Annotated in this window: 83 protein-coding genes (1 of these 83 running past the window's edge); 46 read left to right on the top strand and 37 right to left on the bottom strand. The window is 70.5% G+C overall.

The features are described 5' to 3' along the window. Positions 1 to 94: 94 nt before the first annotated feature. The 6 genes from ACFXJ5_RS01190 to ACFXJ5_RS01165 form a co-directional block, all read right to left on the bottom strand. Entirely contained in the window at positions 95 to 2,122 is a 2,028-nt protein-coding gene (locus ACFXJ5_RS01190) for a beta-galactosidase (RefSeq protein WP_384625139.1), read from the bottom strand. A 92-nt stretch (positions 2,123 to 2,214) separates the two neighbouring features. After that, entirely contained in the window at positions 2,215 to 3,108 is an 894-nt protein-coding gene (locus ACFXJ5_RS01185) for a carbohydrate ABC transporter permease (RefSeq protein WP_384625137.1), read from the bottom strand. Further along, positions 3,105 to 4,118: a carbohydrate ABC transporter permease gene (locus tag ACFXJ5_RS01180; protein ID WP_384625134.1), complete on the bottom strand. Its 1,014-nt coding sequence runs from the start codon at positions 4,116 to 4,118 to the stop codon at positions 3,105 to 3,107. Before ACFXJ5_RS01180 ends, ACFXJ5_RS01185 begins: the two co-directional genes overlap by 4 nt. Next, entirely contained in the window at positions 4,118 to 5,425 is a 1,308-nt protein-coding gene (locus tag ACFXJ5_RS01175) for an ABC transporter substrate-binding protein (protein ID WP_384625132.1), read from the bottom strand. The genes ACFXJ5_RS01180 and ACFXJ5_RS01175 overlap by 1 nt, the downstream gene beginning before the upstream one ends. Positions 5,426 to 5,615: 190 nt before the next feature. Further along, positions 5,616 to 6,080 (bottom strand): sigma factor-like helix-turn-helix DNA-binding protein, encoded by a 465-nt coding sequence (locus tag ACFXJ5_RS01170; protein WP_384625129.1) that lies wholly within the window; start codon positions 6,078 to 6,080, stop codon positions 5,616 to 5,618. Positions 6,081 to 6,120: 40 nt separating this feature from the next. Then, positions 6,121 to 6,639 (bottom strand): MarR family winged helix-turn-helix transcriptional regulator, encoded by a 519-nt coding sequence (locus ACFXJ5_RS01165; RefSeq protein WP_384625127.1) that lies wholly within the window; start codon positions 6,637 to 6,639, stop codon positions 6,121 to 6,123. A 197-nt stretch (positions 6,640 to 6,836) separates the two neighbouring features. On the opposite strand from ACFXJ5_RS01165, the gene ilvA reads away from it, so the two are divergent. The 3 genes from ilvA (at position 6,837) to ACFXJ5_RS01150 (ending at position 10,384) form a co-directional block, all read left to right on the top strand. Further along, entirely contained in the window at positions 6,837 to 8,081 is a 1,245-nt protein-coding gene (ilvA, locus tag ACFXJ5_RS01160; protein WP_384625125.1) for a threonine ammonia-lyase, read from the top strand. Positions 8,082 to 8,579: 498 nt separating this feature from the next. Next, positions 8,580 to 9,539 carry an ATP-binding cassette domain-containing protein gene (locus tag ACFXJ5_RS01155; RefSeq protein WP_384625123.1) on the top strand — a complete coding sequence of 320 codons (960 nt, stop codon included), beginning with the start codon at positions 8,580 to 8,582 and terminating at the stop codon, positions 9,537 to 9,539. Then, a complete protein-coding gene (locus tag ACFXJ5_RS01150) occupies positions 9,536 to 10,384 on the top strand; it encodes an ABC transporter permease (protein ID WP_384625120.1) in 849 nt (282 codons plus the stop codon). Before ACFXJ5_RS01155 ends, ACFXJ5_RS01150 begins: the two co-directional genes overlap by 4 nt. A gap of 70 nt (positions 10,385 to 10,454) precedes the next feature. Here ACFXJ5_RS01150 and greA read toward each other — a convergent pair whose 3' ends face one another. Together greA and ACFXJ5_RS01140 are read right to left on the bottom strand one after the other, a co-directional pair. Then, positions 10,455 to 10,952, bottom strand: a complete 498-nt coding sequence (gene greA, locus ACFXJ5_RS01145) for a transcription elongation factor GreA (protein WP_384625118.1) — start codon at positions 10,950 to 10,952, stop codon at positions 10,455 to 10,457. 140 nt (positions 10,953 to 11,092) lie between these two features. Further along, a complete protein-coding gene (locus ACFXJ5_RS01140; protein ID WP_384625115.1) occupies positions 11,093 to 11,497 on the bottom strand; it encodes a DUF4307 domain-containing protein in 405 nt (134 codons plus the stop codon). A 98-nt stretch (positions 11,498 to 11,595) separates the two neighbouring features. Between ACFXJ5_RS01140 and mca the strand changes: the two genes are divergently transcribed. Continuing rightward, on the top strand, positions 11,596 to 12,471 hold the full coding sequence (mca, locus tag ACFXJ5_RS01135; RefSeq protein WP_384625113.1) for a mycothiol conjugate amidase Mca: 876 nt from the start codon (positions 11,596 to 11,598) through the stop codon (positions 12,469 to 12,471). A 12-nt stretch (positions 12,472 to 12,483) separates the two neighbouring features. Then, positions 12,484 to 12,768, top strand: coding sequence for a hypothetical protein (locus ACFXJ5_RS01130; RefSeq protein WP_384625110.1), 285 nt, complete (start codon positions 12,484 to 12,486; stop codon positions 12,766 to 12,768). Here the strand turns inward: ACFXJ5_RS01130 and ACFXJ5_RS01125 are convergent. Next, positions 12,765 to 15,893 carry a tetratricopeptide repeat protein gene (locus ACFXJ5_RS01125; protein ID WP_384625108.1) on the bottom strand — a complete coding sequence of 1,043 codons (3,129 nt, stop codon included), beginning with the start codon at positions 15,891 to 15,893 and terminating at the stop codon, positions 12,765 to 12,767. The genes ACFXJ5_RS01130 and ACFXJ5_RS01125 overlap by 4 nt on opposite strands. A gap of 80 nt (positions 15,894 to 15,973) precedes the next feature. Here ACFXJ5_RS01125 and ACFXJ5_RS01120 point away from each other — a divergent pair, with 80 nt between their 5' ends. Further along, positions 15,974 to 18,004, top strand: coding sequence for a thioredoxin domain-containing protein (locus tag ACFXJ5_RS01120; protein ID WP_384625105.1), 2,031 nt, complete (start codon positions 15,974 to 15,976; stop codon positions 18,002 to 18,004). Here the strand turns inward: ACFXJ5_RS01120 and ACFXJ5_RS01115 are convergent. Then, positions 17,995 to 19,122, bottom strand: coding sequence for a glycosyltransferase (locus ACFXJ5_RS01115; RefSeq protein ID WP_384626508.1), 1,128 nt, complete (start codon positions 19,120 to 19,122; stop codon positions 17,995 to 17,997). The two genes, ACFXJ5_RS01120 and ACFXJ5_RS01115, sit on opposite strands and share 10 nt — an antisense overlap. Positions 19,123 to 19,160: 38 nt before the next feature. Next, entirely contained in the window at positions 19,161 to 20,510 is a 1,350-nt protein-coding gene (locus ACFXJ5_RS01110) for a glycosyltransferase family 2 protein (protein ID WP_384625102.1), read from the bottom strand. 398 nt (positions 20,511 to 20,908) lie between these two features. Here ACFXJ5_RS01110 and ACFXJ5_RS01105 point away from each other — a divergent pair, with 398 nt between their 5' ends. Continuing rightward, positions 20,909 to 22,360, top strand: a complete 1,452-nt coding sequence (locus tag ACFXJ5_RS01105) for an ArnT family glycosyltransferase (RefSeq protein ID WP_384625099.1) — start codon at positions 20,909 to 20,911, stop codon at positions 22,358 to 22,360. 1 nt (position 22,361) lies between these two features. Further along, complete coding sequence (locus ACFXJ5_RS01100; RefSeq protein WP_384625096.1) at positions 22,362 to 24,782, top strand: galactose oxidase-like domain-containing protein; 2,421 nt, start codon at positions 22,362 to 22,364, stop codon at positions 24,780 to 24,782. A 7-nt stretch (positions 24,783 to 24,789) separates the two neighbouring features. Here ACFXJ5_RS01100 and ACFXJ5_RS01095 read toward each other — a convergent pair whose 3' ends face one another. The 3 genes from ACFXJ5_RS01095 to trhA all read right to left on the bottom strand — a co-directional run bounded on the left by ACFXJ5_RS01095 (position 24,790) and on the right by trhA (position 27,811). Then, on the bottom strand, positions 24,790 to 25,416 hold the full coding sequence (locus tag ACFXJ5_RS01095) for a TetR/AcrR family transcriptional regulator (protein ID WP_384625094.1): 627 nt from the start codon (positions 25,414 to 25,416) through the stop codon (positions 24,790 to 24,792). A 5-nt stretch (positions 25,417 to 25,421) separates the two neighbouring features. Further along, positions 25,422 to 26,984, bottom strand: a complete 1,563-nt coding sequence (locus ACFXJ5_RS01090; RefSeq protein ID WP_384625091.1) for an MFS transporter — start codon at positions 26,982 to 26,984, stop codon at positions 25,422 to 25,424. A 128-nt stretch (positions 26,985 to 27,112) separates the two neighbouring features. Beyond that, complete coding sequence (gene trhA / locus ACFXJ5_RS01085; RefSeq protein ID WP_384625088.1) at positions 27,113 to 27,811, bottom strand: PAQR family membrane homeostasis protein TrhA; 699 nt, start codon at positions 27,809 to 27,811, stop codon at positions 27,113 to 27,115. Positions 27,812 to 28,064: 253 nt separating this feature from the next. On the opposite strand from trhA, the gene ACFXJ5_RS01080 reads away from it, so the two are divergent. After that, a complete protein-coding gene (locus tag ACFXJ5_RS01080) occupies positions 28,065 to 29,894 on the top strand; it encodes a phosphoenolpyruvate carboxykinase (GTP) (protein WP_384625085.1) in 1,830 nt (609 codons plus the stop codon). A 217-nt stretch (positions 29,895 to 30,111) separates the two neighbouring features. On the opposite strand, the gene ACFXJ5_RS01075 is transcribed toward ACFXJ5_RS01080, so the two are convergent. The 4 genes from ACFXJ5_RS01075 to ACFXJ5_RS01060 form a co-directional block, all read right to left on the bottom strand. Next, complete coding sequence (locus ACFXJ5_RS01075; protein ID WP_384625084.1) at positions 30,112 to 30,525, bottom strand: SCO4983 family protein; 414 nt, start codon at positions 30,523 to 30,525, stop codon at positions 30,112 to 30,114. A gap of 69 nt (positions 30,526 to 30,594) precedes the next feature. Then, complete coding sequence (locus ACFXJ5_RS01070; RefSeq protein ID WP_384625082.1) at positions 30,595 to 31,806, bottom strand: pyridoxal phosphate-dependent aminotransferase; 1,212 nt, start codon at positions 31,804 to 31,806, stop codon at positions 30,595 to 30,597. A 199-nt stretch (positions 31,807 to 32,005) separates the two neighbouring features. After that, the gene (locus ACFXJ5_RS01065) at positions 32,006 to 33,559 is read right to left on the bottom strand and encodes an amidohydrolase family protein (protein WP_384625079.1); all 1,554 of its coding nucleotides are present in this window, start codon (positions 33,557 to 33,559) and stop codon (positions 32,006 to 32,008) included. A gap of 121 nt (positions 33,560 to 33,680) precedes the next feature. Further along, positions 33,681 to 34,919: an amino acid deaminase gene (locus ACFXJ5_RS01060; protein WP_384625077.1), complete on the bottom strand. Its 1,239-nt coding sequence runs from the start codon at positions 34,917 to 34,919 to the stop codon at positions 33,681 to 33,683. Positions 34,920 to 35,027: 108 nt separating this feature from the next. Here ACFXJ5_RS01060 and ACFXJ5_RS01055 point away from each other — a divergent pair, with 108 nt between their 5' ends. The 5 genes from ACFXJ5_RS01055 to ACFXJ5_RS01035 all read left to right on the top strand — a co-directional run bounded on the left by ACFXJ5_RS01055 (position 35,028) and on the right by ACFXJ5_RS01035 (position 40,299). Then, positions 35,028 to 35,783, top strand: coding sequence for an IclR family transcriptional regulator (locus ACFXJ5_RS01055; protein ID WP_384625075.1), 756 nt, complete (start codon positions 35,028 to 35,030; stop codon positions 35,781 to 35,783). After that, positions 35,780 to 36,202 (top strand): RidA family protein, encoded by a 423-nt coding sequence (locus ACFXJ5_RS01050; protein WP_384625073.1) that lies wholly within the window; start codon positions 35,780 to 35,782, stop codon positions 36,200 to 36,202. The genes ACFXJ5_RS01055 and ACFXJ5_RS01050 overlap by 4 nt, the downstream gene beginning before the upstream one ends. 152 nt (positions 36,203 to 36,354) lie before the next feature. Then, complete coding sequence (locus tag ACFXJ5_RS01045; RefSeq protein WP_459253977.1) at positions 36,355 to 37,791, top strand: GntP family permease; 1,437 nt, start codon at positions 36,355 to 36,357, stop codon at positions 37,789 to 37,791. Between the two features lie 79 nt (positions 37,792 to 37,870). Further along, on the top strand, positions 37,871 to 39,100 hold the full coding sequence (gene fdhA / locus ACFXJ5_RS01040) for a formaldehyde dehydrogenase, glutathione-independent (protein ID WP_384625070.1): 1,230 nt from the start codon (positions 37,871 to 37,873) through the stop codon (positions 39,098 to 39,100). A 56-nt stretch (positions 39,101 to 39,156) separates the two neighbouring features. Next, positions 39,157 to 40,299 carry an epoxide hydrolase family protein gene (locus ACFXJ5_RS01035; protein WP_384625068.1) on the top strand — a complete coding sequence of 381 codons (1,143 nt, stop codon included), beginning with the start codon at positions 39,157 to 39,159 and terminating at the stop codon, positions 40,297 to 40,299. A 53-nt stretch (positions 40,300 to 40,352) separates the two neighbouring features. Here the strand turns inward: ACFXJ5_RS01035 and ACFXJ5_RS01030 are convergent, their stop codons facing one another. Further along, complete coding sequence (locus ACFXJ5_RS01030; RefSeq protein ID WP_384625065.1) at positions 40,353 to 41,846, bottom strand: chitinase; 1,494 nt, start codon at positions 41,844 to 41,846, stop codon at positions 40,353 to 40,355. Positions 41,847 to 42,020: 174 nt separating this feature from the next. On the opposite strand from ACFXJ5_RS01030, the gene ACFXJ5_RS01025 reads away from it, so the two are divergent. The 12 genes from ACFXJ5_RS01025 (at position 42,021) to ACFXJ5_RS00970 (ending at position 52,219) form a co-directional block, all read left to right on the top strand. Beyond that, complete coding sequence (locus ACFXJ5_RS01025; protein ID WP_384625062.1) at positions 42,021 to 42,854, top strand: hypothetical protein; 834 nt, start codon at positions 42,021 to 42,023, stop codon at positions 42,852 to 42,854. 12 nt (positions 42,855 to 42,866) lie between these two features. After that, positions 42,867 to 43,580, top strand: a complete 714-nt coding sequence (gene cpaB, locus ACFXJ5_RS01020; protein WP_384625059.1) for a Flp pilus assembly protein CpaB — start codon at positions 42,867 to 42,869, stop codon at positions 43,578 to 43,580. Between the two features lie 43 nt (positions 43,581 to 43,623). After that, positions 43,624 to 45,180: a CpaE family protein gene (locus ACFXJ5_RS01015; protein WP_384625058.1), complete on the top strand. Its 1,557-nt coding sequence runs from the start codon at positions 43,624 to 43,626 to the stop codon at positions 45,178 to 45,180. Positions 45,181 to 45,386: 206 nt separating this feature from the next. After that, entirely contained in the window at positions 45,387 to 45,869 is a 483-nt protein-coding gene (locus tag ACFXJ5_RS01010; RefSeq protein ID WP_384625055.1) for a TadE/TadG family type IV pilus assembly protein, read from the top strand. Further along, positions 45,866 to 47,206, top strand: a complete 1,341-nt coding sequence (locus tag ACFXJ5_RS01005) for a CpaF family protein (protein ID WP_384625052.1) — start codon at positions 45,866 to 45,868, stop codon at positions 47,204 to 47,206. The genes ACFXJ5_RS01010 and ACFXJ5_RS01005 overlap by 4 nt, the downstream gene beginning before the upstream one ends. 2 nt (positions 47,207 to 47,208) lie before the next feature. After that, on the top strand, positions 47,209 to 48,147 hold the full coding sequence (locus ACFXJ5_RS01000) for a type II secretion system F family protein (protein WP_384625050.1): 939 nt from the start codon (positions 47,209 to 47,211) through the stop codon (positions 48,145 to 48,147). After that, positions 48,147 to 49,052 (top strand): DUF5936 domain-containing protein, encoded by a 906-nt coding sequence (locus ACFXJ5_RS00995; protein ID WP_384625047.1) that lies wholly within the window; start codon positions 48,147 to 48,149, stop codon positions 49,050 to 49,052. The genes ACFXJ5_RS01000 and ACFXJ5_RS00995 overlap by 1 nt, the downstream gene beginning before the upstream one ends. Positions 49,053 to 49,310: 258 nt before the next feature. Next, positions 49,311 to 49,514: a hypothetical protein gene (locus ACFXJ5_RS00990; RefSeq protein WP_384626503.1), complete on the top strand. Its 204-nt coding sequence runs from the start codon at positions 49,311 to 49,313 to the stop codon at positions 49,512 to 49,514. Then, entirely contained in the window at positions 49,511 to 50,101 is a 591-nt protein-coding gene (locus tag ACFXJ5_RS00985) for a pilus assembly protein TadG-related protein (RefSeq protein WP_384626501.1), read from the top strand. The genes ACFXJ5_RS00990 and ACFXJ5_RS00985 overlap by 4 nt, the downstream gene beginning before the upstream one ends. Positions 50,102 to 50,116: 15 nt before the next feature. Continuing rightward, the gene (locus ACFXJ5_RS00980) at positions 50,117 to 50,707 is read left to right on the top strand and encodes a hypothetical protein (protein WP_384625044.1); all 591 of its coding nucleotides are present in this window, start codon (positions 50,117 to 50,119) and stop codon (positions 50,705 to 50,707) included. A 3-nt stretch (positions 50,708 to 50,710) separates the two neighbouring features. Continuing rightward, positions 50,711 to 51,373 (top strand): OmpA family protein, encoded by a 663-nt coding sequence (locus ACFXJ5_RS00975; protein WP_384625042.1) that lies wholly within the window; start codon positions 50,711 to 50,713, stop codon positions 51,371 to 51,373. Positions 51,374 to 51,760: 387 nt separating this feature from the next. After that, positions 51,761 to 52,219, top strand: a complete 459-nt coding sequence (locus ACFXJ5_RS00970) for a DUF3592 domain-containing protein (protein ID WP_384625040.1) — start codon at positions 51,761 to 51,763, stop codon at positions 52,217 to 52,219. 125 nt (positions 52,220 to 52,344) lie between these two features. Here ACFXJ5_RS00970 and ACFXJ5_RS00965 read toward each other — a convergent pair whose 3' ends face one another. Further along, entirely contained in the window at positions 52,345 to 52,707 is a 363-nt protein-coding gene (locus ACFXJ5_RS00965; RefSeq protein WP_384625037.1) for a DUF192 domain-containing protein, read from the bottom strand. Positions 52,708 to 52,733: 26 nt separating this feature from the next. Between ACFXJ5_RS00965 and ACFXJ5_RS00960 the strand changes: the two genes are divergently transcribed. The 8 genes from ACFXJ5_RS00960 (at position 52,734) to ACFXJ5_RS00925 (ending at position 61,965) form a co-directional block, all read left to right on the top strand. Further along, positions 52,734 to 53,402, top strand: a complete 669-nt coding sequence (locus ACFXJ5_RS00960; RefSeq protein WP_384625034.1) for a prepilin peptidase — start codon at positions 52,734 to 52,736, stop codon at positions 53,400 to 53,402. Between the two features lie 59 nt (positions 53,403 to 53,461). Beyond that, a complete protein-coding gene (locus ACFXJ5_RS00955; RefSeq protein ID WP_384625031.1) occupies positions 53,462 to 54,235 on the top strand; it encodes an isoprenyl transferase in 774 nt (257 codons plus the stop codon). Between the two features lie 293 nt (positions 54,236 to 54,528). Further along, positions 54,529 to 55,848 (top strand): PhoH family protein, encoded by a 1,320-nt coding sequence (locus ACFXJ5_RS00950; RefSeq protein ID WP_384625028.1) that lies wholly within the window; start codon positions 54,529 to 54,531, stop codon positions 55,846 to 55,848. Between the two features lie 417 nt (positions 55,849 to 56,265). Further along, entirely contained in the window at positions 56,266 to 56,940 is a 675-nt protein-coding gene (locus ACFXJ5_RS00945; RefSeq protein ID WP_384625025.1) for an aggregation-promoting factor C-terminal-like domain-containing protein, read from the top strand. A gap of 168 nt (positions 56,941 to 57,108) precedes the next feature. Beyond that, entirely contained in the window at positions 57,109 to 58,443 is a 1,335-nt protein-coding gene (locus ACFXJ5_RS00940) for an AI-2E family transporter (protein ID WP_384625023.1), read from the top strand. 140 nt (positions 58,444 to 58,583) lie between these two features. Next, complete coding sequence (locus ACFXJ5_RS00935; RefSeq protein WP_384625021.1) at positions 58,584 to 60,146, top strand: circularly permuted type 2 ATP-grasp protein; 1,563 nt, start codon at positions 58,584 to 58,586, stop codon at positions 60,144 to 60,146. A gap of 35 nt (positions 60,147 to 60,181) precedes the next feature. Further along, the gene (locus ACFXJ5_RS00930) at positions 60,182 to 61,117 is read left to right on the top strand and encodes an alpha-E domain-containing protein (protein ID WP_384625018.1); all 936 of its coding nucleotides are present in this window, start codon (positions 60,182 to 60,184) and stop codon (positions 61,115 to 61,117) included. A gap of 5 nt (positions 61,118 to 61,122) precedes the next feature. Further along, the gene (locus ACFXJ5_RS00925) at positions 61,123 to 61,965 is read left to right on the top strand and encodes a transglutaminase N-terminal domain-containing protein (protein ID WP_384626498.1); all 843 of its coding nucleotides are present in this window, start codon (positions 61,123 to 61,125) and stop codon (positions 61,963 to 61,965) included. A 73-nt stretch (positions 61,966 to 62,038) separates the two neighbouring features. Here ACFXJ5_RS00925 and ACFXJ5_RS00920 read toward each other — a convergent pair whose 3' ends face one another. The 9 genes from ACFXJ5_RS00920 to ACFXJ5_RS00880 all read right to left on the bottom strand — a co-directional run bounded on the left by ACFXJ5_RS00920 (position 62,039) and on the right by ACFXJ5_RS00880 (position 73,494). Then, positions 62,039 to 62,452, bottom strand: coding sequence for a hypothetical protein (locus tag ACFXJ5_RS00920; protein ID WP_384625015.1), 414 nt, complete (start codon positions 62,450 to 62,452; stop codon positions 62,039 to 62,041). 147 nt (positions 62,453 to 62,599) lie between these two features. After that, on the bottom strand, positions 62,600 to 64,048 hold the full coding sequence (locus ACFXJ5_RS00915) for a catalase (RefSeq protein ID WP_384625012.1): 1,449 nt from the start codon (positions 64,046 to 64,048) through the stop codon (positions 62,600 to 62,602). 188 nt (positions 64,049 to 64,236) lie between these two features. After that, on the bottom strand, positions 64,237 to 64,980 hold the full coding sequence (locus ACFXJ5_RS00910; protein WP_384625009.1) for a hypothetical protein: 744 nt from the start codon (positions 64,978 to 64,980) through the stop codon (positions 64,237 to 64,239). After that, positions 64,977 to 66,332: an AAA family ATPase gene (locus tag ACFXJ5_RS00905; RefSeq protein WP_384625007.1), complete on the bottom strand. Its 1,356-nt coding sequence runs from the start codon at positions 66,330 to 66,332 to the stop codon at positions 64,977 to 64,979. Before ACFXJ5_RS00905 ends, ACFXJ5_RS00910 begins: the two co-directional genes overlap by 4 nt. Before the next feature lie 69 nt (positions 66,333 to 66,401). Next, on the bottom strand, positions 66,402 to 68,564 hold the full coding sequence (locus ACFXJ5_RS00900; RefSeq protein WP_384625005.1) for a SpoIIE family protein phosphatase: 2,163 nt from the start codon (positions 68,562 to 68,564) through the stop codon (positions 66,402 to 66,404). Positions 68,565 to 68,622: 58 nt separating this feature from the next. Then, positions 68,623 to 69,294 (bottom strand): class I SAM-dependent DNA methyltransferase, encoded by a 672-nt coding sequence (locus tag ACFXJ5_RS00895; protein ID WP_384625002.1) that lies wholly within the window; start codon positions 69,292 to 69,294, stop codon positions 68,623 to 68,625. 149 nt (positions 69,295 to 69,443) lie between these two features. Then, a complete protein-coding gene (gene fomD / locus ACFXJ5_RS00890; protein ID WP_384625000.1) occupies positions 69,444 to 70,124 on the bottom strand; it encodes a cytidylyl-2-hydroxypropylphosphonate hydrolase in 681 nt (226 codons plus the stop codon). 67 nt (positions 70,125 to 70,191) lie between these two features. Beyond that, positions 70,192 to 71,589 (bottom strand): class II fumarate hydratase, encoded by a 1,398-nt coding sequence (locus tag ACFXJ5_RS00885; RefSeq protein WP_384624998.1) that lies wholly within the window; start codon positions 71,587 to 71,589, stop codon positions 70,192 to 70,194. Between the two features lie 243 nt (positions 71,590 to 71,832). Beyond that, entirely contained in the window at positions 71,833 to 73,494 is a 1,662-nt protein-coding gene (locus tag ACFXJ5_RS00880) for a fumarate hydratase (RefSeq protein WP_384624996.1), read from the bottom strand. Positions 73,495 to 73,624: 130 nt separating this feature from the next. Here ACFXJ5_RS00880 and ACFXJ5_RS00875 point away from each other — a divergent pair, with 130 nt between their 5' ends. Both ACFXJ5_RS00875 and ACFXJ5_RS00870 read left to right on the top strand, forming a co-directional pair. Beyond that, on the top strand, positions 73,625 to 74,302 hold the full coding sequence (locus ACFXJ5_RS00875; protein ID WP_384624995.1) for a DUF1707 domain-containing protein: 678 nt from the start codon (positions 73,625 to 73,627) through the stop codon (positions 74,300 to 74,302). A gap of 198 nt (positions 74,303 to 74,500) precedes the next feature. Then, positions 74,501 to 74,860, top strand: coding sequence for a WhiB family transcriptional regulator (locus ACFXJ5_RS00870; protein ID WP_384626496.1), 360 nt, complete (start codon positions 74,501 to 74,503; stop codon positions 74,858 to 74,860). A gap of 68 nt (positions 74,861 to 74,928) precedes the next feature. Here ACFXJ5_RS00870 and glpX read toward each other — a convergent pair whose 3' ends face one another. After that, a complete protein-coding gene (gene glpX, locus ACFXJ5_RS00865; RefSeq protein ID WP_384624992.1) occupies positions 74,929 to 75,969 on the bottom strand; it encodes a class II fructose-bisphosphatase in 1,041 nt (346 codons plus the stop codon). A 139-nt stretch (positions 75,970 to 76,108) separates the two neighbouring features. Here glpX and ACFXJ5_RS00860 point away from each other — a divergent pair, with 139 nt between their 5' ends. Then, positions 76,109 to 76,657 (top strand): DUF4245 domain-containing protein, encoded by a 549-nt coding sequence (locus ACFXJ5_RS00860; RefSeq protein WP_384624991.1) that lies wholly within the window; start codon positions 76,109 to 76,111, stop codon positions 76,655 to 76,657. Between the two features lie 20 nt (positions 76,658 to 76,677). Here the strand turns inward: ACFXJ5_RS00860 and ACFXJ5_RS00855 are convergent, their stop codons facing one another. The 3 genes from ACFXJ5_RS00855 to xseA form a co-directional block, all read right to left on the bottom strand. After that, on the bottom strand, positions 76,678 to 77,271 hold the full coding sequence (locus ACFXJ5_RS00855; protein ID WP_384624987.1) for a malonic semialdehyde reductase: 594 nt from the start codon (positions 77,269 to 77,271) through the stop codon (positions 76,678 to 76,680). Positions 77,272 to 77,395: 124 nt separating this feature from the next. Next, a complete protein-coding gene (locus tag ACFXJ5_RS00850) occupies positions 77,396 to 77,662 on the bottom strand; it encodes an exodeoxyribonuclease VII small subunit (protein WP_384624984.1) in 267 nt (88 codons plus the stop codon). A 35-nt stretch (positions 77,663 to 77,697) separates the two neighbouring features. After that, the gene (gene xseA, locus ACFXJ5_RS00845; RefSeq protein ID WP_384624981.1) at positions 77,698 to 78,906 is read right to left on the bottom strand and encodes an exodeoxyribonuclease VII large subunit; all 1,209 of its coding nucleotides are present in this window, start codon (positions 78,904 to 78,906) and stop codon (positions 77,698 to 77,700) included. Between the two features lie 86 nt (positions 78,907 to 78,992). Between xseA and ACFXJ5_RS00840 the strand changes: the two genes are divergently transcribed. Continuing rightward, on the top strand, positions 78,993 to 79,169 hold the full coding sequence (locus ACFXJ5_RS00840; RefSeq protein ID WP_384624978.1) for a hypothetical protein: 177 nt from the start codon (positions 78,993 to 78,995) through the stop codon (positions 79,167 to 79,169). A gap of 56 nt (positions 79,170 to 79,225) precedes the next feature. Here ACFXJ5_RS00840 and ACFXJ5_RS00835 read toward each other — a convergent pair whose 3' ends face one another. Next, the gene (locus ACFXJ5_RS00835) at positions 79,226 to 80,599 is read right to left on the bottom strand and encodes an APC family permease (RefSeq protein WP_384624976.1); all 1,374 of its coding nucleotides are present in this window, start codon (positions 80,597 to 80,599) and stop codon (positions 79,226 to 79,228) included. 44 nt (positions 80,600 to 80,643) lie between these two features. On the opposite strand from ACFXJ5_RS00835, the gene ACFXJ5_RS00830 reads away from it, so the two are divergent. Together ACFXJ5_RS00830 and ppgK are read left to right on the top strand one after the other, a co-directional pair. Next, the gene (locus tag ACFXJ5_RS00830) at positions 80,644 to 81,648 is read left to right on the top strand and encodes a 4-hydroxy-3-methylbut-2-enyl diphosphate reductase (protein WP_384624973.1); all 1,005 of its coding nucleotides are present in this window, start codon (positions 80,644 to 80,646) and stop codon (positions 81,646 to 81,648) included. 12 nt (positions 81,649 to 81,660) lie between these two features. After that, entirely contained in the window at positions 81,661 to 82,410 is a 750-nt protein-coding gene (gene ppgK, locus ACFXJ5_RS00825; RefSeq protein ID WP_384624970.1) for a polyphosphate--glucose phosphotransferase, read from the top strand. Here ppgK and ACFXJ5_RS00820 read toward each other — a convergent pair. Continuing rightward, positions 82,407 to 82,940: a DUF6542 domain-containing protein gene (locus ACFXJ5_RS00820; protein ID WP_384624967.1), complete on the bottom strand. Its 534-nt coding sequence runs from the start codon at positions 82,938 to 82,940 to the stop codon at positions 82,407 to 82,409. The genes ppgK and ACFXJ5_RS00820 overlap by 4 nt on opposite strands. A gap of 150 nt (positions 82,941 to 83,090) precedes the next feature. Here ACFXJ5_RS00820 and ychF point away from each other — a divergent pair, with 150 nt between their 5' ends. Both ychF and ACFXJ5_RS00810 read left to right on the top strand, forming a co-directional pair. After that, positions 83,091 to 84,179: a redox-regulated ATPase YchF gene (gene ychF / locus ACFXJ5_RS00815; protein WP_384624964.1), complete on the top strand. Its 1,089-nt coding sequence runs from the start codon at positions 83,091 to 83,093 to the stop codon at positions 84,177 to 84,179. 354 nt (positions 84,180 to 84,533) lie between these two features. Beyond that, the gene (locus tag ACFXJ5_RS00810) at positions 84,534 to 84,752 is read left to right on the top strand and encodes a Txe/YoeB family addiction module toxin (RefSeq protein WP_384624962.1); all 219 of its coding nucleotides are present in this window, start codon (positions 84,534 to 84,536) and stop codon (positions 84,750 to 84,752) included. A 25-nt stretch (positions 84,753 to 84,777) separates the two neighbouring features. Here ACFXJ5_RS00810 and ACFXJ5_RS00805 read toward each other — a convergent pair whose 3' ends face one another. Then, complete coding sequence (locus tag ACFXJ5_RS00805; protein WP_384624960.1) at positions 84,778 to 85,458, bottom strand: TetR family transcriptional regulator; 681 nt, start codon at positions 85,456 to 85,458, stop codon at positions 84,778 to 84,780. Positions 85,459 to 85,616: 158 nt separating this feature from the next. Between ACFXJ5_RS00805 and ACFXJ5_RS00800 the strand changes: the two genes are divergently transcribed. The 4 genes from ACFXJ5_RS00800 to ACFXJ5_RS00785 all read left to right on the top strand — a co-directional run bounded on the left by ACFXJ5_RS00800 (position 85,617) and on the right by ACFXJ5_RS00785 (position 88,115). Next, positions 85,617 to 86,894: an MFS transporter gene (locus tag ACFXJ5_RS00800; protein WP_384624956.1), complete on the top strand. Its 1,278-nt coding sequence runs from the start codon at positions 85,617 to 85,619 to the stop codon at positions 86,892 to 86,894. An 89-nt stretch (positions 86,895 to 86,983) separates the two neighbouring features. Beyond that, positions 86,984 to 87,295 carry a hypothetical protein gene (locus ACFXJ5_RS00795; protein WP_384624954.1) on the top strand — a complete coding sequence of 104 codons (312 nt, stop codon included), beginning with the start codon at positions 86,984 to 86,986 and terminating at the stop codon, positions 87,293 to 87,295. Then, entirely contained in the window at positions 87,271 to 87,606 is a 336-nt protein-coding gene (locus ACFXJ5_RS00790; protein WP_384624951.1) for a hypothetical protein, read from the top strand. The genes ACFXJ5_RS00795 and ACFXJ5_RS00790 overlap by 25 nt, the downstream gene beginning before the upstream one ends. 56 nt (positions 87,607 to 87,662) lie before the next feature. Next, the gene (locus ACFXJ5_RS00785; protein ID WP_384624949.1) at positions 87,663 to 88,115 is read left to right on the top strand and encodes a glycoside hydrolase family 3 C-terminal domain-containing protein; all 453 of its coding nucleotides are present in this window, start codon (positions 87,663 to 87,665) and stop codon (positions 88,113 to 88,115) included. Positions 88,116 to 88,239: 124 nt separating this feature from the next. Here the strand turns inward: ACFXJ5_RS00785 and ACFXJ5_RS00780 are convergent, their stop codons facing one another. Further along, positions 88,240 to 89,926 carry the 3' portion of a glycoside hydrolase family 3 protein gene (locus tag ACFXJ5_RS00780; protein WP_384624946.1) on the bottom strand. 782 nt of this gene lie beyond the right edge of the window, so 1,687 of the gene's 2,469 nt are visible here — the last part of the coding sequence; the start codon falls outside the window, past its right edge; it ends in the stop codon at positions 88,240 to 88,242.

Below are 89,926 nucleotides of genomic sequence, written 5' to 3'. Positions count from 1 at the left end.
GTAGCCGTGTACGGCGGACGGAGTCCGGCGCAGTCGGGCGAAGCCCGGGAGGCCCCTGGGGCCGAGCGGTGCGAGGTCGGCGTTGGGGATCGGGTCAGGGCCGCGGCTCCCGTACGACGGCGACGCCGCCGGGCGGGACGGTGACGGAGCCGGTGACGGGCTTGGTGGTCAGGAGCTCGACGCCGTCCGCGGGGACCTCGGCGCCGGTCCCGGAGTGGTCGATGAGGAAGACGTAGTCCGCGTCGGTGCCGCGGCGGCGGACGACCTCGAGGCCGGGCGCCGCCGCCTTTTCGGGCCGTACGCCGGCCTCCTCGCAGATCCGGGAGAGCAGCGCCGCCAGCGTGGCCGCGTCCGGGTGCGTGGCGACGTACCAGGCGGAGCCGGCCGTGTCGAAGCCGCGCCGGGTGATCGCCGGGAGGCCCGCGAGGGGACCGTCGGCGTACGAGGCGACGACCTCGGCGTCGACGGGGCGTACGCGCTCGGACCACAGGTCGGCGCAGGCACCCGGGGGCACCTCGCCGGTCAGGCCGGCCGTCTCGCCGGGCAGCAGCGGGAAGAGTTCGTCGGTGTGGACGCCGAGCAGTTCGCGGAAGGCGCCGGGGTAGCCGCCGAGGCGGACGTGGCAGTTGGCGTCGACCTGGCCGCTGTGGAAGCCCACGGCGAGGGTGCCGCCGCGCTCGGCGAAGGACGCGAGGTTGGCGGCGTCCGCGTCGTCGACCAGGTACAGGCTGGGGGCCAGGACGAGCCGGTAGGCGGTGAGGTCGTCGCCGGGGCGTACGAAGTCCACCGGCACGCCGGCCCGCCACAGGGGCGCGTACCAGTCCCGTACGAGGTCCTGGAAGGACAGCTCGCCGCTCGGCTGGGAGGGCAGTTCCAGGGCCCAGCGGGCGTCCCAGTCCCAGACGATGGCGACGGAGGCGGAAGCGGTGCTGCCACGCACCTCGGCGAGGGCGGCGAGGTCGGCGCCGAGCTGGACGACGTCGTGCCAGATCCGGCTGTCGGTGCCGGCGTGCGGCAGCATCGCGGAATGCCATTGCTCGGCGCCGGCCTTGGAGGCACGCCACTGGAAGAAGGCGATGCCGTCGGCGCCGTGCGCGACGTGGGCGAGGGCGTTGCGGCGCAGTTCGCCGGGCCGCTTGGCGCGGTTGACCGGCTGCCAGTTGACGGCGCCCGTCGAGTGCTCCATGAGCAGCCAGGGGCGGCCGCCCGCCAGTGACCGTACGAGGTCGGCGCTGAGCGCGATGTCGAGTTCCGCCTCGGGGTCGGACGAGATGAGGTAGTGGTCGTTGGAGACGATGTCCAGCTCGGGGGCCCAGTCCCAGTAGTCCAGGGCGTCGAAGTTGCGCATCACCATGAAGTTGGTGGTGGCCGGAACGTCCGGGGCCGCCTCCCGCAGCACCGCGCGCTCCGCCGTGTACAGCGACAGCAGTTCGTCGGAGCAGAAGCGACGCCAGTCCAGTTGGTGGGTGGGGTTGCCGACGGCGCCGGAGGCACGCGGCGGGAGGATCTCGTCCCAGGCGTAGTACCACTGGCTCCAGAAGGTGGTGCCCCAGGCGCGGTTGAGGGCGTCGAGGTCGTCGCCGTAGCGGGCCCGCAGCCAGACCCGGAACGACGCGGCGCTGGCGTCGCAGTAGCAGGCGGCGTTGTGGCAGCCGTACTCGTTGTGGACGTGCCACATGGCGAGGGCCGGGTGCGAGGCGTACCGCTCACCCACGGCCCGGGCGATCGCGAGCGCGGCGCGCCGGTAGGCCGGGCTGCTGGGGCAGAAGGTCTGCCGGCTGCCGTACGAGAGCCGGCGCCCGTCGCGGTCGACGGGCAGCGCGTCGGGGTTGGCGCGGAAGAACCAGGCGGGTGGGGCGGCGGTGGGGGTGGCCAGGTCCGCCGCGATGCCGTTCTCGTGCAGCAGGTCGAGGAGGCGGTCCATGCGGGAGAAGTCGTAGCGGCCCTCCTCCGGCTCCAGCAGGGCCCAGGAGAAGATGCCGACGCTGACCATGGTCACGCCGGCCTCGCGCATGAGGCGCATGTCCTCGTGCCAGATGTCGTCGGGCCACTGCTCGGGGTTGTAGTCGCCGCCGTATGCGATTCCGGGCACGCGGAGAGCGGGAGCGGGGCCGTGTGACATGGTGCGTGATCTCTCTCGAGTGTGTTTCATGTGCCGGACGGGGGCGGGGCGGCAGGCCCCGCCCCCGTCCGGCGGGACCGGTGATCGGGGCGTCAGCCCTTGCTCGCACCCAGGGTCAGTCCGCTGACGAACTGGCGCTGGAGCGCGAAGTAGACGACGAGGGTGGGAATGGCGGTCAGCAGCGCTCCGGCGGCGACCAGGTTGGGGTCGGTGAAGTACTGCCCGGAGAGGTTCTTCAACGCCGAGGTGATCGGCATGTTCTCGCCCGTCGAGATGAGGACGACGGCCCAGAAGAAGTCGTTGTAGATCCAGATGGACAGCAGGGTGGCCAGGGCGGCCATCGCGGGCTTGCACAGCGGCAGCACGATCTGCCAGTACAGCCGCCATACCGAGGCGCCGTCGACCAGCGCCGCTTCGGTCAGCTCGTGCGGCAGCGAGCGCATGTAGTTGCTCAGTACGAAGGCGCAGAAGCCGGACTGGAAGGCCACGTGGATGAGGACCAGGCCGAGCGCGGAGTCGTACAGCTTGCCGGACGTGGTGATGCCGGGCAGGTTCACCAGCAGGTAGAGCCGGTAGAGCGGGGTGATGATGACCTGTTGGGGGAGCAGGTTGCCGGCGGTGAAGACCAGCAGCAGTGACAGGTTGATCCGGAAGTCGAAGCGGCTGACGTAGAAGGCCACGCAGGACGACAGGAAGAGGGTCAGCAACACCGAGGGGATGGCGATCAGCAGGGTGTTGCCGAAGTAGTGCATCATCCCGGACTGGGTGAAGGCGTTGGTGAAGTTGGCCAGGCTCAGCTTGTGGGGCCAGGAGACGTAGCCCTTGTCGCTGGTCTCGGCGTACGGCCGCAGGGCGGCGTACAGCGCCCAGAGCAGGGGCGCCAGCCAGGCGAGGGCGGCACCGGCGAGGAACAGGTGCAGGACCAGCCGGGCGGGGCGGACGCGCTGCCGGGGAGGCCGGGAGGTGGTGATCGTCGTGGCGCTCATGCCCGTCGCTCCTTCCGGAAGGTGCTGATCAGATAGGGGATGATCACACCGAGCGAGATGAGCAGCAGGACGACCGCGATGGCGGAGCCGTAACCGATGCGGCTGGACTCGCCGATGATGTTGTTGGTGACCAGGATCGACAGCAGCTCGGTGCCCTGCGTTCCGCCGTTGAAGACGAAGACCAGGTCGAAGGCGCGCAGCGACTCGATGATCGTGACCACCAGGACGATGGTGTTGATCGGCTTGAGGACCGGGAAGATGACGTTCTTGAACGTCTGCCACTCGTTGGCGCCGTCCAGCGCGGAGGCCTCGCGCAGCGAGGGGTCGACCCCCTTCAGGCCGGCGAGGTACAGGATCATCATGTAGCCGGTGTGCCGCCAGCAGGCGGCGACCAGGACGGCCCACAGGTTGAGGTTGGGGTCGCCGATCCAGTCGATGTAGTGGCCGGGCTTGTTGGCCCCGATGAGGCTGTTGATGAGGCCGGTGTCGGGGTTGTAGACGAGCTGCCAGACGAATCCGATGACCGCGAAGGAGACCACCACGGGGAGGAAGAAGGCGGTCTGGTAGATCCGGCTGAATTTGATCTTCTTGTCCAGCTGCACGGCCAGGAACAGGCCCAGCGGGGTGGGGATCAGCAGCAGCACGACCAGCCAGATCGCGTTGTGCTGGACCGCCGGCCAGAACTGCGGGTTCTCGGTGAACAGCTGGCGGAAGTTCTCCAGCCCGACCCACTTGATCGAGCTGAAGCCGATGCCGTCCCAGCTGGTGAAGGCCAGCGCGACCGAGGCCAGCGCGGTGAGCCAGACCAGCGCGACGTGCAGGACCGTCGGTACGCCGGCCATGAAGAACAGAGTGACCCGGTCGCGGCGGGTGAGCAGGCGTCGGTGCCCCTGGGGGATCCGGCGCCTGGCGCGCGGGGATGTTGTTCCGGGGGTGCCCGGAGGCGGCGCGGTGGCCGCCTCCGGGGTGCTGGGGAGTCCGGACCCGGTTCCGGTGATCGGAGCGGTCATCAGGAAGCGAAGATCGTCTTCTTCTGGCGTTCGATCGAGGACAGCAGGCTGTCGATGCCCTTGGGGTTGCGGACGAAGTTCTGCAGGGCGGGCTGCATCACCGTCGAGGTGAAGTCCGGGCGGCTGTCGCGGTCCATGAACTGCGTGAGGTGCTTGGCCGCCGCGATGGTGTCGTAGCCCTTCTTCTGAAGAGCGGTGTACGCGGAGGTGTCGGCCTTGGTCGAGGCGGCGACGACGCTCGGGTCGCCCTTGAGGTAGGTCTCCTCGGCCGCGGGCGTGCCCAGGAACTCCAGCAGCTTGACCGAACCCGCGTGGTTCTTGGGCTTCTTGCTCAGCATGTAGCCGTCGGTGGGAGCCTCGACGGTGTCCTGGCCGTACGTGGGGTCGATCTCGGGGAAGACGAAGAAGTCGAGGTCGGCCAGGTCCTCGGCCTTGGTGAACTGCTGGGCGACGAACATGCCCAGCAGATACATGCCGGCCTTCTTGGCGACCAGGCCCTGCGCCGCGTCCTGCCAGGTGCGGCCGACGGCGCCGTCCTGGTGGTAGGGCAGGATCTCGGCCCAGTTGTCGAAGGTGGCGCGGGTCTTCTTGTCGGTCCAGGACGCCTTGCCCTGCATCAGCGACATGTGGAAGTCGTAGCCGTTGGTGCGGCAGTTGATCTGGTCGAACGTGCCCATCGCGGGCCACTGGTCCTTGTCGCCGAAGGCGATCGGGACCAGGTTGTCCTTCTTCATCTGCTTGCACAGCGCGAGGAACTGCGACCAGGTGGTCGGCACCGTGTAGCCGTGCGCCTTGAAGACGCTCTTGCGGTAGAAGATCGCCCAGGGGTACGTGTACAGCGGGACGAAGTAGTACTTGCCGTCCTGGCCCTTGCTGAGGTCCTGCATCGCGCTGGGGAAGTTGCCCTTGATGGACGACCACACGTCGTCGATCGGGGTGGCCAGGCCCTTGGAGGCGAAGAACTGCATCCGGTAGCCCGCGAACCAGGTGAACACGTCGTCGGGCGTGCCCTGGAGGTAGGAGTTGATCTGCTCCTGGAAGGTGTTGTGGTCCTTGGTGTTGACGTCCACGGCTATCCCGGAGGACTTCGTGAACGCCTTGTAGACGCCGGCGAACGCCTTCTTCGGCACGGCGTCCGAGGAGTTGGAGCCGAGGCTGACGGTCTTGGGGTCGGACGAGCCGGAGCTGCCGGCGCAGGCGCTCAGCAGCGGGATACCTGCGCCGAGGGCTGCAGCGCCACCGAGGCCGCGCAGGATCGTGCGGCGGCTCGGGCCGGGGACGGACAAACCTGACGGTGTGAGGTGCATATCGGCTCCTGAGGGCATCGCCTGCCACGTACGGCACTTCGGGGGACACCGAAGCGATCACAAATCAACGTGACCGAACAGGCGTGGAGCAATGAGAGCTGTATGTCCTGTCATGCGTCAAGGGTTTTCGTTTGACTTTGTGGAAATGTAATCGACACAACGGAAGAGGGTTTCCGTTAACGGCCTGATGTTAGGACGTAGCCGTGACAGTGGAAGGGGCGGCCGGCGGCGCCGGCGGCCGGCTGCGGAGGGTGGCCATGGCCCGAAGGCACAGCGCCCGTACCCGGTCGGCAGGCAGCCCCAGCTGGGCCGCAGCCTGCTCCTCGGCCACGCCCTCGTAGAGCCGCAGCACCACGACCAGCCGCTCCTGCGGGGTGAGCCGGGCCAGTACGCCGCTGCCGGTGCGGCGCCAGTGGGGGCGGTGGGCGTAGCGGCGGACGAGCTCGGCCCGTGTGTAGGCGTAGGGGTCCTCGCCGCGTAGGCGGTACCAGTTCGCATACGTACGCGTCAGGGCCGCGCACAGCAGGGCGTCGGCGTCGGCGGGGTCGCCGGTGAGGAGGACGGCGGCATGCAGCAGCCGGCCCGCCGCGCCGGCCGCGAAGGCCTCGAACTCGGCGCTGCGCAGGCGTTCCGCTGCCGCCCGACGCTGTCCCACAGCGCCATGGGACGGCAGCGGAAGCCCCCGGGTCAAGAGGTCAGGAGGAGGTCTGGGAGGAGGTCTGGGAGGAGGCCTGCTCCTCGGGCTGGGTGACGGCCGCGTGGTAGTCCGAAAGGGCGATGTTGAAGCGGCCCAGGAGCTCGCAGAAGGTCTCGCGCTCCGGCTCCGTCCAGCCCTCCGTGACGACGGCCATCAGTTGCTGCCGGGAGGCCCGTACCTCGTCCAGCCGCGCGCGCCCGCGCGGGGACAGCGCCAGCACGACGGCGCGCCCGTCCTCGGGGTGCGAGGTGCGTTTGACGAGCCCGGAGTCGACCAGCGGCGCGACCTGGCGGGTGACGGTGGAGGAGTCGATCCCCATGCCCTCGGCGAGCGCCTTGACGCCCATCGGGCCTTCTTTGTCGAGGCGGTTGAGCAGCAGATAGGCGGCCCGGTCCATGGAGTTGCGGGCCTTGCCCACCCCACCCAGGCGGGTCTGCTCCGCGCGCCGGGCGAAGAGCGCCACTTGGTGCTGCAGGCGCTCGAAGAGGTCGGTCGTTGTCTCCGATGGAATGGGCATGGCCGGAAGCTCGCGTTCTGTCGGTCCTGCGGAGGTTGGGAGAAGAGTACGCGGAGAGAATGCGGGCCGGACCCCACCGGGGAAAAGAAGGTCGACCATGTGGGCCGTGCGGTTGTGGTGGGTGCTGTGCGGGGGCGTGGCCGGGCGATTTCGCCGTACGTTTCAGGCCACTGCGGCGGGACTGACAGACTGGGCCCATGGAAAGCCCTGTGGCGGCGGTTCCGTCGTTCCCCTCGCACCCGATCACGCTCGACGACATCCGTGGCGCGCACAAGATGCTCTCCGGTGTCGCCCGGGTGACCCCCATGGAGGGCAGCCGCTTCCTCTCCTCGCTCATCGGTGCCCCGGTGCACTTCAAATGCGAGAACCTGCAGCGCACGGGCTCCTTCAAGGTGCGCGGCGCCTACGTACGGATCGCCGCGCTCAGCCCCGAGGAGCGCGCGGCAGGCGTCGTCGCCGCCAGCGCCGGCAACCACGCGCAGGGTGTGGCGCTGGCCGCCTCGCTGCTGGGTGTGCGGTCCACGGTCTTCATGCCGGTCGGCGCGCCGCTGCCCAAGATCGCGGCGACCCGTGACTACGGGGCGGAGGTGCGGCTGCACGGGCACGTGGTCGACGAAACGCTGCGCGCGGCCCAGGCGTACGCGGAGGAGACGGGCGCCGTCTTCATCCACCCCTTCGACCACCCCGACATCATCGCCGGCCAGGGCACCGTGGGCCTGGAGATCCTGGAGCAGTGCCCCGAGGTCCGCACGGTCGTCGTCGGCATCGGCGGCGGCGGGCTGGCCGCCGGGGTCGCGCTCGCGGTCAAGGCCCTGCGGCCCGACGTACGGGTGGTGGGCGTGCAGGCCGCCGGCGCGGCCGCGTATCCGCCCTCGCTGGCCGCCGGGCGGCCCGTGCAGCTGGATGCCGTCGCGACGATGGCCGACGGCATCATGGTCGGGCGGCCGGGAGACGTGCCGTTCGCGATCATCCGCGACGCGGTGGACGAGGTCCTCACGGTTTCCGAGGACAACCTCTCCCGCGCGCTGCTGCTCTGCCTGGAGCGGGCCAAGCTCGTCGTCGAGCCCGCCGGCGCCAGCCCCGTCGCCGCGCTCCTCTCCCAGCCGGAAGCCTTCGCCGGGCAAGGCCCTGTCGTCGCCGTCCTGTCCGGCGGCAACGTCGACCCCCTCCTGATGCAGCGCATCCTCCGCCACGGCATGGCCGCCGCCGGCCGCTACCTCTCCCTCCGCCTCCGCCTCACCGACCGCCCCGGCGCGCTCGCCGCCCTCCTCGACGTCCTCTCCCACAGCGACGCCAACGTCATCGACATCGCCCACGTCCGCACGGATCCACGCCTGGGGCTCACCGAGGCCGAAGTCGAGCTCCAGCTCGAGACCAAGGGCCCCGAACACTGCGAGGCTGTCGCCTCAGCGCTGCGTGAGGCCGGCTACGTCATTCTCTGACCCCACTCTCCCCCTCCGGGTTGGGGGTAGGCCGTCCTCCCCCAGCTAGACGCTGGGAGGTGCCCCCAAGGCGGGACGGGCTGGCCCAACCCGCCCGCAGCCGGCGACGGCGCGTACCCCGACGGCGCTGGCCCGAGGCCCGAGGGTGCGTCGCCGGGTGCGGCTCCGTGGCCGGGTTGTGCCCACCCTCCCCCAGCCTGGCGGCTGGGGGGACCCCCACCTCGCTTCGCTCGCCACGCGGAACGCCTGCCCACAACCCGAGCGGGAGTCGTGCCGTCCCCCCACGCCCGCTAGGGCGTTGGGGGGGCAGCCCCGTGGGGGTCCGGGGCGCGGCCCCGTGGGGGGCGGGAGGGTCCGCTGTCGGTGGGGCGTGGGACGGTGAAGGGGAGGGCGGGCGTAGGAGCGCGCACAAAAACGGTTGACGCGATATATCGCGTCTGCCATGCTCGACCGCGCTGCGTCGGTATCAGGACGTAAACCCTGGACGGGAGACACCGCATGACAGGCGCCATCTACGCCGAAGGCCTGGTGAAGACCTTCGGAAACGTACGCGCCCTGGACGGAGTGGACCTGGACGTGCCGGAAGGCACCGTGCTGGGGCTGCTCGGTCCGAACGGGGCGGGGAAGACGACGGCGGTACGGGTGCTGACGACGCTGCTGAAGCCGGACAGCGGCAAGGCGGTCGTGGCCGGCGTGGATGTGCTGCGGCAGCCGAACGAGGTGCGGCGGCTGATCGGGCTGTCCGGGCAGTTCGCGGCCGTGGACGAGTATCTGACCGGCCGGGAGAACCTGCAGATGGTCGGCCAGCTCTACCAGATGAGTGGCAGGGACGCGAAGGTCCGGGCGGGGGAGCTGCTGGACCAGTTCAACCTCGCGGACGCCGCGGACCGGCCCGCCAAGACGTACTCGGGCGGCATGCGGCGACGCCTGGACCTGGCGGCGGCGCTGGTGGTCAGGCCGCCCGTGATGTTCATGGACGAGCCGACGACCGGCCTGGACCCGCGCAACCGCCTCGGGCTGTGGGACGTGATCCAGGACCTCGTCGCGGGCGGTACGACGCTGCTGCTCACCACGCAGTACCTGGAGGAGGCGGACCGCCTCGCGCACGACATCTGCGTGATCGACCACGGCAAGGTCATCGCGCGCGGGACCTCGGACCAGCTGAAGGCCCAAACGGGCGGCGAGCGGGTCGAGGTCGTCGTGCACGAGCGCGAGCGCCTCACGGAGGCCACCGAAGTGCTGCGGGGCTTCGGGAAGGGCGAGACCAAGGTCGAGGACCACATGCGCCAGGTCACCGTCCCGGTGACGGGCGGGGCGAAGCTGCTCGCCGAGGTGATCCGCGAACTGGACTCCCGCGGTATCGAGATCGACGACATCGGGCTGCGCCGCCCGACCCTGGACGACGTGTTCATCTCGCTGACGGGTCACGTCGCGGAACTGAAGGAGGACGCCGAATGACGGCCGTCAGCGCAATCCCCACGGCGACACCACAGCCACGCAACGCGGTCATCCAGTCCGCCCGCGACTCGCTCGTCGTCGCCAAGCGGAATCTGATCCGCATGATGCGCATTCCCGAAGTGGTCATTTTCGGGCTGGTCCAGCCGATTATGTTCGTGGTGCTGTTCAGCTATGTCTTCGGCGGTTCGATGAACGTCGGCGGCACCACCGACGCGGGCGTGTACCGCGAGTTCCTGATGGCCGGCATCTTCGCGCAGACCGTCACCTTCGCCACGGCGGGCGCGGGCGCCGGAATCGCCGACGACATGCACAAGGGCCTCGTCGACCGCTTCCGGTCGCTGCCGATGGCGCGCGGCGCCGTCCTGACCGGCCGGACGCTGGCCGACCTGGTGCAGACGACGCTCACCGTGATCGTCCTGGCCATCGTCGCCCTGATCGTCGGCTGGCGGGTGCACGAGGGCATCCCGAAGGCGCTGGGCGGCTTCGCCCTGCTGCTTCTGCTCGGTTACGCGTTCTCGTGGATCGGCGCGCTGATCGGGCTCACGGTCCGTACGCCGGAGGCGGCCACCTCGGGCGGGCTGATCTGGCTGTTCCCGCTGACGTTCATCTCGAACGCCTTCGTGGACTCCAGCCAGATGACCCCGTGGCTGCGGCATCTGGCGGACTGGAATCCGTTCAGCGCGACCGTGCAGGCCTGCCGTCAGCTCTTCGGCAACCCGGGAGTGTCGCAGTCGCCGGCCTGGCCGATGCAGCACCCGGTGTGGGCCTCGCTGCTGTGGTCGATCGTGATCATCGTGGTCTTCCGGACGCTGGCGGTCCGCAAGTACCGGCACGCGACGTCCTGACCCGACGTCCTGAGCGTGGTGGGTGCCCCGGCCGCACGGCCGGGGCCCACTGTCTTCCGTCTCAGGAGGCTCAGGCCTGGTACGGCTTGACCGCGAGGATCTTCACCGAGGCCTTCTTGCCGTTCGGCAGTTCGTACTCCGCGTCGTCGCCGACCTTCTTGCCGTTCACCCCGGATCCCAGCGGGGACTGCGGCGAGTAGGTGTCCAGCTCGGAGGACACGTACTCGCGCGAGCCCAGCAGGAAGACCAGGGTGTCGTCGGGGTCGCCGTCGAAGGCGATCGTGACGACGGTGCCCGGCGCGACCACGCCGTTGTCGGCGGGGGCCTCGCCCACCTTGGCGTGTTCGAGGATCTGGTTCAGCTGGCGGATCCGGAGCTCCAGTTTGCCCTGGTCCTCGCGTGCCGCGTGATAGCCGGCGTTCTCCTTGAGATCGCCTTCCTGGCGGGCTTCCTCGATCTTGGCGACGATCTCGGCGCGTGCGGGACCAGACAGATGCTCCAGCTCGGCCCTGAGCTGGTCGTACGCCGCCTGGGTCAGCCAGGTGACGCTGTCGCTGGTCTGGGTCACAGGTGCTCCTCGTCGGTACTCGGGTTGCTTGTTGCCTGCTGATTTACAAATGAACGCCCTACCCAGAAAGATGCGTCTTCGCGGGAGGGCGAAACCACGAGCTTAACAATTTCCGCCCACAAAGGGCGAGAGTGAACGGCTCAGGCGGTCTGACAGCCGAGAAGCTCGGCGCTTGTGCCGCGAGCGGTGGTGCGGATGGTGACCACCGTGTCGATGCGGCTGCTGTGCTGGGTCAGCCGCACATCCCGGCGGCCCACCTCGGTCCCGTCCGCCGCGACCGAACGCAGCGTGCACACGGCCGTGACGCCGCTGTCCTTACGGACCTCGAGATGCGTGTCGACGGCGTGGTCGGAGACCACCTCGAACGTGATGACCTCGGCGCTGACCTTCGTACCGGCGACCGTTGTCCACCCGTACCAGCCGATCAGGACCAGCGCGACCGCCCCGAGAACGAAGCCCACCCGCCGGAGCGTACGGTCGGCCTGTGCGTCGGAGCGGCCGCGGCCGTAACGCCCCTCCGGCAGCTCTTCGCGCACGGCGGTCATAGTCGGATCCTCCTGGGAGCGGGCCCTCGGGATTAAACGGCCCCTCGCTTCGGTCACTATAGAAGCCGCGTCCGTGACCGATGACAGAGGATCCAGCCTTGACCGAGCAGCTGCGACTGATGGCCGTCCACGCCCACCCCGACGACGAGTCGAGCAAGGGCGCGGCCACCATGGCGAAGTACGTGTCCGAGGGGGTGGACGTCCTCGTCGCCACCTGCACGGGCGGTGAGCGAGGCTCCGTACTCAACCCCAAGCTCCAGGGCGACCCCTACATCGAGGAGCACATCCACGAGGTACGGGCCAGGGAGATGGACGAGGCCCGCGAGATCCTGGGCGTCAAGCAGGCGTGGCTCGGCTACGTCGACTCCGGCCTCCCCGAGGGCGACCCGCTGCCCCCGCTCCCGGAGGGCTGCTTCGCGCTCCAGGACGTGGACGAGGCGGCCGGCACGCTGGTGAAGCTCATCCGCGAGTTCCGCCCGCACGTGATCACCACGTACGACGAGAACGGCGGCTACCCGCACCCCGACCACATCATGACCCACACGATCTCCATGGTCGCCTTCGACGCCGCCGGCGACCCCGAGCGCTACCCCGAGGCCGGCGAGCCTTGGACGCCGCTCAAGCTCTACTACAACCAGGGCTTCAACCGGCAGCGCACCGTGGCCCTCCACGAGGCGCTGCTGGAGCGCGGCATGGAGTCCCCGTACGGGGAGTGGCTGGAGCGCTGGAAGAGCTTCGACCGCCCGGAGCGGTCGATCACCACGCATGTGCCGTGCGCCGACTTCTTCGAGATCCGCGACAAGGCGCTGCTCGCCCACGCCACGCAGATCGACCCGGACGGCGCGTGGTTCCACGTGCCCATGGACATCCAGAAGGAGATCTGGCCGACCGAGGACTACGAGCTCGCGCAGTCCCGCGTGGACACCTCGCTCCCTGAGGACGACCTCTTCGCGGGCGTCCGCGAGGCCGGGTAGACAATGGGTCCCGTGAACCAGACTTTCGGCACGGCCGCCGCCCAGCTCGTCCCTCTCGCGGACGTCAACGAGAACAAGGTGACGCCCGGTCTCCTTGGCTTCGTCATCTTCGCGCTGATCGGCCTGGCGCTGTGGTGGCTTATGAAGAACATGAACAAGCAGTTCCACAAGATCGACTTCGAGGAGGTGCCGGAGCCGGCGGAGGCGTCGGAGGCGTCGTCGACCGACACCGTCGACACCGCCGGCCCCGGGGACTCCGCGGCGGCGAAGGTCGGCGGCGCCGCCAATGGCGACTAGCGGCTGTCCCGCACGGTCCCGGCCGACGGCACCGCCAGGACCATCCTGGTGCCGCGTGACGGGACCATGCCCAGCTCCCAGGCTCGCCAGGGGGTTCCGGGCGCGATGCCGCGTTCCAGCAGCAGGGCGAAGGCGTCGGCGTACTCCTCCAGGTCCAGGTCGCGGCCGTCGTACGGGTCGGCGAGGAGGGCGGCGAGGTCGGCGGCGGCGCGGCCCGCGCCCTGCTCGGACATGAGCGGGCGCAGGGTGCACTGCACGAAGCGCGCCCAGTCGAGCCCGCGTCGGTCGCCGATCAGGGCGAAGAGGCGTTCGGCGTCCTCGACGAGGGTGAGGGCGTCGGGGACGCGGCCGTTGCCGGCGTCGATGACGGCGAGCTCGATGCAGGACCAGCCCTCGCCGTGCGGGACGCGGATGCGGCGGAAGTCCTGGCGGGCGTCCTGGAGGAGCTGGCGGGCGAAGCCGCTGTTGCGCAGGTTGCCGGTGCGCGCGGCGCGCTGGTCGCGGGTGACGCGGGCGGAGTGGTGGCGGGCGCAGGCCAGGCCGTAGACGTCCCTCATCCGGCTGAACATGCTGCGGGCCCGCTCCAGGGCGCGCAGGGCGGCGTCCCGGTCGCCGCTCTCCTCCAGGGCGTGGCCGAGGTAGTACAGGGACCAGGCCTCGCCCCGGGCGTCCTCGCAGGCGCGGTGGCGTACGAGGGCGTCGCCGAGCTGCTGGGCGGCGGCCTGCGGAGCGCCCCGCAGCAGCTGGGCACGGGCGAGCTGGGTGGTGGTCCAGGCCTGGCCGCGGGGGTCGCGGGTGGCGGCGTAGAACTCGTCGGCGGCCCGCAGCTCCTGCTCGCCGCGCTCTACGTCGCCGGTGCTCAGGTGCAGCTGGCCGAGCTGGAGATGGGCCCAGGCCTGGCCGAGCACGCTGTCGCTCTCGCGGTGCAGGACGAGGGCGTCGTCGAGCAGCGCCCGGGCCTCCGCCAGCCGGCCGGCGTCGCGCAGGACGGCGCCGAGCGCGTGCAGGGTCCAGGCGCGGTCGGGCCGCTGGTCCTCGCCGGTCTGCAGCTCCAGGGCCTCGCGGAGCTTGTCCTCGGCCTCGGGGAGGCTGCCCTGCTGCTGGAGCGTGATGCCGAGGCTGCACAGCGCGCGGGCCGCGCCCGCCGGATGCTGCGCCTCGAAGTACAGATTGACCACCGACGCCAGGGTCGACCGGGCCTTGTCCAGATCGCCGAGCTGCCGGGCCGCGATGCCGGTACGCCACTGCACGGACCGGATCAGCAGGCCCTGCTCCTCGTCACGGACCGCCTGGTGCCGCTGCGCCAGCTCGCTGATCTCGCCGAGCCGGTAGAGGTCGCCGCGCAGCAGGCAGTAGTCGCACAGGGCGCTGAGCAGATGCTGTACGGCGGCCTGGTCGACGTCCTCGGAGTGCCGCAGGGCGGCGGTGATGAAGCTCGACTCCTCGTCCAGCCAGCGCAGGGCGAGGTCGAGCGAGTCGAAGCCGTGCGAGCCGAAGCGGTTGCCCCTCGGCGAGGTCCTGCCGTCCACCAGGCGGATGACGGAGCCGGCGAGTTCGGCGTAACTGCGGATCAGGCGTTCGTGGGCGGCGGCGCGCTCGGCGGGCTCCTCCTCGTCGTGCAGCCGCTCGTGCGCGAAGCGCCGTACGAGGTCGTGCAGCCGGTAGCGGCTGCCGCGCACGTGGGTGAGCAGCCCGGCGTCGGCGAGGTCCCGGAGGCGGCGGTCGGCCTCCTGCGCGTCGGTGGCGAGCAGCGCGGCGGCCGCGGCCCCGCCCAGGCTGGCCCGGCCGGCGAGGGCGAGCCGGCGCAGGAGGCGGCGGGAGGCCTCGGGCTGGTCGTGGTAGCGCAGCGCCAGCGCCCGGTCGACGGGATCCTGCGGACCGTATACCGCCAGGTCGGCGGCGAGTCGGCCGGCCGAGCGGCGCCCGAGCGAGGACCCGGCGACCCGCAGCGCGAGCGGCAGGCCGCCGCAGAGCGTACGGATGTCCTCGACGTGCTGCGCGTCGAGCGAGGTGTCGTCCGGGCCGGCAAGCGCGGCCAGCAGCTCGTACGAGGCGTCGGCGTCCAGCGGCTCGACGGCGAGGGTGCGCACGCGCGCGCCCGGGACGGACAGGTCCATCGGCTCGGTGGCGGTGACCAGGACGAGGCTGTCGGAGTGCAGGGGGACAAGCGCGCGGATCAGCTCGGGGTCGGCGGCGTCGTTGAGGACGATGATGACCGGCACCCCGGTGAGGTGCTGCTGGTACTGCTCGCCGAGCCGCCGCAAGTGCTGGTCGTGCGACGGCCGTTCGCGGAAGAGCAACTGCTCACGGGGCGCGCCGAACCGGTTCAGCAGATGCAGCAGCGCGTCCCGTACGGGCAGCGGCGGCTCGTCGGGCGCGGCCCCGCGTACGTCCACGACGCAGGCGCCGCGGAACTGGTCGCGTAACTGCTGGGCGGCGTGCAGCGCGAGCGCGGAACGGCCCGATCCGCCCGGCCCGTGCAGGAGGACGACCACGGGCGCCGTCCCGGGGGAGACCCGGGCCTGCTGCACCCACTGGGAGATCTGCCGCAGTTGCTCCCGGCGGCCGGTGAACGGCCCCTCCACGTCCGGGAGATGGCCGAAGGACTGGTCGAGCAGGCTGCGGGCCCGGGCCGCCGCGCTGCGGTCCGTACGGCGTGGCGCGGGCACCGTGTTCCGGGGCGCGGCCGCCGCCGCCTCCGGAGCCGCCCGGTGCCGCTCCAGGAACGGCCGCACCCCGCGCCGCTCCACCGCCGCCAGCCACCGCTCCCGTGCCTCCTGGGCCCCGCCCCCAGCGGTCGCCCTCAGCGCCGTGGCGGCCCCGGCGCCCACCACGGCCACCGCCGCCGCGGTGCCAGCGGCCGTCCCCGCCGACGTACCGAACCCCAGATCCGCCGCGAACGCCGCCACCGCCCCCGCCGCGGTCACCACCACCCGCCCGATCCCCTGACCCCGCTCCCGCCCCTCCAGCACCGCCGCATACGCCGCGTACTCCTCGGGTGCCGCCCGCGCGATCTCCTCCAGTTCGGCCCGCGCCCGCTCCAGCAGCGGCCCGGCCTCCACGGTCCGCTCCAGCAGCCGCCCCACCTCGCCGCGGTGCGCCGGCGGCAATCGCGTCGTCGTCAAGATGTGTCCCCCTCAGTCACCCGCTTCTCAGTGTCCTGCCGTAACCGTCACAAGGCGACACCGTGTGTGAGGCTGGGGACATGGCCAATCGACTCAGCGGTTCCACCTCCCCGTACCTTCTCCAGCACGCCGACAACCCCGTCGACTGGTGGCCCTGGACCGACGAGGCCTTCGAGCAGGCGCGTGAGCGCGGGGTGCCGGTGCTGCTGAGCGTGGGGTATTCCAGCTGTCACTGGTGTCATGTGATGGCCCGTGAGTCCTTCGAGGACGAGGACATCGCCGCGTATCTCAACGAGAACTTCGTGCCGGTGAAGGTCGACCGCGAGGAGCGGCCGGACGTCGACGCCGTCTACATGGAGGCCGTGCAGGCGGCCACCGGCCAGGGCGGCTGGCCGATGACGGTCTTCCTGACGCCCGACGCGGAGCCCTTCTACTTCGGTACGTACTTCCCGCCCGCGCCCCGGCACGGCATGCCCGGCTTCCGTCAGGTCCTGGAGGGCGTGGTGGCCGCCTGGCGGGACCGGCGCGAGGAGGTCGGGGAGGTCGCCGCGCGGATCGTGAAGGACCTGGGCGGCCGGAGCATGGCGTACGAGGGGGTGTCGCCGCCCGGTGAGTCGGAGCTGGCGGCGGCGCTGCTGGGGCTGACGCGGGAGTACGACTCGGCGCGCGGGGGGTTCGGCGGGGCGCCGAAGTTCCCGCCGTCGACGGTGCTGGAGTTCCTGCTGCGGCACCACGCCCGGACCGGGGCGGAGGGCGCGCTGCAGATGGCGGCCGACACCTGTGAGGCGATGGCCCGGGGCGGGATCTACGACCAGCTCGCGGGTGGCTTCGCGCGCTATTCGGTGGACCGGGAGTGGGTGGTCCCGCACTTCGAGAAGATGCTGTACGACAACGCGCTGCTGTGCCGCGTGTACGCGCACCTGTGGCGGTCCACCGGCTCGGATCTGGCCCGCCGGGTGGCCCTGGAGACCGCCGACTTCCTGGTGCGGGAGCTGCGCACGGAGCAGGGCGGCTTTGCCTCCGCGCTGGACGCGGACAGTGATCGCGCCGACGGCACGCACGCCGAGGGCGCCTTCTACGTGTGGACGCCCGCCGAGCTGCGCGAGGTGCTCGGCGAGGAGGACGCGGCGCCGGCGGCCGCGTACTTCGGGGTGACCGAGGAGGGCACCTTCGAGGAGGGTGCGTCGGTGCTGCAACTGCCCAAGGACGCGGGGCTGGTGGACGCGGCCCGGATCGCCTCCGTTCGGGAGCGGCTGCTCGCGGCGCGGGAGACCCGGCCGCGCCCTGGGCGGGACGACAAGGTGGTCGCCGCCTGGAACGGGCTGGCCGTCGCCGCGCTCGCCGAGACCGGCGCGTACTTCGAGCGGCCCGACCTGGTGGCCGCCGCGCTGGACGCCGCCGACCTGCTGGTCCGGGTCCACATGGACGAGCACGGGCGGCTCGCCCGGACCTCGCGGGACGGTGTGAGCGGCGGCCACGCGGGCGTCCTGGAGGACTACGGCGACGTGGCCGAGGGCTTCCTCGCGCTGGGCGCGGTCACCGGGGAGGGCGTGTGGCTGGACTTCGCCGGGCTGCTGCTCGACTCCGTGCTGCGGCACTTCGTGGGGGAGGACGGCACGCTCTACGACACCGCCGACGACGCGGAGGCCCTGATCCGGCGCCCCCAGGACCCGACCGACAACGCGGCGCCCTCCGGGTGGACGGCGGCGGCCGGGGCCCTGCTGTCGTACGCCGCCTACACCGGCTCCGGTACGCACCGCGACGCGGCCGAGCGGGCGTTGGGCGTGGTGGGCGCGCTGGCGGGGCGCGTGCCGCGGTTCATCGGCTGGGGGCTGGCCGTGGGGGAGGCGGCGCTGGACGGCCCCCGGGAGGTCGCGGTGGTCGGCCCCGCCGCGGACCCGGGCACCGCCGCCCTGCACCGGACGGCGCTGCGGGGGACGGCGCCGGGCGCGGTGGTGGCCGCCGGGGAGCCGGGCAGCGACGAGTTCGCGCTGCTGGCCGGCCGGCCCCTCGTCGGCGGCCGGCCGGCAGCGTACGTGTGCCGCCACTTCGTGTGCGCCGCGCCGACCGCCGACGCGGAGGTCCTCAGGGAGCAGCTGGGTCAGGCCTGACGGCGCTGGTAGAGCATCCGGTCGACGATCACGAACCGCAGGGCGAAGACCACGACGAGGCTGAGCGCGGTGGCCGGCACCGGCGGGATGCCGGCGCCGGTGACGAGGAGTGCGAGCAGCGGGATCCGGACGACGAGGTCGGCGTTGCCGAGGGCGCCGAAACCGAGCATGCGCAGGGAGCGGCGATGCTGCCTGCGGTGGTCGCGGTAGACCAGTGAGTCGATGATCAGGAAGTTCCAGAGCAGCCCTGCCTGGTTGGCGATCACCTCGGCCGGTACGTAGTGCATGCCCGCGCCGTGGATGAGCAGCCACAGGACGGCCAGGTTGGGCAGGAAGCCGGACGCGCCCACCAGGCCGAAGGCGATCATCCGGGCGCGGGACTCGGCCGTGCGCAGCAGGGCGAGGTGGCGCAGGAAGCGCAGCCCCTCCTTGACGGTGGACTTGGACTCGCCGGCGAAGCGTTCGCCGAACTCGTACGGCAGCTCCGCGACCCCGCGCGGCCGGCAGCGCACGGCCAGCTCGAGCAGGATCTTGTAGCCGAGGGGGCGCAACCCCTCACCGCCCAGGCCGCGTTCGACGGCCTCGCGGCGGATGGCGAAGAAGCCGCTCATGGGGTCGGAGACGGCGTGCAGGGCGCGTGGGAAGACGGCCTTGGCCACCAGCGTCGACGCCCCGGACACCAGCATCCGGTAGCCGCCGGCGAGCCCGCGGCGGCTGCCGCCCTCGGCGTAGCGGCTGGCGACGACCAGTTCGGCGCCGGTCCGCTCGCCGGCCGCGATCAACTCCGGGATCAGGCCCGGCGGGTGCTGCAGGTCGGCGTCCATGACGACGATCCAGGGCGAGGTGGTGCGGGCGATGCCCTCCACGACCGCGCCGCCGAGGCCGCCGTGGGGTTCGGGTCTGTGGTGGACGGCGACGGGGATCGGGCAGCGTAAGGCCGCGTCGCGTACGGCCTCGGGGGTGTTGTCGGTGGAGTCGTCCACGAAGAGCACGTCCACGGCTCCGGCGCCCGCCGCGTCCGGCGGCAGCGCCGCGCAGATCCGGGACAGCAACTCGTCGATGTTGGCGACCTCGTTGAAGGTCGGCACGACCAGCGAGATCGCCGGTGGAGTGGTCATGACGGAAGGGGTGGGAGCGGGCAGCGGCGAGCTGGTGGTCACAGTGCCTCCTGAGGGTCGGGCCTGACTGCGGCGGGTGTGCGGCTCGGCTCGTGCTCCAAGGGGTGCTCCAGGGCGTGCCCCAGGTGGGGCGCCGGCTGATGTTCCGGCTGGTGGTCCAGGTGGGCGCCGACGTGCGAGGTCAGCTCCCAGTCCTTGCGTCCCGTGTACTCGCGCCAGACCGCCCGCACGGCTGCCGCGGCCAGGACCAGTCCGTAGACCGGGGTGCCGACGAGCAGCTTGGCGTAGTGCACCGGCGTGATCCGGAAGCCGTACTCGCGGCCGAAGTCGTGCAGGGCGACGCACTCGAAGACCGTCATCGCGGCCATCGGCAGCACCGGCAGCCAGGCGAACAGCGAGATCGGCAGCGGGATCCCGCCGAGCAGCGCCACGAGCACGCCGAACGGCACCATCACGCCGGTGAACGCCTGGACGAAGGGCGTGGTGAGGGTCCAGCGGGCCAGGACGCGCTGCCGCACGGGCAGCCGCCGCCACTCGCCCTTGCGCAGCACCTGCAGGAAGCCCTGGTTCCAGCGGGTGCGCTGCTTGTAGAGGCCCCGCAGGGAGTCCGGGGTCTCCTCGCGGGTGACCAGCGCCGCGTGGTAGGCGACCACGACCTTGGCGCCGCGGCTGGACAGGCGTACGCCGAGGTCGCAGTCCTCTGCGAGGCAGTCGCCGTCCCAGCCGCCGGTGGCGCGCAGCAACTCGGCGCGTACGAAGACGGTGTTGCCGCCGAGCGGGATGAAGCCCTTGCGGGCGTGCAGATGGAGCCGGCTGCGGAACCAGAAGAAGTACTCCAGGCAGTTGCGCAGGCTGTACCAGCTGCTGTCGTAGTTGACGAGCTGGACGCCGCCCTGGACCACGTCGGCGGAGGCGCCGCGGAAGGCGTGGTCGACGTGGGTGAGCAGCTCGCGATGGACGATGTCCTCCGCGTCGAAGACCCCGATGATCTGGCCCCGGCAGTGCGGCAGCGCGGTGTTGAGGGCCCGGGGTTTGTTCTTGGCCTCGTGGTGGTCGGTGACGACCTTGACCCGGTCCGGGTGGTGCCCGGCGAGGCCGTGCGCGATGGCGGCGGTGCCCGGGTCGTCATGGCCGACGACGATCACCACTTCGAAGTCCGGATGGTCGATGAGCAGCATCCGCTCGACGGTGTGCTCCAGGACCTGCTCCTCGTGGCGGGCCGGGACCAGTAACGAGAAGGACAGCCGGTGTGCTCCGTCGGGTTCGGCGAAGGCGGTGGCGTCCAGGGTCTCCGGGGTGCGCCAGGCGTGCATCATCCACCAGAGCGTGACGCCGGCCGCCGCCATGAGCAGCAGTGAATCCAGTAAAAGGGCAGCGGAAATCCACATCGTTCCCCCCCACTTCATATTCCATAATTTCCCCGGGCCGGACGCTAGCAGTCGATTTTCTTTGGCGTCAACACGCCCTCGGATTAGGTCGCCGCCGTCAAGATCGTGGATTTTGAAGATTCATGGGAGCGGAATAAATCGTTTACGTGTAGGCAATGTGGAGACTGTGGACTTCCTGTGGACAGTCGTTCGGTTTTTCCGTCTCCTGGCGGTATGGGGGCGGCTTGAGGTGGGTTTTCAGGGGGGTATGTCCCATGGGCAGCTCGGTAATTTCCACAGAACTCTTGGTTAATCCTTCGCTAACTCCGGATAGCGAAAAGCCGCCCGGCGGCACCGGAGTGGCCGATTCCAGAAAATTCCGGTGGCTGAATTTCGCGTTTCCGGTGGTGGCGCTGTCGGTGATCGTTTCCTTACGCGCCTGGAATATCGGCCGCAGCCCGTTCCCGAATGACGACGAGGGTACTTATCTCGCGCAGGCGTGGGCGGTCGGGCACGGGGTGGGGCTGGCCCACTACACGTACTGGTACGACCACCCGCCGTTCGGCTGGATCCAGCTCAGCTGGCTGGCCTGGCTGCCGGCCTGGCTGGCCCCGGATCAGCCCACCTTCGTCCAGGGCCGGATCGCGATGCTGCCGGTCGCCGCGGCCGGCGCGCTGCTCGTCCACCTCGTCGCCCGCCGCGTCGGTCTCGGCCGGCCCGCCGCCCTCGGCGCGATGCTGCTCTACGGGCTGTCGCCGCTGGCGGTCACCCTGAACCGGCAGATCTACCTCGACAACTTCGCCGTGGTGTGGGCGCTGGCCGCCTTCGCGCTGGCGCTGTCACCGCGCCGGCATCTGTGGCACCACGTGGCGTCCGGGGCCTGCCTGGCGGCGGCGGTGCTGTCCAAGGAGACCATCGTGGTCGTCCTGCCCGCTCTGCTGTACGCGCTCTGGCACGGCAGCCACCCGCGGACCCGGACCTTCTCCTTCGCCGGCTTCGCCTCCGGGCTCGCCCTGACCGGCATGTTCTATCCGCTCTACGCCGTCCTGAAGGGCGAGTTGTTCCCCGGCGCCGGCCATGTCTCGCTGATCGGCTCGCTGGGCTTCCAGCTCGGCAGCCGGGCCGGCACCGGCTCCCTGTTCCAGTCCGGCACCGAGGCCCACGCCCTGCTCGACGAGTGGCTGGCCGCCGACCCCGTGCTCATCCTCGGTGGCAGCGCCGCCGCGCTGGCGGCCCTGACGGTGCGCCGGCTGCGGCCCATCGCGCTCGCCGCCCTGATCCTGGCCGCCGTCGCCGCGCGGCCCGGCGGCTACCTGCCCAAGATGTACGTCATCCAGCTGCTGCCCTTCCTCGCCATCGCCCTCGCCGGCATAGTCCAGGCCGCCGTCCGCGCCTTGCCCGGCGGCCGCGTCCCGCGCATCGCGGCGGCGGTCACCGTCCTCGCCACCGCGACCGCCCTGCTCGGCCCGGTCTGGTACCAGGGGGACCGCGACGTCGTTCGCACCAACGACACCACCGTCTACTACGACGCGGCCCGCTGGCTGCGCGCCGGCCACATAGCCGACCCCGCCCACACCCGCATCGTCACCGACGGCGTGCTGTGGCTGGATGCCGTCAACGCCGGCTTCACACCGGGGACCGGAGTCATCTGGCACTACAAGCTCGACCAGGACCCGGCCATCAAGAAGACCCTCCCGCACGGCTGGCGCGACATCGACTACGTCGTCTCCACCCCGGCCCTGCGCGGCGAGCGCAAGAACCTCCCGACCGTGAAGGCCCTGCTGGACCACTCGAAGCCCGTGGCCACCTTCGGCGAGGGTGACGGCCGGATCGACATCCTGCGGACCGACAACACCAAGGCGGTGCGCTGACATGCCCCGCAGCCGTGGAGAAGGCCACAGACGACGCCTGCGCCTGGTCGTCGCCACCGTACTGTTCTCGCTGCTCACCGTCGGACTCGCGCTGAGCCCCGAGGCGCCGGTCGCACACGCCGCCGTCAACCTGGTGACCAACCCGGGCCTGGAGACCGTCGACCCCGCCACCGGATTCCCCAGCTGCTTCGAGAAGTCCGGCTACGGCGACAACGACTCCACCTTCACCGTGACCGGCGCCGCCGGCGCCCACAGCGGCGCCCACGCCGTCGAGATCGGCATCACCCGGCTCACCTCCGGCGACCGCAAGACGATGATGCTGGAGAACGGCTGCGCACCGGCCGTCGCCCCGGACCACCAGTACGACCTGTCGCTCTGGTACCGGACGACCTCCGCGAACAGCGTGCTCACCCTCTTCCGGCACGACACCACCGAGGGCTGGGTCTTCTGGACCGACCTCAACACCCTCGCGGTGACCAGCACGTATCAGCGCGCCGAGGTCCGCACCCCCGCCGTCCCGGCCGGCACCGACCGGATCACCTGGGGCGCCACCCTCTACGGCACCGGCACCCTCGCCACCGACGACTACTCGATGGTCGACGCCACCGTGCCCGACCCGGGGCCCGACCCCTGCACCACCGACCCCAACGGACCGGCCTGCGTCGGCAAGTGGCAGGTCGTCGAGATGCCCTCGCCGGTCCGTGCCATCCACTCGGTCCTGCTGCGCAACGGCAAGGTGCTGCTGATCGCGGGATCGGGCAACGACCGCGACGCCTTCGCCGCCGGCACCTTCAAGACCACCGTCTTCGACCCGGTGAACTACACCTACACCGATGTGCCCACGCCCGCCGACTTCTTCTGCGCGGGACATGTCCAACTCGAGGACGGCAGAGTCCTGGTGCTGGGCGGCAACAAGGACTACGCCTCGCCCGACGGAACCGTCGGCTACAAGGGACTGAAGACCAGTTACGTCTTCGACCCGGAGACCATGACCTACACCCGCACCAACGACATGATCGCCGGTCACTGGTACCCGTCCGCCACCGAGATGGGCAACGGCGACGTGGTCACCCTCGGCGGCCTCGACGAGAACGCCGCCGGCACCGTCATCAATGAGCGCTTCGACTACGCCTCCGGCACCTGGAAGGGCTGCTGCGACAAGCAGACCTGGAGCTTCTGGGGCCTGTACCCGGCCGCGATCCTGCTCCAGGACGGCCGCCTCTTCTACTCCGGCAGCCATGTCTTCGGCGTCGGCCTGTCCGGCACCGGCGCCTCGGTCTACAACTACGACACCGGCACCATCACAGACGTACCCGGTCTGCGCAAGAAGGACGAACGCGACCAGTCGATGTCCGTACTCCTGCCACCCGCCCAGTCCCAGAAGGTGCTGACCATCGGCGGCGGCAACCACACCGTCGCGCCCGACGCGCACCGCCTCACCGACCTGATCGACCTCACCGCCGCCTCGCCCTCGTACGTGGCCGGGCCGGACCTCCCGCAGGGCACCTACGCCGACGGCACCCCCCAGACCGGCGACCAGGGCAAGGTGTACGTCTCCGCGGTGATCCTGCCCGACGGCAAGGTGCTGGAGACCGGCGGCGCCCTGCACACCTACCGCGAGGACCCGGTCTTCGAGGCCTCGACGTACGACCCGGTGAGCAACACCTTCCACGCCGGCCTGGCCACCGACCCGGTGCCGCGCACCTACCACTCCTCGGCGCTGCTGCTGCCCGACGGCCGGGTGCTCACCGTCGGCAACAACCCCGGCGACGGGTCCTTCGACCGGCGCATCTCGATCTACTCGCCGCCGTACCTCTTCCGTGGCGACCGGCCGCAGATCGCCTCGGTGGCCTCGACCCAGTGGTCGTACGGCTCGACTCAGCGCATCACCGTGGACCGTACGGTCACCAAGGCCTCGCTGATCCGTCCGGCGGCCGTCACCCACTCCTCCGACCCCAACCAGCGCTACGTGGACCTGCCGATGACCGTCGACGGCAACACCGTCGACCTGAGCCTCACCAGCAATCCCAATCTCGCCCCACCGGGCTGGTACATGCTCCAGGTCGTCGACGCCGCCGGGGTCCCGTCGACCTCCACCTGGGTCCAGATCGGCGAGACCCAGACCGCCGCCGCCCACGTCCAGCCCTTCGCCGACGACCTCGCCACGGCGAAGCCGGCCAAGAAGAAACCGGCCAAGGCCAAGGGCGTGAAGGTCCCCGAGGGCTACGACGGCTGTGACCACGCCTACGGCAAGATCAGCCAGTGCGTGCCCTGGACCTTCCCGGCCATGGCCAAGGCCGACCGCTGCGACTGGCTCGCCGGGCACAGACTCGCCGCCCTGAAGGTCAACGGCCGCGACCGGCTCGGGCTCGACACCAACAAGGACGGCACGGCCTGCGGGCCCGGCGACAAGGGGGTCTAGGGCACGCCTAGGGACTGTCCTGCCCGGGGCCCTGGCCGGTGAAGTTGGCGGCGAGGATCCGCAGGGTGCGATCGAGGACGTCGGCCAGGTTTTCGCGGCCGTCGTCCTCGATCCAGGCCATGATGGCCTCGCTCCAGGCGCCGAGGAGGCCGCTGACGACGATGCGGGTCTCCAGGTCGTCCACGGACCGGTCGTCGCGCTCGGCGAGGGCGCGGGTCATGAGGTTGCACGAGAGCTGCATGTTCTCGCCCATACGGGCGCGGATGGCAGGGACGTCACGTGCCAGCCGCATCCGCTGGACCATTTCCTCGCTGTCGGCGGCGTACATGTCGTGGAGCGGGCCCAGCACCGCATGCCGGATCGACTCGATGATCGGCTCTCCGGCCGGCCTGGCGCGGAGGATGGCCACCATGATCGGGTCGTACTCGTCCGTGAGGACGATGTCCTCCTTGGTGGGGAAGTAGCGGAAGACCGTACTGGGCGAGACCTCCGCCGCCGCCGCGATCTGCTCCACCGTGGTGCCGTCGTAGCCCTGCTCCTCGAAGAGGCGGTAGGCGGCGCGGCGGATCGCCTGGCGGGTCTGGATCTTCTTGCGCTCGCGCAGGCCGGGCTTGGGGTGGGCGGTGGAGACCATGGTCGTTATTGTCGGGCATCCGCCGTCTCCGGGGCGAGGGCGGCGTCGTCGGCCGGTGCCTGCGTCCTCGGATCGGGCAGGAAGAGCGCGACCAGGACCGCTGCCACCAGCGAGGCGGCGGCGCAGACCAGCAGGGCGAGGTCCATGCCGTGGACGTATGCGGCGTTCGCCGATGCCGCCAGCGCCGGATCGCCGAGGGCGGCTGCGACGGCGTGCGCGGCGCCGACCGAGCCCGTGGCGGCGTGCGCTGCGGCGGCGGGAAGCCCGGCGGTGTCGAGGCGGTCGGAGTAGGCGCCGGCGATGACGCTGCCGAGGATGGCCACGCCGATCGCGCCGCCGGTCTGGCGCAGCGTCATCAGCAGCCCGGAGCCGCTGCCGGCCCGGTCCTTGGGCAGCGCCCCGAGGGCGGCGTCCATGGCCGGGATCATCGCGAACCCGAAGGCGAAGCCGGTGATGGCCAGCCAGAGCGCGGTGGCCCCGTAACCGTCGGAGACGGCCGTACGCGACCCGAGCACGGCGGCGGCCGTCAGCACCAGCAGCCCGGCCGTGATCACCGGACGCGCCCCGAAGCGGCTGACCAGCGGGGCGCTGCCGCGCGCCGCGACGAGTAGGCCGCCCATCAGCGGCATCAGCCGCAGCCCGGTGCCGAAGGCGTCGTTGCCGAGCACGACCTGCAGATACTGCGGTACGAGGAAGAGCAGCCCGGTGAGGATGAAGGTCACCAGGGTGGCCGACACGCTGTTCCACAGGAATCCGCGGTGCCGCAGTAGCCCGAGGTCGAGCATCGGCCGGGCCATGCTCCGCTCGCGCAGCACGAGGCCGGTGAGCAGGGCGACGCCGGAGAACAGCATGAGCAGCACGAGCGGGTCGCCCCAGCCGTCCCGGGGCGCCTCGATGATGCCGAAGACGAGCGCGCCGAGCCCGGCGAGGGTGAGCAGGGTGCTGGCGGCGTCGACCCTGGGGGCGGCCGGGTCGCGGGTCTCGGGCAGCAGGAAGAGGCAGGCGGTGACGCCGATGGCGACCAGCGGGATGTTGATCAGGAAGATCGAGCCCCACCAGAAGTGGTCGAGCAGCGTGCCGCCGATGATCGGCCCGAGCGGCATGCCGAGCGCCATGGCCGCGGTGACCGCGCCGACCGCCTTGCTGCGCTCCTCGGGCCCGAAGAGCGAGGGCAGTACGGACAGGGCCAGCGGCATCACCAGGGCGGCGCCCAGCCCCATGACCGTACGGGCGCCGATGACCGGTCCCGGCGAGCCGGCGAGGGTGCCTCCGAGCGAGCCGGCGAGGAAGATCAGCAGGCCGGTGATGAGCATCCGGCGGCGGCCGAAGCGGTCGCCGAGCAGGCCGGCCGGGAGCATGGCGGCGGCGAAGACGACGACGTACGAGTCGACGATCCACTGCTGGTCGCCGGTGTTGGCGCCGAGCTGGGTGGCGATGGTGGGCAGGGCGACGTTCAGGATCGTCATGTCGAATCCGATGACGATCATGCTGGCGACCAGGGCGCCGAGGGCCCACCAGCGGCGGGGGTCGGGCGGTGGTGTCTGCGTCGGTGCGTGCGGCGTCGTCATGACGCGCCTCCGATGAGAGTGAGCATCAAGTGGAAGTGACTCTCAAAAGAGAGTAGCCATCATTTAGGGCATGCGAAAGCCCCGCCCCCGGACTTCCGGGAGCGGGGCTCGACGTCGCAGCTCAGGACCTACGAGTGCGTGTACGCCACCAGTGAGATGCCCACGTAGTGCACCACGAAGGCCCCCACCGTGAGGGAGTGGAACACCTCGTGGAAGCCGAACCACTGCGGCGACGGGTTCGGTCGCTTGGTGCCGTAGATCACCGCGCCCGCGCTGTAGAGCAGGCCGCCGACGACGATCAGGACCATCACGGCGATGCCGCCCGTGCGCATGAAGTCGGGCAGGAAGAACACCGCCGCCCAGCCGAGCGCGATGTAGCAGGGGGTGTAGAGCCAGCGCGGCGCGCCGACCCAGAAGACCCGGAAGGCGATCCCGGCCAGTGCTCCGACCCAGACCATCCACAGCAGTATGTCCTGCTGGCCGCCGTTGAGCAGAAGGATCGTGAGCGGTGTATACGTTCCGGCAATAATCAGGAAAATATTTGCGTGGTCCAGGCGGCGCAGCACCGCCTCGCCGCGCGGGCCCCAGTTCCCACGGTGGTACAGGGCGCTGACCCCGAAGAGCGCGCAGGCCGTGACGGTGAAGACCGCGCAGGCGATCCGGCCTCTGGTGCTCTCCGCGAAAGCCGTCAGCGTGACGCCGGCAATGAGTACCGCCGGGAACATTCCGGCATGCAGCCACCCTCTGAGCTTGGGCTTTATGGGGTGGGCCAAGGCGAGCTCTGCTACGTCAGGGGTCACAGCGGAAGTCTGGTCGACCTTCGTCATGCGGTCAATGCTAGCTACTCCACCGTAGGTTACGGCTCCGTAGGTTCCAGTGTTACGAGTGGCGATGCTCACGCATTGCGCCCTGGACAGATCCCGTTTCCTGTCCTGATACTCATATGAGTGCGGACGGCACCGGATGAGCATCCCACGAAGCGGCATCCGGGTCGCAGCCCCCAAGGGGCCGACAACAGCAGCTCAACACCCTCAAACAACACACGCCCGGTGAGTGCACACCAGGCGGATCGGAGCGATCGTGGCGCGCGTCAAAGCGGCTCCCACCAATCACAAGAAACTGATCGCATGGGTCGGCGAGATAGCCGAGCTGACCCAGCCTGACGAGATCGTGTGGTGCGACGGCTCGGAGGACGAGTACCAGCGCCTCGCCGACGAACTCGTCGAGAAGGGCACGTTCAAGAAGCTCGATCCGATCAAGCGCCCCAACTCGTACTACGCAGCCTCCGACCCGACCGACGTCGCTCGCGTCGAGGACCGCACCTTCATCTGCTCCGAGAAGGAGGAGGACGCGGGCCCGACCAACCACTGGAAGCACCCCGACGAGATGCGCGCCATCTTTACGGGTGAGGGGGGCCTCGCCGGTGAGAAGGGCCTGTTCCGCGGCTCCATGCGCGGCCGCACGATGTACGTCGTCCCCTTCTGCATGGGCCCGCTGGGCTCGGAGCTCTCTGCCATCGGCGTCGAGATCACCGACTCCGCGTACGTCGCCACCGCCATGCGCACCATGACCCGTATGGGCCAGGAGGTGCTGGACGAGCTCGGCGAGGACGGCTTCTTCGTCAAGGCCGTGCACAGCGTCGGCGCCCCGCTCGCCGAGGGCGAGGCCGACGTGCCGTGGCCCTGCAACTCCACCAAGTACATCTCGCACTTCCCCGAGGCCCGCGAGATCTGGTCCTACGGCTCCGGCTACGGCGGCAACGCCCTGCTCGGCAAGAAGTGCTACGCGCTGCGCATCGCCTCGGTGATGGCGCGTGACGAGGGCTGGCTGGCCGAGCACATGCTCATCCTCAAGCTGACCCCGCCGCGCGGTGAGGCCAAGTACGTCGCAGCGGCCTTCCCGAGCGCCTGCGGCAAGACCAACCTCGCCATGCTGGAGCCCACCATCTCCGGCTGGACCGTCGAGACCATCGGCGACGACATCGCCTGGATGCGCTTCGGTGAGGACGGCCGCCTCTACGCGATCAACCCCGAGGCCGGCTTCTTCGGCGTCGCGCCGGGCACCGGCGAGGCCACCAACGCCAACGCCATCAAGACCCTCTGGGGCAACTCGGTCTTCACCAACGTCGCCCTCACCGACGACAACGACATCTGGTGGGAGGGCCTCACCGAGGAGCTCCCCGCCCACCTCACCGACTGGAAGGGCAACGACTGGACGCCGGAGTCCGGCACCCCGGCCGCCCACCCCAACGCCCGCTTCACCACCCCGGCGGGGCAGTGCCCGATCATCGCGCCCGAGTGGGAGGACCCCAAGGGCGTGCCGATCTCGGCGATCCTCTTCGGCGGCAGGCGCGCCTCGGCCGTACCGCTGGTGACCGAGTCCTTCGACTGGCAGCACGGCGTCTTCCTCGGCGCCAACGTCGCCAGCGAGAAGACGGCGGCCGCCGAGGGCAAGGTCGGCGAGCTGCGCCGCGACCCCTTCGCCATGCTTCCGTTCTGCGGTTACAACATGGGCGACTACTTCGGCCACTGGGTCAAGCTGGGCCAGGAGCACGACGCGGCCAAGCTGCCCAAGATCTACTACGTCAACTGGTTCCGCAAGGACGCCGAGGGCCGCTTCGTGTGGCCGGGCTTCGGCGAGAACAGCCGCGTCCTGAAGTGGATCGTCGACCGCCTCAACGGCCGGGCCGAGGGCGTCGAGACCCCCATCGGCATCCTCCCGGCCGAGGGCGCCCTCGACACCGACGGCCTGGACATCTCCCAGGAGGACCTGGACCTGCTCCTGTCGGTCGACCTGGACGTCTGGCGCGACGAGGCCTCGCTCATCCCCTCCCACCTGGAGACCTTCGGCGACCACACGCCCAAGGAGCTGTGGGACGAGTACCGCGCGCTGGTCGCGCGGCTCGGCTGACGCTGACCCGGATTCGGGCCGCCCAACCCTCACCTGCGCGTGCGGCGCGGGGCGGCGGCCCGATGGCGCGGCACAGCCAACCGGCAGGGAGCCCCCGACCCTGACCCTCTGCCGGGCGGGCTGAGCCAACCCTCAAACGGAAGGCCCGAGGCGCATGCCTCGGGCCTTCCGGCTTTGCTGTGCTGCGGGTTCTAGGGGCTCTACGGGTTTTGTGGAGTCAGGCCGCGGCAAGCGCGGCGTCGTGGGCGTCGAGGCGCTGTGCGGCCAGCACCGCGCCGGCCGTGTCCTGGCGGGATGCCGCGACGACGAGGGCCCGGCCGGCCAGTGCCTGGGCACGTCGGTGCAGCGCGGCAATACGATCCGGGGTGGCCTCGACCGCGGTCGCCAGCGGCAACCGGGCCGGCGCGACGCCGTGGCGCAACCGCGCCACGCACTCGGCGAGCTGCTCGGCCGCGCTGCCGAGGTCGTCGCCCGGGGCGAGGGCGCGTAGCTCGTCTGTGACGGTGAGCAGCGCCGCGAGGTGACCGGCGAGCTGGAAGTCCAGTTCCTCGTCACGGCTGCGTCGCGGGGTTGCCGGAGTCGTCGTGGCCGCCACGCTGTGTACCGATTTGGTGCGTATCGGTTCGTACATGGATGCACTCCTCCTGCGATCAGGAGAACATCCTAACTTAGACATCGTCTAAATAGCGAGAGCTTCGAGCTACGGCTGGCTGTAACCGTCCAGGAAGTTGCCGATCTTGGTGACCGCCTCCGTCAGGTCCTCCTTGCTCGGCAGCGTCACCAGCCTGAAGTGGTCCGGCTCCGGCCAGTTGAAGCCGGTGCCCTGCACCACGAGGATCCGCTCCGACCGCAGCAGGTCCAGCACCATCTGCTGGTCGTCCTTGATCTTGAAGACCTTCGGGTCCAGCCTCGGGAACGCGTACAGCGCGCCCTTCGGCTTCACGCACGTCACGCCCGGGATCTGCGTCAGCAGGTCGTACGCCACGTCCCGCTGCTCCACCAGCCGCCCGCCCGGCAGTACCAGGTCCTTGATCGACTGCCGGCCGCCCAGCGCCGTCGCCACCGCGTGCTGCGCCGGGACGTTCGCGCACAGCCGCATGTTGGCGAGGATCGTCAGGCCTTCGAGATAGCTCGACGCGTGCGCCTTCGGGCCGCAGACCGCCAGCCAGCCGCTGCGGTAGCCCGCGACGCGGTACGCCTTCGACAGTCCGTTGAAGGTGAGCGTCAGCAGGTCGGGGGCGATGACCGTGGTGGGGGTGTGGGTGGCGTCGTCGTACAGGATCTTGTCGTAGATCTCGTCACTGCAGACGATCAGATTGTGGCGGCGGGCGATGTCCGTCAGCTCGCGCAACAGCTGGTCGTCGTAGACCGCGCCCGTCGGGTTGTTCGGGTTGATGATCACCAGGGCCTTGGTCCGGTCGGTGATCTTCCGCTCGATGTCGGCCAGGTCCGGATACCAGTCCGCCTGCTCGTCGCAGCGGTAGTGGACCGGCGTCCCACCGGAGAGCGAGACCGCCGCCGTCCACAGCGGATAGTCCGGCGACGGGATCAGCACCTCGTCGCCGTCGTCCAGCAGCGCCTGCATCGACATCTGGATCAGCTCGGACACCCCGTTGCCGAGGAAGATGTCCTCGACGTCCAGGTCCACGCCCTTGGTCTGGTAGTGCTGCATCACCGCCCGCCGCGCCGGCAGGATGCCCTTCGAGTCGCCATAGCCGTGCGCGCCGCCCAGGCTGCGCAGCATGTCCTCGAGGATCTCCGGCGGACACTCGAACCCGAACGCCGCCGGATTGCCCGTGTTCAGCTTCAGAATGCGATGGCCCGTCGCCTCGAGCCGCATCGCCTCCTCCAACACCGGACCCCGGATGTCGTAGCAGACGTTGGCGAGCTTCGTGGACTGGATCACCTGCATGTCTGGGAGCTTACGGCGACGAAACCGCCCGCGCATCGTGCTTTTGGCCACCCCGGCGGACCGTACGCCCCGCGAGGACGTCCGTGCGGCGGCCCGGCCCCTTTTTTCTGCGGCTCTCGCGACGCTTCGCTGCTTCGAGTCGCTGTGCCGGACTCCGTCCGGCGGGCCGGGGTGCGGTATCCGGGTGGAGGGCGTGCTTTTAGTGGCGTCTGATCGTGCGTCCGGCGAGGACGTCGGTGCGGTGGCCGTCTTCGATGATGAAGCGGCCGTTGATGAGGACGTGCGGGATGCCGTGGGGGAGGGTACGGGGGTGGTCGAAGGTGGAGCCGGCGGCGATGGTGTCGGGGTCGAAGAGGACGAGGTCGGCGCGGTAGCCGGGGCGGATGAGGCCGCGGTCGGGGAGGCGGAGGCGGGCGGCGGGGCGGGCGGTGAGGTGGGCGATGCAGGCTTCGAGGGTGAGGATGCCGAGGTCGCGGGTGTAGTGGCCGAGGTAGCGGGGGAAGGTGCCGTAGGCGCGGGGGTGGGGCTTGTCGCCGGTGAGGAGGCCGTCGGAGCCGGCGGTGTGGGCGGGGTGGCGCATGATCGCGCGGACGTTCTCCTCGTGGCCGACGTGCTGGAGGATGGTCGGGCCGAGCCGGTCGTCGAGGAGGAGGCGGCGGGCGGTGGCGAAGTCGGGAATCCGGCGGCCGACGTGGGAGGAAAGGGCGGGGTCGGTCACGCCGGAGACCTCGATCGTCGACCAGTCCATGGGCACGCCGTGGCAGCCGTCCGAGCCGTCGACCTCCATCGCGTGGCGGATGCGGTCCGCCGTCGGCTCGTCCCGCAGGCGGGCGAGGGTCGCCTCCGGGCCGCCCTCCGTGGCCCAGCTCGGCAGCATCGCCGCGAGCGTCGTGGACCCGGGGAGGTAGGGATACGTGTCGAGGGTGACGTCCGCGCCCTCCGCCAGGGCCCGGTCGAGCAGTGCGATCAGCTCGGGGGCGCGGCCCTTGTTCTCGTCGAAGTTCATGGTGGCGTGAGCGAGATGCAGGGCGCAGCCCGCGTTCTTGGTGACGGTGAGCATCTCTTCGTACGCCTGGAGGGCTCCGGCGCCGTAACTGCGGTGATGGGGGCAGTAGTAGCCGCCGTATGCGGCCACCACGCGGCACAGCTCGGTCAGTTCGGCGTCCGAGGCGTACATCCCGGGGGTGTAGGTGAGCCCGGAGGACATACCGACGGCGCCCTGAGCCAGGCCCTCGGCGACCAGTTCTTTCATGCGGGTGAGCTCGGCCGGGGTCGCCGGACGGTCCTCCCAGCCGACCGCGAGCATGCGGACGGTGCCCTGCGGGACGAGGTAGGCGGCGTTGACGGCGATGCCCTGGCGGTCGAGGCGGTCCAGGTATTCGCCGACGGTGCGCCAGTCGTAGTCGAGGTCCGGCGGATCGCCGTTCCACCCGATGATCTGGCGCCGGACCTCGGCGAGGGTGCGGTCGTCGACGGGGGCGTACGACAGGCCGTCCTGGCCGATCACTTCGAGGGTGACGCCCTGGGCGGCCTTCGCCTCGTGGGCGGGGTCCGTGAGGAGGGCGAGGTCGCTGTGGGCGTGCATGTCGATGAAGCCGGGGGAGAGGGCGAGGCCGTGCGCGTCGAGGGTGCGGCGGGCGGTCGACACCTGGCCGATCTCGGCGATCCGGCCTTCGCTGATGCCGACGTCTGCGCGGTAGGACGGGCCGCCGGTGCCGTCGATGACGCGGGCGTCGCGGATGACCAGGTCCATGGGCGCCTGTCCAGTGGGTGGTTGCGGGTGCGTTGGTGGGTGCGGGTCCGTGGCCGGGTTGTGCCAGCCCGTTCCGCCTCAGGCGGACGGCCTACCCACAACCCGGGAGCCACCCGCCGGGTCAGAAGAACGTACGGATGTAGTCCGTGACCGTGCCGTCCGGGTCGACCTGGGGGATGAGTTGCCACTTGTCGAAGGCCGTGCACGGATGGGACAGCCCGAGGGCGACCCAGTCGCCGACCTGCAGATCGGTCCCCGGCGTGACGGCGACGAAGGCGTGCTGGTCGGCGAGCTTGGTGACCGTGAGGCCGTCCGGGGGGAGGACCGTGCCGTCGGGGCGGCGGACGAGGTGAGGCACGGGGAGGTCGAGGTCGTAGGGGGCGTCGCGTTTGCCGGCGTTGAGGAGGGCGAGGGTGGGTTCGGGGCGGGAGAGGACCTGGGTCCAGAGGCGGAGGGCGGGTTCGAGGGAGCCCTTGTCGGGGATGCGGTCGTGGAACGGGGTGAGGTCGCGGTAGTGGACGTCGTCGTGGCTGACGTATGCACCGGAACGCAGTAGCTTCAGCACCGGCTTGGACAGGCCGCCGCCGACCGGCTCGAAGGCCTCCGCGACGAGGTCGAACCATTCGCTGCCGCCGGCGCTCAGCACGATCTCCTCCGCGTCCGCGAAGCGCCCCTCCGCATCGAACCGCTCCGCCAGGGCGACGAGTTCGCCCAGCCATGTGCGCACGTCGGGCGCCGTGGACTCGTAGCCCGCGACGCCGACCAGCCGCAGTTGCCGGGCCCCGGCGACCGCGTCGGCGACCAGAGCGGCGGTGTCGGAGTCGCGGACGCCCGTACGGCCGCCGTCGACGCCGAGTTCGACGACGACGTCCACCGGGCGGGTCAGGGCGGCGTCCATCAGCTCGACACCCCGTACGGAGTCGACGTAGCAGACGAAGCGGAAGCCGGGGTCGGCGTCGAGCTCGGCGGAGAGCCAGCGCAGCGCGGCCGCGTCGACCAGTTCGTTGGCCAGGAAGATCCGCTGGATGCCGTACGCGCGGTAGACCCGCACCTGGTGCGGTACGGCGGCGGTGATGCCCCAGGCGCCGTGGGCGAGCTGGCGCTCGAAGAGCTGCGGGGCCATGGAGGTCTTGCCGTGGGGGGCGAAGGCGAGGCCGTGCGCGCGGGCGTATGAGGCGAGTTGGGTGAGGTTGTGCTCCAGGGCGGGGGCGGAGAGCGTCAGCAGCGGGGTCGTGAAGCCGCCGTCGAAGAGGGAGCGGCGCTGGGCGGCGAGTTCGCGCACCGTGAGGCCCGCCGCGTCTGGTGGCAGGCCTTTGAAGCGGTGGTCGACGCGCTCGTCGTACAGCTCTTCGGCGGCCAAGAGAACCCTCCCGTTGCAAGATGTGCAATGAGCGTTGCGTACCGTGTTCCACGTTGTCTAACATCCCGGCCAGCGCCGGGTCAACGGCGAGAACGGACGAGCGACGACATGAGCCAGACAGTGGACCGCGCGCTGCGCATCCTGCCCCTGCTCGCCGAGGGACCGGCCAATCTGGCCGAGGTGGCGGGCCATCTGGACGTCCACAAGTCCACCGCGCTGCGCCTCCTGCACACCCTCCACGAGCACGGCATGGTCTACCGCCAGGACGACCAGCGCTACCGGCTCGGCGCCCGCCTCTTCGGCCTCGCGCAGCAGGCGATGGAGAGCCTCGACGTACGCGGCATCGCCCACCCCCACCTGGTGGCGCTCAACGAGCGGACCGGCCACACCGTCCACCTCGCCGTCCACGAGGAGGGCGAGGTGGTGGTCTACATCGACAAGGTCGAGAGCCGCTACCCGGTCCGCATGTACTCGCGGATCGGCAAGCCCGTCGCGATAACCGTCGCCGCCGTCGCCAAACTCCTGCTGGCCGACCTGCCGGAGGCCGAGCGCCGCGCCTTCGCCGAGCGCCTGGACTACCCGCGCTACACCGCCAAGTCCACGCCGGACGCCGACGCCTATCTCGCCGAGCTGTCCCGGGTACGCGAGCAGGGCTGGGCCACCGACCTCGGCGGGCACGAGGAGTCCATCAACTGCCTGGCCGCACCCATCCACGGCGCCGACGGCCGGGTCGCGGCGGCCTGTTCCATCTCCGCGCCGAACGTCGTCGTTGGCGCCGACGAACTGCTGAAACTGCGCCCGCTGGTGCTCCGTACGGCGGAGGCCATCAGCCGGGAGCTCTCCGGAAAGGAAGAAGACCTGTGAGCGACAAGAGCGGCAACAGCGACAAGACCGCGATCACCCCGTCCACCCACACCCCACCCCCCGCGAAGTTCTCGCACGGCGTCCGCAAGGGCAACATCCTCCAGGTCGCAGGCCAGGTGGGCTTCGGTCCGGCCGCCGAGGGGCAGGCGCCGGCCCCGGTCGGCCCGGGCCTGCGTGAGCAGACGCTGCAGACCCTCGCCAATGTGCAGTCGGTCCTGGAGGCGGGCGGCGCGACGTGGGAGGACGTCGTCATGATCCGCGTCTACCTCACCGACACCGCGCACTTCGCCGAACTCAACGAGATCTACAACGACTTCTTCGCGGACCTGAAGAGCGCCCCGGCCGCCCGCACCACCGTCTACGTCGGCCTCCCCGCAGGCCTGCTCATCGAGATCGACGCGCTCGCCGTCCTCGACTGACCCCCAGCACGCCCGGTTCGCCTGGCCCCCCGTTCGGCCGGCGCTCGCTTGGGCATGCCCAGCCGGACCAACTCCCCCTGTCTCACCCGCACCGCAGTACCGCAGTACGCACGGCACCGCGAATCCTTGAGACCCCCCACCCGGGAGCCCCCTTGAATCCCGTCCCCGTCCCCCACACCGGCGGCCTGATCGCGCTCATACCCGGCACCGCAGGGCTGCTGACCATCGCGGCCCTCGGTATCGCCCTTCTGCTGGTCCTGATCATCAAGGTCAGGTTGCAGCCCTTCGTCGCCCTGCTCGGCGTCTCCATCGCGGTGGCGCTGGCCGCCGGGCTGAGCGTCACCGAACTCTTCGGCACCGTCCAGCGGTCCACCGCCACCAGCCTCATCGAGACCGGCATGGGCGGCATCCTCGGTCACATCGCCATCATCGTCGGCCTCGGCACGATGCTCGGCGCGATCCTGGAGATCTCCGGCGGTGCCGAAGCCCTCTCCGCCCGCCTGCTGGGCGCCTTCGGGGAGAAGCGAGCGCCCCTCGCGATGGGCCTGACCGGGCTCATCTTCGGCATCCCGGTCTTCTTCGACGTCGGCATCTTCGTCCTCGCCCCGCTCGTCTACGCAGCCGCCAGGCGCAGCGGAAAATCGATCCTGCTCTACTGCCTGCCGCTGCTCGCCGGCCTGTCGATGACCCACGCCTTCCTGCCCCCGCACCCCGGCCCGGTCGCCGCCGCGGCCATCTTCAAGGTGGAGCTGGGCTGGGTGATCCTCATGGGTGTGCTGTGCGGCATCCCGGCGGTGCTGGCGGCGTGGGTGTTCTCGGCGTGGATCGGCAGGCGCATCTTCGTACCCGTGCCGCAGGACATGGTCGAGGCGCTGGAGGAGTCCCGGGCGCAGGCGCCCGAGGCGGCCCCCGGCGAGGCGCCGGTGTCGGTGGGCCTGGTGCTCGCCATCATCGGCACCCCGCTGGTCCTGATCCTGCTGGCGACCTTCTCCTCCATCACGATGGACGAGGGCACCCTCCGCTCCGTACTGACCTTCTTCGGGCACCCCTTCGTGGCGCTGACCATCGCGCTGCTGCTGGCGTACTGGCTGCTCGGCATCCGGCGCGGCTGGAGCCGGCAGAACCTGGAGGCCGTCTCGACCGCCTCCCTCAAGCCGATCGGCAACATCCTGCTGGTGGTCGGGGCGGGCGGGGTCTTCGGCGCCGTCCTGAAGGGCAGCGGCATCGCGGACGCGCTGGCGAAGACCTTCGGCGACGTCGGCCTGCCGGTGATCCTGCTGGCCTGGCTGCTGAGTGTCGCCCTGCGTGTCGCCCAGGGTTCGGCGACCGTCGCCATCGTCACCACGGCCGGCATCGTGCAGCCGATCGTCGCGCCGGGGCACTACTCGCAGGCCCATCTCGCGTTGGTCATCATGGCCATCTCGGCGGGTTCGATCTTCGCCTCGCATGTCAACGACGGCGGATTCTGGATGGTCGCCAAATACTTCGGGATCAGTGAACGCGACACACTGCGCACGTGGACGGTCCTGGAGACGGTCCTGTCGGTCGTCGGCTTCGCGATGGCCGGGGCGCTGAGCCTGGCCATCTAGCCCGGGCGGTAGCAGACTCCGCAGCACGCACAGACCGAGCAACACCATCCGCGAGCCGAAACCGAAGGGACGGCGAGTCATGAGCGGAGGAAACAGGGCGGTCGCGTATCTGAAGCCAGGGGCTGTCGAGGTGCAGGAGATCGATTTCCCCACCCTCGAACTCCGGGACGGGCCGGGCGTGGCACCGGAGAACGTCGGGCGGAAGTGTCCGCACGGCGTGATCCTCAAGGTGCTGGCCACCAACATCTGCGGTAGCGACCAGCACATGGTGCGCGGCCGCACCACAGCTCCGGAGAACCTGGTACTCGGGCACGAGATCACCGGCGAGGTGATCGAGCGTGGCCCGGATGTGGAGTACATCCAGCAGGGGGACATCGTCTCCGTCCCCTTCAACATCGCCTGCGGGCGGTGCCGCAACTGCAAGGAGGGCCAGACCGGCATCTGCCTCAACGTCAACCCGGCCCGGCCGGGAGCGGCGTACGGCTATGTCGACATGGGCGGCTGGGTCGGCGGCCAGGCCGAGTACGTGATGGTCCCGTACGCCGACTTCAATCTGCTGCGCTTCCCCGACCGGGACGCGGCGCTGGAGAAGCTGCTCGACCTGACGATGCTGTCGGACATCTTCCCGACCGGCTTCCATGGCGCGGTCACGGCGGGCGTCGGCGTCGGATCCACGGTGTACGTGGCCGGGGCCGGGCCCGTCGGACTCGCCGCGGCGGCCTCGGCGCACCTGCTCGGGGCGGCGGTCGTCATCGTCGGCGACCTCAACTCCGACCGGCTTCAGCAGGCCCGGAGCTTCGGCTGCGAGACCGTCGACCTGACCCGAGGGCAGGCGGCCGAGCAGATCGAGCAGATCCTCGGCGAGCCGGAGGTCGACGCGGCCGTCGACGCGGTCGGCTTCGAGGCGCGGGCGCACGGCCGGAACAGCGAGGAGGCACCGGCCACCGTCCTCAACTCGCTGATGGAGCTGACCCGCGCCGGCGGCGCCCTCGGCATCCCCGGGCTGTACGTCACCGAGGACCCGGGCGGCATCGACGCCGACGCCAGGACCGGCTCCCTGAAGGTCCGGCTCGGTCTGGGCTGGGCCAAGAGCCACCGCTTCACCACCGGCCAGTGCCCGGTCATGCGCTACCACCGGGCTCTGTCGCAGGCGATCCTCCACGATCGCGTCCACATCGCGAAGGCGGTCAACGCGACCGTCATCCCGCTGGAGGACGCCCCTCGCGGCTATGCCGAGTTCGACCAGGGCGCCGGCCGCAAGTACGTACTGAATCCGCACGGCGCCCTCAACGGGGTCCGCCCGGTCTGACATCCGCCGCCCGTTGCGGACACAAGCTGACCGCAACGGTCCGTAAGGTCGCAGACATGGCGAACAACACCGAACTGCGGCCCTATCGGATCGAATTCCCCCAGACCGACCTGGACGACCTTGTCGAGCGTCTCGGCCGCACCCGGTGGCCCGACGAGCTGCCGGGTGTCGGCTGGGAGTACGGCGTCCCGGCCGGCTGGCTGAAGGAGGTGGCCGAGCACTGGCGGACGGCGTACGACTGGCGGGTCCACGAGGCCCGGCTGAACGGGTTCCCGCAGTACGTCACCGAGATCGACGGCACCGAGGTGCATTTCCTGCACGTCGAGTCCCCCGAGCCGGACGCGCTGCCGCTGGTCCTGACGCACGGCTGGCCCGGCTCGGTCGTGGAGTTCCTCGACATGATCGGCCCGCTGACCGACCCGCGGTCGTACGGCGGCGACCCGGCGGACGCCTTCCATGTCGTCGTACCGTCCCTGCCCGGGTTCGCGCTGTCCGGCCCCACGCGGGAGGAGGGCTGGGACCGGTCGCGGATCGCGCGGGCGTGGATCGAGCTGGTCCAGCGGCTCGGCTATGCCGGGCGGTGGGGGGCGCACGGCGGCGACGTCGGGTCGCTCGTCGGCCGTGAGCTGGGCGTGCTGCACCCGGAGGGGCTGATCGGCACGCATGTCACGCAGATCTTCGCCTTCCCGTCCGGTGACCCGGAGGAGTTCGCGAAGCTGGACGAGGAGGGCCACCGGCGGCTCGCGGTCACGGCGAAGTTCCGGACCCGTAACGGCTACCAGGCCATTCAGTCGACCCGGCCGCAGACCCTCGCGTACGGGCTCACGGACTCGCCCGCCGGTCAGTTGGCGTGGAACGCCGAGCTGTTCAACGGCTTCGGTGACGTCACCGACTCGATCGACCGCGACGCCTTCCTGACGAACGTCACGCTCTACTGGCTCACCGGGACGGCCGGTTCGGCCGCCCGTGTGTACTTCGAGGACGCCCGGTCCGGGGCCTGGGAGAAGGAGGAGCAGAACCCCGTCCCGACCGGTGTCGCCGTCTTCCCGCACGACTTCCTGTCGATCCGGACCTTCGCGGAGCGGGCCAACAACATCGTCCACTGGTCGGAGTTCGAGGAGGGCGGCCACTTCTCGGCCATGGAGGCGCCGGAGCTGCTGACGCAGGACATCCGGGCCTTCTTCCGTTCCTTGCGCTGAATGGCCGCCGGGCGGGCGGATCCGCTCACGCCCGTCCGGCGACCGGTCCGGAGCTACGGCAGCGTGTCGAGGTGCGCGCCGACCGTGTTGGAGAAGGAGTTTCCGTTGGACGCGTCCCAGTTGGTGGACCAGGTCATCGCGCCGCGCAGGGCGGGGTAGGTGGTGGACGGCTTGAAGGATCCGCAGTTCGTGCCCTGGGTGAGGCAGTCCAGGGCGGCGTCGACGACGCTGGGGGACACGTAGCCGCTGCCGGCCGCACTGGTCGAGGCGGGCAGGCCCAGGCCGACCTGGGAGGGGGCGAGACCGCCCTGGAGCTGTATGCAGGCCAGGGCGGTGATGAAGTTGACGGTGCCCTGGGAGTAGACGTTGCCGTCGCAGCCGTTCATGGAACCGCTGTTGTAGAACTGGGTGTTGACGACGGTCAGGATGTCCTTGATGTTCAGCGCGGTCGCGAAGTAGCCGCTGGACGTGGACTGCATGTCGATGGTCTGCGGGGCCATGGTGATGATGAGCCCGGAGCCCGCCTTGGAGGACAGCGAGCGCAGCGCCTGCGACATGTAGGTGGAGTTGATGCCGTTCTCGAGGTCGATGTCGACGCCGTCGAATCCGTACGTCTGCATCAGTGAGTAGACGCTGTTGGCGAAGTTCGTCGCCGAGGTGGAGTCGGTGATGCTGATCGTGCCGTTCTGGCCGCCGACCGAGATGATGACCTTCTTGCCGGCTGCCTTCTTGGCCGCGATGTCGGCCTTGAACTGCGACACGGAGTAGTTGAGCGCCGGGTCGAGGGTGAAGGAGACCGCGCCGGGGGTGGTCGTGGCGTCGGCGAAGGCGACCGCGATGATGTCGTACTGGTCCTGGACCTGGGCGATGGTCTGGACGGTCGCGCCGTTGTTGAAGTTCTGCCAGTAGCCGGTGAGGGCGTGCTTGGGCAGCGAACCACCGCTGGTGGCGGTCGGGGTGGGAGTCGGCGTGGGGGTCGGCGTGGGGGTGGGGGTCGGCGTCGGGGTGGGCGTCGGAGTCGCCGTGGGCGTCGGGGTCGCGGTGCCGGCCGGGCCGGTGAGGCTGACGTCGTCGGCGTAGTAGGCGGGCTGGGCGTACCAGCCGTGCAGGTAGAGCGTGACCGAGGTGGTGCTCGCGCCGGTGGTGAAGCTGGTGCTGAGCTGGCTGTACGAGGACGCGGACGGCGTCCAGGTCGAGGGGTCGCTCGTGCCGGTGCCGGTCGCACCGAGGTAGACGTAACTGCCCTGGACGTAGGCGCTCAGGGTGTAGCTGGAGCTGGGCTTCACGCTGACGGTCTGGGTGCACTGTGCGTTGTCGGAGGAGGTCGGGGTGGCCTTGAGGGCCCCCGAGCCGCCGTGGACCGGGCTGCTGACGGCGGCGCCGCTCGATGCGGTGCAGGTCCAGCCGGAAAGCCCGCTCTCGAAGCCGGGGTTGGTGACGAGGTTGGCGTCCGCGGCTGTCGCGGTGCCGGACGTGGCGGCGGCGAGACCCGCTACCGAGAGGGCGGCGGCGGCGACGGCGGCCGCCGCTCTGAGCGCACGTTGCACAACTGCCTCCTGGGGGGTGGGGGTTGAGGCAGTCTGGTCCAGACCAATGAATTGGTCAAGACCTCTCGGAACCGGTGAGTAGTGAGTTACCCAAGTGTTCGACAACTTTCCGCACCGGTCCCACTACGCTCCGATAAGCTCACCCCGCATAGGTCACGGCGGGGAGGTGCAGGGTTGTCAAGCGTCATAGCGGTCACGGCGGACGATCTCGCGGTACCACTCGAACAACACCTCGTACGGACCGTCGCCACCCTCGAGGCGTACGGCCACGTCGTGGCCCTCGTACCGCCCGACCCCGCCGATCCCGTACGACGCCGCATGCACACCCTGCGGGCCGCGCTGGACTCCGACCGGGTGGCGATCGTCCCCGTCGACCTGCCGCCGCTCGCCGGGGGGTTGCTCGCCGAGCAGTTGCGGCAGCTCGCCGGCACCGACCTGGGCCCCGGCGTGCTGGCCGGCGCGGCCCGGCTGCTGTCGCACTACCTTTACGCCGGGGCGCTGCTGGGCTCGGTGGCCAAGCTGGACCGGATCGACGTGCCGGTCGGCGCCCACCTCAAGTCCCTCGTCCCGGGGCGGCACTTCGCGGCGATCGCCCACCCCGAGCCGTATCTCGCGCCGGCCGACGACTCCGCCGTTCCGGCCGGCCCCGCCTTCCTCACCCAGCTCGCCGTCGCCACCGGCCAGGGCGTCGACCCCGGCTGGGTCAAGGGCCCGCTGGCCCGCGCCTGGCGCACCCAGTACACCCGCAGCGTGCCGCTGCCGTCCGACTCCGCGCGCTGGTGGGGGACGGGGCGGCTGGTCGAATTCGTCGCGTACATCGCCGATGTGGGCGTTCTGTACCAGGTCGTGACCTCGGTCCGCCGGGACACCTGCGGCTGGTGTGGACTCGAAGTCATCGGAGATCAGTGCCTTTTCTGCTCTGCGAAGGTCGATGGGCGGGTAAGGACTCCGCAGTCAGTGACAACAACGGCAACCGGCAGCAGTAGCGCAAGAGCGATAGAGCGATAGGGCCCCACACCCATGAATTCACGTCAGCGGCGCGGCGTCGTCCTCCTCGTGGTCTCCGCGCTGTGCGCGGTCGCCGCCTTCGCCGGGGTGCTCTCGGTCATCAGCGACGCGCGCTCCCAGGTGGGCCCCAAGGTCACCGCCTACCGGCTGACCAAGGACGTGCCCGCGTACGAGAGCGTGACCGCCGCCCAGGTCCAGAAGATCCGGATACCGAAGCGGTGGCTGCCCACCACCGCCGTGCGCGATCTCGCCGAGGTGAACGGGAAGATGGCCGCCACCGCGCTCAAGCGCGGCTCGCTGCTCCAGACGGACATGGTCGCCGCCCGGCCCGCCCTGCAGGCCGGACAGATGGAGATCGCCATCATGATCGACGCGGAGACCGGCGTGGCCGGCAAGATCACACCCGGGGCCAAGATCAACATCTTCGCGACCTTCGCGGGCCGCACGGACACCGACCCGGACGTCTCGAAGATCATCGTCACCGGCGCCCAGGTCATCGACGTCGGCCAGATCAAGGCCTTCGACACGAGCACCGACTCCAACCGGCTCTCCAGCAAGGGCGTCCCCATCACCTTCGCCCTCAGCGCCCAGGACGCCCAGCGCGTCGCCTTCGCCGAATCCTTCGCCCGGCACGTCCGGCTGGCCCTGGTCGCCCCCGGGGACACCAGCACCCCGCCCACCGGCGACCGCACGTACACCCTGGCGGGCGACGGGGGTAAGCCGTGACCCCGCCGGCCGCCGTCGCCGCCACAGCTCCGGGAGGCCGCCCGTGACCGTACGGATCCTGTCAGGGACCCCGGACCCCGACACCGCCCGCGCCCTCACCGGCCTGCTCAACCAGCTGCCCGGCACCGAACCCGCCCCCGCCCTCCCGGACTCGACCGCGCTCCTCGACGCCCTCGCCCGCGCCGCCGAGGCCGGCCTCGACGAACTCCCCGAGGTCGTCGTCGTCCACGACCTCATCACGCCGATGCCCGCCCTGGAGGTCGTCCGCGAGATCGCGCTGCGCTTCCCGGCCGTCGGCGTCGTACTGCTCACCGCCGAGCCCAGCCCGGCCGTCATGTCCGGCGCCATGGACTCCGGCGCCCGCGGCCTCGTCGCCCTCCCGCTCTCGTACGACGAGTTGGGCGCCCGCATCCAGGCCGCCGCCGCCTGGGCCGCCGGCGTACGCCGCCACCTCTCACCGGCGCGCGCCGCCGCCCTGCCCGCCGTCCCCGGCGGCTTCCTGCTCGCCGTCGCCGGCGCCAAGGGCGGGGTCGGGACCACGGTCACCGCCGTCCAGCTCGCCCTGGCCGCGCACTCCGCCGGCAAGTCGACCGCGCTGGTCGACATGGACCTCCAGGGCGGTGACATCGCCTCCTACCTGGACGTGCAGTTCCGCCGCTCGATGGCCGACCTCGCCGACATCAACGACGTCACGTCGCGGGTCCTCCAGGACGCCATGTACGTCCACGAGGCCGGGCCCGCCCTGCTGCTGGCCCCCGGCGACGGCGAACGCGGCGAGGAGGTCACCGACCGGGCCGCCCGGCACGTACTGCACGCCCTGCGGCAACGCTACGAGGTCGTCGTCGTGGACTGCGGCACCCAGATGACCAGCGCCAACGCCGTCGCCCTCGAGACCGCCGACGCCGCGGTGCTGGTCACGACGCCGGACGTGGTGGCCGTACGCGCCGCCAAGCGCATGGTCCGGATGTGGGACCGGCTCCAGATCCGCAAGCCCCAGGACGTCACCGTCGCCGTCAACCGCTACACCCGCGGTACGGAGATCCAGCCCTCGCTCATCGGCCGCATCACCGGCACCCGGGTCGCGACCTCCGTCGTCCCGGCGGCGTACAAGGAGCTCCAGGCCGTCGTCGACGCCGGACGCCTCCAGGACCTCGACAACCGCTCCACCGTCAAGCAGGGCCTGTGGGCCCTCGCCGCCGAACTCGGCCTCGTCGCCCCGGGGCACGCCCGCCCCTCCGCCCGGCGCGGCCGCAAGGACCGAGGCCAGGTCACCCTCGAGACCCTGGGCATGACCCCGGTCATCCTCATCACCCTCATCCTCGTCTGGCAGGCCGTCCTCGCCGGCTACACCTTCACCCTGGCCGGCAACGCCGCGGACGAGGCCGCCCGGGCCGCCGCGGTCGGGAAGGACGCCGCCGCCGCTGCCGCCGCCGACCTCCCCGGCGCCTGGGGCAACCCCGCGGTCGGCACCTCCACCGCCAACGGCCAAGTCACCGCCACCGTCGGCCTCGAAGTCCCCGTCCTCTTCCCCGGCTTCATCAACTTCCCCCTCACCGTCACGGGCCATGCCTCCGCAGTCGACGAGGGGGTCACGAAGTGACCCTGCACCGGGGTTCTTTCCCACCCGCCCACCCGTTGCCCCTGACGACAGGGCTCGGGCCTCTGGCAGGTGGTTGCTCGCCATCGGCGGCTTATGCGCAGTCGCCGATGGCGATCAACCCAGCACGAGAGGCCTCCACCCCACCGTCGAGGGCAACGGGCGAGCGAAGCGAGATGGGGGTCCCTCCGGCCGAAGGCTGGGGGAGGGTGGGAGAAGCCCGCCGCAGGCGCAACGGCGCCGCACCCGGCACCGGGCCGCACGCCAGCGGATGCGTCTCCGCCCGCCGCAGGCGCAACGGCGCTGCACCCGGCACCGCACGGAAGCCCAACAACCGGCAGGACAAAGGCAGCGCCTCCCTGGAATTCCTGGGCGTACTCCCGATCCTGCTCCTCATCGCGCTGGCCGGAATCCAACTCGGCCTCGTCGCCTACACCGCCAGCCAGGCCGGTACGGCAGCCCGGGCCGCCGCCCGTATGCAGGCGAAGTACAACCCACCGGTGAGCGGCGTGACCGCGGGGAACAACGCCGTCAGCGACTGGCTGAACCCCGACATCGCCATCTCGAACCCCACCGGCGACTCGGTCAAGGCGACCGCCACCATCCCCGTCCCCTCCGTCATCCCGGGCGTCACCATTTTCGGCCCCGTCAGCCGGTCCGCAACGATGCCGAAGGAGGACACGACGCCATGAGCCTCCGCGACCGCCTCGGTGCGGCAGCCGACGAGAGCGCCCCGCAGACGCAGCAGGGCCATCTGGTCGCCGTGTACCGGGCGAAGCTGCTCCAGGAGATCGACCTCGCCGAGATGTCGGCGCTGGCCGCCGCCGAGCGACGGCTGCGCCTGGAACGGGTCCTGGGCCACATCATCAGCCGCGAAGGCCCGGTGCTGTCCCCGAAGGAGCGCACCGGGATCATCCGCCGCGTCGTGGACGAGGCCCTCGGCCTCGGCATCCTCGAACCGCTCCTCGAGGACGCGTCGATCACCGAGATCATGGTCAACGGCCCGGACAAGATCTACATCGAACGCGGCGGCCGCATCGAGCAGGTCGACGCCCGCTTCAGCTCCGCCGAGCAGCTGCTCCAGACCATCGAGCGCATCGTCTCGACCGTCAACCGCCGCGTCGACGAGTCGAATCCGATGGTCGACGCCCGCCTGCCCTCCGGCGAGCGCGTCAACGTCATCATCCCCCCGCTGTCGCTCTCCGGCCCGACGCTCACCATCCGTCGCTTCCCGCGCGCGTACACCCTCAGTGAGCTGATCGGCCTCGGGACCCTCGACGAGCACATGCTGATGCTGCTGGCCGCCCTCGTCCGCGGTCGCTTCAACATCATCGTCAGCGGCGGCACGGGCTCCGGGAAGACGACCCTCCTCAACTCCCTCTCCGGCCTGATCCCCGACATCGAGCGCATCATCACCGTCGAGGACGCCGCAGAGCTGCAGCTCCAGCAGGAGCACGTCATACGTCTGGAAACCCGCCCCCCGAACGTCGAGGGCGAGGGCCGCATCACCATCCGCGATCTCGTACGCAACTCCCTGCGCATGCGCCCCGACCGCATCATCGTCGGCGAGGTCCGTGGCGGCGAGACCCTCGACATGCTCCAGGCGATGTCCACCGGCCACGACGGATCGCTCGCCACCGTCCACGCCAACTCCGCGGAGGACGCGGTGCTGCGCCTCCAGACCCTGGCGTCGATGTCCGAGGTGAAGATCCCCTTCGAGGCTCTCCGCGACCAGATCAACAGCGCCGTGGACGTCATCATCCAGCTGCGGCGGGACGTCGACGGCACCCGCCGCATCTCCGAGATCGCCGTCCTGTCCTCGCGCGGCCGCGACCACTTCATCCTCACGACCGCCACCCGCTTCCGCGCCGAACCGCTGGGCGCCGACCGGATCGTACGCGGCTGGTACGAGCACCATCCCGTCCCCCGTGAGTTCGCCGAGCGGCTCTATCTGGCCGGCGAACACGTTCCGGCCGCGTACGGCATCGGTGAGACCGAGCTCGAACTCGCCAGCAGGGAGGCCAAGTAGCCATGACGTCCGGCCAACTGGTGTGGCTCGTCCTCGCCGTCAGCCTTCTCGCCCTCGTCCTCGCCGTCTGGGGCCTCCACGCGTGGGCCGGCGGGCGTGCCGACCGCGCCGCCCTCGTCGACCGCCTCGCCGACGTCCCCACCGTCCAGCGCCACTCCGCCCCCTTCTCCGGCCTCGACCGGCGCGTCCGCCGCACCGCCTGGGGCCGACGCCTCGCGGGGCGCCTCGCGGCCACCGGTACGAACCTGACCCCGGGGCAGTTCACCGCGGCGGCCATCGGCGTCACCGTCGGCGCCTGGATCCTCGCCGACGTCATCCTCGCGCCCTTCTTCGGTCCCATCGCGGCGATCCTGGCCGTCTGGACCGTCACCTCCTTCCTGAGCTGGCGCCAGCGCGTACGCAACGAGCGCTTCATCGCCCAACTGCCTGAGCTGTCCCGGGTCCTGGCCAACGCGACACAGGCCGGGCTCGCACTCCGTACCGCCGTCGGCATGGCCGCCGACGAACTCGAGGCCCCGGCCGGGGAGGAGCTCAAGCAGGTGGCCGACGCCATGGCCCTCGGCCACTCCATCGAGGACGCCCTGGACGAGCTGCGGGAGCGCCTCCCCAGCCGCGAACTCGTCGTCCTGGTCTCCACGCTGGTGCTCAGCGCCCGCGCGGGCGGATCGGTCGTCGAGTCGCTGCGGAATCTCACCGTCACGCTGGAGGAGCGCAAGGAGACCCGGCGCGAAATCCGCACCCAGATGTCCCAGGTCACCGTCACGGCCTACGCCGTCCCCGTCATCGGCCTCGGCTCCCTGCTCCTCCTCAACCAGATCATGCCGGGCTCGCTCAGCGCCATGACCGGCTCCGGAGCCGGCCGCATCGCGGTCCTGGTAGCCCTGACGCTGTACGTCGTCGGCTTCGCCCTCATCCGGCGCATGTCACGGATCGACGTGTGATGACCATGGCCCTGATCGGACTCGCGCTCGCGGTGCTGATGGCGGCCGGCGTCACCGGCGTCGTCTACGGCATCGGCCTCTACCGCTCCGAGGTCAAACTCCCCTCCGACCTCCAACTGGCCCTGGAAGTCGGCCGCACCCGCACCACCAAGGTCGGCAACGCCGTCGACCGCCTCGGCATCCGCTGGGCCCCCCTCGTCCTCCGCCTCATGGGCCCCGCCCGCGTCAACAAGGTCCGCGCCCGGATCGACCACGCCGGCCACCCCTACGGCCTCACCGTCGACCGCTACGCCGCCCGCCGCGCCGTCTACGGCGTCCTCGGCGGAGTCGCCGCCCTCGTGCTGCTGCGAGCCGGCCACTGGCTGCTGGCGGCGCTCATGATCGCGTACGGCCTCGGCTGGACCGACCTCGGCATCTGGCTGGCCATCCGCAAACGCCGCGACCAGATCGAGCGCACCCTCCCGGACTTCCTCGACGTCCTCGCCGTCGTCGTCAGCTCAGGGCTCGGTTTCCGCCAGGCCCTCGAACGCGTCTCCACGATCTACCAGGGGCCCTGGTCCGACGAAATTCGCGTCGCCCTCCGCCAGATGGACGTCGGCGTCAGCCGCCGCGACGCCTTCGACCAACTCCGCCGCCGCAACCGCAGCGACCAGGTCGGCCAGTTCGTCACCGCCCTCCAACAAGGCGAGGAACTCGGCGCCCCCATCGCGCGCACCCTCCTCCAGATCGCCCAGGACATGCGGCGCACCGAAGCCCAGAACGCCCGCCGCCGCGCCGCCCGGACCGTCCCACGAGCAACTGGCGTGATCACGACGCTCCTCGTCCCCGCGACCATGATCCTCCTGATGACGGGCACCATCCTCGGCTCCCGCATCAACTTCGCAGACCTCTTCGGGAATGGCTGAGGAGGGTGGTGGGTAGTGACGACAGCCGTCATATTGGGTGCGCCGGTTGGCCCGGAATGGGCTGCGGTGGGCGGCGGTTGCGGTGTACATTTGCACTCGCAACCAAATTTGCACCTGCAATCAGCGCCAGCAGTGAGAGGCGGTGCGCCGTGGAGGACCTCGTCGTCGACAGCGCTGCCCGTGGCGATTGCGACACCCGGCGCCGCGCATGGGGTGCGGCCGTCGTTCGTCAGGTGACAAAGGATGGGGGCACGAGAGATGAGTCAGTGGGCCTTGCAGCGGATCGTCGCTGTGCAGATGTGGGCACGCCGAACAGGCGATCGCGGCCAGACGTCGTTCGAGTACCTCGGCATCGCGGTGGTGATCGCGGTGATCATTGGCGTGCTGGCGGGCACGACGGACATCGGCACGAAGGTGAAGGACGGGATCATCGCCCAGATCAACAGGATCACCGGAGGCTGAACCTGCGACTCCGCGGTGATGAAGGGCAGACCCTGGGGCTCTATATCGTCGCCGTGGGCGCGTTGTTCTTCCTCGCCTTCGCGTTCTTTGCCGTCGGCCAAGCATCCGTCGTTCGTAACGGCGCCCAGACCGCCGCGGACTCGGCAGCTCTCAGCGCCGCCCGTGAGGCCCGTGATGGGATCGAGGGCGATTTCCTGAACGCTCTGAAGGCAGGCGACCTCAACGCGCTGGGGCACCTCGTCAACGGTGAGGGTATCGACGGTGCAGGCGCATGCACCGCCGCCGGTGTGTATGCGGCTGACAACAATGCCGAAGTGAGGAGCTGCCCGGGGCCGAACGGCCCGCTCAGCTACACCGTCGGCATCCGAACGCTGGGAACCGTCGGGAATTCCGTGGTCGACGGCACCCAGAACATACACGGCACCGCCAAGGCAACTGCCGTTGTCGATCCCCTCTGCACAGTCAGCGGCAAGAGCGTCAGTGCGATCACGTTCAATTGCGTTGCTGGGAAGCTGACCGTCGATCCCACGGCCGGCGACTTCAAACTGAACCTGGCGGAGTTCTTCTCCGTGCATCTCAGCGAGTGAAGGAACGGGGAAACCGTGGGTATTGAGGAGCGGGTGAGGGGTCGCAAAGCGACACTGATCGTGGCGATCACGGTGAGTGCGACACTGGCGTTGTCGGGTTGTGGGGGTAGCGGTGGCAAGAAGTCGACCGGCAAGTCCCAGAACACGTCCAGCGCTACCCGGAACAGCGGTTCGGCCCAGTCGTCCTCCCCCACGCCCGAGCCGACCCAGACCTTGGCTGAGATCAAGGGTTCGAAGAACATCGTCGTTGTCATCAACACAGCAACGCGCGACGCCGGCGGGTTCGTCACCGTGAAGGGGACCGTCACCAACGACGGTGATGCGACGTTCGATGCCACGAACTGGGTGGGCCAGGAAGTCGCGCTGGCCAAGTCAGGCGCCTCGGTTGCCGGAGCCGTGTTGGTCGACGAGGCGGGCAAGAAGCGCTACTACGTCCTCCGGGACACCGACGGCGTGTGCCTCTGCACGACAAAGCTCCTGGGAGTCCAGCCCAAGGAAACCGTCCCCTTCTTCGCCCAGTTCCCAGCCCCTCCGGCCTCCACCACCCAGGTGCAGTTCCAGTTGCCGACGATGCCCCCGGCCAATATCGAGATCTCGGAGGGGTGAGTCATGCCCCGACCCGGTATCCGCCGTAGCCGTCCCGGGACCGCAGCTGCGGCGTTGGCGTTCGCCCTTGTGCTGATCCCGGGGACGGCGGTGACGGCGTACGGGGACGACAATCCGACGGCGCAGCCGACGCCGAGTGCGCCGACGAAGATCGATGCGTCGGATCCGGATCTGGAGTTGCCGGAGGGGGCGACGCTGGCGGCGCCGAAGGTGCTGGACATCGTGTCGGTGACGGATTCCTCGACGTCGAAGAGCGCCACCGCCAGTGATGGCGAGGAGCGGCATGAGGAGTCCAACTCCACAGTGACGTACGCCCTTCAGGCGGACGTCCTCTTCGCCAAGAACAGCGCGAAGCTGAACTCGACCGCCGCCGCCCGCATCAAGGCCATCGCGTCGGACATCGCCGCCAAGAAGGTCACCACGCCGATCAGGGTCTTCGGATTCACGGACAACCTCGGCTCGTACGAGCACGGCAAGGTGCTGTCGAAGGCGCGAGCCGACGCCGTTTACAAGATCCTGTCCACGGCGCTGGGGTCGTCCTCGAGCACCGTTTACTCCTTCCAGGTCCGCGGTTACAGCGAGGACTACCCGATCGCGGACAACTCGACCGAGTCGGGCCGCCGGCAGAATCGGCGCGTGGAGATCACGTTCACCCCGCCCGCGTAAAGAGCGGGCCAAGGGGACGAGTACGGGGAGTTACGTGTCGGGCACGTTGCGGGCGTGTGGAGAGCGGAAGTTTCGCCCAAATTAGGCTGTTCGGGGTAAAGCGGGCGCTGGATGAGACCATTTATAGAGGGAACTTTCACATCTCCCTCATGAGCTTGGCGTGGAAGGCCAGCTCACACGCGGTACGGTGGAAACCCCCCCTCGGGCCGGTTCGCTCTCCCCCCCTGCGAACCGGCCCGTTTTTTGTTCGCGGGTCCAGGTATCGTCCTCAATCGGCGGAACCGCGGGGGGCCGTGGCAAGTCTCCGTACGCGAAGCGATGTTCGGGTGGCAGGTAGGACACGGGGGGTACGCGGCCATGGATGCTGGCTTCTCTGCATTTCCGGTGGTGTTCATCGCCGTCGCGTTCCTGATCGCGCTGGCGCCGCTGGCGATGATGGTGCGGGTCGTCGGGCGGGTGCGGTGGATCAGCAGGGCGCTCAACGGTGGGGTGCGGGCGGAGGGCCGCTGTGTGCGGGCCTATACGACGGTGAGTCGGCCGGTGGACGGGCCGACGAGGTCGCGGCAGCACTTCGTCTTCGAGTTCACGACCGCCGAGGGGCGGCAGGTGCGGTTCGAGGATGGCGAGGCGCCGTCGACGACGATCGAGGGGGACTACGTGACCGTCGCGTACGTCCCGGAGCGGCCGGAGAAGGCGACCGTGGTGCGGGAGGGCGGGAGGACGCCGTATGCGAAGGCGGCGTTGACGCTGGTGGTGCTGGGGGTGTTCCTCGCGGTGGTGGTCGCGATCGGTGCGTCCGGCTTCGGCATGTTCAGCGACTCGGGCGACTTCCCCTCGGGCTTCTAGGCCCTCACCCGGCAGCGACGGCCGCCGCGCGCAGCGGGCGGGACACCAGGTCCTGGGCGGCCCAGCGGATGAGGGGGTCGGCGGTGGTGAGGCGGGTGAGCTCGCGGAGGTCGGACATGGCCGGCTCAGCCGGTGATGACCTGGACGGTCGCCCCCCGCCGCAGCCCCCAGGCGGCCATCGCGCCGGCGTCCGCCTCCAGGATGTGCCGGGCCCGCAGCCGGGGCCGGCCGAGGCGGCCGGGGGGCATGGTGCGGACGGCGAGGACGCGGAAGTGGCGGTCGAGGTAGGCGACGTCGATGGCGAACCGCATCCGTACTGTATGAATGCTGGACGCGGGGGTCAGCAGCAGCACGCCGCCGTCCAGGCCGTCGCGGCCCAACAGGCCTCGGGTGCGGGCGCGGTAGGACGCGGCGATCTCCAGCGGTACGTCCCTGTCGTCGCCGAGCCGGAGCGTGGCCCTGCCGTCCTTCAAGCGCGAGCGTGCCAAAACCCCTCCCGTGTACGGTCGGCCCGGTGCATGTCTACCTCACAACCGCGGCGGCCGTCTGGGGATTGGTGACCGGCGGCTTCGCCCTCCCGCGCGCCGCCTACCGGCTCGCGGTGGAGCCCGACCAGCCCTGGCGGGAGGCGCGCGGCTGGCTGGGCCGGGGGCCGGGCGGGGTGCCGCTGGCGGTCGTGTGCGCGGTGGCGTGTGCTGCGGTGGCTGTACGGGTCGGGGCCAGGCCCGAGTTGGGCGTCTGGCTGCTGCTGGTGCCGGCCGCGGCGCTGATGGCGCGGGTCGACCTTGCGGTGCTGCGGTTGCCGGACGTACTGACGCTGCCGACGGGAGCGGTGACGGCGGCCGGGCTGGGGGTGTGCGCGCTGCTGCCCGGGCACGGCGGTTCCTGGTCGCGTGCACTGCTGGGCGGGGCGGCGCTGCTCGGCCTCTACTTCCTGCTGCACCTGATCAACCCGGCCGGGATGGGCTTCGGCGACGTCAAGCTCGCCCCGGCGCTGGGCATGGCGCTGGGCTGGTACGGCTGGGGGGCGGTCCTGGCCGGTACCTTCGCGGGCTTCGCCCTCGGCGCGGTGGCGGGGCTGACCCTTCTGGCGCTGCGCAGGGCCGACCGCAGGACGGCGATTCCGTTCGGGCCGTTCATGTTGCTGGGGGCGCTCGGCGGCGTACTCCTGGCGGCGGGGTAGTGAGCGTCACCCGGTAGGGTGGCAATCGGGTGACGACCGCACCGCAGGAGGGCCCCCGCATGAATCTGCACGACCTGGTGCGCACCAGCGTGGTCGAGTTCTACGCCCGCCGCGTGGGACGACGTCTCGACCTCACGCAGGCCCCCAAGCACATCGGCGTGATCCTCGACGGCAACCGGCGCTGGGCGAAGGCCGCGGGCGGCACGACGGAGCAGGGCCACCGGGCCGGCGCGGACAAGATCGCCGAGATGCTGGGCTGGTGCGAGGAGACCGGTGTCAAGGTCGTCACGCTGTGGCTGCTGTCCACCGACAACCTCGACCGCCCGGCCGACGAGCTCGTACCCCTGCTGGGCATCATCGAGGACGCGGTCAGCGGCCTGGCCGAATCCGGCCGCTGGCGGGTACACCACGTCGGGGCGATGGATCTGCTGCCGCCCCACACGCAGAAGGTCCTCAAGGAGGCCGAGCAGGTCACCGACGGCGTGGACGGCATCCTGGTGAATGTCGCGGTCGGCTACGGCGGCCGGCAGGAAATCGCCGACGCGGTCCGTTCCCTCCTCCACGAGCACGGCCGGCGGGGCACCTCCATCGAGGATCTGGCCGAGATCCTGGACATCGACCACATCGCCGAGCACCTCTACACCCGGGGCCAGCCCGACCCCGATCTGGTCATCCGCACCTCCGGTGAGCAGCGGCTTTCCGGGTTCATGCTCTGGCAGAGCGCGCACTCCGAGTACTACTTCTGCGAGGTCTTCTGGCCGGCGTTCCGGAAGGTCGACTTCCTGCGTGCGCTGCGTGACTATGCCGCACGTCACCGTCGCTACGGTGCGTGATTCCGTGGGTTCCGGTCCAGCGTTGTCATATGCAGCCGCATAGGCCTGCACTTTCGAGGGAATACACCGGTCAGACCGGCATCCGGACCATGGGTGCCGGACAGTAGCGGGCGGCACCTGGCCGTCCGCCCGGGAGGCCCATTGCACACGGACGAGCTGTCTATCGCTCTTGACACAGACAGCGTCGACCGCGTCGACTCGGAGGGCCGAGACCGGCCCCCGCGGTCGGTCCCGGCCCAGTCCCGCGCGACGCAGTCGCACCCCGACCTCTCCCCGAGGGGGTTCGTCCACACGTGGTGACCAGCAAGAATCGCCGTGAGCACGACCGGCGCACTTACGTACTCGACACCAGCGTGCTGCTTGCCGACCCGAATGCCCTCACCCGCTTCGAAGAGCACGAGGTTGTGCTCCCGGTGGTGGTGGTCACCGAGTTGGAGGCCAAGCGCCACCATCCCGAACTCGGCTACTTCGCCCGCCAGGCGTTGCGGCTGCTCGATGAGTACCGGATCCGGTACGGGCGCCTGGACGCGCCCATTCCGACCGGCGAGCTCGGCGGCACGCTCCGCGTCGAACTGAACCACTCGGACCCGGGGGTGCTTCCCGCCGGTTTCCGGCTCGGGGACAACGACTCCCGCATCCTGGCCGTGGCCCGTAATCTGCAGGCCGAGGGCTATGACGTGACGGTCGTGTCCAAGGACCTGCCGCTGCGCGTCAAGGCGAGCTCGGTCGGCCTGCTGGCCGAGGAGTACCGGGCCGAACTGGCGATCACCTCCGGCTACACCGGGATGGAGGAACTGCAGATCTCGGCGGAGGACGTCGACTCGCTCTTCCAGGACGAGTCGGTCTTCCTGCCCGAAGCGTCCGAACTGCCCGTTCACACCGGACTTGTCCTGCAGTCCGACCGTGGCAAGGCACTCGGCCGTGTGACGGACGACGGCCGGGTCAGGGTCGTACGAGGGGACCGTGAGGCCTTCGGCATCCACGGCCGCAGTGCGGAGCAGCGCATCGCGCTGGACCTGCTGCTCGACCCGGACATCGGGATCGTGTCGATGGGTGGCCGGGCCGGCACCGGCAAGTCCGCGCTGGCTCTGTGCGCGGGGCTGGAGGCGGTGCTGGAGCGGCAGCAGCACAAGAAGGTGATGGTCTTCCGGCCGCTGTACGCGGTGGGCGGGCAGGAGCTCGGCTATCTGCCGGGCAGCGAGTCGGAGAAGATGAGCCCGTGGGCGCAGGCGGTCTTCGACACGCTGTCGGCGGTGACCTCGAAGGAGGTCATCGAGGAGGTCGTGGCGCGGGGCATGCTCGAGGTGCTGCCGCTCACGCACATCCGCGGCCGTTCGCTGCATGACGCGTTCGTCATCGTCGATGAGGCACAGTCCCTCGAACGGAACGTGCTTTTGACCGTGTTGTCCCGAATCGGGCAGGGGTCGCGAGTGGTGCTCACTCACGATGTCGCCCAGCGCGACAACTTGAGGGTGGGCCGGTACGACGGCGTGGTCGCCGTCGTCGAGAAGCTCAAGGGCCACCCGCTCTTCGCGCACATCACCCTCACCCGGTCCGAGCGCTCGCCGATCGCCGCGCTCGTGACGGAGATGCTGGAGGACGGCCACGCGTAGTAAGTAAGTTGACGAACGCTGGGCTGCTGCGCCACGAGGGCGCAGCAGCCTAGCGCTGTCATGAGGGCCTACGCGGGGGTATCCGTGAAACGTGGGGCTCAAACGCCGTGTGAGGTTTGCCACGCAACTGGAGATTGCGCAATCGCGTCGGGCTGCGGCAGGCTGTCGGTTCTGTCAGGCCCCGCTTACGGCACTCCCGCACCCCCAGCGGTGTGGCACCCCAGAACTGAACAGCGTCAGCCGTAAGCCGCCCGAGCAACACCGGGCCCTTCCGTAACAGGGAGGACCCATCGGGCCAGTGCTTCTTGTGACCCATCGGATCGACGGGACGTGATCCGGCGCAGGAGGGAAGCCAGCGTCAAGGGGCGCGATTGCGTCCGCGAGGTCACCACGCGGGCGATGCTGGAAGGAAACCGTGTGAGCCGGATCTCGGTCCGGGGATTCGCGGTGGCTTCGGCCACTGCGGTCACCACAGTGGGCGCCGTCGTTGGCGTCGCCGCGGGTAGCGAGCCGGCAACGGCCGCCGCACAGCCCGCCGCTGACGCGACGACCGTACTCGCGGACATACCCGCCGGTCAGCAGGTGCAGCAGGCCTCGCTGACTGAGCAGGTGCAGGCGCAGTCGGACGCAGCCGACGCGACCGCCCGCAAGACCGCCGAGGAAGATGCCCGCAAGGCAGCCGCCAAGACCGCCGCAGCCCGGAAGCAGGCAGCGGACGAGGCCGCGGCAGCCAAGGCGAAGGCCGCAGCGGCGAAGAAGGCCGCTTCCGCCCTCGCGGCGACGGTCAAGAGCTCGTACACCACCGCCGAGGTCCAGGCGTTGGCGCAGTCGATCATCGGCGACTCGAGCCAGTACCAGTGCTTCTCCAACATCGTCACGCGCGAGAGCGGCTGGAACTACACCGCGACCAACGCCTCCTCCGGCGCGTACGGTCTCGTCCAGGCACTGCCCGGCTCCAAGATGGCCTCGGCCGGCGCCGACTGGCGGACGAACCCGGCCACGCAGATAAAGTGGGGCCTCAACTACATGAACAGCCGCTACAACAGCCCGTGCGGCGCATGGTCCTTCTGGCAGGCCAACCACTGGTACTAGCCCCCGAGCCCTACCGGGCCAGGTCTGCCCCGAACGCCCCCGAGTGTCTCGCGCCCGGGGGCGTTCGTCGTTCCGTTGCAAGGGCTCGGTGCGCGGAGTCAACCTCACCCCCACGTAAAGTCGTCCCCACACATGTGCCACACAGGGGGCACGGAAGCAGGGGAAGCGATGTCGGAGAAGCGCCAGTGGGGCGCCGGGTTCGCAGCGGAGCTGGCGAAGCTCGCCGGGCGGCTGGAAGAGGCACGCGTCGCCGCCCGGGCCAAGGCCGAGGCGGAGGCCAAGGCCGAGGAGAAGGCCGAGATCGCGCTCCGGGCCTCGGCCGCCGCGAGCACGCCCCCGCCCCGGCGCCCGGCCGGTTCGGGGGACCCGGTGGCCGCCGTGCCGTACAGCATGCGGGTCGCGGGTGAGGTGGGCTGGCGGCTGCTGGTGCTGGCCGGCACCGTGTGGGTGCTGATGCAGGTCATCGGTACGATCCAGCTCGTCGTCCTCGCCTTCGTCGCCGCCCTCCTGATCACCGCGTTGCTGCAGCCCTTCGTGGGCCGGCTGAAGCGGGCCGGGGTGTCGCGCGGACTGGCCACCGCCATCACCTTCATCGGCGGGTTCGTGGTGATGGGGCTGGTCGGCTGGTTCGTGGTCTGGCAGGTCATGGCGAACATCGACAACCTCTCCAACAGCCTCCAGGACGGCGTCACCGAGCTGAAGCACTGGCTGCTCAACAGCCCGTTCCATGTCACCGAGGACCAGATCAACCAGATCGCGAAGAATCTGCAGGACGCGATCGGCTCCAACACCAAGGCGCTCACCGACGCCGGGCTGCAGGGCGTCACCGTCGTCGTCGAATTCCTCACCGGCATCCTGCTGGCGATGTTCAGCACGCTGTTCCTGCTCTACGACGGCGGCAACATCTGGAACTGGGTCCTGCGGCTCTTCCCCGCCGCCGCCCGCGACGGGCTGTCGGGCGCCGGCCCGCGCGCCTGGCGGACGCTGACCCTCTACGTACGCGGCACCGTGATCGTCGCCCTCATCGACGCCATCTTCATCGGCATCGGCATCTTCTTCCTCGGCGTGCCGATGGCCGTGCCTCTCGCCGTGATCATCTTCCTGGCCGCCTTCGTGCCGCTGGTCGGCGCGGTGGCGTCCGGTGTGATCGCGGTGATCGTGGCGCTGGTGACCGAGGGGCCGGTCGTCGCACTGCTGGTGCTCGCCGTGGTGCTGGCCGTGCAGCAGATCGAGGGCCACATCCTCCAGCCGTTCATCCTCGGCCGGGCGGTACGGGTGCACCCGCTCGGGGTGATCCTCTCGGTCGCCGCCGGCTCGCTCATCGCCGGGATCGGCGGCGCCGTCGTCGCGGTGCCGCTGGTCGCGGTGACCAACACGGTCGTCGGCTATCTGCGCGCCCACGCCCGGGAGGCCGAGCTGTCCGCCGAGCCCGGACCGCACGGCGCGACCGCCGTCGAGGTGGCTCCGGTCGACCCGCCGGGGTCCCTGGAGAACGGCGCCTGACCGGAGCTTCGGCGGCTCAAACCGGCGCCGCTTTACGGGTGGGTAAACACCTGGTTCACCCGGCTCTGTGACCTTGGCGTGTCTTCTCCCGGAAATCACGCCGTGATCGTCGTGATACAGACGCCGCCTAACTTCGCTTCATGGCGGACATATTTGACGCGTATGCGTTGGCCGACGCATGGGACGAGATGTTTGAGCGGCCGGGTGTGGTCAGAACCGCCTATGAGCCGCTACTGGCTGCCCTGCAGCCCATGGACGCGGCCGAACTGCGGTTCCGGGCCGACCAGATGGCCAGGTCGTTCACCGACCGAGGGGTCACCTATGCCTTCGCGGGCGAGGAGCGGCCCTGGCCGCTCGACCTCGTGCCGCGCATCCTCGACGCCCTCGAATGGGACCTGATCCAACGCGGCGTCGCCCAGCGGGTGCGCGCCCTGGAGGCCTACCTCGCCGACGCCTACGGACAGGCCCGGGCCTTCGAGGACGGCGTCGTGCCCTGGCGGCTGCTGCTCAACTCACCCCATTTCCACCGTGCCGCGCAAGGCATAGAGCCCCCGAACGGCGTCCGGGTGCACGTCGGCGGCATCGATCTCGTACGGGACGAGGAGGGCGAGTTCCGGGTCCTGGAGGACAACGTACGCGTCCCCTCCGGCGTCAGCTACGTCATCGAGAACCGCCGCGCGATGACCCGGATGTTCCCCTCGCTCTTCGCCGAACAACCGGTCCGCCCGGTCGACGCCTACGGCCAGCGGCTGCTCGCCGCACTGCGCGCCGCCGCCCCGGCCGGGGTGACCGACCCGCAGGTCGTCGTCCTCACCCCCGGCCCGAGCAACGCGGCGTACTTCGAACATGCCCTGCTGGCCCGGCTGATGGGCGTACAGCTGGTCGAGGGCCATGACCTGGTGTGCTCGGGGAACCGGGTCTGGATGCGTACGACACGCGGCGAGATGCCCGTCCATGTCGTATACCGGCGGCTCGACGACGACTTCCTCGATCCGCTGCACTTCCGGCCGGACTCGGTGATCGGCTGCCCGGGCATTCTGAGCGCCGCGCAGGCCGGCAACGTCACCCTCGCCAACGCCGTGGGCAACGGCATCGCCGACGACAAGCTGCTCTACACGTACGTTCCCGATCTGATCCGCTACTACCTCTCCGAGGAACCGATTCTGCCCAACGTCGAGTCCTACCGGCCCGACGAACCCGGCCAGTTGGAGGCCGTCCTCGACCAGCTCGACAAGCTCGTCGTCAAGCCGGTCGACGGCGCCGGCGGCCAGGGCATCGTCATCGGCCCGCACGCCGACCGGCCGACCCTGGACCGGCTGCGCAAGGACGTGGCCGCCGACCCGCGCGGCTGGATCGCCCAGCGCCCGGTCGCCCTGTCCACCTCACCGACGCTGGCCCCCGGCGGGGTCTCGCCGCGCCACATCGATCTGCGGCCCTTCGCCGTCAACGACGGCAACGACGTCTGGGTGCTGCCCGGCGGCCTGACCCGGGTCGCCCTCCAGGAGGGCAACCTCATCGTCAACTCCAGCCAGGGCGGCGGCTCCAAGGACACCTGGGTGCTCGCGCAGGCCCCCGAGGTCACCGATCCCGAGCCCTCGGCGGCGACGTACGAATCCGGCACGCCCGAGGTCGCACCACGCCAGCTGGGCCCCAGCGGCCACCGCGCGGCCCTCAACGGCGAGCAAGAGGGACAGCAGCAGTGAAGAATCCCGAGCTCCTCCGAGCAGGAGGCACCGCGATGAACGACATCATCCTCTCCCGGATCGCCGAGGCCCTGACCTGGACCGGCCGCTACGTCGAGCGCGCCGACGCCACCGCCCGCATCCTCGACGCCTACCTCCACCGGCTGCTCGAGGACCCCTGGCGCGACGAGGACGCCGCCTGCCGCTCGCTCTACGCCATCCTCGGGCTCAACGCCCCCGGCGACCAGCACTGCGACATGCAGCAGGTGCTCGACAGCCTCGCCTTCGACGCCCGCAGCACCGGATCCATCGAGGGCGCGCTCGGCGCCGCCCGCCTCAACGCGCGCAGCGCCCGCGAGGCGGTCTCCTCCGAGATGTGGGAGTGCCTCAACTCCACCTGGCACGCCCTCGGCGAACAGCGCACCGCCGCCCGCAGGACCGGTCCGTACGCCTATCTCGCACTCGTACGCCGCCGGGCCGCGCTCTTCTTCGGCCTCACCGACTCCACCATGAGCCGCGACGACAGCTGGCGCTTCGTCGTCCTCGGCCGCAGCCTGGAGCGGGTCGACATGACGGTGCGGCTGCTCTCGGTACGCGTCCTGGACGCCGCCCACGCCCCCGACTGGCCGACCCTGCTCAGCGCCAGCGGCGCGGACGAGGCCTTCGCCCGGGTCTACGGCGGCTTCGGCGACACCTCCCGGGTGGCCGAGTTCCTGCTCCTGGACCGCGACTTCCCACGCTCCGCCCTGCACGCGCTGACCACGGCGGAGGAATGCCTCGCCGCGCTCGGCAACCCACGGCACGACGCCGCCCGCCAGCCGATCGGGCGGATGCGCACGCGCTTGGAATACCTGGAGACGGGCACCCTGGAGGAGGCCCTGCCACGGCTGCTGGGCGATCTGCAGAAGGCCTGCATGGCCTCGGCCGAGGCCGTGGCGGAACGGTTCTTCCCGTATCAAGGCGCCATCGAGTGGGCGCAGGAAGGGGCGTGACGACTGTGGGACGCAGACTGCGCATCCGGCACGAGACGCGCGTCGCTTACGCGGAAGCGGCGATCTCCTCGCACAACGAAGTACGCATGACCCCGCTCACCCTGCCGCACCAGACCACCCTCGACGCGCGGGTCACCGTCAGCCCGGCCACCGCCACCTGGTCCTACTGGGACTACTGGGGCACCCAGGTCACCGGCTTCGACCTCATGGACCCGCACGCCGACCTCGCCATCACCGCCGTCTCCCTGGTCGAGACCCTGCCGCCCGCGCCCCTGGCCGAACCGGCCGGCTGGACCGGGATCGCCGAACGCGCCGCCACGACCCGGCTGCTCGAGCACTCCTCGCCCACGGCCCGTACGACCGTCGCCCCCGACCTCGTCGACGCGGCCCATGAGACCGCGCTCGGACTCGACCCGCACGAAGCGGCCGTCTCCGTCGCCGAGATGGTCGCCGACCGCGTCGCCTACGTCCCCGGCGCCACGGGCGTCCTCACCACCGCACAGGAAGCCTGGGAGCAGGGCGCCGGCGTCTGCCAGGACATCGCCCACCTCACCGCCGGACTGCTCCGGGGGATCGGCCTCCCCACCCGCTACGTCTCCGGCTACCTCCACCCCGACCGCGACGCCGACCTCCACCGGCCCGTCGCCGGCCAGAGCCACGCCTGGATCGAATACTGGGCCGGTGACTGGTTCGGCTACGACCCCACGAACCGCGTCCGCGCCGACGAGTCCCACGTCGTGGTCGGACGCGGCCGTGATTATGGCGACGTCACGCCCCACAAGGGCATTTACAGAGGCGCGGCCTCCGGCCCGCCTGAGGTCACGGTGGAGTTCACGCGCCTGGCGTAGCCGCCGGGTTGTTCTCGCTGGGGCTTCGCCCCCGGACCCCAGCGGGTTGTGCCGGCCCGCGCCGGGTCGCCTGCTAGCCGGGGACGCCGGCGATCTCGTCGGTGATCCTGACCAGACCCTTGGCGGGCTGGTAGGCCAGGGCTGCCCGGTAGCCGCCGTGTCCGCATTCGTTGTCGTTCGGCCGCTGCGCGCGGAGGGTGACCGAGGTGCGCTCGTCCACGGTCGGCTTGGTGCTGCCCTTGGGGGTGGCGGTGAAGTGTACGGAGACCTTCTGGGCCCCCGTCACCTGGTGCAGGTAGACCTGCAGGTAGGCCGGCCCTGTCGTGGAGTCGCTGCTGCCGAGCGCGTCGCAGACCGCTCCTACGCAGACGCGGTACGCGGTGCCGGCCACCGTGTCCACGCGTACGGACACGCCCGAGGCCAGGATGTCCGGGCAGACCACCGTGTTGGGGCGCAGTCCGCATCCGGCCAGCGCGAGCAGTGGCACGGCCGCCCCCACCCTTGCCCACAGGTATCCATGCATGCCCATGTGATGCGTAGGGCGGCGAATCGGTTCCGTACGCGAACGCGATGCAGCCCCGGGGCACGGGCAGGGCACGTGCCTCGGGGCTGCCGTCAAGGGGAGACCGACCGCTCAGCCGCCGTTGACGTTCGCGGCGATGCGGTCGCCGACGACCTTGTCGATGTTGCGCCAGTACTGCAGGGCGCGTTCGACGACGGGGGCGGTGACGCCGTTCTTGAGGTGCCCGGAGACGTTGGTGACCAGGCGGTCGCGGGCGGCATCGTCGAGGACCTGGCGGACCTGGGTGCCGGCCTGGCCCCAGTCGTCGTCCTCGCGGTGCAGCTTGTAGGCCTCGCGGACCATGGCGCCCGCCGTCTCCCAGCCCGCCGGTTCGCCGAAGCGGGTCAGGTCGGCTTCCGGACCGCCGTACGAGTTCGGCGCGTACACCGCACCCGTGCGGGAGGGCTCGAAGCGCATGGGCCCGTCCTTGGCGTAGGAGTGGACCGGGGCGTGCGGCCGGTTGGGCGGCAGCTGCGCGTAGTTGGGTCCGATCCGGTAGCGGTGGGTGTCGGCGTACGAGAAGAGCCGGCCGAGCAGCATCTTGTCGGGCGAGGGACCGATGCCCGGGATCATGTTGCTGGGCTCGAAGGCGGCCTGCTCGATGTGGATGAAGTAGTCCTCGGGGTTCTTGTCGAGGGTCATCCGGCCCACGTCGATCAGCGGGTAGTCGCTGTGCGGCCACACCTTGGTGAGATCGAAGGGGTTGAAGCGGTAGTCCGGCGCGTCCTCGAAGGGCATGACCTGCACCTTCAGGGACCAGGAGGGGTACTCGCCCTGCTTGATGGACTGGAACAGGTCGCGGCGGTGCAGGTCGGTGTCCTCGCCGGCGAGGCGGTCGCCCTCCTCCTGGGTGAGGAAGTAGATCCCCTGGTCGGTCTTGAAGTGGTACTTGACCCAGAACTTCTCGCCGGCGCCGTTGATCCACATGTACGTGTGCGAGCCGTAGCCGTTCATGTGGCGGTAGGTGGCCGGAATGCCCCGGTCGCCCATCAGCCACGTCACCATGTGCGCGGATTCCGGGGACAGCGTCCAGAAGTCCCACTGCATGTTGTTGTCGCGCAGCCCACTGTCCGGGCGGCGCTTCTGCGAGCGGATGAAGTCCTGGAACTTGATCGGGTCGCGTACGAAGAAGATCGGCGTGTTGTTGCCGACCAGGTCGTAGTTGCCGATCTCGGTGTAGAACTTCAGCGCGAAGCCACGCGGGTCCCGCCAGGTGTCGGGGCTGCCCTGCTCGCCGGCCACCGTCGAGAAGCGGGCCAGCATCTGGGTCCGCTTGCCGGGCTGGAAGAGGTCCGCCTTGGTGAACTGGCTTACGTCGTTGGTCACTTCGAAGACGCCGTACGCGCCCGCGCCCTTGGCGTGCACTACTCGCTCGGGGACCCGTTCACGATTGAACTGGGCCATCTTCTCGATGAGGTAGTGGTCCTGGAGCAGGATCGGGCCGTCCGAACCCACCGTGAGCGAATGGGCATCGCTCTCCACCGGGACTCCGGCGTTGTTGGTGGTGTAAGGGGTGCTCATATGAGTCTGTCCTCCCGTCGATTCTTTGAAGAGTCCGTCGGGGGCTCCGGGGTCGTGGTGCCGGACTGTCCGACCGTCCGTCACGACCTACACAAACACTGAATCACTGGCGCGGCACGCGGGGCAATGGCTCACGCGGCTTGGATTGGACAAAGTCCAAGGAAAGATTCAGTACGAACACGCAGGGCTCACGGGTGGATACCGACCGGAATGACCCGGTGTGTCCTGCGCCATTCCGCCAGGGCGGCGGCGGTTTTCACCCCGAGGACGGCCACCTCCGCGGACGGCGGCAGAGCCGACCGTTCCAGACAACGCAGCACGTCCGCGAAGGGCGTGAGCCGCAGCGCCCGCGCGATCTCCGCCGCGCCCGCCGTGTCACCGCTGCCCAGCAGCGCGTGCCAGTCGTGCAGCGCCGAGCGGCATACGACGAACGCTGTCTGCCGCCCGATCACCAGGTCCTTCCGGTTGAGGCCGAAGACCCTGATGGTCTGTACGCCCTTGGGCGTAAGCGCTTCGTACTGGCCGGACGCGGGCAGCAGGAGCAGGTGATCGGCCGGATCCTCGGTGCTCGGGTCCACCAGCAGGCAGTTCCCGGCCTCGTCGCAGGGGTACTCGTCCCGCTTGTGGTTGCTGTTGCAGCTGGAGCAGGCCAGCAGGTGGTTCGGCCAGTCGAAGGCGCGCAGCGGGGCGACCGCGATCGGCTGGAAATGGTCGATGTCCGTGCCGAGGTTGTCGAGGCAGTACATGCACCGCTCGGCCCCGTGGGCCATGCCGCGCAGCAGGTCGCGTATGTGCCTCTTGGGTGTGGCGGCCTTGCGCCACTCCTCGCGGGCCGCCCGGGTGGTCGCGCCCGCGCTCCTGACGGCATCCGTACGCCGGCCGAGGAGCGTCTGCGTGTTCTGCGGCGCCGCCGCCCGTCGCACCGGGATCAACGGCCGCCGTCACCGCCGCTCAGCCGCGCCGCCACCTCGGTCACCCGGGTCTCCAGCGAACTGGTCAGCCGCCCGGCCAGCTCCCGGTACTCCAGGGTCTCCGCCTCGTCGGCCCGCCCCGCGACGGTCTTGCGCTCCAGCTCCACCAGGCGTCGCCGCTGCCGCTCGGCACGGGGCGAGTACGGGGTCTCCAGCCCGAACAGCTCCGACAGCGCGGCGTCGTCCCCGCTGCCGTACACGACGCGGTGGTACAGGTCCTCGTCCACGACCTCGGGGGCACGGTCCTCGTCGGGACCGGGCATCCGGATCAGGCCGCCGGGGTCGGCGGCCTGGCAGATGTACGGGCTGTGGCTGGTGACGATGAACTGGATCTTCGGGAAGTGCTGCCGCAGCCAGTCACCGATGCGGCGCTGCCAGGTGACGTGCAGGTGCGCGTCGATCTCGTCGATCAGCACCACTCCGGGCGCCGTGATCTCCACCCGGCCCTGAGCGGTGATCGCGGGCAACTCGCCGTACGCCGCCTGGATCTGACGTACGACATCGAGCACCAGGGCGGCCACCGTGCGGTAGCCGTCGCTCATCTCGCGCAGCGGGAAGGACCGCATGCGGGGCCCGCGGCGCACCCACAGCCCGTTCGAGTCCACCTTGGCGACGCGGTAACCGTCCGGCAGCAGTCCGTCGGACAGGAGCGCGGTGACCGTCCGCAGCGTGGCCGCCGCCCCGGCGCGCCGTTCCAGCCGGCGCAGATGCAGATCGACCAGCCAGGACACGCCCTCCGCGAGGGAGGCGTCCTCATGGAAGAGCGTCGCCATCCGCCCCACCGGGCCCGGGGCGAGCATCAGCCGCTGCGCCTCACCCGAGCCGCCGACCAGTCGCCGGAAAGGCCCGTACCCGGCGCAGAACCAGCCCTGCGGATTCCCGGCCCAGGGCCCGCGCTCGGGGCTCTGGTAGCCGTACTGCGCGTCGTACGGCTCCATGGACGGCCGCAGCGGTTCCGCCCGCTCCGCCTTGGAACGTACCGGCAGGGTCCACTCCAGGCCCAGCACGACGCTGCCCTTGGGCGCCCGGCCGCGCCCGAAGAGGGTGTCGTAGGAGGGGTCGCGGGTGACCTCGGCGTGCGCCCACCCGCTCCGGGTCCCGGCGGTGACCCAGCCACTGAAGTCCGGCACCAGGTTCCGCGCCACGGAGGGTCCGCTCAGCGCCAGGGCAAGGGCCTGGAGCAGCGTCGTCTTGCCCGAGCCGTTGCGGCCGGCGAGCACGGTCCAGCCGCCCCCGGTGGGGAGCGGGAGGTCCACCGTGCGCACGCCCGCGAAGCCCTTGATGCCCGACAGGCCGACCCTTGCGACGTACACCCCTGCTACACCCGTGCCTCTCCCGTTGCCGATGCCGCGCTCAGCCTCTCACGGGCCGCTCGGCCGACCTCAGCGGTCGGGACCGCCGGGTATGCCCATCTCGAACCAGACGACCTTGCCCGCGCTCAGCCGCGTCGCCCCCCATCGTTGGGCCATCCGGCTGACCAGGTACAGGCCGCGGCCGCCCTCGTCCTGGGGCTGGGCGTGCCGCATCCGGGGCAGGGTGGGCGCGTCGTCGCCGACCTCGCAGCGCAGCACGTCGGTACGCAACAGGCGCAGGGTGATCGGGCGCTCCGCGTACCGCACGGCGTTCGTGACGATCTCGCTGACCAGCAGCTCGGTCGCCTCGGTCAGCGGCTCCAGGTCCCAGCGGCGCAGCGCCTGCCGGACCAGCCGGCGGGCCCGCCCGGCGGTCTGGGGGCGGGGCTCCAGGAACCAGTACGCGACGTCGCGCGGCGCGATGCCGTCGAAGCGCGCGGCGAGCAGAGCTATGTCGTCGTCACGGTCGCCGGGGCCCAGTATCTCCAGGACCTCGTCGCACAGCGGCTCCAGCGGCGGCGGGGAGACGATCTGCGAGGCGGCGTGCAGCCGTTCGCGGAGCATCTCGATGCCGCCCCAGACGTCGCGGGTCCGCGACTCGACCAGGCCGTCGGTGTAGAGCAGCAGCGTCGCCCCGGCCGGGGCGGGCAGCTCGACGGCCTCGAAGGGCACGCCGCCGACGCCGATCGGGGCGCCGGGCGGGACACGCAGCACCTCGGCGAGGCCGTTGGCGTGCAGCAGGACCGGCGGCGGGTGGCCGGCGTTGGCGATGGTGACGCGGTGCGCGATGGGGTCGTAGACCGCGTAGATGCAGGTGGCCATCCGGTCCTGGCCGAGCCGCTGGGCCTGCTCGTCCAGGTGGTAGAGCACTTCCTGCGGGGCCAGGTCGAGGCCGGCCAGGGTCTGGACGGTGGTACGGAGCTGGCCCATGATCGCGGCCGACGTCATGGAGTGGCCCATGACGTCGCCGACCACCAGCGCGACCCGGCTGCCGGGCAGCGGGATGGCGTCGTACCAGTCGCCGCCGACCCGGGCCGACTCGGCGGCGGGCAGGTAGCGGCTGGCCAGGCGTACGCCGGTGGGCTGGGGGAGCGAGTCGGGCAGCATCTCGCGCTGCAGGGAGTCGGCGATGTACGCCTCGCGGTCGTACAGCACCGCCTTGTCGACGCCGAGCGCGGTGTGCGTGGCCAACTGGGCGACGACCAGCAGGTCGTCCGGCTCGAAGGCGGGCCGTTCGGGGCGGCGCAGCAGCACGGCCGCGCCGATCACCCGGCGGCGGCCTCGCAGCGGCGCCAGGATCGCGCGCCGGCCGTTCGGCAGGAGTAAACCGCCGGGCCGGGGACCGACGGAGGTGGCGTCCGGGTAGCCGCCCACCAACTCGTTGAGGGCGGCGGTGGCCTGCGGCGACTCCGAGAACACCGGCCGCACCCCGCGCAGCACTTCGGCCAGCGGCCCGTCCGTGGGGACGTCGATGTAGTCGGCGGCAGCCCCGTACGCGCCCTCGGTGGACGGCACCACGGGCAGCAGCGCACCGGTCTCGGGGGACTGCTCGACGCTCTCGTCCGGGGACCGGTCGGTGCGGCGCAGCCGCAGCACCAGCGGCCCGGAGGGGCGTTCGTCGCCCACCGGCAGCGGGTCGCGCAGATAGACCAGGATCGCGTCGGCGAAGGCCGGCACCACCGACCTGCACAGGCCGAGCAGGATCTCGTCCAGGTCGATACCCCGGGCGATACGCCGGGTCGCCGCGCCGACATAGCGCAGCCGTTCGGCCTCAACGCCGGGCCGCGCGGCCGGATTCGGGCTGGTCGGCCCGCGCCCCGGGGCGCCGGACTGGGTGCCGAGGGCCTTGAGTGCCTGGACGCCGCTGGACTCGTCGTCCGCGGGGTGCCCGGCGGCGACCTGTGCGGCCGACAGGTCGCGGGCCGCCCCCCGGGTGCCGTGCGGCGGCGTGTTGGGCAGCGAGGGGTCCGCCGTGGCGGCGGCCACCCGTGCCGCCTGCTTGCGGTCCCGGGCGCCCTTGCGCTTCGTACGGGCGGTCGGGACGGCGGACGCGGCGGCGAAGCCGCTGCGGGGATCCGGGGCGGTCCCGGCGCCGTTGCCGTCCGCCACGGGAGCGGGCGGGGTTGCGGCAGGGCGTGCGGCACTCGCCGCTGTCGCTGCAGCGGCCTGCTGGGTCGTGCGCTCCGTGCTCACGCTGGTCGTTCCATCCGGTCGGGTGCGTCACGTGCGGGGGCGTGACGGGGCAGCCGCGTCAGGCGCGTCGTCGGCAGTGCAGAAAGAGCTGCTCCTCCGGCGGCGCGTCGAACGCCGCCGGCGAGTACGGATACGAGTCCTCCTTCAGCACGTCAAATCCCGCGTCCTCCACCACCTGACGCAAATCATCCCGTAGATAACCCGATACCCGGACAGTGTTACCAAGGAACGGCATCTCGAAGTCATCCACGTCTGCTTCGACCATCCCCAAGGTGAACCACCCGCCGGGGACCAGCAGATCACGCACGATCGCCAGCGCCCGGGGGATCTCGGCCCGTGGCAGCATCAGCAGCGAGAAGAAGGCGGAGACGCCCTCGAAGCGGCGGAGCCGGTCGGAGCGGTCGAGCCGGCCGACGTCGATGATGTCGGCACGGTGGAACGTGGCCTCCGGCACGGACTCACGGGCCAGCGCGAGCATGCCGGCCGACAGGTCGATGCCGGTCACCTCCAGCCCCGCGTCCACGAGTTGGCGGCAGGTCGGCAGTCCCGTGCCGCAGCCGATGTCGAGCACCCGCGCGCCGATGGGCAGCGATTCGGCGAGCCATCCACCCGCCGCGAGCTGCCCCTCCTTGTCGGGAAACGCCTCGTCGTAGCGGCTGCCTATCGCGTCGAACGCCTCGGCCTGGCCGGTACGGTGGAGCTGTATGTCGCCATAAACTCCGACTCCCACAGCCTGGGCCTCCTGTGACCTGACATAGACCTTGCCTCGACGGCTCGATGACGTGGCGTCAAACCCTAGTGTGGATCGGCAAATTGCGCAGTCTTGCGGAAGACGATCCTACGTTTGATGTACGGGGGCGCATCAAGGGGCTCACGCGGTCACATTGCCGGACGGTCCCAGTCCACCGGAAGGGCCGGTACCGGCCACGCCGGATTAGGACGCCAGTTCTCCCATCCGTCACGAAACGGCCGCTCCCACGCCCGGATCGCCCCGACCGCCCGCTGACCGGCCTCCCGGACCCGTTCCGCGGTCGCCACGGGCATCACTCCCACCGCCTGGGCCTGCGCAAACTCGTCCTCGTCCAGCCAGCGCCAACTCCGGTCGGGAGAAACGGAGATGTCCAAGAAGTGGTCCTCCGAATCGATCCCGCCCGCCCACCGCCGCCGGGGCTCCTCAAGATTCACGTACCAGTTCTTGAACCGCCAGCCCTGCTCCCAGAACAGCCACACCGACCACGGCTCCCCGGGCCGCGCCAGCTTCAGCACGCCGGCGCCCCACCACTGCTCGACGCGCGTAGTGCGCGGTTTCACATAGCGGGTCGCCAGCGGCTCGCTGTCGATCGACGAGCCGTCGGCCAGCACCGGTTTCACGCAGGGCGTACCAGGGGCCATCCACACGGCCAGCATCTCGGGATCGTCGCGTACGACCGTCACCGGCCGGCAGATGTGGAACCGGTCGGTCGCGTTGCCGCGGTAGCGCCACAGCACCTGCTCGCCCGGCGACCAGTGGCCGTGGGTGTCACCGGGCCCGTTCCCGTGGAGGAGAGTTTCGGCTGTCATGAAGAGAGCTTAAGCACCGTCTGTTACGGGCGGATCACCCGCGCGGAACCCGGGCGTGCCCGAGCGATCACGGCCGGGTCATCCGCAGCACGTCAAGCGCCTCGTCCAGTTGCCGCTCGGTCAACGCTCCACGCTCGATGTAGCCGGACTCCAGCACCACCTCGCGGATCGTCTTGCGCTCCGCGAGGGCCCGCTTGGCGACCTTCGCGGCCTCCTCGTAACCGATGTACTTGTTCAGCGGGGTCACGACGGAGGGTGACGACTCGGCGTACTCGCGGGCGCGTTCCACATTGGCCGTGATGCCGTCGACCGTACGGTCCGCGAGCAGCCGGGAGACATTGGCCAGCAGACGGATCGATTCGAGGACATTCCTGGCGATGACCGGCAGCATCACGTTCAGCTCGAAGTTGCCGGCCGCGCCCGCGGCGGCGATCGTCGCGTCGTTGCCGGTGACCTGCGCCGCCACCATCACGACCGCCTCCGGAATGACCGGATTCACCTTGCCCGGCATGATGGACGAACCCGGCTGCAGATCGGGCAGGTTGATCTCGGCCAGGCCGGTGCGGGGCCCCGAGGCCATCCACCGCAGGTCGTTGGAGATCTTCGTCAGGCCGACCGCGATCGTCCGCAACTGCCCGGAGGTCTCGACGATCCCGTCCCGTGCCCCCTGCGCCTCGAAGTGGTTCCGGGCCTCGGTCAGCGGCAGCCCGGTCGCCTGTGCCACCTCGGCGATCACCGCCGCCGAGAATCCGGGCGGGGTGTTGATACCGGTGCCCACCGCCGTACCGCCCAGCGGCAGCTCCGCGAGCCGGGGGAGGGAGGCGCTGAGCCGCTCGATGCCGTACCGGACCTGGGCGGCGTAGCCGCCGAACTCCTGGCCCAGGGTGACCGGCGTGGCGTCCATGAGGTGCGTACGCCCCGACTTGACGACCTCCGCGAACTCCTCGGCCTTGCGCTCCAGCGCGGCGGCCAGGTGCTCCAGCGCCGGGACCAGGTCGCGGGTGACGGCGGCCGTCGCGGCGATGTGGATGGAGGAGGGGAAGACGTCGTTGGAGGACTGGCTGGCGTTGACGTGGTCGTTGGGGTGGACGTCGCGGCCCAGGCGCTCCGAGGCGAGGGTCGCGATGACCTCGTTCGTGTTCATGTTCGACGAGGTGCCCGAGCCGGTCTGGAAGACGTCGATCGGGAAGTGCTCGTCCCACTTCCCCGCCACGACCTCCGCGGCCGCCTCCTGGACCGCCTCTGCCACGTCCTTGTCCAGGACCCCCAGCTCCGCGTTGACCTTCGCCGCCGCCGCCTTGATCCGGGCCAGTGCCTCGATGTGCGCCCGCTCCAGCCGCTGCCCGCTGATGGGGAAGTTCTCCACCGCACGCTGGGTCTGCGCCCGCCACTTCGCGTACGCGGGGACGCGCACCTCGCCCATCGAGTCGTGCTCGGTCCGGTATTCGCCGTTGTCTTCGCTCATACCTATGACAGTGCCCGGAAACGGCCGTGTGTTCCCGGGCACCGTCAACCGTCGTCCGTCAGGCGGACCGCACCGGGATGCTGGTGAAGGTCGGCGTGGTCGGCGCCGGGTCCTGGAAGAAGTCGTTGCCCTTGGCACTATCCCCGATGGCCGCCCTCGCATTGCTCGGCCCCAGGGGGGCCTCCCAAGCTTCGGGCGGCCGCGCCGGACTCCGTCCGTCGGCATGGCGCCGCCGGCCTCGTCCTACGCCCCCGGGCGCACCGGGATGCTGGTGAAGGTCGGCGTGGTCGGCGCCGGGTCCTGGAAGAAGTCGTTGCCCTTGTCGTCGACGACGATGAAGGCGGGGAAGTCCTCGACCTCGATGCGCCAGACGGCCTCCATGCCGAGCTCCTCGTACTCAAGGACCTCGACCTTCTTGATGCAGTCCTGGGCGAGGCGGGCGGCGGGGCCGCCGATCGAGCCGAGGTAGAAGCCGCCGTGGGCGGCGCAGGCGTCGGTGACCTGCTGGGAGCGGTTGCCCTTGGCGAGCATGACGAAGGAGCCGCCGGCGGCCTGGAACTGGTCGACGTAGGCGTCCATGCGGCCGGCGGTGGTCGGGCCGAAGGAGCCGGAGGCGAAGCCCTCGGGAGTCTTGGCGGGGCCCGCGTAGTAGACCGGGTGGTCGCGCAGGTACTGCGGCATCTCGCCGCCCGCGTCGAGCAGCTCCTTGATCTTGGCGTGCGCGATGTCGCGGGCCACGACCAGCGTGCCGGTCAGCGAGAGCCGGGTCTTGACGGGGTGCTTGGACAGCTCGGCGCGGATCTCGTCCATCGGCTGGTCGAGGTTGATCCGTACGACGTCGGCGTCGTCCAGGTGCTCGTCCGTGGTCTCCGGGAGGAAGCGCGCCGGGTCGGTCTCCAGCTGCTCCAGGAAGACGCCCTCGGCGGTGATCTTGGCGACCGCCTGGCGGTCGGCCGAGCAGGACACGGCGATCGCGACCGGCAGCGACGCGCCGTGCCGGGGGAGCCGGACGACACGCACGTCGTGGCAGAAGTACTTGCCGCCGAACTGCGCGCCGATGCCGATCTTCTGCGTCAGCTCGAAGACCTTCTCCTCCAGCTCCTTGTCGCGGAAACCGTGACCGGTCGGGGAGCCCTCGGCCGGCAGACCGTCGAGGTAGTGCGCGGAGGCGTACTTCGCGGTCTTCAGCGCGAACTCCGCCGACGTGCCGCCGACCACGATCGCCAGGTGGTACGGCGGGCAGGCGGCGGTGCCCAGCGAACGGATCTTCTCCTCCAGGAACTTCATCATGGAGGCCTCGTTCAGGACCGCCTTGGTCTCCTGGTAGAGGAAGGACTTGTTGGCGGAGCCGCCGCCCTTGGCCATGAAGAGGAACTTGTAGGCGCCGCCGTCCGTCGCGTACAGCTCGATCTGGGCGGGGAGGTTGGAACCGGTGTTCTTCTCCTCCCACATGGTCAGCGGGGCCATCTGCGAGTAGCGCAGATTGAGCTTGGTGTACGCGTCGTACACGCCCCGCGACAGTGCCTCCTCGTCGCCGCCCTCGGTCAGCACGTTCTGGCCGCGCTTGCCCATCACGATGGCGGTGCCGGTGTCCTGGCACATGGGGAGGACGCCGGCGGCGGCGATGTTGGCGTTCTTGAGCAGGTCCAGTGCCACGAAGCGGTCGTTGGGGGACGCCTCGGGGTCGTCGAGGATCCGGCGCAACTGGGCGAGGTGGGCCGGGCGCAGGTAGTGCGAGATGTCGTGCATGGCCTCGGCGGCGAGCTTGCGCAGCGCCTCCGGCTCGACCTTGAGGAAGGTGCGGCCGTCGGCCTGGAAGGTGCTGACGCCCTCGGAGGTGATGAGGCGGTAGGGCGTGGTGTCCTCGCCGAGGGGAAGCAGATCCGAATAGGCGAACTCGGGCATGGGGGGACATCCTCACTGGGCTGCGTCGACGAAGCCCGACAAGCGTAGAACGTGGCGGAGTCAACGACTGTGTGAGGTGACCCTCACTCCTACTAGTCGCGATCTATCGCGTTTGTGTACGGTAGGCGTCGTGGACGAGTCGTCGCTCCAGAAGCGAGAAACCCAGCCCGTGAAGCCGCCCGTGACACCCGTGGCCGAGGCCGAACTCCGCGCGTCGGACGCCGACCGCGACCGGATCACCGACATCCTTCGCGACGCCCTCGCCGAGGGCCGCCTCAATACGGACGAGTTCTCGGAGCGGCTCGACGGGGTCTACGCCGCCAAGACCATCGGCGAGCTGGAACCGTTCGTACGCGATCTGCCCGCAGGCCGCGCGGCCGGCCCGGCGCCGGCGCCGAGCAGGTGGGCGTCCGACGGCAGTGGCGAGAACCCGAACCTCGTCGGCATCATGGGCGGCGCCGAGCGCAAGGGCCGCTGGCGGGTCGGCCACCAGATCAACGCCGTCGCGATCATGGGCGGGATCGAGATCGACCTCACCGAGGCGACGTTCACCTCGCCCGAGCTGGTCATCAACTGCACGGCGATCATGGGCGGCATCTCGATCAAGGTCCCGGAGAACGTCACGGTCCTGGGCAGCGGCGGCGTCGGCATCATGGGCGGCTTCGACGTCAAGTCGTTCGAGTCCCCGGAGCCGGGCGCGCCCGTGATCAAGATCCAGGGCTTCGCTTTCTGGGGTGGCGTGGACGCCTCGCCGAAGCGCGGCAAGCGCCTCAAGCCGCAGCGCGCGAAGCCGGAGCTCGACGGCTGACTCGGCGCCCCACTCGACGGCTGGGGCGCAGTCCGCCCGGCGCAGCTCCGGCGCGCACCCGGGAGCGCCACCGTGCGCATGAACGCGCGCACAGCGGGTAAGGCTTGGGGACACGTCGCTCGCCGCCGCCGCGCGGTGCGACAGGCAAGGGTGAGACAACGCCGAGCCGTCGTTTAGGAGTATCCCGTGCTTCAACCGATCGAGCCCCCGGCAGTATCCGCAGCATCCAGGGGCGCGTCCGTCAATGGGAGCGAGCCACGGGATCTCGGCGGCCCATGGCATGCGGAAGCGGCCTGCCGCAGTGATGAGGCAGGCCTGTTCTTCGCACCGTCCAAGGAGCCGACCGCGGCGCGGCTCTCCCGCGAGGAGGCCGCCAAGCGCGTCTGTGCGCGCTGCCCGGTCATGCTGGAGTGCCGGGAGCACGCGCTGCTCCAGCCGGAGCCGTACGGCGTCTGGGGCGGCCTCACCGCCGCCGAGCGCCGTGTGGTGCTGGCCCGGCGCCGCCGCCGCGAGGCCGAGCTGCAGCGAACGACGACGCGGATGCCCGCAGCGGGCTGATGCTGAAGGTCCGGGGCCCCGCCGATTCGGCGGGGCCCCGGATCGTTCCACCGTTCTGTCGGGCCGTTCTAGCGGGCCCGGTCGAAGTCGATCGAGCTGTACGCACGCAGCTTCGAGAGCCGGTGCGTGGAGTCGATCTGCCGGATCGTGCCGGACTTCGAGCGCACCACCAGCGACTCGGTGGTGGCCGTCTCCGCGCGGTACCGCACGCCGCGCAGCAGTTCGCCGTCCGTGATGCCGGTGGCGACGAAGAACACGTTCTCACCGCTGACCAGGTCGTTGGTCGACAGCACCCGGTCCAGGTCGTGGCCGGCGTCCAGCGCGCGCTGCCGCTCGGCGTCGTCCTTCGGCCACAGCCTGCCCTGGATGGTGCCGCCCAGGCACTTGATCGCGCAGGCCGCGATGATGCCCTCCGGGGTGCCGCCGATGCCCATGAGCAGGTCGACGCCGGTGCCTTCCCGTACGGCCATGACGGCGCCGGCGACGTCGCCGTCGGAGATGAACTTGATCCGCGCCCCCGCCTCGCGGATCTCCTTGACGATTCCGTCGTGCCGCGGGCGGTCCAGGACCACCACGGTGACGTCCTCGGGGGAGCCGCCCTTGGCCTTGGCGACCCGGCGGATGTTGACCGCCGGCGGCGCGGTGATGTCGACATAGTCCGCGGCCTCGGGGCCGGTGACCAGCTTGTCCATGTAGAACACGGCCGACGGGTCGTACATCGTGCCGCGGTCGGCGACCGCCAGCACGGACACGGCATTGCTCATGCCCTTGGCGGTGAGCGTCGTGCCGTCGACCGGGTCAACGGCGACATCGCACTCGGCGCCCGTGCCGTCGCCGATCCGCTCGCCGTTGTAGAGCATCGGCGCTTCGTCCTTCTCGCCCTCGCCGATGACGACGACGCCGTTCATCGAGACGGTCGAGACGAGGGTCCGCATGGCCTTCACGGCGGCCCCGTCCGCGCCGTTCTTGTCACCGCGGCCGACCCAGCGGCCGGCGGCCATCGCCGCGGCCTCGGTCACCCGCACGAGTTCGAGGGCCAGGTTGCGGTCCGGGGCTTCGGGGCTCACTTCGAGCTGCGGGGGCAGATGGGCTTCGTGCTGCTCGGTCATCACAGCGCACCTTTCTGTACGAGGACGGCCGGAAAAGAGGGTGCTACGACCTTATCCGTCCCCCGTGAGAATGAGCAGGGCGCCCGTCACATGAGCGGCACGCGAGTAGCCTGCCCCGCCTGCCGGAGGAGCTCCGGCCATGGGAGACGATAGGGGCGTGGCGAATACGCGTGGTGGCAAGCAGACGGTGCGGGACCTGGTGCTCTCGATGGCGGTGATCGGCGTTGTCGTCGCCGTCATATACATCTTCATCCCGCACAGCGAGGGTGACCCGGTCAAGACCGTCAGCTACACGGTCGAGCTCGGCCAGGCCCGCCGCGACGCGCCCTTCGCCGTCGCCGCCCCCGTCGGCCTCGGCAAGCAGTGGCGCGCCACCTCGGTGACGTACGACGCCTCCGACACCAAGGCCGTCCTCTGGCACCTCGGCTTTGTCGACCCGGAGAACGAGTACGCCGCCGTCGAGCAGAGCAATGCGGATGCCGTGGCCTTCATCAAGGACAAGACCTACAGCGCCGTCCGGTCCGGCAGCCGTACGGTCGACGGCTTCACCTGGGCGCGCTACAAGGGCGACAAGTACGACGCGCTGGTCCGTGAGGAAGGCGGCGTCACGACGATGGTCACCGGCACGGCCTCGTTCGACCGGCTCGCGACACTGGCCGCCGCGCTGGAGGAGCGCGGCGGCCAGTGAGGTTGTGCTGGTGAGGCTGCTCAGACGGTCGTGACGACCTCGTCGTACGCCAGGCGCGGGCTGCGCGGGTACCAGGCGTTGTCGCCCGGCTTGCCGATGTTGACGACGGCCAGGACGGTGTGGTCGCCGTCGCCGAAGAACTCCTTGTTGATGCCCTTGGCGTCGTAGCCGGTCATCGGGCCCGCGGCCAGGCCGGCGGCACGGACGCCCACGATGAAGTAGCCGACCTGCAGCGCGGCGTTGAAGGCCGCCGACTGCTCACGCGCGGCCCGCTCAGCGAAGAAGAGGTCCTTCGCCTGGGGGAAGGCCGGGAACTGGGTCGGCAGCTCCTCGTGGAACTCGTTGTCGGCCGCCAGGATCGCCACCAGCGGGGCGGCGGCGGTCTTCGCCTGGTTGCCCTCCGCCAGGTGGCCGACCAGGCGCTCGCGACCCTCGGCCGACCGGACCAGGACGACGCGCAGCGGCTGCTGGTTGAACGCCGTCGGCGCGTACTTGACCAGGTCGTATATCGCCTGGACCTGCTCGTCTGTCACCGGCTCGTCGGTGAAGCTGTTCGCGGTCCGCGCCTCGCGGAAGAGCAGGTCCTGGGCGGCGGAGTCGAGTACGAGAGACATGTCGTATTACCTCATGGGGGGATCGCGGTATGGGTGCCCAGTTGGGCACGCGCTGACTACCGTACCCAACATACGTGAAACTTCAACCATTCCCCGGGGTGGGCGTGACCGCCCTCACAGACCCCTACTCTCCGGGCTCGTCCTCGTCCTCGTCGCCGGCCCCGGCCGCCGCCGCCCCGTCGCCATCCTCCGCGAGCGCCGCGTCGAGGCGGGCCCTGGCGCCCTCCAGCCAGCGGCGGCAGACGCGGGCCAGTTCCTCACCGCGCTCCCAGAGCGCCAGCGACTCCTCAAGGGTGGAGCCGCCCGCCTCGAGCCGCCGTACGACATCGACGAGCTCGTCCCGCGCCTGTTCGTATCCCAGCGTGTCCTGATCTGCTCCTGCTGCTGCCATGCCCTCAGCCTAGAGGCGGCCTCCGACACCGGCGGTCAGCGCGTGACGCGGACCGTGAACTCGCCCTCCGCGACCCGCGCGCGCAGCTTCTCCTCATCGGTGACCTCGTCCGCCACCCGCACGACGGTGCCGTCCTCCCGCTGGAGCACCGCGTACCCCCGCTGGAGCGTCGCCGCGGGCGACAGCGCCACGACCCGGGCCCGGGTGTGGGCCAGCTCGTCCTCGGAGCGGTCGAGGCGGTGGCGCAGGCAGCGCCGGGAGCGGTCGAGGAGGGCGCTGATCTGCTCCTCGCGCTCCTCCACCATCCGGTGCGGCCGCGCCATAGACGGCCGGCTCAGCGCGGCGGTGAGCCCGTGCTCCTCGCGGTCGAGCAGCCCGCGCATCACGCGCAGCGAGCGGTGCCGCATCTGCTCGACCCGGGCCAGCTCCTCCCCGACGTCGGGGACGACCCGCTTCGCGGCGTCCGTCGGCGTGGACGCCCGCAGGTCGGCCACCAGGTCCAGCAGCGGGGAGTCCGGCTCGTGCCCGATCGCCGACACCACCGGCGTACGGCACTCGGCCACCGCCCGCACCAGCTGCTCGTCCGAGAACGGCAGCAGGTCCTCCACACTGCCGCCGCCCCGGGCGACGATGATCACGTCGACCTCGGGATGCGCGTCGAGCCCGCGCACCGCGTCGATCACCTGAGGCACCGCGTACGCGCCCTGCACCGGCACGTTCCGCACCTCGAAGCGGACGGCGGGCCAGCGCAGCCGCGCGTTCTCCAGCACGTCGTGCTCGGCGGCGGACGCCCGCCCGCAGACCAGCCCGATGAGCTGCGGCAGAAAAGGCAGCGGCTTCTTCCGCTCGGCCGCGAAGAGCCCTTCGGCCGCCAGCCGCTTCTTCAACTGCTCCAGCCGCGCCAGCAGATCCCCGATGCCGACCGGCCGTATCTCCGTCGCCCGCAGCGACAGCTGCCCGCGCGGCGCGTACCACTCCGGCTTGGCGTGCACGACGACGCGCGCGCCCTCGCCGACCAGGTCGGAGATCTCGTCGAAGACCGAGCGGCGGCACGTCACGGTCAGCGAGAGGTCGTACGAGGGGTCGCGCAGCGTCAGGAAGACCACGCCCGCGCCGGGGCGACGGGAGAGCTGGGTGATCTGCCCCTCGACCCAGATCGCGCCCAGCCGGTCGATCCATCCCCCGATCAGCCGCGACACCTCGCCGACCGGGATCGGCGCCTCCGCCGATGTGTTCACAGCCATACGCTGAGACTAGCCGTCACCGCCGACACCGACCCGTATGCCGCACCCCGCTGTCCCTACCCCGGCGCGCCCCGCACCCTGGGACCATGCGCATCCGCCCCGACCGCGAACGCCCGCCCCGCATCGGCGGCGGCTTCCGCATCGGCCGCCGCGGCCCCGGCTGCGGCTGCTTCAGCTGTCTGCCGCTCGCCGCCGCGCTCTGCGGGGCCGCGGTGACGGCCCTGGCTCGCCGGGTTGGGGGTAGGCCGTCCGCCCCCAGCTAGACGCTGGGGGGGTGCCCCAGCGGAACGTACTCCCACAACCGGGCGGTATCCCAAGTTCACGCCTGCCCGGGGCCGCTGCGCGTCGTCGCGCCCTGGACGGCGAGGATGACGAGACCCGCGCCGAGCCAGATGAGGCCGACGAGCTGGGCGGAGCCCGACGCTTCGACGATGACGGCGACGGTGATGGCGAGGCCGAGCACCGGCACGAGCACGTGCTTCCAGGGGTTCGGCGGGGCACCGTCCGGCCTGCGGAGGGCGAACCAGCCGACCACGGACAAGTGCAGCAGCGCGAAGGCGGTGAGCGCGCCGATGTCGACGACCGAGACCAGGCGGTCCAGTCCGTCGGAGCGGTTGGCGGCCCAGACGGCGGCCACGAGGGTGATCACCGCCGCCACCAGCAGCGCCCGCCGGGGCACCCCGCTCGGCTCGCTCACCCGCGACAGGACGCGGGGCAGCCGGCGCTCGCGGGCCATGGCGAAGACCAGCCGCCCGGCGGCCGCCTGCCCGGCCAGAGCGGCGAAGGCGGCGCCGATGGCCTTGCTGGTGGCCACGAGGTCGTGCAGCCAGGTCCCGACCGCGGCGTCGACGGTGTCGTAGAAGGCAGAGCCCTGCTCGGCCGGCTTCGCGGCCAGCTCGGCGGCGGACATCGGGGCGAGCAGCGCCGCCAGATACGTCTGGGCGACGAAGAGCACGCCCGCCAGCGCCAGACAGAACAGCACCGCCCGCGCGACCTGAGCCGAGCCGCCGGTGACCTCCTCCGCGAAGGAGGCGATGGCGTCGAAGCCCAGGAAGGACAGCACCGCCACCGACACCGCGCCGAACACCGCGGCCATCGAGAAGGCCCCCTGCCCCGCCAGCGGCGAGCCCCAGCCCCGTTGGGCGCCGTCCCTGACCAGGACGACGATCGCCGAGACCATGAAGATCAGCAGCACCACGATCTCCATCGCCAGCACCAGGAAGCCCACCAGCGCGGCGGCCCGCACCCCCCACAGATTCAGGCCGGTCGTGACGACCACCGCGATCGCGGTCCATACCCAGCGGTGGACCTGCGGCACCAGCGCCTCCATCGCGATCCCGGAGAAGAGATACGCCACCGCCGGGATCAGCAGGTAGTCGAGCATCGCCATCCACCCGGCGATGAAGCCCGGCCCCTCCCCGAGCCCGGCCCGGGCGTACGCGAAGACCGAGCCCGCCTGGGGGACGACCCGCACCATCTGGGCGTAGCTGAAGGCGGTGAAGGCCATCGCGACCGTGGCCACGATGTACACCAGCGCGATGGCGCCGTGCGACTTGGCCTGCAGGGTGCCGAAGATGCCGACCGGGGCCATCGGCGCGATGAAGAGCAGGCCGTAGACGACCAGGTCACGGAAGCCGAGGCTGCGGCGGAGCCGGCCGCCGCCCTCCTCCTGGTCGGTGGCAGTGGTCGTCATGGACACCAGCTTGGATCACTGCCCCGGTTCCCGCGCCCCGTACGATGGAGGGCATGACTGCTACGACAGCCCGCCGAGTCCTCCTCGCCGCACCCCGTGGCTACTGCGCGGGCGTTGACCGTGCCGTGATCGCCGTCGAGCAGGCGCTTGAGCAGTACGGCGCGCCGGTCTACGTACGCAAGGAAATCGTCCACAACAAATACGTCGTGCGGACCCTGGAGAAGAAGGGCGCGATCTTCGTCGACGAGACGGAGGAGGTGCCCGAGGGCAACATCGTGATCTTCTCCGCCCACGGTGTGGCCCCCGAGGTCCACGACGAGGCCGCGAGCCGCAAGCTGGCGTCCATCGACGCGACCTGCCCCCTGGTGACCAAGGTCCACAAGGAGGCGCAGCGCTTCGCGTCCGAGGACTACGACATCCTCCTCATCGGCCACGAGGGTCACGAGGAGGTCATCGGCACCATGGGCGAGGCCCCGGACCGCATCCACCTGGTCGACGGCCCGGAGGACGTGGCCGGCCTGGAGGTCCGCGACGAGAAGAGGCTGGTCTGGCTGTCCCAGACCACGCTGTCCGTCGACGAGACGATGGAGACCGTCGGCAAGCTGCAGGAGCGCTTCCCCGCGCTGGTCAGCCCGCCGAGCGACGACATCTGCTACGCGACGCAGAACCGCCAGGTCGCGGTCAAGCAGATCGGCGCCGACGCCGACCTGGTGATCGTCGTCGGCTCCAAGAACTCCTCGAACTCGGTCCGCCTCGTCGAGGTCGCCCTGCAGGCCGGCGCCCGGGCCTCGTACCTGGTGGACTTCGCCGACGAGATCGACGAGGCCTGGCTGGACGGCGTCACGACCGTCGGCGTCACCTCGGGCGCCTCCGTGCCGGAGATCCTGGTCGAGGGCGTGCTGGACTGGCTGGCCGAGCGCGGCTACGGCGATGTGGAGATCGTGAAGTCGGCGGAGGAGCGGATCCAGTTCTCGCTGCCCAAGGAGCTGCGCCGGGACCTGCGCGCCGAGGCTGCCGCACTGGGTGCAGCGGAGGTTGACCCCGCGTAATAGCGTTGTCCCATGAAGGTTTTCGGTGTGGACATCGGCGGGTCGGGCATCAAGGGTGCTCCGGTGGACCTTGAGGTCGGCGACCTCACGGACGAGCGCTACAAGGTGCTGACCCCGCAACCGGCGACCCCGGAGGCCGTCGCGGACTGCGTCGGCCAGGTCGTGGAGCACTTCGGCTGGTCGGGCCCGATCGGCGCGACCTTCCCCGGTGTCGTGACCGCCGGTACGACTCGGACGGCGGCCAACGTCGACCAGCGCTGGATCGGCCTGGAGGCCCAGAAGCTGCTCAGCGACCGGGTCGGCGCCCCCGTCACGCTGCTCAACGACGCGGACGCCGCCGGCCTCGCCGAGATGGCCTTCGGCGCCGGCCGCGACCGCAAGGGCACCGTCATCATGCTCACCCTCGGCACCGGCATCGGCAGCGCGGTCTTCGTCGACGGCCGCCTGCTCCCCAACACCGAGCTCGGCCACCTGGAGCTCAACGGCCACGACGCCGAGAAGAAGGCCTCCACCAAGGCCAAGGAGGACGAGGACCTCACCTGGGAGCACTGGGCGCACCGGGTGCAGAAGTACCTCGCCCACGTGGAGATGCTCTTCTCGCCCGAACTGTTCGTCATCGGCGGCGGTGTGAGCCGTAAGGCGTCCAAGTTCCTGCCCCTGATCCAGGGCGTCCGCGCCGAGATCGTCCCCGCCGCGCTGCAGAACAACGCCGGCATCGTCGGCGCCGCCATGGCCGCTGCCGCCGCGGTGGCCCAGGCCTAGGCCTGGGCTGCCCGGTCCGGACGGCGCCGCGCCTTCCGTACGTCGGCCACCTTCCGTACGCCCGCGATGGCCGCCGCCAGCAGCGTCCCCGTGTACAGCCAGCCCGTCAGCAGTGCCAGTGCCGTCACCGCGCCCATCGCGTGCCCGGCGACGCCGCCGGTTCCGCTGTCGGCGGTGACGGCGACGGCCACCGTGAAGGCGATCGGCGCGCTGATCGGGGCCGCCGACAGTTCGTAGGGGCGTACCAGGAGCGCCGCCGCGACGCATGCGAGCACGAACACCACCCCGAAGAACACCCCCGGCTCCCCGAAGACCAGCGCGTCCAGCGCCGCGCTGCCCAGCGCGACCGCCGTCAGGCCGAGCCCGGTCCCCAGCGCGGTCAGCCGGGGCTCCAGCCGGCGTGGGCCGCGCGGCCCACGCAAACGGGTCAGCCGCGCCGCCGGGGGGCGCGGCGTGCGGCGGGTTGCGGCTGCGGTGTCGCGGGGATGCGGCAGCCGGCCGGCGTTCGTGTGCGTGCTGTGATGCTCCACGTACCAAAAGTAGGCACGGCTACCGGGAAGAACAGGGGCAGGACACGCCTTTTCACCTCCCCTGGGCGAGTGTTCGAAGCTGATAGGAGGCCAGGTGCCGAGGCCCGTAGACTGGGCGTCTCCACCTACATCGCTACGGGAAGTCGTCACGTGTCGCTCACGATCGGAATCGTCGGCCTGCCGAATGTCGGCAAGTCGACCCTGTTCAACGCCCTGACCAAGAACGACGTGCTGGCGGCCAACTACCCGTTCGCCACTATCGAGCCCAATGTCGGCGTCGTCGGTGTCCCCGACCCCCGCCTCGACAAGCTGGCCGAAATCTTCGGTTCGCAGCGCAAGCTCCCCGCCACGGTCGACTTCGTCGACATCGCCGGCATCGTGCGCGGCGCGAGCGAGGGTGAGGGCCTGGGCAACAAGTTCCTGGCGCACATCCGCGAGTCCGACGCGATCTGCCAGGTCATCCGCGCCTTCAAGGACGAGAACGTCGTCCACGTCGACGGCAAGGTCTCGCCCAAGGACGACATCGAGACCATCAACACCGAGCTGATCCTCGCCGACATGCAGTCCGTCGAGAAGGCCGTCCCCCGCCTCACCAAGGAATCCCGCCTCCAGAAGGAGAAGGCGGCCGTCCTCGCCGCCGTCCTGGACGCCCAGAAGATCCTCGAGGAGGGCCGCACCCTCTTCTCCGCCGGCATCTCCGCCGGCACCGAGCAGGGCAAGCTCCTCCACGAGCTGCACCTGCTCACCGTCAAGCCCTTCCTCTACGTCTTCAACGTCGACGAGGACGAGCTGACCGACGAGGACTTCAAGAACGAGCAGCGCGCCCTCGTCGCCCCCGCCGAGGCCATCTTCCTCAACGCCAAGATCGAGTCCGAGCTCATCGAGCTCGACGACGACGAGGCCCTCGAACTCCTGCAGTCCATGGGCCAGGACGAGCCCGGCATGGCCACCCTCGGCCGCGTCGGCTTCGACACCCTCGGCCTCCAGACCTACCTCACCGCCGGTCCCAAGGAAGCCCGCGCCTGGACCATCAAGAAGGGCGCCACCGCCCCCGAGGCCGCCGGTGTCATCCACACCGACTTCCAGAAGGGCTTCATCAAGGCCGAGATCGTCTCCTTCGACGACCTCGTCGCATGCGGCTCCGTCCCCGAGGCCCGCGCCAAGGGCAAGGCCCGCATGGAGGGCAAGGACTACGTCATGCAGGACGGCGACGTGGTGGAGTTCCGCTTCAACGTCTAGAACGCGCACTAAGAGATCGTCCATGATCTGGCAAACATGCAGGTCAGGTGGGGTCGGCCCGAATCGGGTCGGCCCCACCTGTCAAGCGAGGAGGGTGCGCTGCCACGTCAGCGGTGCAGGTCGTTCCATGGTGGGTCCTTTGGGGCGCTGTCAGTTGGTTCAGGCCACGCTGGGCGTATTCGTGGTCGAGCGGTAAGGGTGCTCGGCTCGCCGTTGTGGATCCGAGTGGTTGGTGGCCGCCGGTGCGGGCGCGGCGGACTGGACCCTGCCGGTCTGGGCGGATTCGATCGGGCAGGTCGTTTCGACTCCTGTCCGCGATGGATCGACCGGTTCGGGGAGGGTGAGCACCTTCTCGTGGGCTTCCGCTACAAGAACGACCGCAAGATGCTCGCCCGGATCAACAAGCTCATCGAGGACGTCAAGCGTGACCCCTTCACGGGGATCGGCAAGCCCAAGCCGCTGAAGAACCACTTGCCCGGGGCGTGGTCGAGGCGGATCGACGACGAGCACCGCCTTGTCTACCTGGTCACGGACAAGGAAATCGTGATGCTCGCAGCCCGCTGTCGCTACTGACCGCTGGGCCGTCCGTGCCGGGTTGTCACTCCCGTGCCGGGCGGTCGGGCAGGCCGGAGCCGTCGACGGTGATCTGGCGGCAGAGGTCGTCCATATAGGACCTGGTGGCCTCCACCAGGTCCACCCGCTCGGGGTTGATGCCCCACTGGATCTGCAGGCCGTCCATCATGGCCATGGACTCGCGGGCCACCCGCTCGGGGTCCACCTCGGGCCGCACCATGCCCTGTTCGATGGACTCGCGCAGGCCGGTCGCCAGGATGCCGATTCCCGATTCGTAGCGCTGTCGGAAGTAGTGGTGCGCGGGGTGGTCCGGGTTGCCCGCCTCGCCGGCGAGAACGGTGAACAGGCGGATGAGCACCGGCCTTTCGGCGTTGACCCGGGCCAGTTCCACCTGGGCCTGCAGCGTGATGATGCCGTGCAGGTCGAAGTTCTCCACGTACGCCATATCTTCGCGATCCCGCTCCCGCAGGACCTCCACCAGGAGTTCCTCCTTGGTGCGGAAATGGTGGGTGAGCCCGGTGGTGGTGATGCCCACGGCCTTGGCGATCCGGGGCATGGAGGAGGCGTGGTAGCCCCACTCGGCGAACTGCTCCATGGCCACTTCCAGGATGCGCCGCCGCCGGGCCTCGCCGACCGCGTATCCGGTACGACGAGTTTGCTCCGTGACGGAACTAATGAGGCGTGCATCCTGTGGCTTTGCGGGCATGACGTCACCCTACGCCAGGGCGACTTGCCCTAATAGATAACGATTTGAGCATGTGATCCAGATCACTCATAAGAAACCTGTACGCATGCAAGTTTTGTTCCGTACGGTGACTTCACAAGTTGGCAACGAGGCCGACACCGTCCCCCAAGGAGGCCGCGATGGCGGTCATCGATGCGAAGGCCGCCGCTCCTCCAGCGCCTACTGCTGCCGGCGCCCCCGGCAAACTGATCGCCGCTCTCGTGGCCGGCCAATTCGGCGTCTCGACCGCGATCCTGGCCCCGGCCATCGTCACCCTGTCCGCCCGTATCGCCACCGTCGACCCGGACAACAGCGCCGCCTCGCTGTCCCTGGTGGCCGGCGTCGGCGCGGTCCTCGCCCTGATCTCGGCCCCGCTCTTCGGCGCCCTCTCGGACCGTACGACCAGCCGCTTCGGCCGTCGTCGGCCCTGGATCATCGGCGGCGTCCTGCTCGGCTCCATCGGCCTCCTGCTGATCGCGACCTCCACCGCCATCCCGGTGATCGCCTTCGGCTGGGCACTGGCCCAGCTCGGCATCAACGCCTCCACCGCCTCCATCACCGCGGTCATCCCCGACCTGGTGCCCGAACACCAGCGCGGCCGGGTCTCCGGCGTCTTCTCGATGATGCTGAACGTGGCGATCGTGGCCGGTTCGCTGCTCGCCAACGCCTTCATCGACAGCCAAGTGGCGATGTTCATGGTCCCGGCGGCCATGGGTGTGGCTGGCGCGGCCTTCCTGGTGTGGGCCCTGAAGGGTCTGGACAAGCCCGCCGACAAGGCGGGTGTCCAGCGCTACACCGTCAAGGAGTTCGCGGGCAGCTTCTGGGTCAACCCGGTCAAGCACAAGGACTTCGCCTGGAACTGGGCGGGCCGCTTCCTGCTCATGACCGGCGCCCTGTCCGTCAGCAGCTACCAGCTGTACTTCCTGATGGGCCGCTTCGACTGTTCCATCGCCGATGCGGTGGCCAAGATGACCCTCCTCACCGTGGTCGGCACCGCCACCACCGTGCTCGGCGCGACGACCGGCGGCTGGCTGTCGGACCGCTCGGGACGCCGCAAGCCCTTCGTGATCGCGGCCGCGATCGTGATCACCGGCGCCCTGGTCGGCTACTCCACCGCCGACACCCTGTCTATGCTGTTCGTCTGGGCGGCCATCAGCGGCCTGGGCCAGGGCCTGTACTTCGCCGTCGACATCGCCCTGTCCGCCAAGGTCCTGCCCGACCCGGCCAAGGCCGCCCAGAGCATGGGCGTCCTCAACATCGCCAACGCCCTTCCGCAGTCACTGATCCCGATGTACGCGCCGCTGCTGCTGGCCGTGGGCAGCGCCGAAAGCGACAACTACACGCTGCTGTTCCTGGTCGGCGCGGTGGCCGCGCTGCTCGGCGCCGGAGCGATGCAGCTGATCCGTTCCGCGAAGTAGTCCCGCTTCCCGCCCCCACGGACCTGACGTCGTGGGGGCGGGCCCGTTTTTCCGTACCGCACCGCCCCACCGTATGAATCGAGACCGAGTTGAGCACCTTCCGCCCGGCAGACGCCCCCGTACGCGGCACCGGAGACGACGCCCACCCGTACTGGGACGCCGCGCTGCCCGTCGGGGACCGGGTCGAGGACCTGGTGGGGCGGATGACTCTGGAGGAGAAGGCAGGACTGCTCTTCCAGACCATGACCACGATGAATGCGGACGGCACCCTCGCCGAGGACTCCGAGCAGGTCGTGGTGGCCACCGCCACCGACTTCGTGGACCGGCGCCTGATGAGCCACTTCAACCTGCTGGGCGGCGGCGAGGACCCGACGGGGTGGTCTGCACCGACTGGGGCCTGATCAGCGACTCGGTGATCTTCGGCGAGCCGCACGAGGCGCGCGCCTGGGGCCTTGAGCACGCGACCCGCGAGGAGCGGGCGGCCCGGGTCATCGAGGCCGGCTGCGACCAGTTCGGCGGGGAGGCCTGCCCCCAGGTGATTGTCGACATCGTCCACCGGGGCCTGGTGTCCGAGGAGCGCATCGACACCTCCGTACGCCGCCTGCTCGCCGAGAAGTTCACCCTCGGCCTCTTCGACAATCCGTACGTGGACCCCGAGGCGGCAGCCCGGACTTCAGGGCGGCGGGACTGGACGCCCAGCGCCGCTCCCTGACCGTCCTCACCAACCAGGACGCGCCCCTGCCGGCCGCCGAGGGACTGCGCCTCTATGTGGAAGGCATCGAGGAGTCGGTGGCCGCCCGCTACGGCAGGGTCGTCGCCGACCCGGCCGACGCGGACCTGGCCGTGGTCCGCCTCCGGACTCCGTACACCAAGCGCGAGGGCCGCTTCGAGTCCTTCTTCCACGACGGTCGGCTCGACTTCACCGCCGAGGAGCTCGCCCCGGTGCTCGCCCTGGCCGAGGCCGTCCCCACCGTCGTGGACCTCTACCTGGAGCGCCCCGCCGTGGTCCCCGAGCTGGCCGAGCCCTCCGCCGCCCTGATCGGCAACTACGGTGCCAGCGCCGAAGCCCTCCTCGACGTCGTCTTCGGCCGGGCTGCCCCCGAAGGCCGCCTCCCCTTCGAAATGCCCGGCTCTATGAAGGACGTCGAGGCATCCCGCCCCGACGTTCCCTCCGACACCGCGGCCCCCCTCTTCCACTACGGCCACGGCCTCACTCTCTGAACACAACGGAACGGATGTGGCCCGTACCGGTCAAGTCGGTACGGGCCACATCCGTTCCGCACGACGGCGGTGATCCGGGGGACGGGGTCAGGTCCGTCCCCCGGACCGGTATCGGGGCGGGCGGTTACGCCCGCAGGGCCGCGGTCAGGCGCCGGTCCGCGATCGAGCGGCCGGCCTGCACCTCGTACGAGCCCGGCACCAGGGTCCAGGTGTGGGCGGCCTCGTCCCAGATCTCGAAGGCGCGGCGCGGCAGTTCGACGGCCACCTCGACGCTCTCGCCGGGGCTCGCCGTCACAGAGGCGAAGCCGGCCAGCCAGCGCACCGGGCGCTGCACCGTGTCATCGACCGGGGCCAGGTACACCTGGACGACCTCGCGGCCGGTACGGGTGCCGGTGTTGCGCACGCGGATCCGGGCCGTGGCGCCCTCCAGGTCGATCGACTCGTAGGCCCAGTCGGTGTAGCCCAGGCCATGGCCGAAGGGGAACGCGGGTGTGACGCCGCGCTTCTCCCAGGCCCGGTAGCCGATGAACAGGCCCTCGTCGTACGGCAGGGTGCCGTCGGCGCGCGGCGCCACCTCGGTGACCGGGGCGTCGGCGAAGCGCACCGGCCAGGTGGTGGGCAGCCGGCCGCCCGGCTCCTCGGCGCCGAGCAGCACGTCCGCCAGGGCGGAGCCACCCTCCTGGCCCGGGAACCAGGTCAGGAGGACCGCCGCCACCGAGTCACGCCAGGGCATCTCCACCGGGGACCCGGCGTTGACCACGACCACGGTGTTCGGGTTGGCGGCCGCCACGGCTGCCACCAGGTCGTCCTGGCGTCCCGGCAGCCGCAGGTCGGTGCGGTCGAAGCCCTCGGACTCCACGGCGGCGGTGGTGGACACCACGACCACCGCGCTGTCGGCGGCCCGGGCCGCGGCGACGGCCTCGGCGATCAGGGTGTCGTCGTCGGCGGAGGGCTCCAGGTGGGCCAGGGTGAAGCTGATCACCTCCATGGGGACGCCCTCGGGCTTGTACGGCACATGCTCCAGTGAGACCTCCACCGGCTTGCCCTCGGCCAGCTCCACCACACCGGCCTCGCGGGGTGCGGCGAAGAAGTCCGTGAACGGGTCGTCGCTCTCGGAAAGTACCTCGCCGTCGAACAGCACGGTGCCGTCCACGGTGAGCTTGAAGACGCCCAGGCCCTTGGTGCCGAAGCGGTGGGCGCCGGATACACGCGGGGTGAAGGTGCCGGAGATGACGGCGCTGTGCAGATTCGCGTAGTCGATGCCGTCGGGGAAGCCGCCGGCGAACCACTGCACCGCGCCGATCGGCGGTACCTCTGTGCCGAGCCTGTCCCCGGCCGCGTCGAATCCGGTCACCGTCAGGTCGAAGCCGTGCTCGGCGGCGTCCAGGTCGGTGCTGGGCACATTGCCGATGGAGTACGTCAGTTGGCTGTCGGCGGGCAGCGCGGCGCGCAGCCCCTCCAAGGGGGAAGTGACGTGGGTCGGGAAGACGGTGGCCGAGCCGCCGCCGAGCACTCGGGCGTCCCGGCCCGCGAGTCCGATCAGGGCGACTTTGTCCGTACGCGTCAGGGGCAGCGCGCCGTTGTGGTTGCGGACCAGGGTGAAGCCGCGCCGGGCCACCTCACGGGCCAGTGCTTCGCCGTCGATCCCGGCCGGGAGGTCGGCGGGGGCGACCATGCCCTCGGCGCCTTGGACGATGCCGACCCGGGCGGCGAGCCGCAGTACGTTGCGTACCGCCTCGTCCACGGTCTCCTCGGCGACCTCACCGGCGGCGACGGCGGCTTCGAGGGCCGGACCGTACACGTTCCTGGGA

This window comes from Streptomyces sp. NPDC059373 (genome assembly GCF_042751495.1).
Classification (GTDB): domain Bacteria; phylum Actinomycetota; class Actinomycetes; order Streptomycetales; family Streptomycetaceae; genus Actinacidiphila.
This window is presented reverse-complemented; position numbering and strand designations above follow the sequence as displayed.

Bases quoted from the DNA above. Each gene is read 5' to 3' on its own strand.
- ACFXJ5_RS01190 (WP_384625139.1), bottom strand. From the start codon at position 2,122: ATGTCACACGGCCCCGCTCCCGCTCTCCGCGTGCCCGGAATCGCATAC.
- ACFXJ5_RS01185 (WP_384625137.1), bottom strand. From the start codon at position 3,108: ATGAGCGCCACGACGATCACCACCTCCCGGCCTCCCCGGCAGCGCGTC.
- ACFXJ5_RS01180 (WP_384625134.1), bottom strand. From the start codon at position 4,118: ATGACCGCTCCGATCACCGGAACCGGGTCCGGACTCCCCAGCACCCCG.
- ACFXJ5_RS01175 (WP_384625132.1), bottom strand. From the start codon at position 5,425: ATGCACCTCACACCGTCAGGTTTGTCCGTCCCCGGCCCGAGCCGCCGC.
- ACFXJ5_RS01165 (WP_384625127.1), bottom strand. From the start codon at position 6,639: ATGCCCATTCCATCGGAGACAACGACCGACCTCTTCGAGCGCCTGCAG.
- ilvA (WP_384625125.1), top strand. From the start codon at position 6,837: ATGGAAAGCCCTGTGGCGGCGGTTCCGTCGTTCCCCTCGCACCCGATC.
- ACFXJ5_RS01155 (WP_384625123.1), top strand. From the start codon at position 8,580: ATGACAGGCGCCATCTACGCCGAAGGCCTGGTGAAGACCTTCGGAAAC.
- ACFXJ5_RS01150 (WP_384625120.1), top strand. From the start codon at position 9,536: ATGACGGCCGTCAGCGCAATCCCCACGGCGACACCACAGCCACGCAAC.
- ACFXJ5_RS01140 (WP_384625115.1), bottom strand. From the start codon at position 11,497: ATGACCGCCGTGCGCGAAGAGCTGCCGGAGGGGCGTTACGGCCGCGGC.
- ACFXJ5_RS01120 (WP_384625105.1), top strand. From the start codon at position 15,974: ATGGCCAATCGACTCAGCGGTTCCACCTCCCCGTACCTTCTCCAGCAC.
- ACFXJ5_RS01115 (WP_384626508.1), bottom strand. From the start codon at position 19,122: ATGACCACTCCACCGGCGATCTCGCTGGTCGTGCCGACCTTCAACGAG.
- ACFXJ5_RS01110 (WP_384625102.1), bottom strand. From the start codon at position 20,510: ATGTGGATTTCCGCTGCCCTTTTACTGGATTCACTGCTGCTCATGGCG.
- ACFXJ5_RS01100 (WP_384625096.1), top strand. From the start codon at position 22,362: ATGCCCCGCAGCCGTGGAGAAGGCCACAGACGACGCCTGCGCCTGGTC.
- ACFXJ5_RS01095 (WP_384625094.1), bottom strand. From the start codon at position 25,416: ATGGTCTCCACCGCCCACCCCAAGCCCGGCCTGCGCGAGCGCAAGAAG.
- ACFXJ5_RS01090 (WP_384625091.1), bottom strand. From the start codon at position 26,984: ATGACGACGCCGCACGCACCGACGCAGACACCACCGCCCGACCCCCGC.
- trhA (WP_384625088.1), bottom strand. From the start codon at position 27,811: ATGACGAAGGTCGACCAGACTTCCGCTGTGACCCCTGACGTAGCAGAG.
- ACFXJ5_RS01075 (WP_384625084.1), bottom strand. From the start codon at position 30,525: ATGTACGAACCGATACGCACCAAATCGGTACACAGCGTGGCGGCCACG.
- ACFXJ5_RS01070 (WP_384625082.1), bottom strand. From the start codon at position 31,806: ATGCAGGTGATCCAGTCCACGAAGCTCGCCAACGTCTGCTACGACATC.
- ACFXJ5_RS01065 (WP_384625079.1), bottom strand. From the start codon at position 33,559: ATGGACCTGGTCATCCGCGACGCCCGCGTCATCGACGGCACCGGCGGC.
- ACFXJ5_RS01055 (WP_384625075.1), top strand. From the start codon at position 35,028: ATGAGCCAGACAGTGGACCGCGCGCTGCGCATCCTGCCCCTGCTCGCC.
- fdhA (WP_384625070.1), top strand. From the start codon at position 37,871: ATGAGCGGAGGAAACAGGGCGGTCGCGTATCTGAAGCCAGGGGCTGTC.
- ACFXJ5_RS01035 (WP_384625068.1), top strand. From the start codon at position 39,157: ATGGCGAACAACACCGAACTGCGGCCCTATCGGATCGAATTCCCCCAG.
- cpaB (WP_384625059.1), top strand. From the start codon at position 42,867: ATGAATTCACGTCAGCGGCGCGGCGTCGTCCTCCTCGTGGTCTCCGCG.
- ACFXJ5_RS01005 (WP_384625052.1), top strand. From the start codon at position 45,866: ATGAGCCTCCGCGACCGCCTCGGTGCGGCAGCCGACGAGAGCGCCCCG.
- ACFXJ5_RS01000 (WP_384625050.1), top strand. From the start codon at position 47,209: ATGACGTCCGGCCAACTGGTGTGGCTCGTCCTCGCCGTCAGCCTTCTC.
- ACFXJ5_RS00995 (WP_384625047.1), top strand. From the start codon at position 48,147: ATGACCATGGCCCTGATCGGACTCGCGCTCGCGGTGCTGATGGCGGCC.
- ACFXJ5_RS00990 (WP_384626503.1), top strand. From the start codon at position 49,311: ATGAGTCAGTGGGCCTTGCAGCGGATCGTCGCTGTGCAGATGTGGGCA.
- ACFXJ5_RS00975 (WP_384625042.1), top strand. From the start codon at position 50,711: ATGCCCCGACCCGGTATCCGCCGTAGCCGTCCCGGGACCGCAGCTGCG.
- ACFXJ5_RS00955 (WP_384625031.1), top strand. From the start codon at position 53,462: ATGAATCTGCACGACCTGGTGCGCACCAGCGTGGTCGAGTTCTACGCC.
- ACFXJ5_RS00940 (WP_384625023.1), top strand. From the start codon at position 57,109: ATGTCGGAGAAGCGCCAGTGGGGCGCCGGGTTCGCAGCGGAGCTGGCG.
- ACFXJ5_RS00935 (WP_384625021.1), top strand. From the start codon at position 58,584: ATGGCGGACATATTTGACGCGTATGCGTTGGCCGACGCATGGGACGAG.
- ACFXJ5_RS00930 (WP_384625018.1), top strand. From the start codon at position 60,182: ATGAACGACATCATCCTCTCCCGGATCGCCGAGGCCCTGACCTGGACC.
- ACFXJ5_RS00915 (WP_384625012.1), bottom strand. From the start codon at position 64,048: ATGAGCACCCCTTACACCACCAACAACGCCGGAGTCCCGGTGGAGAGC.
- fomD (WP_384625000.1), bottom strand. From the start codon at position 70,124: ATGACAGCCGAAACTCTCCTCCACGGGAACGGGCCCGGTGACACCCAC.
- ACFXJ5_RS00885 (WP_384624998.1), bottom strand. From the start codon at position 71,589: ATGAGCGAAGACAACGGCGAATACCGGACCGAGCACGACTCGATGGGC.
- ACFXJ5_RS00880 (WP_384624996.1), bottom strand. From the start codon at position 73,494: ATGCCCGAGTTCGCCTATTCGGATCTGCTTCCCCTCGGCGAGGACACC.
- glpX (WP_384624992.1), bottom strand. From the start codon at position 75,969: ATGACCGAGCAGCACGAAGCCCATCTGCCCCCGCAGCTCGAAGTGAGC.
- ACFXJ5_RS00860 (WP_384624991.1), top strand. From the start codon at position 76,109: ATGGGAGACGATAGGGGCGTGGCGAATACGCGTGGTGGCAAGCAGACG.
- ACFXJ5_RS00855 (WP_384624987.1), bottom strand. From the start codon at position 77,271: ATGTCTCTCGTACTCGACTCCGCCGCCCAGGACCTGCTCTTCCGCGAG.
- ACFXJ5_RS00850 (WP_384624984.1), bottom strand. From the start codon at position 77,662: ATGGCAGCAGCAGGAGCAGATCAGGACACGCTGGGATACGAACAGGCG.
- xseA (WP_384624981.1), bottom strand. From the start codon at position 78,906: ATGGCTGTGAACACATCGGCGGAGGCGCCGATCCCGGTCGGCGAGGTG.
- ACFXJ5_RS00840 (WP_384624978.1), top strand. From the start codon at position 78,993: ATGCGCATCCGCCCCGACCGCGAACGCCCGCCCCGCATCGGCGGCGGC.
- ACFXJ5_RS00835 (WP_384624976.1), bottom strand. From the start codon at position 80,599: ATGACGACCACTGCCACCGACCAGGAGGAGGGCGGCGGCCGGCTCCGC.
- ACFXJ5_RS00830 (WP_384624973.1), top strand. From the start codon at position 80,644: ATGGAGGGCATGACTGCTACGACAGCCCGCCGAGTCCTCCTCGCCGCA.
- ppgK (WP_384624970.1), top strand. From the start codon at position 81,661: ATGAAGGTTTTCGGTGTGGACATCGGCGGGTCGGGCATCAAGGGTGCT.
- ACFXJ5_RS00805 (WP_384624960.1), bottom strand. From the start codon at position 85,458: ATGCCCGCAAAGCCACAGGATGCACGCCTCATTAGTTCCGTCACGGAG.
- ACFXJ5_RS00800 (WP_384624956.1), top strand. From the start codon at position 85,617: ATGGCGGTCATCGATGCGAAGGCCGCCGCTCCTCCAGCGCCTACTGCT.